Source organism: Arenibacter sp. F20364, from assembly GCF_023015905.1.
In the GTDB taxonomy this organism is placed as follows: Bacteria; Bacteroidota; Bacteroidia; order Flavobacteriales; family Flavobacteriaceae; genus Arenibacter.
Genome location: NZ_JALKBD010000007.1, coordinates 115,344 through 221,736 on the forward strand (window position 1 = coordinate 115,344; position 106,393 = coordinate 221,736).

Here is a 106,393-nt window from a genome sequence, read left to right on the forward strand (position 1 = left end):
CCCGGCATTGAAGAGTCCATTACCGAAATTTCCGTGGCCCAGAAAATATCCAAACAAATAGGGTTTCCCATTTTAATAAAAGCCTCTGCTGGTGGCGGTGGCAAAGGAATGAGGGTGGTTCAACAACTATCCGAATTGCCCGATCAAATGGAACGTGCCATCAGCGAGGCCGAGGCAGCCTTTGGAAATGGCGCCGTCTTTATTGAAAAATACATTGAATCTCCAAGGCATATAGAAATCCAAGTATTGGCCGATACCCATGGAAACATTTTTCATCTTTTTGAGCGGGAATGCAGTATACAGAGAAGACATCAAAAGGTTGTGGAAGAGGCTCCATCCGCCGTATTGACCCCAAAAATAAGAGACGCCATGGGAAAAGCTGCCATAAAAGTAGCCAAGGCCTGTGATTATGTCGGGGCGGGAACGGTGGAATTCCTATTGGACAGTGATAAAAATTTCTATTTTTTGGAAATGAATACCCGTCTACAGGTAGAACATCCGGTAACAGAACTGATTACAGGTATTGATTTGGTGGAACAACAGATCAAAATTGCCAGAAATGAAAAACTGGCATTTTCACAGCAAGATTTGAGCATAAAAGGACATGCCCTGGAAGTTAGGGTCTATGCAGAAGACCCCTTGGACAATTTTCTGCCCAGTATGGGCAATTTGGAAACCTATAAGCGCCCCAAGGGCAAAGGAATAAGATTGGACGACGGTTTTGAGGAAGGAATGACCATACCCATGTATTACGACCCCATGTTGGCCAAATTAATTACCTACGGCCAAGACAGGGATGAGGCCATTCAGCTAATGATCCAAGCTATATCGGAATATAAGATAAAGGGGATATCCACTACCCTGCCCTTTGGGAAGTTTGTTTGTGAACACAAAGCTTTTACTTCTGGGGAATTTGACACCCATTTTGTTAAGAAATACTACACTCCGGAACTGTTGCACCAACAATATGCGCAGGAGCGCGAAATTGCAGCCATGGTAGGATTGAAACTATTTTTGGAACACAAGGATATTCTTAAAGTTCCCGATCGCGAAAATTCCAATTGGCCATTAAAACGGACTAAGTGATAAGCACCAAATAACACCTATGGTTTTAATGGCGTAAAGCATTATTTAATGAAGGAAAAAATAAAAAAACTCGAGGATAAAATTGCCGAAGCCAAATTGGGCGGCGGACAAAAACGTATTGAAACCCAGCATTCGAAAGGCAAGCTTACTGCCCGTGAACGAATTCATTTTCTGCTGGACGAGGGTTCGTTTGAAGAGTTGGGCGCCCTTGTGACCCACAGGACCAAAGACTTTGGTATGGGCAAGCAAATATTTTATGGGGATGGGGTAGTCACAGGGTATGGAACCATTAATGGTAGACAGGTCTGTGTTTTCGCCCAGGACTTTACCGTATTTGGAGGTTCGCTTTCCGAGACCCATGCAGAAAAAATTTGCAAGGTAATGGACATGGCCATGAAAATAGGTGTGCCCATAATTGGCTTGAACGACAGCGGAGGGGCTCGGATTCAGGAAGGGGTACGATCGCTTGGCGGTTATGCCGATATCTTTCACAGGAATGTTATGGCTTCCGGTGTTATCCCACAAATTTCCGCTATTATGGGACCCTGTGCCGGAGGAGCCGTCTACTCCCCCGCCATGACCGACTTCACCCTGATGGTAGAAAATTCCAGTTATATGTTCGTTACCGGTCCCAATGTGGTTAAAACGGTGACCAATGAAGAGGTCAGTTCTGAAGAGCTAGGTGGGGCCATGACCCATGCCAGCAAATCCGGGGTCACCCATTTTACCGCCGAAAACGACCTGGAGTGTCTTGGACAAATAAAGGAACTTATTGGTTATTTACCGCAAAACTGTGAAGATTTGCCCAAACCACTCCCCTATTCCCTAAATACCGAAGTCCGGGAAAAGTTGGAGACCATTATCCCTGAAAATACTAATCAACCTTATGATATGCGACATGTCATCAAAGAAATCATTGACGATTCCCCTTTCTTTGAGGTCCATAAGCATTATGCCGAAAATATAGTTGTGGGCTTTGCTAGATTGGCCGGAAAAAGTATCGGGATCGTTGCCAACCAGCCCATGAGTCTGGCCGGGGTTTTGGATGTAAACAGTTCCAAAAAAGCGGCCCGATTCACCAGATGCTGTGATTGTTTCAATATTCCCCTACTAGTATTGGTAGATGTTCCCGGATTTCTTCCAGGCACTGATCAGGAATGGAACGGTATTATTATCAATGGTGCCAAGCTGCTCTATGCCCTAAGCGAGGCTACGGTTCCCAAGGTAACCGTTATTACCCGAAAGGCCTACGGCGGGGCCTATGATGTTATGAACTCCAAACATATAGGAGCCGACCTCAACTATGCCTGGCCAGGAGCCGAAATTGCCGTAATGGGTGCCAAAGGAGCCAGTGAGATCATCTTTAGGAAAGAGATAGATGCTGCAGAGGACTCTGAAACCAAACTAAAGGAAAAAGAGGAGGAATACGCCGATAAGTTTGCCAACCCATACAGCGCAGCGGAGAGAGGGTTTATAGATGAAGTGATTTTCCCCAGGGATACCCGTAGGAAATTGATAAATGCCTTTGCTCTGCTAGAAAATAAAGTGGTGAATTTGCCCAAGAAAAAACATGGAAACATACCTTTGTAATTAGCCGCTGACCACTTAACGCAATTTTCAATTTATAACAGGACATGAGCAACTTAGAAGAACTTATACAATTACTTACGTTGGAACGCATTAATGACAATACCTATGTAGGACAAAACTATCAGGCCCCATGGGGCAGGGTTTTTGGGGGACAGGTTTTGGGACAGTCTTTACATGCCGCTTACCAAACCGTATCCAACGATAAAATAGCCCACTCCATGCACGGGTATTTTATTTTAGGGGGAGACCTAAGCATTCCTATTACCTATGAAGTAGATTGTTTAAGGGATGGCCGTAGTTTTACCACTCGCAGGGTGGTAGCCAAGCAGAACGGCAAGGCCATTTTTAATATGGCAGCGTCTTTTCAGGTCCGGGAAGATGGAGTGGAGCACCAGATAACCATGCCCAATCTAATTACCCCTAAAAAGCTGATGAACAGCTTGGAGCAAATTGAGGAAATGGAAAAAACGGATCCCGACTCCTATAATCTTATTAAACTTACCCATCCCAAGGTATTCGAATTTAAACCGGTAGAACGCCTAACAGCACTTCTGGCCAAAGACGGACCTCCATTTAACCATATGTGGATGCGGGCTACGGAAAAGGTAAAAGCCGATTTGCCGCTGCAACAACAATTATTGGCCTATGCCTCCGATTACAACATTCTCACCACCGCTTCCCTCCCCCACCGTGAAGAACTCAGAAAAGGAAAGACTTTTTATGCCAGCATAGACCATGCTATATGGTTTCACCGCAATTTTAAAATAGACGAATGGCTTCTGTATACCATGGACAGTCCTAGCGCCTGCAATTCCAGAGGTTTTTCAAGGGGCAGTATTTTCGATAGAAACGGTATTCTGGTGGCCTCAGTGGCACAGGAAGGATTAATGCGCACCACCAGGGCAGAATAATGCCCTTGGTATAAGTCCGTAATAATTTTCTGAGCGCCCCTACAAGCTATAGTCTTCTGTTACATGTTTTACCAGCAATAATTTTTTTTGGAGAAGCCCAATACTATTCTTTTGGCCATCTATTTATTTGAGTCCAAACTTAGCACTAGTTTGAAAAAGCTATTGTGACCGAAAATTCAAATTTTTCTATCTTTTGGCACCCCTGCCCGAAAACGGTTCAGGCGGGCTTTAGGGAGAGGGCAGAACCAAAATACCAAAAATTCAATTAATTAGCCCTGACCCTAAAGGGAATAATTGAATTTTATCAATTGGAGACAGTTCAAAATATCGGATTTCTAATATCCGATCGAAAATATCAACGCTATATCAAACTAGAATCCCAAACTTATATAAACCTCCTATTTATGGGCCAATATAGATGAACCGCCCTCGGTTAAACTACCAATAATACCCATAAAGTAGGATTTGGATTACTGAAGACAACAGCGGTTTATCCCTTGTAAATTACCGTTCATCCATGTAAAATTTTCCCTCCCGTTTTTTATCCTTTTTTTTTCCCTTTTGACCACTAAATTTCCATTTAGGGCATGCCTGGGCGAATTTTGCCCTATAACATTAAACAAAAGATATGAAAACATTATTACTCGTTAAAGAAATTTATTCAGAAGGATTTAGAAACCTAGGACACATTATTGTTAAAAATTATTTCAAAGCATTCATGTGGTTCAGTGTAGCTATGTTTGCCATAGTATTATACGCTTTCATTTTTAGATTGGTTACTGGATTTGTTTGGGATTAATTAAGAATAAATGCATTAATTGATATGAAAGGTATGCAGTATTTAAGAGAATTATTGGTAGGAAAAAGTGATGGGATCGAGGTTCCTATGACACTGAAGTTATTGTTGATCTTAGTGTTCCTTTGCTTTTTCCTTGCCTTATTCTCTATTTTACTATACACCTTTGAATAGCATTATTTTGTTGTAAAACCCTTTGGTCTGAAAGCTATTAATTGTATACTATTTTTTTAATGTTATGCTAGTTCCCCCAACTAGTCAACATAAGCCTGATAGACTTTGGATGTTGATCTAAGAATAAAGTTAGATTTGAAATAAATTATGGATATTATCCAAAATATTGGAAATATTCCATAATTTAGCATACCTTTTTTTGGTGTGCGATGGACAAAACAATACTACATTTGGATTTGGATACTTTTTTCGTATCCGTAGAGCGACTTCAGGACAGTAAATTGGAGCATAGGCCCATACTCGTTGGAGGCGTTAGCGACAGGGGTGTGGTAGCCGCATGCAGTTACGAGACCAGGGGTTTTGGCGTGCATTCCGGCATGCCTATGAAAATGGCCAAAGAACTCTGTCCGGAAGCCATCATCATAAAAGGGAACGCGGGAACCTACAGCAAACATTCCGATATCGTAACCAATATCATCAAAGAACAGGTACCGGTCTTAGAAAAATCCAGCATCGATGAGTTTTATGCAGATCTTACGGGAATGGACCGGTTTTATGGTTGTCACCAATTCTCTACCGAACTGCGCCATAAAATCATCAAGGAAACCGGACTTCCCATTTCCTTTGGTCTATCGGTAAATAAGGTAGTATCCAAAGTAGCTACCAATGAAGCCAAGCCCAACAATGAGCTTAAAATTGATATAGGCCATGAGAAACCATTTTTAGCGCCCTTATCCATTAAAAAAATACCTATGGTAGGCGATAAAACCTACCAGACCCTACGGAATTTGGGATTGCGGCAAATAAAAACCATCCAAGAAATGCCCATGGATATGATGCAACGGGTATTGGGCGCCAATGGAGGCGTAATTTGGAAACGGGCCAATGGTATAGACAATACCCCCGTTATCCCTTTTTCCGAACGTAAATCCATTTCTACCGAACGTACTTTTGACCGGGACACCATAGATGTCATTAAACTGCGGGGCATCCTTATTGCCATGACCGAGAATCTGGCCTATCAGTTGCGGAGGGGAAAAAAACTTACTGCCTGTATTGCGGTAAAAATTCGCTATTCGGACTTTAACACCTATTCCAAACAATTAAGGATCCCGTACACCAGTGCGGACCATATCCTGATTCCCCAGATTTTGGATCTGTTCAATACACTCTACAACAAAAGGCTATTGATCAGGTTGATCGGGATTCGTTTCAGTCATTTGGTACAGGGCCACTACCAGATAAATCTATTCGACGATACCGAGGAAATATTAAACCTATATAACGCCTTGGACAAGATCAGGGAACGCTATGGGGATAAAAGTGTTATAAGGGCCTCCGGTATGGGTGCCAAGACCGTTGGCAGAATGCAGAACCCCTTTAACGGACAACCCCCTATTGTATTGGCACATAGGAAACAGTGAGCGATTTCCAGTAATCAGTATTTAGTAGTGAGAATTGAGTAGTGAGAAAAAAGAATCAATAAATGTATATTAACATTCAACTAAAAGCGGTCAATGCTATATAGGCATGGACACATTTTCAACCTGAAACCTTGAACATTCAACTTCCATTTAGGGAATATTCAAATACTTATGGGTTTGAAGCGATACCTTCCACTTAGGGTTTTGCATTACATAATCCACAATCATTGGAACAACCTTATCCCTTACACTCCATTCCGGCTGTAGGTACAAAATACAATCCTCATTGGTCTTGGCCGCCTGTTCCTCGGCAAAAATAAAGTCGTGCTTATTGTACACGATCACCTTAAGTTCGTGTGCCTTATCATAGATAATACCTTCTGGCAACTTATTCTTTTTTGGGGAAAGACAGATCCAATCCCAGGTTCCGGAAAGTGCATAGGCTCCGGAAGTCTCTATATGGGTCTTTAGGTTTTTGGCCTTTAGGGCCTTTGTAAGTGGCCCCATATCCCAGGTAAGGGGTTCTCCCCCGGTAATGACTATGGTATCGGAATATTTGGCCGCATTGGCTACAATATGGTCTATACCTGTTGGGGGATGTGTTGCCGCATTCCAACTTTCCTTAACATCGCACCAATGGCAGCCTACATCGCAACCGCCCACACGAATAAAATAAGCAGCAGTCCCCTTATGGAAACCTTCGCCCTGAATAGTGTAAAATTCTTCCATTAAAGGAAGCATTAGGCCTTGATCAACCAACGCTAAAACATCTTCTTTTACCATGGCGCAAAGATAGAAAATACCCTGCTCTACCGCTACTAATTAAGAAAAAGTTATTTCAGCAACCCTTAAACCCCGCTTTTGAAATAATATTGTAATTTAAACTTTTATAACAACCCGAAGAATACACCTAAAGTATGCGTTTGTAAATGGGTATGCCTGGAAAGGCAATATAAACACTAGTAACCATATACAATTTTAGCTATAATTTGAAAGTAGTCAACTATTTAGATAAAACAATTAGAACATAATGCCCAATAGTGATAAAAGCAAAACTCCAATTTCCCAAAGAATAGTTGATATTGGTGCTAATAAGGAGTTTTCCATAACTGAGAATAGGTATCTGCGCATAACAAATATCGCTTCTATCCTTGGCATCTTGTACATGGTGATGTGGATGATTACTGCTTTTTGCATTACAGATTCCCCAATACTTTACGGAAGCAATGGATTGTTAGCATTGATGTTTTCATTCGTTCTAATATTCAATGGCAAAGGTTGGCGGGTATTGGCTTCAACTTGTTTTACAACTACGTCCTATATTGGAATTATTCTATTTCTTTACTTGTTGGGTTACTCCTCAGGAGTTTGGGTTATTTGTTTCATCATAATAATTACTCCATACATGACTTTCCCCAAAAGTGCGAGAAAATTAGCTATTGGTTTCAGCATGCTGGGGGTCTTGACTTTGATTTTTTCGGTTACGTTTCAATCCAAATTTAATCCTCACTATGATGTACTTGACCCATATTTCCTACAAATGTTTAACATCAGCACAACTGGACTGATTTGCCTTACAATCGCATGGACTTTGTCTGTGCTGATTGATAGATCAGAGGAGTCATTGAGGGTTGAGCAAAAAAGATCAGATGACCTTCTGCATAATATTCTTCCTGTAAATGTGGCAAGAGATCTAAAGGAAACCGGTAAAACAGTGCCTAAAAGGCACAAAAATGTAACTATTCTGTTTACTGACTTCAAAGGCTTTACGGAGTTAGTAGCTAGCATTCCGGCAATCACTTTGGTCAATGAACTCAATGATATTTTTGGCCGATTCGATGAGATTGTTGAGGAGGCAGGAGTTGAAAAAATTGAAACAATTGGGGATGCATATATGGCTGCATGTGGCCTTGAAGAAGCGGTTAAAGATCATGCCATTAATTGTATTAAGGCTGCACAACAGATGCTATCCTATCTGGAGGAGAGAAATAAGAAACATGAAATAAAATGGAGGATGAGAGTTGGGATACATTCGGGACCAATAGTGGCTGGCGTAGTTGGAAAGAAGAAATTTAACTATGATCTCTTTGGAGATACAGTTAATACGGCAAGTCGGATGGAATCATCAGGAGAGCCTGGCAAAATAAATATATCAGAATCAACCTACCAGCTTGTCAAAAATGATATCAGTTGCGAAACCAGGGAGAAAATTCAAGCTAAAGGAAAAGGAGAATTGGAAATGTATTTTATAAAATATAGCTAATAAGTGCTAAATCGAAAGGTCAGTTTTATCAGTAAAGACCGCCAAATTTTTAATTTGGCTTTATACAGAAAAATTAAAACAAAATATAAAAATTCGGCTCTGTGTTAATCCGAAAAATTAGTGTCTTTTTGCAGGCTACGTTCCATACACAAGTCCGTTGTGATCAAGCTAAAAAAAATGAAAAAAAAATTAATAATATTGATTTTGGCAAGTATATGGCTTTATTCCTGCGGGCAAAGAAGTAAGTCAAAAATCGACAAGTTTTCTATTGATTTGGAGATAGTAGACTCGACAAAAAATATCAACAGACAGTCATCTCTAATAAATGAAATAGAACAATATATTTATACAGACACAACATATGCCTCTGCTGACGGAAAAGGGATAACCATTCAAAACAGCCTACCAAAGGGAGGAAGTATTGAACCTGATAGAACACAATATTTTGATTCTTCGGGAAAACAACACGGATTTGCCGGGTTTTGGACTCGGATAATCAATGAAACTACTTTACCGTTAGAACTAAATATTAATTTTCCTGCTGATTCCTTTGCAATTTTTACTCCACCTGACTCCTACTTAAAATTATTTTTACCAACGGAAACAGTCTCATTTGATAAACTTTCAAAGTTTAACTATGGTTTAACTGAATTAAAATCCTATTTCGATGATAATTTTAATAAACCTACAATCTTAAAAAAAACAATTAACCCTAATGAAGAACATATTTTCTATATAATAGTACTCTCTTATCAAGCAGGGGGTACTCCAAGAGGAGGTCTTATTTTGAAAGGACAAGACCTTTATTACAGAATGAGCATAGAACCAAATGGTTATGGAATAATTCCTTGTGGACAGATTACTTTCAAAAATGAATCTGGTAATTAACATGGATCAATTTTTGCTTTTTCCGTTGTTATAATATTTTACTGACGGACAACTTTGAAGGAGAGTTAGAAGGGGTGAAAAATGAAAAGCCAGCTCACAACACAACCTATAAACAATACGGGCTTCGGGCCTAATCGCGGGGTCTGTGTATATTTATATTGTCGCTAAATCTTATAGATTTAGCCTTAGAAAAGAAAAAATAAAACTAAACCCGCCCGAACGCCCGCCTAAATGATAAAGTCGGGCAGGTAACAGTTCGGTACTGGCGGGCAATAAGCTTTAGCTTCGTGCGCAGACGGAAACGAAAATTTCCTTTCCACCGCACTGTGCACAGCCGAGACCGAAGGGCGCATTATGGCAGACGTGGGATGAACTATAGAAATATGAAAATATTAGGAATCATTATATTGGGACCCCTTTCTTGCCTTTCGTATGGACAAAGAAGTTTTAATGTGGATAGCAGCTTTGTTAATTCAGACATGGAAATAAGTATCAGCACAAAGACCGTTTGGTTTCTCAAAGTGCATTACGCTTATAATTAAGCATGTTAGCTTTAAGCAGGAATTTGATAGTAATTACCTAACATTTGTAATTGAAGATGAATCCAGTGCAAAAAAGAAATCTCATTAAAATAAAACCTTAAGAAGTATAAAGCACTTTGCCATCATATAGTGCTTCTTAATTGCGACATCAAGACTCTACATAAGGATATTTCAAAATAAAGAAGGCGACCCTGCTGGTTTTCTTCCGATGTGTGTCCTAATAACCTTTATTTCTATTGTAGTTACAATTGCTATGGCAATGCTTGAAAAAATCTTACAAAACGCAATAGATATGAAATCTGAAAACGAACTAACAATTTAAACTATGCCCATTATTGTACACATGAACGTAATTACGGCAAAGCAAAAAATTTCACTGAATGAACTTTCTGAAAGAGTTGAGTTGACCTTGTCCAACCTTTCTATCTTGAAGACTGGATAAGCGAAAGCAATTCGTTTTTAGTAACTTAGAGGCAATTTGCAAAGCCTTGGAGTGGCAAGCAGGTGACATTTTGGAATATGTAAATGACGAACATTAAACAACGAACATATTGAAAAACAATCAACATTGCTGGTCGAAAAAAACACAGATTTAATTTTTTTGTCAATCCCCATAGCCGTGGTCCTGCATATATATGGAAAACCAGGAATAACACAGAATAAAATGATGGTTCTGGGTTGAGCTAAAAACAGAAAAAAATATAGCATATGGAGTATCGAAAACTGAAAAATCTTGGAATCGTTCTTTTCTTGATACAATTAATTGGTATGGGGATATGGTTCTATGTAAAACGGCCAGTAATGGATTTTTCAATGGATATGCTCATATTAATTCCGATTCTGTTTGGGGGCAACCTACTAGTCGGATTGGTATTGTATTTGTCAAAAAAAAAGGACATATCGATATTAATTTTTGGAAATTCGCTTATTTGCCCCCTGATTTTTTATGCTTGGTGGATTTTATGGTTTACCTATTATGCCCAGTAAATTAACCCCATATACCACATGAAATTGGAAACAAATTCCCACTAACACTGCAGATAGGAAATAAGGCATAAAGCGCTAAATTTAAAGGCCAAATTTGCCAACCCGATGAGTTGAATTCTATGCAGAAAAACAATAATAAATTTAAGTCTTGGCAAGCATATGACAAAGGACATACCCCATATAGAATTTAACCCGGAAACACCTAACAATTTCGGTTTTGAAATTGTCCCTATTGAAAAAATAGCACAATACAAAGGCCAACACGATCACAATCCGGAATTACCCCACCAACTTAAATTTTACAATTTCATTTTTTTTACTGAAGGTTCGGGCAGACATTTTATTGATTTTAAATGGTACCCCGTGCAACAAAACAGTTTGGTTTATCTAACCAAGGAGCAGGTTAATGCATTCGATTTTTCAGAAAGCTTAAAGGGTTTTTGTATCATATTTACGGAGGAGTATTTTGTGGATTGTTTTTCCAATTTAACGGAAGAACTAGTGTTTCGGTTGTTTAATCCACAATTGTTCTCCCCTATTCTGCAAATCCCAAAAGAATCCGATTTTGAAAATTATTTTAAATTGTTGCAAAAAGAATACAACAACCCTGAAACATTCAACCAAAGAAGCATTGTTAATTCACTTTTTATAATCCTAATATCGAAAGCTGAAAACATAAAGCAAAAACAAACCTATCATATTAAGGATACTTCAAAAATTGTGCTTTTCCATAATTTTACTTCACTTATAGAGCATAATTATTCTAAAAGTAGAAGTGCAAATTTTTATGCCGATAAACTGGCTGTAACATACAAACACTTAAATACCATCTGTAAAGAATTAGTGAACAAAACAGCCAAAAATGTCATTGACGACTTCATTATTCTTCAAGCCAAAAGGAATTTGATTAATTCCCCTATAAAAAGCACAGAATTGGCTTATAAACTGGGATTTGAGGACCCAACCAACTTTACCAAATATTTTAAAAAAAATACAGGTTTAACCCCAAATTCCTTTATAAAATCACTTTTGAACAACTAATGGTTCAACTTTAACCATTTTTACACCATTTTTCATCTTTTATTGGGCTAATACTTTCTTCATCTTTGTATTAAACAAAAAAATGAAGAAAATGAACTTTTCAAGGAAAAATCACGAACACAAGAAAAACAATAGAAATCTTCTGAGTAAAACAAAATTGGTCACTTTTATTTGTCTTGCTATTTTCAGTATTGGACCTAATTTCGGCCAAAGTACCACTATGGAAGAAAACAAATTTCAATTTGGCGAGCCCGAACATTTTTTGGATGGGTACTCTCTTAACTTCCAGTATCAAAATGGCACGGCCATACACATGGATTTTAACGATGGCATAGCCCAATATGAATGGGTTGCCGGACCTGCAAAAGGAAATGGAAATGCGGACATTCCTTATCGCTCGCGTAAAATTGGTGATAATCTTTATTTGATCAATTGGCACGAAACAGAAATAAATGACTATTTGACCATTGTTTTTGATTTTGAAAAAATGATGGTACATAGCTCTATAATAATCGGCTATGCAAACAAGCCTGAAAGAACACTGAAAACGGTATTTCGCAGTGGGATTATAGATCATTTAAAAAAATCAAATTAATAAGAATTAAAGTGTAAGCAGTATGAGTCAAGTAGCAGATTGCCCCACTTGTGGCAGTAAATCAAAAATTAACAAAAGCAATGGCGAAACTACCTATAAGGCTATTCAAGATGACGAAGTGTTCAAGAAAGTAGGCCAACTAAAAAAAGCCATGGAAAAATTTAAAGCACGGGCAGAAGTTTTGGAAAAAGAATTAAAAACATTAAAATCCTCGAAATAAGATGTCATTTTTAAAAAGAAATTATGGTTGGATAATAGTGGCCATCTTGGCGATTCTACCAATATTTATCATATTAAATATGACAAATATTGACTTTACAGATGGGGTTTCAATTACTTTAATTGAAAGCGCAGGTAACAATGGCATGACCACTTTGGAAATGTTGTACCACATCTCCGGCGAATTTGCCATACGATGGATGACTGCTGTATTGACTTGCACACCATTCTTTATACTTTTTGGAGTTAACAATCTTTTTGTAAGGCAAGCCATGGGTATTGCGACTGCAATATGGAGTTTCCTCCACTTTATTATCTTTTTAGTGGCAGAAGGCTTTTTGGAAACCTTTGCGCAAGTGAATTATGTAGCAGGATTTATTGCCGTTTTAATTTTAATTCCATTGTTTTTTACTTCCAATAGAAAATCAATGAAAAAACTAAAAATGAATTGGAAGAAACTACAAAGCTTGTCCTATGCGGCAATTTTTCTTAGCTTGTTACATGTGGCCCTTTTGGAAAAAACCTGGTTGATTTATGCTGTAATTGTGGGTATTGGATTTCTTATCAGGCTACCGTTGGTGAAAGATAAAATCATCAAATTTAGAATAAACAGAAGAAGATTAAACGCTCTATAAAAATGGGTCTACTTGAAACCATATTAAAAAATGTTGTATTGCAAGATGCAAGCATTGAAAAAAAGACCAAGATTTCAGAATCTGTTTATAAAATCCGCCTTAAAAGTGAAAGCATCAAAAAAGCAGAATTTGTTCCTGGCTATTTTTTACGCCTAGGTATCGGCATTGGCAATGATGACCTATCTTTTAAAGACAAAGTAAGAAGTTATAGCGTATGGAACATTAACAAAACCGAAGGGTATTTAGATTTGGCCATCGCAACAGATAGTAAAGGAATTGGGGCGCAATGGGCTGTGGCTTGCAAGGAAAATGAAACAGTTTATTTTAAATGGAAAAAAGGAAATTTTCTCCTTGATGAAACCGCAGATAGCTATTTAATGATTGGAGACTTATCTGCATTGTCCCATTTATATATTCTGAAAAGAAATTTACCGCACAACAAGCAAGTTGAAGGCTTGGTATATGCCCAAAATTCAAATGATTACTTTGAAGATGTAGATGGATCCAGACCCTTTAATTTTCATACCTTAAAACAAAACCCAATTTCGGAGATTTTAAATATTATAAAAGAGATCTCGCCAAAACTTAAAGGTAAGATAATGGTTTATATAGCTGGAGATAGCAGAGTCTGCATAGCTTTAAACCAATATTTCAGAAATGAGTTAAATTGGAATACCAAGCAGATCAAGACAAAACCATTCTGGAACCCAGACAAAAAAGGATTGGAATAAAATGAAAATAAGTGACAAGTACGCACACATAAGACAGGAAACGGTTACGTTTTGTAGCCATTTACAAGTTGAAGATTATTCCATACAAGTGGTTCAATTTGCAAGTCCACCAAAGTGGCATTTGGCCCATACCACTTGGTTCTTTGAAACATTTGTTCTGATTCCGTATTTACAGGACTACACACCATTTAATTCCAATTATAATTTCCTTTTTAATAGCTATTACAACAATGCCGGAGAAAGAATATTACAAGCAAATAGAGGCAATATGTCCCGTCCAAGTACCGAGAATATCTATGGGTACCGAGAATACGTGGATGCCAAAATGCAAGAATTATTAAAGAACAATTATGACCAAAAAATAATCGACTTGGTTATTTTAGGGTTGAATCACGAGCAACAACACCAAGAATTATTGATTACCGATGTAAAATACATGTTGGGAAACAATCCCCTTTTTCCTGTTTTTAATGAAGGATTCAACTTGGTGAATGATAAAAATACAAAGACAGAAAGCATAAAAATAAATGCTGGGGTTTATGAAATTGGCTACCAAGGAACCGCCTTTTGTTACGATAACGAATTAGGAGTGCACAATGTGTATGTTAATGACTTTGAGATAAATAATTATTTAGTTACCAACGGTGACTTTATAGAATTTATGGAAGATGGTGGTTATTCCGATTTCAATCTTTGGTTGGACGAAGGTTGGTCTTGGGTAAATACCCATAAAATCACCTCTCCCCTGTATTGGCATAAAATTAAGGGAGAATGGCACTATTACAGCCTTTCGGGATTACAAAAAGTAGATAAAAATGCCATTTTAAGTCATATTGGTTATTATGAAGCCAATGCTTATGCCGAATGGAAAGGCATGCGATTACCAACCGAATTTGAATGGGAAATTGCGGCACCACGGATGGCATGGGGAAAACGGTGGGAATGGACGAACAGTGCCTATTTGCCCTACCCAAATTTCAAAAAAGAAAATGGCGCCCTGGGTGAATACAACGGAAAATTTATGAGCAACAAAATGGTTTTAAGAGGCGCTTCGGTTGCTACATCAAAAAACCATAGCCGATCAACGTATCGAAATTTTTTTAATCCAACGGAAAGATGGCAATTTACCGGAATAAGACTAACTAAATCATTATGATCGAAACAATTAAAACTAAGGTCGAAAACCAGTATAAGCAAAACCTCAGCATGCTGGAGATGTTTAAAAGCGAAGTAGAGAGCGGGCTAAATTCATCGCCTAAAACGCTTCCTTCAAAATATTTTTACGATAAAAAAGGCGATGCGCTTTTTGTTGAAATCATGAATTTGCCAGAATACTATCTAACCCGTAGCGAGTTGGATATTTTTCAAAATAAAACGCAACAATTAATCGATGTCCTGGATTTGAATCCTGATACTTATTTTGAATTAATAGAATTGGGAGCTGGTGATGGGTTGAAAACCAAAAAGCTATTGAGGTCCTTGGATGCACAAAATTTTAAGTTCGACTATATCCCAATCGATATTTCCGTGAATGCTTTAAAGCTTCTGGAGCAGGACTTGGACAGGGCTTTGCCCAATGTGTCCGTAAAAACAAAACACGGCGATTATTTTGAAGTTTTAGGGTCTTTAAAAAAGAGCAAAAAACCTAAAGTTATCTTATTTCTCGGTTCCAATATTGGAAATATGACGGACGAATTGGCCACACAGTTTATTTATAATTTGGGAACAAATCTACAAAATGGCGATAAATTATTATTAGGTGTGGATTTGATAAAACCTAAAAAAATAGTTCTGCCTGCCTATAATGACAGTAAAGGAATTACGGCAGAATTCAATCTTAATCTTTTGAAAAGAATCAATAAGGAACTAGGAGGGGATTTTAACCTGGATAATTTTGAACATCGGCCAGAATACAATGAAGCAGAAGGAATAGCCAAAAGTTTTATTGTGAGTACCGTTCATCAAAAAGTAGAAATAAAAGCATTAAAAAAAACCTATGAATTTGCCAAGGGAGAAAGCATTCATACAGAAATATCCAGAAAATATAATGATCCCATTATTGAGAAAATAATTTCCAAAACCGATTTTGGTCTTAAAACCAAAATAATGGATGGCAAAGAATATTTTGCAGACTACATCCTTACTAGACACTGAAAAATAGAGAAGTCAACGCGTTGCTCCTTGGGCCATGAAGCAAAGCCACCCATTTTGTGCAAGAAGGACAGTTCGATTGATATTAAATTGTTATTGAATTGTTTAGGGCAATGTTGTCCCAATGAGAGTCCAGGCTTATCAGGTCGAGTGCTGTCGAGACCTTATTATAGATATATCGTCGTCAAAACCTTTCGACCGCACCTGTCACCCGAGTGGCCCTTGGAGAATAAAAATTAATTATAATAAACTGATAACCAGTTAATGATGTGTTTTTTTGAAATAAAAAACACCTTAAGTACGTAAAATATAATTTATAACACTCACCCTTTTTAATTAATCCAATATCATGAAAATAGCAGTAACATCGGCAAGTGGAAAACTAGGTGCTTCAATCATAAAACACTTGACACCGCTAATAGGAAAAGACAATGTAATCGGGATTGCCCGTACGCCTGCAAAAGCAAAACATCTCGGTGTGGAAATCCGGGAAGGCGACTACAACAGTCGTGAGCATTTTGACAAGGCATTGCAAGGGGTTGACGCAGTTCTTTTGGTGTCGGGAATGGATGATCCAAAAAAAAGGATACAACAACACCAAAATGTAATTGAAGCAGCCAAGGCCAATGGCGTTAAAAAAATAGTCTACACAAGTATTGTTGGAGATGAAAATAAGAACACCTTTAGCCCTATTGTTCAAAGCAATAGACAAACTGAAGCCGACGTACAAAACTCAGGGCTTGATTGGGTGATTGGCCGAAATGGAATTTACATAGAACCAGATTTGGAATATCTGGACACCTACGTCAAAGATGGTGAAATTAGAAACTCCGCCGGAGATGGTCTATGTCCTTATACCAGCAGGGAAGAATTAGGATATGCATACAGCAAAATGCTAACGGAGGAAAAACACAATGGACATATTTACAACCTTGTTGGGAAGCCCATAACCCAAAGTCAACTTGCAGATTATATAAATCAGATTTTTAATACAAAGCTTGTATACAACCCCATGACGGCTGAAGCCTATGCAGCAGAAAGAAAAGCGGCCTTGGGCGATTTTTTGGGAACCATAATAGCTGGAATTTATGAAGGCATCAAAACAGGTGCAAATAATGTAAGTTCAGACTATGAAAAGGCTGCGGGAAGAGAACATAAGGCACCTCTAGAAATGATTAAAGCCACAACAAACACCAATGAAAACTAGAAAAAATCAAGCAGTAGATCTATATTCAAGAGGTGCTAACAGTTATAAAACAATGATAAGAGCCAGTATCATTTTATTGGGAATTGTCTTTTTACAGGCTTGCCAAAATTCCCCGGAAAAAAATAGCGTTATCAAGTCGGAATTAGGACAGGAACACCCTAATATTACCAAACTTAAAGACCAGAGTGCTGAATTTACGCCGGAAATTATCAAATTAAATGAAAACGTTTATGTGGCCGTAGGATATGATGGTTCCAATACTTCAATGGTAATTGGAGAGCATGGAGTAGTCATAATAGATGCCCTTCGTGCCCTTGGTGCGGCAGAAACAGTTGCAGAAAAGTTCAGGGAAATAACCACTAAACCTGTACAGGCACTAATTTATACGCATGGACATAACGATCATACCGGGGGTGCCTCTGCTTTTGTTGGCAATGGCAAAAACGCTAAGATAATTGCAAGAAAAGGGTTTAAAGAGGAGTTGGAAGGAAAATCTCCCGTAGAGCCCATCTTAAAAAAGCGAAACGCGCGACAGTTTGGGCGGAATTTACCGGCCAAAGATATTATCAATAGAGGAGTTGCATCTGGTAGCACCTCAACGGACAGGGTTGGAGAAGGATATTTAGAACCAAATATTACATTTAAAGATTCTATATCAATTACCCTTGCAGGCATAAATTTTGAATTGTTCGCTGCCAATGGTGAAACCAATGACGCGCTTTTTGTATGGATACCATCTTTAGAATCCCTGTTCACCGGAGATAATTATTACAAGTCATTTCCTAACCTTTATGCCATTAGAGGTTCTCAATATAGGGATGTTAAATCATGGGGTGAATCCATAAAAAAAATGGGGAGTCTTCCTGTGCAATATTTGATCCCGGGCCATACACGCCCTCTCTCTGGAAAATCGATTATCCACAATAATCTAAACAACTATTCCACAGCAATTTTAAGTGTTTACCAGCAAACAATTGATGCCATGAACAAGGGATATACGCTACAACAAACCGTTGATAGTGTTAAGGTGGCAGATTCTCTATTACAGCAATCCAATTTACAAGAGTTCTATGGTTCGGTTCCATGGGGAGTTCGTTCTGTATTTCTCCATTATGTAGGTTGGTTTGATGGAAACCCAACTAACCTTTACCCACTTTCTTCCTCCTCGGAGGCCAAACATATTATTGAACTTGCAGGAGGTGGGAATCAGGTATTGACACAACTCAATCAAGCGATTAATAAAGGTGATTATCAATGGGGGCTACAATTAGCTGATTATCTGCTTCAAACTGATTTTAAAAGAACGAAAGTTATAAATGCGAAGATAGCGCTGTTAAGGGCTTTAGCAGCACAACAAATAAATGCCCCGGCAAGAAACTATTACCTCTCTTTTGCATATGAACTGGAGAAAAACAACCTTGAACCTCACTAATCATCGATTATGTTAATAGGTGGTATGGTCTTAAACCATTAAAATCAAATATATTCTAATAAAAAGCGAAACAGCTAAAAGCAGAACCATTTTAGTGTCCCATAAAAGCAAACTACCTCGGGGCAAGGCATTGAAAGGAACCTTATATTAGATTTCGAAGCCCGCTTGAATGGAACGGGCAGGCAATCGTCGGAACACCTGCCTTCGGTAGGCAGGTTAAAATCTCGATTATCGAGTAAAAGTAAAAAACGGTCCGAGTTTAAACTCGGACCGTTTTTATTTTAAATGGGTAAAAATGCTATCTTTAAATCCAATTATTAAACACTTGGGCTATAGTCTAAAAATAGCGTTCATATTTCGATAGATAAAAAAAACTAATATTCTGAACCGTCTCCCATTGAGAAAATTCAGTTATTCCATTAAGGGTCAGGGCAAATTAATCTAATTTTCTGTCTTTTGGTGCTGCCCCCTCCCTAAAGCCTGCCTGAACCGTTTTCGGGCAGGGGTGCCAAAAGACCTAAAAATTTTAGTTTTCGAGCCTAATAGCCATTTTAAACCAAAGCTATCATTCGAGCCGAAGTATTGCCCCCTAATATTAAGAGAATATGAACAACAAACATTTACTGGTGTATTGATCGCGAAAAATAAATTAAAAAAATGAGTTCAAAACTAGTTGATAGGTTTTTGAATAGAGCTAATAAATGGAAAGCGGAAATGGTTTTATTGAGGGAAACCTGCCTTGATTGTGGATTAACGGAAGAATTTAAATGGATGCACCCCTGTTATACGTTTCAAAGAAAAAATATTGTTTTAATTCACGAATTTAAAGAATATTGCGCCCTTCTTTTTCATAAAGGAGCCCTTTTGAAAGACTCCGATAATATTTTAATTCAACAAACGGAAAATGTACAAACGGCCCGACAAATTCGGTTTACAGACCCGCAGCAAATCATTGATTTAAAATCGACCATCACTGCCTACATATTTGAAGCCATTGAAGTAGAAAAAGCAGGATTGGAAGTAAAAATGAAAAAGACTTCCGAATATATGATGCCAGATGAATTTAAAAAGGCCTTAAAAAGTAATACCGATTTAAAAACGGCCTTCGAAGCATTAACACCTGGACGACAAAGAGGGTATTTACTACATTTTTCACAGGCCAAACAATCCAAAACAAGAGCGTCCAGAGTTGAAAAATACATACAGCATATTCTACAAGGAAAGGGATTAAACGACCAATAAAAGAAGATGGAACAACCATGTCCCGACAAAAAATATGCCATAAAGGAAAACCATCCTGCTACCGGTCGGAGCCTCTTTCTCTAGCTTGGCCAAAAGTCTGGGTATTAAACCGAAAAAATGAAAGCATTGGATAAAATCATTATTCAGATCGAGCCATTGTCATCAGAAGATAGCAAAGCTGTTTACGACCTATTTAATAATGAAAAAGTGCTTAAGTCCTATCCAGAAAGACCAATCAAAGAATTGGGCCTTACCAAGGGGTTTATAAAAAGAATAACCTCCAAAGGCAACTGGACCTGGAAAATTTGTGAGGAAAATAAGCCTGAATCATTTTTGGGCATTTGCGCTTTGCACCATCTGGACAGGAAAAACTACAGTATAGAAATTGGGGGCACCCTTCATCCCGACTACTGGGGAATGGGCCTAATGCTACAAGCCTTTGAATTGATCATTGAAATTGCCAGGAATGATTTGAAAGTAGATCAAATAATTGGAAAAACCTCAACACAGAATAAACAGGCTATAAGACTGGTGGAGAAACTTGGATTTACCATAACCAAGACAAACCAAACTGAGACCCTTCTAATAAAAACAATGATCGGCAAAAAAATTCCATAATAAACCTGCAAGCCGAAAGACCTTTATAAATAAACAATGCCCAGAATCCAAGACCCTGGGCATTGTTTTCACTCCACCGAACCATATGATTAAAATGGTTATTTCATGGAGTTACCTCTTATTATACATTCTCTGGAACCTCAAAACCTTCACGATAATCACGTCTCAACATTCTATCCGCTTCAGCATCATTTATGAATGATTCAGATTTTGGATTAAAGGTCAATACGCGATCCAATCTATAGGCAATATTGCCCAAGTGAGCCAAGCCAGAAGAAAGGTGTGCAGTTTCCACAGGACCGTTCAATATGGTTTTATCGCGCTTGCGAACCGCTTCTATAAAGTTGGCAAAATGTCCGTCTGTACCACCGGCACCACGGTCCATTCCTGTTCCTGACTCTCCTCCATCTTCACCAGATTTACCTGGCGTTCTGTCCTGTCCCAAGTACGTCTTATACTTATCATAACCATCTACGACCAAGATACCCTTATCGCCATAGAAAATATTACCTACTGTAGCACCTTCTTCGGTATTGGTACACCAAGGTCGTACTTCAAATTGTATGATCTTTCTTTCTTCTGGGTAGTTATAGACCGAAGTAAGTACTTCAGGTACTTCCTTACAATCGTCCCAAAGAAATTTACCGCCCATGGAGGTAATCTTTGTTGGAAGCCCTACATCCAATCCCCACATACAAAGATCGGTTTCATGGATACCTTGGTTTCCAACATCACCATTACCGTAATCCCAGTGCCAGTGCCAATTGTAGTGCACCAAATTTCTTGTAAAAGGACGTTTTGGCGCCGGTCCTGTCCAAAGATCATAATCTACACCGGCAGGAACAGGGGAGAAACCCTGATCACCAATATCACCTCTCCATCTAAAAACAATACCTCTTGCCATATAAACCCTTCCAATATACCCATCGCGCATAAGGTTGATAGCCTCGTTAACCGCGGGTGAACTTCTTAATTGAACCCCATGCTGTACAATACGATCATATTTCGCAGCTGCTTCCACCATTTTACGGCCTTCCCAGATATTATGTGATCCCGGTTTTTCAACATAGGCATCCTTTCCAGCCTGACAGGCCCAAATTACCGAAAGAGCATGCCAGTGGTTTGGAGATGCGATACTAACTACATCTATATCCTTATTATCCATTACCCTACGAAGATCCTGCTCCAGTGCAACATCTTTATTGTAAGTTTCCTTAAAGGTTTTCTGGCGCTCCCGTAAAAGGTTCATATCAGGATCACATAAGGTGGTAACCTGGACATTCTTTTGCGCCATAAGGCCTTTGATATGGCTTTTTCCACGTCCATTGACACCCAAAACAGCCGCATTGATACGGTCGTTGGCCCCGAAGACAGTGGAAGATATTATGGTCGGGGCAGCAATAACCGCCGATCCGGCCACAGCCGTTCTTTTAATAAAGGATCTTCTCGTTGATTTCATTTGACTCTATATTTATATTAACTCTATTTACACTATTATTTTCACCAAAATTCCATTTTCCTGATTAAACCTTTAAGCCAAAAGTAAGGTATTCCTATTTTTCGTGAATAGTTCAGCCCCGATCCCTTCCGAAATCGGAGATACTTTTACCCGAACAAGGTGATAAGACCTTGGCCTCTAAAACAAAAGCTATTTATTTGTGCAATGAAAGTTAGCATATTTTTTTTATTCGTTAACGTTAACAAACAAACTTTTTTGTTATTTTTTTAACTTTATTGAATTATTCCGTAGAAAACGCTGCGTTTTTATCAATTGCTTCATAAATTAAAAGTGTACTTCTCTAGGAATAAATTGAAACAAATACTAGTTGAAGCATTATAACCTCCTAATTAAAAGCTATGGCCAATTTACGCTTAAAGATAGATCCCAGAGTTGAATCCGTTTTCGACAATTACCCACCTGAAATTAGACAAAAATTGGAATATCTGCGCAAATTGATCATTGACACCGCCCAAAAAACGGATGGACTAACACTACTTCAAGAAACCTTGAAATGGAGTGAACCCAGTTATCTTACCAAAAACGGAAGTACCATTAGGATAGATTGGAAACCCAAAAATCCTGATCAATATGCCATGTACTTCCAATGTACCACTAAGTTGGTCCCGACCTTTAAAATGATGTACCAAAATATGTTTCGGTTCGAAGGCAGCAGGGCCATTATTTTTCACATGAACGAAAGCGTCCCAACAGAAGAACTGGTAGCCTGTATTACCGCTGCCCTAACCTATCATAAGGTTAAGCATTTACCTAATTTGGGAATGTAATTTTTGAATCAACTTAGAACACCTTAATATTGACACGCTTTGGGTTTCTGGAACACCTGAAAATTATGAGGAAAAATGTACACCGGGGAATTTTCAGAAGTATTTAAGTTGAGCCTATTTAAGTAAAATATAATGCCGAACCAAAATAATTCCCTTCAAAAAACTGTAATTCCAATATTGGTACAAAATAATTACATAAAATATTAGAAAAAATAACGAAAGGCCACCCTTATATAGAGAACTTAAGCTAGATAGTAGTAAATTAGAGGGTTTCAGCTACACCTCTATATTGGTGTAGATTTACAGGAAATTGCTACTAAAACACATGCTTTTTATATACTCAATGTTTATACTCAATGTTGACTATCATAAAATAAACATCATGAAGCCGACCGAATCCCATACTGTTCCCGAACTACTTACTCCTATTCGCCTCCAAGAGTATGGTGTAGGTATATTCAATGCAGTTCAAACTAAATCAGCGTTAAAGAAAGCATTAAAGAAACAGTATATAACGGTTAATGATGTTATTGCTACTACGGCCACTTTTGTAAATGGTGGAGAATGTATTGAATTATCCATTTCAAAAGAAGTCGCAACGAAGAAAAAACTGCACTTTCAACTTCAAGTCTTATTTGAAGACGATTACTTAGCAGTGATTCATAAACCTGCCGGTATAGTGGTCAGCGGCAATAGTTTTAAAACCATCGCCAATGCTCTACCTCAAAACATAAAGGAAAGTAATCTTCCAGATGCAACAACACCACAACCTGTTCACCGATTGGATTTTGCAACAACAGGTATTTTATTGGTTGGAAAAACGAGCAGTGGCATTCGTGCCCTTAATAAAATATTTGAAAATAGAGAGATTAAGAAAACCTATTATGCAGTTGCTATTGGTGAAATTAAGAATAGAGGAAAAATCACTTTAGAAGTTGATGGCAAGAAATCACAATCGAATTATACGCTTTGCGAATCCGTCCCTTCAGAAAAATTCGGAAAACTCAATTTGGTTAAATTAGAGCCTGAAACAGGAAGAAGACATCAATTACGCAAACATCTATCGTATATTGGAAATCCGATATTGGGCGATAAAGAATATGGCATTGAAAATCTGATTTTATACGGAAAAGGCTTGTATTTGCACGCCTATTCTTTAAAATTCATACATCCAATTACAAATGAAGAAGTCTACTTAACAGATGACTTTCCTCAAAGTTTTAAAAAAATATTTATTCAATTAAAATAGCGAAAACCATTGCCAATCGAGTAGAGGGATCAGCCATTTGCGGGTGAAGCCTACACTCAGGTGCCAAAGCATTCAAGAAAACATAACACCATATATGAAAAACAAGATTAAAATAAAATTGGCCAGCACGGCGACTGATTTCTCAAATGCCAAAGAATTGATATTGGAATATGTTGCCTGGCTGGGTATTGATCTGTCCTTTCAAAATTTTGAAAAAGAAATGGAAGGCCTACCCCAAATGTACAGCCCTAGCGAAGGGGGGTTATTTATTGCCTATAAAGATGGGGATGCCGTTGGGATTGCAGGGCTCAGAAAATTTAGCGAACTGGATGGAGAGCTTAAAAGAATGTATGTAAAACCCAACAGTAGAGGTTTGGGATTAGGAGCGCTATTACTAACAGCTTGTTTAGATGCTGCTAAAAAACTAAAATACCAAACTGTAAAGCTCGACACCGCCGATTTCATGAAATCGGCTATTAAAATATATACGGACAATGGTTTTGTGGAAATACCGGCATATCGCCATAATCCCCATGAATCTGCACGGTATTATGAACTAAGCCTAAAAAAGTAGATATCTCCTATTGGGGTACTTCATAAAACACCTAAACTAGACAACATCATTCTTCTTTATAGAGTAATGTTGCACAATTTTCAATAATTATTTTTTATTGTTAGGAATCCTTACTATATTTGTGAGGCAATAGTGCAATAACCTAAATTTAATAACAATGAAAAAATCGGTTTTTTATCACGCAGGATGCCCAGTTTGCATAAGTGCGGAACATGAAATCTTAGAACTCGTAGGAAAGGACAATGTAGACATTGTACATATCGGAACGAGCAAATCCCGTATTCCCGAAGCAGAAAAAGCAGGGGTTAAATCGGTCCCCGCCCTGGTCACACCCACAGGCAATGTACTTCACATCAATTTTGGCGCCTCCATGGCAGATGTAAAAGGATAAAAATTTATCCCAAATTGTTAGGATTCCTACTAAAATATATTAAAAATAAATAAAGAACACCATGAAAATATCGGTTTGGGACACTTATGTGACCCGCAAAGACGGCACAATCATGCATTTCGATATACTTGTACCCAATAATTTGGAGGACGAGCATACTATTTTTAATTATGGACGTGAATTCCTAACCGGCAAACCTTTCAATACTAAAGGAATATCATCCACGCAATGTTCCTTCTGCCATATGGAGCAGGCCAACGATGCCATATCGGCAGCCATAAATAAGAGGGGATACTATATTATCGAAATGGAAAATTGCCAATAATTTAATAAGGATTACTAACTTTGCCTGTCGGACAATCCCCGGCAGGCTTTTTATATGGACAAAAGTATTTTCAACCCAAACCACCAAGAATCGGATGTTTCCAGCAAAATTGTTGCCGGTCTGGAACGCATTTCGGAAGCATTCAAAGTCTTGCTTTGGGATAAGGCCAAACTATTAGGCTTGAGTCCTATTCAAATCCAGATCTTAATTTTTATTGCTTACCACAAAACCGAATTCTGTAATGTAAGTCACTTGGCCAAGGAATTCAATATTACCAAGCCAACCATTAGCGACGCCATTAGGGCGTTGGACAAAAAGGGACTAATTACCAAAGAATTTTCCTCCCGTGATAGTAGAAGCTATTCCATAGGATTGTCATTAACCGGAAAGGATATTGTAGTACAAACATCCGATTTTGCCAATCCCTTACAAGCTCAATTGAAATCTGTTGATCAGCGGGACCTGGAACTCCTGTTTGGCACTTTGAGCAAGCTTATTTATCAACTGAACAGGAGCGGAATTCTATCGGTACAGCGCACCTGTTACGGCTGTAAATTCTATAGCCAAAAAGAAACCGAGCATTATTGCAATTTGCTGGACAAAGAATTATTGAATACCGATATCCGTTTGGACTGTCCAGAATTTGAAGTAAGACACGCTCAATAAAGCCCATAGGACAACTCAGCTGTCCATATCCGAGAACTGTTTTTCACTAAAGTCGCATCCGCCGTATAACTTTCACCTTCAATCTTGGGAGAGTTATTAAGTTTTTGGATATTTACCACATCAATATTACATGTAAACAGCTAAACCAAACCTAAGATCACTTAAGGCTTATAACAAATAGAACATGAAAAACAATTGGCTGCTCTACGGGGCATTTCTACTATCCCTTTCCATCAGTTTTGCCCAACACGGGAACAAATCCAGCTTATCCATAAAAAAAATAATGCAGGGCGATGACTTTGTAGGCCATCTTCCTTCAAATCCCCAATGGTCCTTGGACGGCCAGACCCTGTATTTTGATTGGAATCCAGAAAAAGCCCAAAACGATTCCCTTTATGCCTACCATTTAAAATCGGCCAAGACTATAAAAACCGATTTTGAGACCTCCTACTCCCTACCCAGTACCAATGGTGTTTATAACCCGGATAGATCACTAAAAGTATATTCCAAAAGAGGCGACATATTTCTTTTAAATCTTAAGACCCGAGGCCTAATCCCAATAACCCAGACCGAAGAATACGAAAGTGCTCCCCATTTTACCGATAATGGTACCAAGATAGCCTACCGACAGGGCAAAAATCTATTTACTTGGGATATAGCCAATGGTAGTACGGTACAACTCACCAAAATTAAATCGGCAAAATCAGAGGACGAAAAAAGTGCAAAAGACCAATGGCTGTATGAAGATCAATTAGGACTATTTGAGGTACTGCGCGAACGTAAGAAAAAAAAGGACAATGCGGAGGAGATGAAAAAACGCTTTGAGGCCAAGGGTCCCATACCTTTAGACCCAGATGACAAATCAATATACAATCAACGGATAAGTCCAACAGGAAATTACATTACTTACTTAGCCACAAAATCGCCTACAAATAAAGGTACCATTGTTCCACATTATGTTACCGAATCCGGATATACGGAGGATGAAAGCACAAGATCCAAGGTGGGCAACGAACCCTACGAATATGAAATGTTCGTTTATGACATTGCCAACAAAAAGGCCTATCCAGTGGTTTTGGACAGTCTGCAGGGGTTAGATTACGTACCTGAGTACACCAAGGACTATCCGGATAAAACTTATGAAAATAAAAACAGACTGGGCTATATTGATGGGCCACTTTGGAGCGAAGACGGGAAATATGCCTTGCTGGACATTAATAGCAACGACTATAAGGACCGATGGATAGTACTTCTGGATCCAAAAGATGGCAGTGTTTCTCTTTTGGACCATCAACATGACGAAGCTTGGATTGCCGGCCCGGGTATTGGAGGATACGACGGGGGTGAAAAGGGCTGGATGCCCGATGGAAAAAGTATCTGGTTCCAATCGGAAAAAACAGGCTATTCACATCTCTATGTTATAGATGTTTCTACCAAAAAAATAAAGGCTTTGACCTCGGGTGAATTTGAAATCTACGACCCACGAATATCAAAGGATAAAAAACGTTGGTATTTTACAGCCAATAAAAACCATCCAGGAGACCGACAATTTTATAGTATGCCCATTGGAGGTGGAAAACTGCGCCAGCTGACCCAGATGACCGGGTCCAATGAGGTTACCTTATCTCCTGACGAGCGCAAAATGGCCATTTTGCATTCGTACACCAACAAGCCCACAGAACTTTACATACAGGACAATCCCATTTGGGCAAGATCCACAGCAACGGCAAAACGCATAACCAATTCTACCACCAACGATTTTAACGCCTACGAATGGCGCGATCCCCAAATAATTACCTTTAAGGCCGAGGATGGCGAGGCAGTACACGCCCGCCTGTACAAGCCCAGTTCCGACGTAAAAAATAAGGCGGCCATTATTTTTGTCCATGGAGCCGGCTATTTACAGAACGCCCATAAATGGTGGAGCACCTATTTTAGGGAATATATGTTCCACAACCTCTTAGTGGACAATGGCTATACCGTCTTGGACATAGATTATAGGGGCAGTGCCGGTTACGGCAGGGACTGGCGTACCGGAATTTACAGACATATGGGCGGAAAGGACTTGTCCGACCATGTGGATGGGGCTAAATATTTAATTGATGAACTCGCGATCGATCAGGATAAAATTGGCATTTATGGAGGCTCCTATGGTGGATTTATCACCTTAATGGCAATGTTCAACGCCGCTGACACCTTTAAGGCGGGCGCCGCCATACGATCTGTGGGCGATTGGGCCGCTTACAGCCATGGTTATACAGCCCGTATCCTGAACACCCCGGTCACGGATAGCTTGGCTTACAGAAGAAGCTCCCCTATCTATTTTGCCGAAGGCTTAAAGGGCGATTTGTTGATCTTACATGGAATGATAGATGACAACGTACATTTTCAGGATATGGTGCGTCTCTCACAACGCCTGATCGAATTGGAAAAACACAATTGGGAAATGGCGGTGTACCCTGTAGAACGCCATAGTTTTGTGGAGCCCAGTAGCTGGACAGATGAATACACCCGTATCTATAAACTATTCCAGGAAAGTTTACTGGACAAAAAGTAGTTAAATAGGACTTTTGCCTTCTAATGAGTTATCCCTAGAAATGGGCTAGCATATATGGCCAAGTAATACATTCTGCCATAAGCTGTCCTATTGAGGAAACCTTACAAAATAGCCCACTTCAGCAAATTAGAGGAAGTTTAATATGAATTAAGTTTATAGGTTTTCAGTTTTAAGGAATAACTTAAAAATCCACAACTTTTCTTTTGACTAAAATTAGCCTATTTTTATCAAAAATTAGCCCAATGGACATCCAAGACAAATTCTTTGAACATATACAGAAAGGATACACCACAAAAGGAGACTTTATTACAATGGGGGCGGCCATGTTGAATGGCGAAACCATAACCAATGCCCATGTAAAGATACCTTTAAAAACACTTAACAGACATGGTCTTATCGCCGGGGCAACAGGTACTGGTAAAACCAAGACCCTTCAGGTAATTGCCGAGAACTTGTCGGAAAAAGGAATTCCAGTATTGCTTATGGACCTTAAAGGTGACCTAAGTGGTCTGGCACAACCCAGTCCAGGGCATGCAAAAATTGATGAACGGCACAACAAAATAGGTCTACCGTTTACGCCTACGGCTTTCCCGGTGGAAATACTTTCGCTCTCCGAGCAGGACGGCGTAAAATTACGGGCCACGGTTTCTGAATTTGGTCCAGTACTTTTAAGCCGTATTTTAGACCTTTCCAAAACACAGGAAGGTATTGTGGCCGTCGTTTTTAAATATTGCGATGATAACAAGCTACCGTTGCTGGACCTTAAGGACTTCAAAAAGGTGTTACAATACGCCACGGAGGAGGGCAAAAAAGAATTCTCCGAGTCCTATGGCCGAATATCCACCAGTTCTACGGGTACCATTCTAAGAAAAGTAATAGAACTGGAACAGCAAGGTGCCGAACTATTCTTCGGGGAAAAATCCTTTGATGTAGAGGATCTTACCCGTATAGACGAAAATGGTAGAGGTTACATCAACATTATTCGCTTGACCGATATACAGGACCGTCCAAAATTGTTTTCCACCTTCATGCTCAGCCTCTTGGCAGAAATTTACGATATTTTTCCAGAGCAAGGCGATACGGGGAGACCAGAATTGGTCCTTTTTATAGATGAAGCCCACCTTATTTTCAATGAGGCCTCAAAGGCGCTACTAAATCAAATAGAGAGCATTGTAAAACTAATACGCTCCAAAGGAATCGGTTTATATTTTGTAACCCAAAACCCTACCGATGTTCCAGATGCCGTATTATCCCAATTGGGATTAAAGGTGCAGCATGCCTTACGTGCATTTACCGCAAAGGACAGGAAAGCCATAAAGCTAACCGCAGAAAATTATCCCATTTCAGAATATTACGACACCAAGGAAGTCTTAACGTCCTTGGGAATTGGGGAGGCTCTGATCTCGGCCCTGGATGAAAAAGGAAGGCCAACCCCTCTTGCTGCCACCATGTTAAGGGCCCCAATGAGCCGAATGGACGTGCTAACGGACAGTGAACTAAAGGAGGTGATAGGCAGTTCAAAATTGGTTAGAAAATACAACGAAACCATTGACAGGGAAAGTGCCTACGAGATGCTTAACGTTAAGATAGAAAGGGCAGAGAAACTGGCCGAAGAAGAAAAGGCCTCTTCCAGTAGAAAATCAACCCGATCAACTACCAGAAGAACCAGTACCCGCCAAAACCCCGTAATAAAAGTACTGACCAGCGCAACTTTTATCAGGGGCGTATTGGGCGTATTAAAGAAAGTTATGCGATAGTCCCAGGATTATTGAAAAACAAAAACCCATAAAAATATAATACGAATACCTTTTAATTATAAAATGATAAGAAAATCGATTTTTGTCCTAGCGCTAAGCTCGCTACTCTTTATTCAATGTAACACCAATACAGATTTTGTGATTGCCAAAGATCAGGTAGGCAAACTGCATAAATCCAATACCATTGATGAAATTGAAACCATATTTGCCAGTGATTCCATAGTAAGTGATACGGCAATTACCAGGATTGGCACCCCTGCAAAAAAAATTAGTATCTATGAAAAAGGAGGCAAACAATTGCTGACCCTTTCCCCCAATACCGATAGTATTCCAAGTATTGAGATCATACGTATTTATGACCCCAGGTTTGTTACCGAAAAGGGAGTTGGGCTCAATAGCACCTTTAAAGATATTAAGGACAAGCACGCCATCAAAAAAATTATAACCGCCCTTAATAATGTAGTCATCTTCCTAAAAGACTCTGATGCCTACTTCACCATAGCCAAGACCGAACTTCCCAGTAATTTGCAATACGGCAATAGCGATATTGAAGCTGTACAGATACCGGACAAGGCAAAAATAAAATACATGATGGTGGGCTGGGAATAGCCATATCTATCCTATGCAAAAATTTTTATACCACGTTCTAGCACGATCCTACGGTGCCTACTTTAATTCCACCGCTCTCTTCTCCGAAAAAGAAGCGGGAAAAAAAGCGTTCAAACTTTTTAGCACCCCAAGAAAAGGCAGGGTTTTACCCCTTCAGGAAGAATACTTAAAAATGTTCTTGGGGAAAAAGATATTTGTAAAAAACACAGGCCTACAGACCTATGAATGGCCGGGAAGCAAGGAAACCGTTCTCTTGCTGCACGGTTGGGAAAGCAACGCCTTTAGGTGGCGGAATCTCATAGAAAAATTACAGGAAAGGGAATTCAACATCATTGCCTTTGATGCACCAGGTCACGGATATTCTGAAGGCACAAGTTTAAATGTAGTCACCTATGCAGAGCATGCCCAACACCTCATCGAATTATATAGTCCTAAATATATTATTGGTCATTCCATGGGCGGATTGGCCACTATACACAACCAATATCAAAACCCGAATACTTCCATTGAAAAAATTGTGACTCTGGGCGCACCGGCAGAACTTGCGGAGTTAATGGAGCATTACCAGAACCTTTTGAAGTTTAACAAAAAAGTTTTACAGGGGCTGGACAAGCATATATATGAACACTTTAAATTTAAAATAGACGACATATCCACTCCCAAATTTGCCAAGTCCATTTCCAAACCAGGGCTGATAATACATGATGAATGGGACCCGATAACTCCCTTTAGTGCCTCTTCCAGACTGCATGAAAACTGGAAAAATAGCAGGTTGATAAAAACCACTGGTCTTGGCCACTCCTTACATCAAGAAGACCTATACCGTGAAATCGCAGATTTTTTAAAGTCGTAATATCTTCTACAATTTTTACTCCAACCCAATATACTCCTTTAAAAATGCCTATTTTTATCCGTAAGGGCTTGACCCTAATTCTGAAAATTAACACTTTAAAATATGTCTCAAATAACACCCTTCCATATCGCCATCCCCGTTCATAATTTGGCTGAATGCCGTACCTTTTATGGAGAGATATTAAATTGCGAAGAAGGAAGAAGCAGTGACCATTGGGTAGATTTCAATCTGTTCGGTCACCAATTGGTAATTCATTACAAACCCAAGGAACAGGAAGAAGAGTTGCATGTTAACCCTGTAGATGGCAAGGATGTTCCCGTACCACATTACGGGGTAGTCCTTCCCTGGGACACCTTTAAAACCTTTTCGGAAGAACTTATTGCCAAAGGGGTCGACTTTGTTATTGAGCCTTATATCCGTTTTAAGGGAGAAGTTGGGGAACAAGCTACTATGTTCTTTATGGACCCAGCAGGAAATGCCTTGGAATTCAAGGCCTTTAAGGATATGGGACAATTATTCGCAAAATAAGTATTCCCATACCCATAAACTTATATTATTCTAATCTTTGGTGTTCATAAAAACCTTTACAGGTTTTTCATGAACTTCATATTGTGGGTCATACTCTCAAAAGGGGTACTGGCATATTCCTCCTGCTCTATAAATATGTACTTTAAACCAGATTCCTTCTTGTACTGCAGCATTTGGGCAATATTTAGACCGCCTTTTCCAAACTCGGTGCTTTCCTTTTTCGTCATGTCCATATCCTTCAAATGCCATAACGGAAATCTGCCCTCATATCTTTTAAAATAATCCAAAGGATCCTTTCCTGCTACAACTACCCACCCTAGGTCAAGTTCCATATGCACAAGGTCTGCTTGGGTGTTGCTCAATAGAATGTCGTAAAACACCTCCCCGTTTTCGGATTCAAATTCATATTCATGATTGTGGTATCCGAACTTAATGTTTCTACTCTTGCATTCTTCCCCAGCCTTATTGAAGGCCTCGGCCACTGCCTTATAATTATCGGCTGTTTGTCCCTCGGTAGGCATGGAGGAACAAATTAGATATTCCTGTCCGGACTCTGCGGCCTGATCCATTGTCTCCTTCCAGTGTTCGTCCAAGGCAACATGCCCACTCCTGAGGGTCATACCGAGATCTTCACAAACGTTTTTCATTTCCTTTGGTGCCAACCCGTAATAAAGTCCCTCGGTACTTCTTGCCGATTCAATTTGCTTAATTCCCAAGGCTGCTATTCTCTTTAAAGTACCCACGCCATCTTCCAACATTTCCTTGCGAAAGGTATACAGTTGTACCCCTAAATTCTTTTGGGGATTCTTATAGGGCAAGGTAAACGATGGCAGCAATACCACTCCTGCCGCCAACATGCCCGACTGGACCAAAAAATCTTTTCTTGTTGTCATTTTATCTACACTTTATGTTACTGTGACCAAGAGGTGGGTTTTCTATCCCATCTATGCAACTTCAATTCTTGATATAACTCCTTGGGCAAACCTTTGCCATCACTTAAGGCCGTATTCATTAAAACGTTCCTTTCCTTCCGCATTCCAGGGATAATGGTACTTACCGTTTTGTTCATGGTAATAAATCGCAAAGCCATTTCCGCCATGGCCATACCTTCAGGAACCACCGGTCTCAGCAGATCTGCCTTTTCCGCACTTGCTATTAAATTCTCGGGAACAAAATATGTCCCTCTCCAATCCCCTTCCGGAAAGGTGGTCTCCTTGGTTATATTCCCCGTCAAGGTGCCTTCGTCAAAAGGAACCCTGGCAATGACAGCAATATCCAAAGCTGCACATAATGGAAAAAGAACATCCTCCGGAGCTTGATCAAAAATATTATATATAACCTGTACCGCATCGAAGGCTCCTGTCTTAAGGGCCTTGATACCATTTTCTGGTTCCCAGCGATTTACACTTATACCCATGGCGGCTACCTTGCCCGACTTTTTTAAATCTTCCACCGCTCTTTGCCATTCTTCACGATCGGACCAACTGTCGTCCCAGGTATGGAACTGCATCAAATCTATTTGCTCCCTGCCTAAATTCTGAAGGGTCTTTTCGGTATAATCCACTATATGGGACGTAGGATAGGACTCCTCCAAACTATATTCCGGTTTTGCCGGCCATTTAAAATTTTTAGCTGGGATCTTACTGGCCGTATAAAGCTTTTTATTGGGAAACCTTCGCAGCAATTCGCCCAATAATTTTTCACTGTGCCCATGACCATAGGCCCAAGCGGTATCGAAAAAATTAACTCCGTTTTCCACAGCCAGATCCAACGACTTGGCAGACAATAGGTCGTCGGACTCGGTCCATCCCCCCATGCCCCACATTCCATATCCTATTTCACCTACATCCCACTGGGTTCTACCAAATTTTCTTATAATCATATTTAATCTTTAATACTTTCTTGCTATTAGGAATACTGGTAATCATTATTGATCAATACTGATGAAACGCATCGGAAACAAACTCCAAAACCACTGGCAGGGATTCCCGCCAATAGGTCCAACTATGTCGCCCTTCCCTTACCCTATATTCATGGGGCACCTCTTTCTTTTTCATGGCAATATGTACCAGACTATTGCCTTCATAAAGAAAATCGTCATCTCCGCAGTCTATAAACCATCTAACGGACTTCATGGCATCGACCGATGAGGACTCAATTAAGGAGAGGGCATTGTGTTTTTCATAATACGCACTTACTAGGCTATCCTCATAATTTTCGTTATTGCTTTTCAGCCTTTGCTTAAAATCTTCCAAACTTAAGGCCCCAACATAGGCACTTAAAGGGCAGGCCGAGGAAAATAATTCCGGATGGTGTAGGGCGTACATGAACGTTCCACCACCACCCATGGAAAGGCCTGCTATTGCCCTATACCTTTTCTCTCCCTTAATGCGATATTTTTTTTCCACATAGGGCATTAATTCCTCAAAAAAGAAATCTTCATAACGCCAATCCCCTTTTATGGAATTAAAATAACCCCTAGTTCCGGTATTGGCATCTGGCATTATAATGATCATAGGTGTAGCTGTCCCCTCCTTTATAGCGTTATCCGTAAGACGCAGCACTTCCCCGAATTGTACCCAGCCGGTTTGATCATCGCCAGCACCATGCAGTAAATACAAAACAGGATAGCTCCTAATGGACGTTTCATAATCCGGAGGCAGATACACCGCAAATTCCCTTTCACTTTTAAGAATTTCACTCTTCATGCTTAGTGCGTCGAACACTTTTCCGGTCTGTCCCATAATCGGATTTCCGAAAAGGAGCGCCAATAACAATAAAATGTAGTTTTTCATTTTATCAAGTTTATCTATAATATTTAATGAATTCATAAAGAGCGATTGTATATACACTTTATTGAAGTCCAGGAATTTCCACCATTTCGTTTACGTCCTCATCATAGTCTACCCCTTCTACCATAAACCCGAACAGATTGAAAAAATCTTTTTCATAGCCCTTAAGATCCCCAATGTTTGGTAAGGTCTCCGTGGTGGCCTCCTTCCAAAGTGCTGCGACCCGGGCCTGAACATCATCACGCATTTCCCAATCATCTATCCTTATTCTTCCTTTATCATCAGTAGGTGTTTTGTCCGCATACAATCTATCTTGGAACAAGCGCTGAATCTGTTCTATACATCCTTCGTGTATACCTTCTGCCTTCATTACCTTGTACAAAAGGGAAATATATAATGGAATTACCGGTATAGCAGAACTCGCTTGGGTTACCAATGCCTTGTTTACGGAAACATAGGCTTTGCCATTTATCGGTTTTAAACTATCAGATATAGTAAAAGCAGTAGCCTCCAAATGATCCTTGGCACGGCCAATGGTTCCTTTTCTATACACCGCTTCCGTAAGTGAAGGGCCTATATAAGAGTAGGCTATTGTAGTAAACCCTTCTGATAGTAGTCCTTCCTTTTTTAAATCATCTATCCACATTTTCCAGTCGTCACCTCCCATGACGGCCACTGTATTTTCTATGTCATCCCCTTGGGCTGGTTCTATGGATACTTCGGATACTACCCCACTGTGAAAGTCCACAGTTTTATTTTTAAATTTGCCCCCTATAGGCTTTAAGACCGATTTATATTTTACACCCGTATCTGGATGTGTCCGCACAGGGGAAGCCAAACTATAGATAACCATATCTACTTGGCCTAGATCGGCTTTGATCAGATCCAAGGTTTGCTTTTTAACTTCATGGGAAAAAGCGTCCCCATTTATACTTTTTGCGTACAATCCGGTCTTATGCGCTTCTTTTTCAAAGGCGGCACTGTTGTACCAACCTGGTGAGGCAGGTCTGCCCTCTGAGGGTGGTTTTTCAAAAAATACCCCAATGGTAGATGCCCCGGCACCAAAGGCACCAGTAATTCTGGAAGCCAAGCCAAAACCGGTGGAAGCTCCTATAACCAGCACTTTTTTTGCCCCATCTATGGCTCCCTTGGACTTAATATATTCAATTTGATCAATAACATTTTGTTCGCATCCCTTAGGATGGGAGGTAAGGCAAATAAATCCACGTGTTCTAGGCTCTATTATCATTTCTTAATTTATTTTTTGCACTCTCCCAACATGGGGTGTGTTATAGTGCATATTATTTATAATTTTCCCAATTATCGAAGATATATAAAAGATTCAAAAGACAAAGTTGTAGTGACTAAAATTGTATCTTATAATGCGGATTTAGATAAAAGTATCCTGATTCTAGGGTAATTGTTCCATTAAAAACCGTTTGACATTCTCGCCCATAATGGCTCTGATCTCCACTTCCGAAAATCCTTGGTCCATTAATTCCTGAACAATAAAAGGTAGTCCGGTTACATCTATGGGCGTGGTGGCCGCACCATCAAAATCGGACCCTAGGGCCACATGTTCAATGCCCACCAAATCACGGACATACTTCATAGCCTCCACAATGTCCTTGATTTCACCTTTTATGGCCCCCTTAAAAAACCCAATACCTATAAGTCCGCCCGTGGCTGCAATTCTCTTTATATGCCGGTCCGATATGTTGCGGGGGCTGTCCTTAGTACCTTTTACTCCCGTATGTGATACCAAAACTGGTTTGTTGGAAATGTCTAAAATATCATCTATCATTTTTGGGGAGACATGTGCCAAATCGATAATAATACCCAATCTATTCATCTCGTGAATTACTTCCCCACCGAAATCGGTAAGCCCTTCTCCGGAAAGACCGTGTGCTGATCCTCCTATTTCGTTGTCAAAAAAATGGGTAGGGGCCAACATTCTAACCCCTTCGTAATAGATTTTTTGCAAATTTTCCAATTTCCCTTCTAGGCAATGTGCTCCTTCAATTCCCAAAAAACCACCAATAACCTCGGGATCCGCTATTTTTAGATTTATCAAGTTTTTTAAATCTTGGCGCGATTTTACCAATATGAACTTACTGTCATTCTTCCCCTGATAGTTCTGCAAAGCTCTTGCCTGATACTCGGCCCGCTTGTACAAACTAAACCACTTATCCGGGAACCGGCCCTGCACGAAATTCAACATCGTAATTTTATCGAAGGCGTCTGCACTATTGCTCTTAAAATTCTGCCCTTTGGGAGATTTCGTAACTATGGTAAACGCCTGCAAACTCATTTTGGCCTGTCGCATACGTGGAAAATCCAAATGGGCATAATCCAAGCGTTTGGTCAAATCACGATCCCACAATAAGGCATCGCAATGTAAGTCTGCTATGAACTCAAGCGAACTGTACAATTCCTTCGCTTCGTCCCCTAACACCCTGGGATCATTATATTCAACAAGGTTCATCTGTTTGTCCAAAATGGGAGATACTAGAAGCGTTGCAATGAAATATAGAATGAGCACAACGGCCAAAGCGTATCTAAAAATTTTTTTCATGCAATCCCCCCATTTTAATGAGCTAAAAATTAATCAAAATAAATTAAAACAACTATAACGCCTGTCGATTTATTATTTGCAAATATCCCTACTACCTTGCTTTTTGCAGTTTAGGGAAATCTAACAACGGAAATATCTTGGGGAAAGCCCGTGAGATATGACAGGAACAAAAAAATTGAATTCTCGCAGTTAGCATAATGCTTGGAATTCCTTGAAAAGCAACTTTCTAATACAGAAACCCCACCAAAATGGTCGGATTCGTTTGTCCAACGCATTTCATTGAGCCTGCAACTTTTGAAATGCGGATCTCACGAACAAAACAAAAATGAAAATAAAACGTTATAAGATTAAATTGAATTTGGATACACCTACTAAACTCTGAACTCATGAAAAAAGTAATCTATTTTGCCACAGTCATCTTTTGCGTCCTAACCCTAAGCAGTTGTACCAATGATGAAGACGAAGAAAAAATTGATGTCCTCACCCCGACAGACGGTTCTCAAACCGAACAAACCATTGTAGAGCCGTCCATTTAGATTAGGAAAAAAGATCTATTTGAAGCACATCAGGCTTTAAATAGATCTTTTTTGTTTCTAATCCGTTTCTTATAAAGACCTTTGGCAGCCCTGCTATAAGGTAACCTTCTTATGATTTAAACGTAATGGTAAAAGTAGTCCCCTTATCGACCTCACTATCCACGGTAATTTTCCCCCCTAGGTTATTAATATGATTGTATACCAAATATAGGCCAACACCTTTACTGTCCCCGTTATGGTGGAATTTCTGATTTAACCCAAAGATTTTACCCCCAACTTTCTCCATATCAAAACCAAGTCCGTTGTCCGTATATACCAACTGTTGCAGACCATTTAAAACCCGCGAAGTAATGGAAATAACCGGTGGAACATCTGGCCTTGCATATTTTATGGAATTGGTCAACAAGTTCAGGAAAACGCTTTCCATGTAATTTATATTGTGCTTTACGCCCCTAAGGGCCGAAAAATCGACCTTAAAGGTTACATTGGCATTACCCAGCAGGGAATTGATGGAGGACTTAACCTGTTGAAGAGTTGATTCAAAATCTACCTCTTCCAAGTCAATATTCGAGCTGTCCTTCTTACTTAGCAGGTCTACATATTTATTGAGGGAATTATTGAGTCCCTCAGTTGCTTTCTTCATATAATCCAAGGTTTCCAATATTTCGGCATCATCAATTTTGCTAAAATCCAAAAACTCAAATATGGACAACAAATTGTTTACCGGTGACCTTAGATCATGCGATGTGGTATAATTGAGCTGTTTTAATTCTTGATTCCTATTCACCAAGTTAATAAGATGTTCTATCCGTTCCTTTTCCAACTTTTTTTTGTGGGTAATATTTTTAGCAATGGCATAGATCAAATTTTGGTCCTCCAATGGAATTGAAGTCCAATGCAACCAAACCAAATCCCCGGATTTACAAACATATCTGTTTTCATAATTGACCAAGGGTACATTATTTTTCAAATTTTCCCTATATCTGGCCGTTAGATCCATATCTTCGGGATAGATAAACTCTTTAATTGGTCTAGAAAACAACTCTTCCTCCGTGTAGCCCAAAAGTTCGACGACAGCCGGATTCACTTTTTTAAAATACCCGTCATATCCTGCAATGCACAATAGGTCCATAGAAAGATTAAAAAACGGTTCAAGACTGGGATTTTCGGTATTCCGCATTTGGTTTTTTAGGATTGTGGCAATATACGTTTTTTAATTAATGGATATATTAAACTATTTTGGTCGATTCCCAACCACTATTCTACACATGAAAGTAAACTACCTTGGGGCAAGCCCGCCTGGATGGGTACGGGCAGGCCCGCGTCAGAACACCAGGCTGCAGTAGGCAGGTTAAAATCTCGATTATCGAGTAAAAACATGGGAGCCTTCGTTTTCAAAATTGCCACAGGCAACTTAATAAAACAAAAAAAAACCGCAGATCAAATGACCTGCGGTATTCTACCATTATTTTTGGCTTCTATGCCTCTCTCTTGCCAACAAGGTATTTTTTAACAACATGGCAATAGTCATTGGCCCTACTCCTCCGGGAACCGGGGTAATATACGAAGCCTTCTTGCTCACGTTTTCAAAATCTACATCCCCGGTGATATAATAACCCTTTTCCTTGGTATCGTCCGGTACTCTTGTAATGCCCACATCGATAATTACTGCATCGTCCTTCACCATTTCAGCTTTTAAAAAGTTGGGTACTCCCAAAGCGGAAATAACAATATCAGCCTGTGAAATTATCTGAGTAATATTTTTGGTATGGCTATGGGTCAAGGTAACCGTAGAGTTACCAGGCCAGCCCTTTCTTCCCATCAGGATACTCATAGGCCTACCCACAATATGGCTACGACCAATAACCACAGTGTGCTTCCCCTTGGTTTCTACCTTATATCTTTCCAAAAGTTCCAAAATCCCAAATGGGGTTGCAGGAATAAAAGTACTCATGTCCAAGGCCATTTTTCCAAAGTTGGTAGGATGAAATCCGTCCACATCCTTATCGGGATCCACCGCCAACAAAACACGCTGTGTATTGATCTGCTCCGGTAAAGGCAATTGAACAATAAATCCGTCTATATCCTCATCTTCGTTAAGCTCTTCTATCTTGTTCAACAACTCCTGCTCCGAGGTGGTGCTTGGCAACTGTACCAAGGTAGACTCGAATCCTACTTTCTCACAGGACCTTACCTTACTACCAACATAGGTAAGGCTGGCACCGTCGTTCCCAACGATTACCGCTGCCAAATGCGGCACCTTTTCTCCACGCTCCCTCATTTTAGCCACCTCAGCGGCTATTTCCTCCTTAATTTGATTCGATACTTTTTTACCGTCCAGTATTTCCATTTTTTAGTATTCAGTTCCCAGTTGCAGTTGGCAGTCCTTTAAACACCAAACTTGCCCAGGTTGTTAATCATGTATTGCAATAATCTTCCTATTTCCAAACTTCCCTAGATAAGGTTCCGTTTCTCATCCACTGATATATATTGACAAGATTCGGCAAATTCCAACCAAACCTGAGTTTCGGAATTTTCACTATCAGCATCTGTCAATTTGCTGATAAAATGCTTTTCATATCTCCTTTTTCTATAGGCCTCCGAAATATTGGCACAAACAGATCGGGAAGATCTTCTAATTTGGTCTGTCAAAGCATAGGTTTCTTCTTTAGGAAAGGATTTTGACACTTCAAAAATGTCCATTGCTATTTTAAATCCTTTCTGATAGGCCAACAATTTTTTGTATCCCATGTCCTATAGTTTGCGATCCAGCTTTTTAAATTAACTGCCAACTGCCACTGAAAACTGTTAACCAAATCGACAACAGTATTACTTCATCCCCTTCATGGCCCCCATCATCTGCATCATCTTTTTGCCACCGCCACCTTGCATCATTTTCATCATCTTGCTCATTTGATCAAACTGCTTCAACAATTGGTTTATTTCCTGTATGCTAGTACCACTTCCCTTGGCTATTCGCTTTTTGCGGCTGGCATTTAATTTGGCCGGGGTAGAACGTTCATCAGGGGTCATGGAGTGTATAATGGCTTCTATATGTTTAAAGGCATCATCGTCTATATCCAACCCTTTTAAAGCCTTGCCTGCTCCTGGAATCATCCCCATAAGATCTTTAAGACTACCCATTTTTTTAATCTGCTGGATCTGGCTTAAAAAGTCATCGAAACCAAATTTGTTCTTGGCTATCTTCTTTTGGATTTTTCTGGCCTCTTCCTCATCAAACTGTTCTTGTGCCCTTTCCACCAAAGAAACCACATCTCCCATACCAAGAATCCGCTCGGCCATACGGGAAGGATAGAAGACATCTATGGCATCCATCTTTTCCCCGGTTCCTATAAACTTGATGGGTTTGTTTACGACCGACTTAATAGAAATAGCGGCACCACCACGGGTATCCCCATCCAGTTTAGTCAGTATTACCCCATCAAAATTAAGTACATCGTTAAATGATTTTGCGGTATTAACAGCATCCTGACCAGTCATGGAATCGACTACAAACAGGGTTTCCTGAGGTTTAATGGCTTTATGGATATTGGCAATTTCATTCATCATTTGCTCATCCACTGCCAAACGACCTGCCGTATCTATGATAACTACATTATATCCGTTGGCCTTTGCATGTGCGATACCTGCCTGTGAAATGGCCACGGGATCCGTATTTCCACGGTCCGAAAACACCTCAACACCAATCTGCTCCCCAACAACATGAAGTTGGTCTATTGCCGCTGGCCTATACACATCACAAGCCACCAACAATGGATTTTTTGACTTTTTGGTTTTCAGGTAATTGGCCAATTTCCCTGAAAAGGTTGTTTTACCAGAACCCTGCAAACCGGACATTAGGATAATGGAAGGTGCACCGGACAAATTGATGCCCTCGGCATCACCACCCATAAGTTCCGTCAGTTCGTCCTTTACCAATTTCACCATTAATTGGCCCGGCTGAAGGGAGGTCAATACATCTTGTCCCAATGCCTTTTCTTTGACCTTGTTGGTAAACTCCTTGGCTATTTTAAAGTTGACATCCGCATCCAAAAGCGCTCTTCGCACTTCCTTTAAGGTTTCCGCAACATTGATCTCTGTAATTTGCCCATGCCCTTTTAGAACATGTAACGCCTTATCCAACTTTTCACTTAAATTATCAAACATAGTCTTACTTATTATCAGGAAAGCGCAAATTTAAGAATAACTGCCGTAAGTCCGAAGTTTGGGATGAAAAATATAAGCGTAAAAAAAGGGCAACTTCATAAAGAAGTCACCCTTTTCCAAAAATTGGGGCAAATTTGTTATTTCTTTTCGAAGACCAGAATTTCTATACTGTTCTCATTAATCATCTTTAACTCAATTCGCTCATTGGTAATGGAGACAATTTTCCAGTCATCCATTAAAACCTGCATAGCCGTGGCCAAGCCAAAATTAAGATAGCATTTCAACTCTCCTTCACTATCCCGGATGATTCTCCAAAGTCCTGGATAAGTAGGTCCGGTTTCCCCTGTTGTAACATTAACGGCAAGTTCTGCCTGGAAAGCAAAGGTAAAAGCGGCATAATTTTGGGTTTCATCATTATCACCCTCCGTATATTTTGCTATCATCCATTCGCCGCCCATCATAATATTCCTTATTTCGGCAACATCGTCATCATCGGAATTATTATCACAAACCCTTTCCAAAATAAGTTCATAATTGGAATCCTCAATACTAAATCCTAAGCGTTTGTCCCTAAGATCGGACAACAACCATTCAAAGCTTACCCCTGGTTCGTCTCCCATGGTAATGGCCATTACCAAACGTCCTTGGGCATTGGTCGTAATGGCCCACTCACCTTCGGAAATATTGGATTCGCTGCTCAAGGTAACCACTCCCTCGGCGTGAAAATTAAACTCATATCCCAAAAGTCTGTCAATATCTTCGTTATTGAGCTTCACTTTTTTAATCACCCAGCTACATTCCTTCAATATTTCCCTCAAAGTATCAGGGGTATTGTCCACAATATCACATGCCTTCTTCATTATGATCCTCTCTCCTTCACCGGCATACAATTTAATTTTACCATCTTCGAGGTCATATACAAACCACTCCAGATCAAAATCGGCCAAGGCTTCGAACTCCAAGTTCAACAACACCCTGTTCTCTCCAATTCTAGTACTCCAAGTTCCCATTAAACTGTTACCGACCCTATCTTTCATTACTACATTTCCGTCTTCGGTAAAATTCATTACGTAGTCAAAATACTGACCTGTATTGTCTACATTGGCCCTTATTACTTCATTTACCAACCATGGACAGGCAACAAGATATTCTTCCAAACGCTCTTGGGTAAAGTCATCGTCATAATCATCGTCATAATCATCATCATCGTCCTCATCACATTCACTTTTGGCAGTTTCAATTGCATTGGCCAATTCGGCATTATTACTTACGCTAACCTTGGTATCATCATACAACTCCAATGTAATGGGGAAATCAAAACTAAGTAGGTCATCATCACCGCGTTCCGCAAAATAGCGTCTTAACTGCATATCATTTTCTACGGTTACATTACCGGTTTGCTGCAAATTAATATCAAAGGAGTATACTACTATTGGATAGACAAAATCTATACATTCTATATCATCGTCATCCCCACCTTCAATACATTCCTCGACCTTTTCACGAAGTTGTTCCTTGCTACTAATAGTGATTTCAGTGTAATCCGACAAGGTTATCTGTACAGGAAAGATAATTTCCAAGATATCATCATCTACCTCTACCTCATTAAAAATCTGCTTTATCAACTTTAAATCTTCAACAGCATCTATATTAACATCCAAGCCGTTTACATTTACCACATAAGGAAAATTAATTGCAATACAGCTAGCTCCATCCACTATATTATCATAGGAACCATCTTTGGAGGAGGTTCTTTTTATTAATTGTGCCGTACTGGAACTTGCCAATATGGCTTCTTGGCTATCCTCTCCAGGTAATTCTTCAAATTCTTCCTGACAAGAGGTAAAACTTAATGCCACAAGAAGTAGGCTCGAGAACATTAAATAAGACATAAACTTTTTCATAATGATTTGGTTTTTATTTGTTCATATATCTCTAAAACAACTCACTTTTAAAATACCCTACCCAATTTTTCATTTTTTTTAAAATATCTTTGAAAAAATTAAAAACAAGCAGGCTTGAAAGCTATCAAAGAAGAACATGTTTGCAAGGACGATGTCTACGCCTCAATCTTCAGCACTTATTCCAAAACGGTCTTTAACTATATATATTATAAGTTTGGCAATGAAGAAAAAGCGTATGATGTTGTACAGGAAGCATTTATAAAATTATGGGAAAACTGTTCCAAGGTTTCTCCGGATAAGGCAAAGTCATATGTATATACCATTGCCAATAATTTATACCTGAATGTGCTAAAGGCGGAAAAGGTAAGATTAAAATACGCCCCGGATACCAGTGCAGTGGTACATGAGTCCCCAGACTTTATAATGGAAGAACAGGAATATAAAGAGAAATTGGAACGGGCATTGTCGGCATTGCCCGAAAACCAACGAACTACCTTTTTATTAAATAGGATCGACGGAAAGAAGTATGCGGAAATAGCGGAAATGGAGGGGGTTAGCGTAAAAGCAATTGAAAAAAGAATGCACTTGGCCTTAAAAACACTAAGGGAACAGATTGAAGGGATATAAAAAATAGAATTGAGTACAGAGTATTAAGTAATGAGCTATATGGCTTTAATGTGGTATGGAATTAAACGAATTAGCGGTTTGGAAACTGTTTTTTCCCTGTTTAAGGTTATTGAGTTTTCGTTCTATGAAACAGTTCCAATCCCAATACTCAATACTAATATCTCAATTCTAACAATAATTATTATTAATTAAAAAGTAGGGTATTTTAATTTCTGATTGTTATACCTATATATAAAGCTAGAAACCATGCAAGAAAATTATTTGGCAAAATGGCTCAACAACGAACTTTCCGAAGAGGAAGTCAAGAAATTTAAGGAGTCCAAGGAATACGCCTCGTACAAAAGGTTACGGGATGCCACTGATAATTTGGCAGGTGCGGATTTTGACATGGCAAAAGCTTGGAAAGACCTCAACAATCGCAAAGCTACCACTGAGAGCAAAGTCATTAAACTAATTCCGTTTAAAAAATACTTAAGCATTGCTGCGGCAATCGCCTTTATTGTTGTGGGGTCCTTTCTATATTATGGTAGCCTGAACGAAGAAATTAGCACACAATATGCCGAAAGAGCTGAAATAGTGCTCCCAGATGCTTCGGAGGTTCAATTAAACGCAGACTCCCAAATTTCATACAGTAAAAAGAATTGGGATAAAAAACGGGATATAGCGCTAAATGGGGAAGCTTTTTTTAAAGTTGCCAAAGGAAAGCGTTTTACGGTAACCACAGAGAATGGAACCGTTACGGTCTTGGGGACACAATTTAATGTAGAAAACAGAAAAGGTTATTTCGAAGTAGCCTGTTATGAAGGATTGGTGAGTGTCTTATACAACAAAAAGGAAGTTAAACTACCTGCAGGTAATTCTTTGGTAGTCATAAATGGCGAAGTAAAGTCATTGAAAATACCAAACACCAAAGAACCTTCTTGGATAAGGAACGAAAGTAATTTTAAGAGTATTCCCCTGAAATATGTTTTGGACGAATTTCAGAGACAATTTAATATAGAGGTCTCCACTCAAAATATTGATACCGATCAATTATTTACAGGATCCTTTAGCAATACCGACAAGGAATTAGCGTTGCAAAGTATAAGTACTCCTTCTCAGATCAAGTTCAAATTAGAGGGGAATAAAGTGCTATTCTATGCTGAAACACCATAAATACGTTGTATTTCTTATTGCCCTATATTTATTTCTTGTTCCCTATTCCAATTGGGCACAAGAAAATAGTACGCAAAAAGCGAATCTAATTAGCTATTTGGAAGAACTGGAGCGGGAATTCAACGTTAAGTTTTCCTTTGTGGATGAAGACTTACAAGGCCAGAAGTTTTCCGTTCCCAACTCCAAGACACTTCCAGAAATACTTGAGGAACTCCGCGGACAGACCAAACTTAATATAACCAAGCTCAGTGACCGTTATTTTGCCATATCCAAAAGTAACTTCGTAGATATCTGTGCCAATATTGTGGACAATTTTGAGAACAGTACCATAATGAGTGCTACCGTAGAAGTTTTGGGTAGTAACATATCCCAAATCACCGATATTGAAGGACAGTTTTATTTAAAGGAAGTTCCAAGAAATGCCAATATCGCGATAAAACACCTTGGGTTTAAGACCAAATATTTGAGTGCGGAAGAACTGACTGGCAGTAATCCATGCAAGACTATCCTAATGTCTCCGAACTATCAGCAGCTGGAAGAAGTGGTGGTATATCAATTCCTAACTACGGGTATTACCAAAAAACCGGATGCCAGCATTGAACTTAACACGGATAAATTTGGGATTTTACCCGGACTTATAGAACCTGATGTACTACAGACCATACAAGCATTGCCAGGTATAAAGAGCGTAGATGAAACGGTGTCCGACATTAACGTTAGGGGAGGAACCAATGACCAAAATCTAGTTTTATGGGATGGTATAAAAATGTATCACTCAGGACATTTTTTCGGTTTGATTTCAGCCTTTAATCCTTATTTGATAGATTATGTAAACATTACAAAAAATGGCACCAGTGCTCAATATGGCGATGGAGTTAGCAGTGTTATCAATATTCACACTAGAAATAAAATAACTGATTCGTTCATTGGCGGGGCGGGATTCAACTTATTAAGTGGCGATGTTTATGGACATCTCCCCATTTCCGAAAAGGTTTCGGTTCAATTTTCGGGTAGACGTTCTACCACCGATTTTATAAATACCCCAACCTACAATAGATTTTTTGACAAGGTATTCCAAGATAGTGAAGTAAAGGACAATGACAATTCCTCAAATGAGAACATAGAGAGAAACGAAGATTTTTACTTTTACGATTTTACGGGAAAATTGCTCTATGATATCAATGACAACCAAAAAATAAGACTGAGTTTTATCAACACCAGCAACCACCTCAAGTATACAGAAAAAACAGAGGACGGCAAAGCTGAGAGTCTATTGGAACAAACCAATCTTTCCTTTGGTGGCAGTCTGGAAAGTGTATGGACCCCTAAATGGAGTACCCATTTAAACCTTTACTATACACGTTACAATCTAGACTCGGAAAACATTCCTTCGGAATCCCAGCAGCTTTTCCAGAATAACCAAGTTTTGGAAAAAGCACTAAAGCTGAATTCCAATTACAAATTGGACAACAACCTTAATTGGCTAAATGGATACCAACTGAACGAAGTTGGTATAACCAACTATACCCAAGTTACCCAACCCGCGTACAAAAGCAATATAAAAGGGGTAATAATGACCCATTCCCTGTTTTCCGAGTTGGATTATAGATCGAAAAATGAAAAATTCAATGCCAGGGGCGGACTTAGATTAAATTATATAAAAAACCTCAAGACCTTTAAAACTTTTGATGAAGTTATTCTGGAGCCTAGATTAAACCTAAATTATGCCTTGACCGATGGTCTTAAGACCGAGCTGTTAGGTGAATTTAAAAGTCAGACCACCAACCAAATCATCGATCTGGAACAAAATTTTCTGGGGATTGAAAAAAGGCGATGGACATTATCGGACAACGAAAAATTGCCCATTACAAAAAGTAAACAAATATCCTTAGGACTAAATTATGACAAAAACACGCTCTATGTAGGCGTGGAAGGATTTTACAAAAAAGTAAACGGAATAAGCACCTCTACCCAAGGCTTTCAAAACCAAGACCAATTTAGTGGCGAAATCGGCAAGTACGATGTCTCTGGAATAGAATTCTTGATCAACAAAAAAACAGCTACCTATAGCACCTGGTTTAGCTATGCCTATAACACCAACAATTATACTTTTGAAAACATATCGCCCAACCACTTCCCAAATAATTTGGACATTAGGCACACCATAACCTTTGCAGGTACCTATACTTATAAGAGTTTTAGAATGGGACTTGGTGCCAACTATCATACGGGAAGGCCCTACACCAAGCCTCAGGAGGGCAACAATGCCATTGTCCTTAATGTTTTCCCCAACCAAATCAACTACGAGGAACCCAACAGCAGTAGACTACCTGCTTACCTAAGGGCCGACGCCTCCTTTATCTACAATTTCAAAATAAGCCAAGGGATAAAATCTTCGGTCGGAGCTTCGGTATTGAATATATTGAACAAAAAGAATATTTTGAACACCTATTACAGAATAAACGACCAAAACGAAATTGAAACGATTGAAAGGGTTTCCTTGGGCATTACTCCCAACTTCAGCTTCCGAATGAACTTTTAGTGCACCTCTAGCCATTTTTGCCACAAAAGTTTGTCGAACTCACTTCAAAAAAATATGGCCCTTGGCTATAGCCACAAAAAAACCGGAAGCTTTGGAACCTATCCAAAACTTCCGGCACATAAATAAATAATCAATCAAATTATTTGCTCAAATCCTTTATTCTAATATTCCTAAAAGCCAATTCGGCTCCATGGCCCAAGAAACCAATATGACCTGTATTCCTTTCCAGGCCTGGGTGTTCCTTATGATCGGCTGTCCCGTTCTTGGACGCTTCCTTCCAGTCTCCATCCACAATTACAGTTCCATTTAAGGTAATTTTAATGTGATTCCCCTTAACGATTACCTCTTGTGAATTCCACTCCCCTACCGGGTTCAGAGCACCTCTTTTGGCTGCAATAATTCCGTATACGGACCCATGGTACTGGTAAGGTTGTAGATTGGCATATATTTCTGCCGTATCGTCCAAAATCTGCAATTCTTTACCCTCATAGGCGGCATCTCCGTCCAATGGAGCATGGATACCCAAACCATTATTGGCGCCAGGTGTCAATTTAAAATCGAATCTAAAAATGAAATCCGAATATTCCTCAGCTGTAAACAAGTTACCATGTCCACCTCTTTTAGGTCGTACCAACAACTCGTTGTTTTCCATGACATAGTCGGTCTTATTTCCTACCCAATGATCCAAATCCTTTCCATTCAACAGGGATTTAAAACCCTCCTTCTTTTCCTCTTCCGTCAACTGCTCATCACCGGAACCAATTTCCCTCACATAAATATTCCTAAAGCCCAAATCCTCACCATGCGCCTGCAGTTCAATGGCCTCTTTTGCAAAAATAGCCTGTTTGCGATCCCAGTAGTTTTCCAAAACTACATTGTCCGTTACCAAAACTCCATTTAAGTGTACGGTAACGCGTTCACCTACCATTTTAATTCTAAAGGTATTCCACTCATCAATAGGGTTATCCGCCACTTGTAGCGGCTTGCTCTCATGCTTCTGATTGTTGTACAATCCGCCTGAACCCACTTGGGCACCAGCATCTACTCTAGCAATGTCCCATATTTGAACCTGGGGCGTACCTCTCAAATAAATACCACTATCCCCGCCATTGGTAATCTTCCAATCAACCAGCATTTCAAAATCGCCATAATCCTTTATTGTACAGATATTATTATATCCTTCCCCTTTAAATCCAATTACCCCATTCTCTATATACCAATCCTGCATCATCTGCTCGTTGGCCTTGGCCTGTTCAGCTGCTAATTTTCTGGAGGACATTTTGGAACGCGCAATTGGGTTTTGAACCAAGCCTTCCCATCCTGTAAAGTCCTTTCCGTTAAAGATGGACACAAAACCTTTATCTGAAGGCATTTTATCCAAAAACTCCTTCACATCAATTTTTATATACTGACTATCGGGACCTGTAAGGTTGTCCACGCTTCTAGATACTATATCCCTAACTACCGCTCCGCTTAAACCATCTTGTACTCCTGGTGTTGGGAGAGCTATGGCAATAGCTGCATTGGAAGCGGTGGTCAACAATTCTTGGTCGTTTAAATATTCCGAAACAAAAACCAAGGAAAGAAAAGTTTTTATATTCCTGGCCGCAGAAAGTACCTGCTTCTTTTCCCCGAGAGTTTTGGCTTCCGGCATTAACTTCCTCACCAAGAGTAATTTCTGATCAGCTGGATAATCCGATTTTCTCACTTTGGCCAAATAGTTCCCAAAAGCATTTTTTCTGATTTCACTAGCAGCACTGCCTTGGACCGTTTCAAATAGATAAGGCAAGGCATCGTTGTTTTTCCAATTGGACAAGGCATCCAAAGCTATCATTTTTTCATTCCCATTGCCTGTTGCAAGTCTTTGTGACACCAATTCCAAGGCCTCCTTACTGCTCAAGGAGGCCAATACCGGTAGTAATTTGGATTTATCGGCAGCACCATTATAAGCCTTATACACAGCATCGGAATACTTGCCATTGCCTTCATTTATAATGTTCACTAGGGCCGTCTGGGCACTACTGATGTTTTCTTGGCCATCCGTTTTTCCCAATAGATCGATTAAGGTGGGAAAATCCTTTTCGGATGAAATATAAGGCAAAGCCCCATACACCGCACTGGCCACTTTATCACTTCCGGCCTCGATATAGGCCACTAGCGTATTAAATTGGTCCGTAGCGTTCCTGGCAGCCAAGACATTTATCAATACTTCCTTGCCGGCCTCATTTGCATTGGCAAGTTCACTGGCTAATAATTGACTATCCTTGGCGTCGCACAATCGCAACAATGTTTCTTCTATGGCAGCATACTCTTGGGGGTAGGTAGCCGATTTTAAACTGTTAAACAAAACAGGCAAGGCCTTATTCTTATCTTGATAGGACAGAGATTTTATACCGGCCTCACGAACCGCAACATCCTTATATGCTACTGCATTCAATACAACCTTATCAAAGACTACCGTTTCATCGCTTTTGCTGAGCATTCTTATAATAAGGGGCTTAATTTCTGAGCTCGACTTTTTATACTGCTTGGCCCAAAGAGCCACTTCATCCGGTGTAAGTTCAGTTCCAGCTGCATCCAACACGGCACCCACATAGTTCTTATTGTCGTTCTTGGATTCCTTTAGCAAGGTCTTGGTAAAAGAGCCACCCTCATTAGCACTTAAGATATGAATCCCCGCAGAGCGATAGTGCAATTGACCCTCCATCTTGCAATTTTTAAGTAAGGCTTTGGCCAAAGTATTGCTTAAGGCCTTATTGCCTTCCTTTTGTAATCTATTGCCATAGTGAATAAAGGCAAGTATACTTTTAGTGTCATCCAATTGATAATTGGAATTCCCAACAGCCTTTTCAAGAACTTCATAAGAACTGGGACTGGCTATTTCTGCCAATGCCATCAAGGCCCTTTGTTGAACACTTTTTGAAGACGAGTTTACACTAGCTTTCAAAACTTCTTCCGCCGGAGCAAATTGCAAGGCTCCCAAAGCCTCTATAAAAGCAGCTTGTTTATTTACATCCCCAACCTCTGTAGCTTCTAAAATAGCTAAGGAAGCATCCGTTGTACCTATAGAGATCAAAGCGGCCAATGCAGGCTTAAACAAATCTTTATTGGACAAATATTCAGATAGAACAGGAACACTTACGTCTGTTCCACTATAGATCAGACGATCCATTAAAAAGGTCTTTACTTCATTGTTTGATGCGGATTCCAAGGCATTTAGCAGGGCATTTTCAACTACACTGTTATGAATTGTGGATTGTTGCCCACCACTGTAAATGGCCACACTTTGGATCGCGTATCTCGCTTGGGTGTCATCCCCACTACCAAGCGGTACAAGCTTATCGGTAATTTTTAGTATTCCTTCCTGACCTAAATCAATGATCTCCTGCATTAACTGGTCGGAATGCCCAAGATCTTCTGTTGGCAACTGCATCAAAATATCGGCCACCTTGGTATCCAAGGTTCTATTGTCCTGAGCGCTAATGACAAGTGTGCCCACAAATAGCATTAGCACACTAATGTTTCTATATAATCTATTCATTTTGTTAATTCTAAGTATTTGGTTAATAAGCCCAAGAGGACCTCATTGGTTGATCTATTAATCTATTGGCCTCCTCATCATTGATAAATTCCTGTTTTACCGGATCAAACTCCAACGTACGTCCTAATCTCAAGGCGATAATACCCATGTTTACAACGGTGGCCGAACGATGGCCATTCTCTTCATTAAGCGCAAATTTCTGTCTGGTTTTTACAGATTCGGAGAATACGGTAATCTGTTCTTCTGGATCTGGAAGACTGTTTATCAAGCCCTCTATGTTTGGAATGGTAGATTTAAATCCGTTGTATATTTTCCCATCGGGCCCTTCAATATAAGCAGCATCCTTATCACTATTTTCACCATCCAAAATAATTTGGCAACCATCGGCATAGGTATAAATAATTCTTCTCCAAGTACCAATAGCATCGTAGTGCTGCTCTGGGGCGTCCACTTCCACTTTAACAGGACTGGTGTTATCCTTACCTAAAAAATATTGTACTGGGTCAATATAATGCTGGCCCATATCCCCCAGTCCTCCACCATCGTAATCCCAATATCCCCTGAAGGTTCCATGAACCCTATGCGGATGATATGGCTTCTCCGGTGCCGGTCCCAGCCACATATTATAGTCCAACTCTGCTGGTACGGGTTGTGGCGTTAGATTTTCCTTGCCTACCCAATAAAATTTCCAGTTAAATCCCGTAACCCCGCTAATGGTAACTTTTAATGGCCACCCTAGGGCACCACTATCAACCACTTTCTTTAATTTCTTTACGGGAGTACCCATTCCGTAAAAATTATCCTTAAAACGGAACCAAGTATTTAAACGGAACATCTTCCCATGCAGCTGCATTGCCTCCACTACCTTTTTACCTTCACCTATAGTCCTGGTCATTGGTTTTTCACACCATACATCCTTACCTGCTTCAGCCGCCATAATGGACATAAGACCATGCCAGTGCGGAGGAGTTGCAATATGAACGATATCAACATCCGGCCTCTGTAAAACTTCCCTAAAATCCCTATACCCCTTTACGCTGCTTCCAACTTTCTGAAGGGTACTGGACAAATGATTGGCATCCGCATCACAAATGGCCAACAATCGTGTTCCTTCATAATCCAAATGTCCCTGACCCATGCCCCCTACACCAATTACTGCTTTTGTTAATTGATCGCTGGGCGGTATAAAGTTGGTTCCACCCATTACATGTCTCGGAATAATGCTGATACCTGCAGCTGCCACAAGGGACCTTTTTACAAAATCCCTACGGCTGGTTGATTTTTTCTCCATCTATACTTATTATATTAATTATTTGAAGTTTTGATATTTATTCCAACAAAGAAACACAAGGATGCGTAAAAAAAGGGGTAACGTTTGGGGTAATGGATTTGAAAAATAAAGAAATATGGACCTAATCCTATGCAATTCGGAGTATTATAAGGTGTGTCCCACAACCATGTCCTCAAATTTCATAGCATAGGTCTCACCGTATATCTTTTCATAAAGCTTGGCAAAATTGTCGTAAACCGTATGCGCCAAGCTCAATTTTCCTTGTCTGATGAGAATTTGTAATTTTATTTGAAGTGCATTCTCGTTTAAATCGTCATAGATATACATCACGGACGCAAGATCGTACATTAAGGAACTGTGCTTTTCCATGTCCAGAACTTTGGAGACATCATAACAAAACTCTATGATTCTATTACTCATTGTCTCTACAATGGGATCTAACCAGGAGTCACTCATATTAACAAAAAATCGATCTTCTTTTAATATAGACAACAACCTGGGCAATTGTTCTTCCAAATAGGCCACCGTTACCCCGCTTCTACCCAGATCACTTAAATAAATTAAAACGTCCTGATAATCACAAAAACAATCCTTCCCAATTTCCAGTAACCAGTTTTTATCACGAAATGCCAAATTCATTTCCTTGGCAGCCGACAAAATGGTCCTCAGGTTCTGTATATTGGTCCCTCTGGTGTTCTTGGCGTTCTTTGGACTCATCCCGGGCCAAAGTGCTTCTGTAAGTTTTTTTGTGCTTATTCCATCCTTGTCTGACAGACTGTTTAACAAGACAATAACAAATAACTGTTTTAACTTGGGGGACAATTTTTTGGCAATATCGACACCTTCAGAGTTTATTATCCGAAGTGGTCCAAAACAAAGTATTTTTTCAGAGTAAGTATCGGCACCTGTCAACGCCGTATTGACCAATTCATTTTCAAGGTCAGGAGACACAGACTTCTCCTTGGATTTGACCTCTCTTTTTTTCCAAAACTTAAGACCGAGAAAAATAAGAAAAATAGCGGCAATCGCTATTCCCAGTTTACTATAAAAAGATAATCCTTCAGGATTATACACGTCTATTTTATGGTATTCCTTGGCAATTTCAAAAGCGTTTAGTTCACGTTTCCAAATTTTAATATTGGCTAGGTATCCCATAAAAAACTCTTGCCATAAATTACTTCCTATTACGATATTATAGTCGGACGTATCATAATCCTCAATGAGTTTTATCTTATCCGTCTGTACGCCATTTATAAAAAATAAAAGTTCATTGTTCAATTTGGAATGCACCAAAGCAACATGGGTCCATTCGTTTAAGGGCACTGGGGACGTCTGCGATATATAATCCTTAATATCGGCCATGGTAAAGGTTAAAAGACCTTCGTGCAACTTAAGAACAAAATTATCCCCTTTCCCTAGTATACTGTTGTTACTCTTTAGGACGGTTGGCCTAACCCAGGCCGATATGGTAAAACTCCCCTCCAAGGCCGACCTACTGTCCAAACCAGCATCTACATAAGCTCCTTCATCAAAATAACCCACCTTTCCATGAATTTCATCATCTAGTATCTTTATGTTATTTACGATAAGTTCTTTATTGTTTTTCCTAATAGTGTTTTTAATCGTTGCACCAAAAGTAAAATGGTCTGTTAGACCGTATTCAAAATCCAAGGGAAAACCGATAAACTCCTTAAGATTATCACGATTTTCCGGAGTGGTATAAATAATATCCGGAGAAAAATAATACCCGGCTTTATGCGGTATAAAAACCGGCAGGCTCTCATCTAGGTAAATTGGAAGACTAAAATGCCCGTTGACAACAAGGTTGCTTTGGTTTTTGAAGCTTACTCCAAACAATATTCCTTCTTTGGACCTTACCGTTCCAAATACCTTGTTCTTCTTATTCAGGCCAAAGACAATACTATCTGCTACAGGAAAAAACTCAGGGTCAATTTGAATAAAATTGGGCATCTTTCCAGATTGCCTCCAAATATCCGTAAAAACACTATCATTTAAATATTCCTGATCCCACACTCTAACCGCCCCCAATTCCTTCTTGGTACCAAATTTCGAAGAAACTTGCCCATTAGGCAAGGTATCCAATTGAATGGCTTCTACATTTTGCATTGGTATCTGTGGAACCCATGCCTGAGGAAAGAAGTCCTTTGCAAAAACATTATCGCTTACCAATATGAGCGAATCATTTTTTCCAATTAATTGTTTTAAAAGAGGATCGTAATTTTCCCGATACTTTGAAATATAAAGAGCTATAGAAGTTTTACCATTAAGAAGAACAGGTAAATTATCAGTGGTAATCCGATCAATATCTATTAAAACGTGGGAATTTAGGCGTATAGTCCATTTATCCTCTTCTGGAAGAAGTTGATACTCCTGTGCTGTTCCCACTTCCCACAAAAGAAGTAAAAACAACAAGTAAAATTTAGAAAGTGGACTTCTTCTTTGCAATATTTACGTAATAATCCCGCGCAGGGCATTTCTATCAACTACGCAATTTACTAAGAATAAATAAAATTTCGCCTCAGGAAATTATCCTAAGTATATCCATACCGAACAATTCAATTTCGAGGCCTAGAAGTACCCTCTCCTTTACGAAAGCTGCGAACGGCTTACATCCTTTCGGGCACCTGAATCCCCAAAAGATTAAAAGCAGATTTGATGACCTCACCAACTTTCTTGGCCAATTGAATCCTAAATATTTTTTTACTCCTATCCTGCTCCCCTAATATGGATACATTTTGATAAAAAGAATTGAACTCTTTAACCAAATCATAAGTGTAATTGGCAATGAGAGCCGGACTATAGTTATCGGCTGCCAATTGGATAGTTTCGGGAAACAACTGCAATTGTTTTAACAACTCTTTCTCCTTTTCATGCAAATCAATCAAGGTTTGGGAGCTGTTCAAGTTTTGTTCCAATTCTTCCGCCTTTCTTAGAATAGATTGAATCCGAGCATAGGTATATTGAATAAAAGGCCCCGTATTTCCCTGAAAATCCACAGACTCCTCCGGATTGAACAAGATCCTCTTCTTTGGATCCACCTTAAGTATATAGTACTTTAACGCCCCGAGCCCAATAATTTTATAAAGTTCTTTTTTCTCCTCCAAGGAGTAATCTTCCAACTTGCCCAATTCCTCAGAAATATCAGCTGCAGTTTGGGTCATATCGTCCATTAACTCATCGGCATCTACTACGGTACCTTCCCTGCTCTTCATTTTTCCACTTGGCAAGTCTACCATACCATAACTTAGGTGGTACAGCTTTTCCGCCCAAGAAAATCCTAATTTCTGTAGAATAAGAAACAATACTTTAAAGTGGTAATCCTGCTCATTGCCCACAGTATAGACCATACCGCCAACATCAGGGTTATCCTTTACCCTTTGTATGGCCGTTCCTATATCCTGGGTCATATACACTGCCGTACCATCTGAACGGAGTACAATTTTTTCATCCAGACCCTCGTCCGTTAAATCTATCCAAACACTGCCATCTTCCTTTTTATAAAAGACCCCCCTTTGCAACCCATCCTCCACAAAATCCTTGCCCAACAAATAGGTATTGCTCTCGTAATACAGTTGATCAAAATCAACTCCCATGTTTTTGTAGGTTACGTCAAAACCATCATATACCCACTGGTTCATTTTTTTCCACAACCCTACCACCTCTTCATCGCCGGCCTCCCATTTCCTGAGCATTTCCTGTGCTTCCAACAGGATGGGCGCCTCCTTTTGTGCTACTTTTTCATCTATTCCATTGGAAATCATGGCAGCAATTTCCGCCTTATAGGCCTTGTCAAAAGCCACGTAATAGTTTCCCACCAATTTATCCCCTTTAAGCCCTGAACTCTCTGGTGTTTCCCCATTGCCAAAACGCTTCCAAGCCAACATACTTTTACAAATATGTATACCCCTGTCATTAATGATCTGCGTCTTATACACCTTCTTCCCGGAAGCCTTGAGGATTTCTGCCACGGAATATCCCAACAAATTGTTTCGGACATGTCCCAAATGCAGAGGCTTATTAGTATTGGGCGAAGAATATTCCACCATTATCGCCTCCTTTTCCCCTTGGGCTACCAATCCAAAATCTTGTCGATTCCTTATACCGTCAAAAAAATCAAGGTAATATTTATTACTTATAGTGATATTTAAAAATCCTTTGACCACATTAAAATCGGTCACCTCTTCCACTTCATCTCTTAAAAATTGCCCTATTTGTTCCCCTATTTGAACAGGATTTCCTTTTACAAATCGCAACATGGGAAAAATAACCGCAGTTATATCGCCCGCAAAATCTTTTCGTGTGGGTTGAAATTCTACCGTTGGCAAATCAACTTTATAAATAGAGGCAACGGCTTCTTTTACCTTTAGGGTAAGGACTTCTTGAATGTTCATGAATTTCGGCGTTTACGGCTGCAAAATTAAGCATTTTTTATTCTTTACCCTTTAAGTTCACGAGAAGTAGACCACAAAGAGTCAAGTTTTTTTTAACTTTATATTCCTTGATGGGTACAAGTACAATAATTAACTTGATTTATTACTAACTAATTTATGCTTTTAAACGTTTCCTATAATAACAAAGAGATCACTAGAAAAATTGATGAAGAAGTAGGAAAACCTTTTACTTTAAAGGAACGCTTTGCCTTGGATGGAATTGGATCTCCAAAATTGTTCATTGTGGACAGTAGCCCTGAAATTAACAACCTTTTGTTATTGGACAACAACACCGATACTTGCAACATAGAATTGCGCCCAAAAGGAATCATAATCCGTTTTAGATCCCTATTGGAAACTTTTGGACTTGTCATTCCCTATTACAAGTTTACCCTTTACAAGACCGATCTAGGCATCTACACTATTTACAGGGACCAATACTTTATCAAGGTAAGATCCGATACCAAGGCCGTACAGAAATTTTTCACAAAATTATTGGGGCACAGGGCAGACAATGCCCCGACCAACATTGAGGATATTTAATACTTTATTTATGTTTGACTATTACTCGATAATCGAGATTAAAACCTGCTTGCCAGACTTTAGATATGATGTATAAATATTAGTTATAGAATGGCCACAATAACTGCCCTACCCAATATTTAGCTTTTTATTACCTTGTCCCAAAATCCATATTATCAAAATAATTAATTCCTACCGTAAAAACCCACTACTAACGATTTCCATAGGAATTCTGTCAATATCTACTTTGGTTGTATTCGTAGCTACGCAAGCTACATATAACACCATTGAACTGGCCTCTCTTTGGGTCAGGAATTATTTTGGCCATTTCTATTTATATCTTGGTCTGGGGTGCGTTCTACTTTTATTGGGCATTGCAGCATCACCATTGGGAAAAATTAAATTAGGCAAGAAAAACCAAAAACCGGAATATACCGTCTGGGCCTGGACTGCCATGTTATATAGTGCCGGAATGGGATCGGGAATCTTGTTAAGGGCTGTGCAAGAACCTGTTTATATGAGGCAAAATCCCCCTTATCCTTCGGGTTTGCCCCCAGAAATCCTTTCCTTGGAATTTACCTTTTATCAATGGGGCTTTACCGCTTGGGCCTTTTATGGCTTATTTGCTATGATTATTGGTTACTATCTTTTTGTAAGAAAGAAAAAAGTGCTTATCAGTTCAACCATAGAAAACAAAATTACAAACAAAACAGCAAGGACAAGTGTCGACATAATGACCGTTATGACCACAGTCTTTGGCTTGGTTGCGGCCATTGGACTGGGAACAACCCAGATTATGGGAGGAATAAATCACATTTCCTCCTCCAATTTTGGCTTGTCCGCTACACTTTTTCTCACCACCATTATTTCGACCTTGGCACTCTTCTCTGCGTGGAAAGGTGTCAATAAAGGAATACAAGTATTGTCCAAAGTAAATATCCTTATCACTTTGGCAGTGCTAACTTTTACTTTTGCCCAAAGCGACATACCGTCCGTCTTGAGAAATTTTTTCAGTGCTACCCTCCACTATATAACAGACTTTATCCCATTGAGCTTGGCATATGGAAGTTTCGATCCCGGTATTGACTTCCTTACGGAATGGACCTTCTACTATTGGGCTTTTTGGTTGGCATGGGCACCCTTTACAGGAATATTTATTGCCAGAATATCCAAAGGGCGTAGTCTAAGGCAGCTGCTACTGGGGGTATTGATCATTCCAAGTATGGGTACTTTTTTTTGGTTTTCGGTATTCGGCACATCGGCCTTTAAGCTTATTGAAGGTTGGGGTAAATACAACAGGGAATTTGACGGGGTGTTTTCCTCTATCTTTGTGTTTTTCGGCAATTATCCCTATGCCACCTTTTTAAATATTACCACGGTTATATTATTGATCGGCTTTTTGGTAACCTCCGTGGATTCGGCTGTTTTTGTATTGAGCATGTTTTCGGATAAGGGCAAAAAAGACCCTAGCAAGAAACATCGGCTAATTTGGTCTGTTTTTATTTTTTTGGCCGCAATTGCATTAATTCTATTGGGCCATGCAAAACCTGAGGTAAATGTTTTGATTGCTGCTCAAAAATTATTGATCATCACATCTTTACCCTTTGCTTTTTTTATGGTTTTCATGGCGTATTTATTCCTAAAGGAACTTATGGGGCACCAAAAACACTAACCCCTTAGCAAAAAATAAGCCCCTTAAAAAGTGTTAGAATTTATTGATTTTTAGGAAGAAATACCTCGGCCATCATACATCGCGCACTTCCTCCTCCACAAGTTTCAATAGTATCCAAGGAGCTATGGATAATGGCACAGTGCTTTTCTATAGTTTGAATCTGTTGTGGTTTTAAACTATTGTATGCCGCCGTGCTCATTACCAAATATCGTTTTTCTCCCATTCCCAAGACTTGTAACATATTCCCTGCAAAATGGTGCATTTGCTTTTCAGTAATAGCTATAATCTCTTTATCGTCTTGTTTTAAATGGTTCACTACATTCTTTTTTTCCTTTTTATCGTCGATGGAATCCAGACAGATAACGGCAAAAGTTTCGGCCAAGCACATCATTACATTGGTATGATAAATAGGTTTTCGGGTGCCTGCCACGGATTGGTTGGCCGTGAAAACGATAGGAGTATATTCAAAATCTTCACAAAATTCTATAAATAAATCCTCGTCCGCCCTGTCCGAAAGTGCGCAATAGGCCTTCTCATTTACCCTATCCAATATAACACTGCCGGTACCTTCCAAAAAATAACCCTCTTCCTCCGCCGAGGTATAATCCATTACATTTTCTATAACAAAGCCCCGCTGCTCCAAAAGGGCAAGAATATCTTCCCTGCGTTCATTTCTTCTATTCTCGGCGAACATAGGATATAGCCCCACTGTTCCATCGGCATGGAAGGAAACCCAATTATTTGGAAATATGGAATCTGGGGTATCCAGATCCTTCTTATCATCCACCACTATAACATTTACTCCCTTTTCCCTTAAAGCCAAAACAAAGGCATCAAACTCCTGCTGTGCCTTTACATTTATTTCCTGATTTTTTAAATCGAGGTCTTCCTGAAAGTAGTTGTTTACTGCGGTTTGCTCGTTCATTCGAAAATTCACTGGACGCACCATCAAAATTGTATTGGTAATTTGCATTTTATTATTCACTTTTTACCTTAGGTATTACAAAACACTATCACATTAATCTGTGCAAAATTAGTTTATTTATTTTCCAATATGGGTCCATATGGAAAATTTGGAAATGCATCAGTCCCTAACCAAGGGCAAAGTGCTACACCTTAAAAGACCTTCTTGTTTAGCTATCTCGGAGTAAGCGATTTCTTCGACCGTAAAACCGTGTTCCCGCAACCAGTTATTCAATCTTGTAAAATTACGTTCGGAAACCACAATACTGGAGGAAATGGAAAAAACATTGCTCATCATATTGTACATCTCCTCCTTGGTTATCTCAAAAACATTATCGCTCCCAAAGAAATCCAGCAACCACTGATACTCCTCTTCCCTTAAAAAACCATTCTTATGCAAAATGGCTTTATTTGTTCCCACTGGCTGAAAACAACAATCCAAATGGAGGGCGTTTTCCTTGGCATTGGTATTCGACTTTCGAAGTTCAAAAGCCATAACCTTTTTATTCGGAAATTGTTGAGCAATAAATTCTACGGCCTCTTTATTGGTACGGGCCGTAATATAATCCGCGTAGTCTTCCCCTGTATAAGTTCCCATGAAAATATAATCTCCCCATGGCATAACATCGCCTCCTTCAATATGAACCTCGTTTGGGGGGTAAATTATCTGATCTTCATCAATTTTGTTAAGCACATACTTAATAGCCTGAAATTCCTTTTCCCTATCTGGAAGAATATTGGCTTTCACCAGCTTATTATCTATAACAAAAGCAATATCCCTAGTAAATATCTGATTGCAATCCTTTAAGACTCTAGGTCTAAAGACTTGGACATCGTATTTTGCAAATACTTCGGCAAAACCGTCCATTTCCCTTACCATATCCTCTTCTTTTGGATAGGTGCCGGCCCTTATATGTTCCAATGATTTGGGATCATAGGCCTCTTCAGGTTTTGGAATGGGGCCGCAGCTTTTAGCAGTTCCCAGCACCACTGATCTTAACCGTGAAGTTTCATCCTGTACATTCAACTTTAGCATACCTGAATTTTACTCAAAGATAGAAATACTTGTTATCATAAATAAAAACTGCCCTTCGTATATTTCACACAAAGGGCAGTCACAAATCCTTTATAGATTACCTATCTCTTGTCCAGAGGAACAAATTCTCTTGCGGTAGCTCCTATATACACTTGTCTTGGTCGACCGATAGGCTCATTTTTCAATCTCATTTCCCTCCATTGGGCAATCCAGCCCGGTAGGCGTCCCAAAGCGAACATTACGGTGAACATTTCTGTTGGTATACCTAAAGCCCTATATATTATTCCCGAGTAAAAATCCACATTTGGATATAATTTTCTATCTACAAAATATTTATCCTCCAAAGCCTCTTTGGCCAATCCCTTGGCTATATCCAAAATGGGATCATCTATGCCCAAATCGCCCAAAACTTCCTCTGCTGCCTGCTTAATAATCTTAGCTCTAGGATCAAAATTCTTGTATACCCTATGTCCAAAGCCCATTAAGCGGAATGGATCGTTCTTGTCCTTGGCCTTGGCCATATATTTTTTGGTATCCCCACCATCGGCCTCAATAGCCTCCAGCATTTCCAAAACTGCCTGATTGGCTCCTCCATGAAGAGGACCCCAAAGCGCACAGATACCAGCTGAAATAGAGGCGAATAAACCAGCATGTGAAGACCCTACTATTCGAACAGTAGAAGTAGAACAGTTTTGCTCGTGGTCTGCGTGTAAGATCAATAATTTATCCAGTGCATCTATGACGATCTTATTCTTTTTGTATTCTTGGTTGGGTTTTTTGAACATCATTTTATGGATATTCTCAACATAACCCAAAGAGTCATCACCATAATCCAATGGCAATCCTTTTTTCTTCCTCAAGGTCCAAGCCACCAAAACGGGGAATTTTGCCAAAATCCTTACAATAGCCCAATACATTTCCTTTTCAGAAGATACGTTTACAGACGTTGGATTAAAGGCAATAAGAGCACTGGTTAAACTGGACAGCACACCCATTGGATGCGCCGATTTTGGAAAACCATCCAAAATCTTCTTCATCTCCTCATCTACATGGGACTCAGCTTTTATATCTTGGTGGAATTTATCCAATTGCTCTTGATCTGGCAGTGACCCAAAAATCAACAAATAGGCTACCTCCAAGAAATCGGCCTTCTCTGCCAGTTCCTCGATAGAATATCCACGATACCTCAAAACTCCCTTTTCGCCATCCAAAAAAGTAATGGCACTCTCGCAGGAGCCCGTATTCTTAAACCCAGGATCTATGGTTATCATTCCTGATTGGGCCCTCATAGTTTTGATATCTATGGCCAACTCGTTTTCGGTACCTTCAACTACTGGAAATTCAAATTTATTTCCTTTGTATTCTAATGTTGCGTTATTCGACATTTCTTATATTCCTGTTTTGTTCGATTCTTCGTAAAAATACTAAAAACCCCCAAGGTTAACAATTGAAGGTTTTTTAATTTATTGAATAATTATTAAATACTCACGAAACCTGATATGATTGTGATTCTATTGGTTAATCGAATATAGATATTTGTAGTAGTCATCTACCGATTTTTCCCATGTGAACCTCATCTTTTTGGCATTATCCTGAATCTCCTTCCACTTTGGCTTGTCATTTACAAAAACATCCAATGCCTGATCCAGAACCAGAATCATGTTTTTAATTTTATCGTCATAGGTCTTACCATCAAAACTAAAGCCGGTTTTCATATGTTCCACGGTATCCCTTAAACCCCCGGTATTATGCACCAGACATGGGTTGCCATTACGCATGGCCAACATTTGGCTAATGCCACAGGGCTCAAACAAACTGGGCATAAAATAAAGATCGGTCTCCAAATATATGGAATCGATCAAATCCTCGGATTGACCGTTGGTAAAAATAAAGTTCTTATGTTCATAGCTCAATTGACGAAATAACTCCTCATATTCAGGTGCACCTGTACCCAAGAGCATGAAAATTCCATCGATTTTCTTCAGTCGGTTCAAAATCTCAACGAATGCTTCAGGCGAACGTTTAAAGAAATAAAACTTCTGCTCTGTTAAACGGGCCACACTTGACACTATAAACTTAGGCTTCTCGGTAACATACTCCATTACCTTTTCACCGGTATGCGCCAGAAAATCGGCCTTGTATTTCTTGGATTCCTCCTGTAGCCACCTAAAAAGTGCCTTAACAATGTTTCTATATAAAAATCCCTTTTCGGCCGCTCGAATATTTTTGTAATTGGAACCATTGAGAATCCCAAATAACCTCCCTTGATTATTTGCTTCCTGTAAATCCATTTCCAAACTTTCCCCTCCAATAAACTCAGGGGGATTACTAGGCCTGAGCACATCCTCCTTATATGAAGGGGACACGGTATGTACGGCATCCGCCAACCGGATACCTACGGCCATAAGGTTAATACAATCCTGGTACCTATAATCCATCAACCTCTTAACGTCTATTGGCACATTGGGAAACCAATTCCCCAGTGATGAGTAATTGTCGTAAAACGGACGTATACCCTGAATGGCCAAATTATGAATGGTATAGACATAGCGCATTTTTTTCAAGGCCTGATACTCGGGATGGTATGTCTTTAAAAACAAAACTAGGCTAGAATGCCAATCGTGCGTATGAACAATATCCAAATCCCCAAATGCCCCGACCTTGATTGCTTCTGCCACGGCAGTACAGAAAATGGTAAACTTGATATTATCCGTATAAAAAGCTTCTTCCGGATCATCGTGGTATATATGTCCTATTTCCCCAGCGGTAATTTCTGGGTGATGTATTACGTAATGATGTAAATTAGCAAATTCCTTTTTTGGGGGTACTTCGTAGAGCTCCGCAACATAGACCGTTCCCCGTAGATTTAAATCAAGATTGGTAATGAAAGTTCCATTTTGATGCAATCTCGAATAGGATGGCACAACAATGTGCGCCATATCCCCCCTTTCGGAAATCTGCCGAGGTACATCCCTAACCACATCGCCCATACCACCTGCCTTACATTTTGGAATACCGTCATTCTCAGCAGCTACAAATAGAAAGTTATTCATTTAATCTAGAATTTGGTTATTTATATTTGGTATTTTGATAAAACTAGGATAATATAATTATTTATTTCTGATAAGTAAACAAACCTCCATGATATTTAAAAAAAAAAGCCATTCTACACAGAATGGCTTTTTTAGGACAATAATTATCTTGTTTTATTTTATTTTGAAAGCATTTACTCCCGGATAATATGCAGTACTTCCCAATTCTTCCTCAATCCTCAACAATTGGTTATATTTCGCCATCCTATCAGATCTAGAAGCCGAACCTGTTTTAATTTGACCCGTATTTAGGGCAACTGCCAAATCTGCAATGGTGTTATCTTCGGTCTCTCCCGAACGGTGGGACATAACTGAAGTGTAACCTGCATTTTTAGCCATATTAACCGCTGCAATGGTCTCTGTTAATGTTCCAATCTGGTTTACCTTGATCAGGATAGAGTTGGCAATACCCTCTTTGATTCCTCTTGACAATCGCTCTACATTGGTAACAAACAAATCATCACCTACCAATTGTACTTTATCCCCAACTTTGTCTGTCAAAGCCTTCCAGCCTTTCCAATCGTTCTCGTCCATTCCGTCTTCAATCGAGATAATAGGGTATTTGGCACTTAAATCTGCCAAATATTGCGCTTGCTCTTCTGAAGTCCTTACCACTCCTTTATCTCCTTCAAATTTGGTATAATCGTACTTGCCATCTACATAAAATTCGGCAGATGCACAATCCAAAGCGATCATTACATCATCTCCCAATTTGTATCCGGCCTTTTCAACCGCTTTTGCTATTGTATCCAATGCATCCTCAGTTCCACCTGCAAGATTAGGAGCAAAACCACCTTCATCACCTACAGCTGTACTTAGCCCCCTATCGTGTAAAACTTTCTTCAGGTTATGGAATATTTCCGTCCCCATTTGCATGGCATGAGAAAAATTATTTGCCTTTACCGGCATCACCATAAATTCTTGAAAAGCGATGGGAGCATCGGAATGTGAACCTCCATTTATAATATTCATCATTGGTACAGGCAAGGTATTGGCACTAACACCGCCCACATACCTAAACAAGGACAATCCCAATTCATTGGCAGCAGCCTTTGCAACAGCAAGGGAAACACCTAAAATGGCATTGGCTCCCAATTTGGATTTATTGGGTGTACCATCCAAATCTATCATGGTTTGATCAACCAAATTTTGTTCAAAAACGGACATACCCAATATCTCCTCGGCAATAACTGTATTTACGTTGTTAACAGCCTTTCCCACTCCTTTACCCATGAAGGTTTTTCCTCCATCACGAAGCTCAACCGCTTCATGCTCACCTGTAGAAGCTCCAGAAGGAACCGCTGCCCTGCCCATAACTCCATTCTCGGTAATTACGTCTACCTCTACTGTTGGATTACCTCTTGAATCCAAAATTTGTCTTGCATGAACACTTAGGATGATACTCATATGTCTTTCTTTTATTTTTTAGTTAATTTAATATGCAAATATAGCAAAGGAAGTGCTTTTAACCCCACTATTATTGGCTTTAATGACCTATTGATAACAATAAATTAAAACTATAACGTTTTAGTTTGCCGTAGCTTGGATCATTTCGAAAAATTGGTCGAACAGATAATCTGCATCATGTGGTCCAGGACTCGCCTCAGGGTGATATTGAACAGAAAATACATTCTTGTCTTTCATTTTAATCCCAGCTACCGTTTGGTCATTTAGATGAAGATGGGTTATCTCCAAATCCGAATTTGCCTCGGCCTCTTCCCTATTAATGGCAAAACCGTGATTTTGGGAAGTAATTTCTCCTTTTCCAGTAACCAAATTCATAACAGGGTGATTTATACCCCTATGCCCATTGTGCATTTTATAGGTAGAAACCCCATTGGCCAACGCCAAAACTTGGTGCCCTAGACAAATCCCGAACAATGGCTTGTCCGATTTTATAATTTCTTTGGCCGAAGCTATTGCCTCGTGCAATGGATCTGGATCGCCAGGACCATTGGAAATAAAATAGCCATCAGGGTTCCAAGAACTCATTTCCTCAAAAGTGGCATTGTAAGGAAAAACTTTTATGTACGCATCCCTTTTTGCCAAGTTTCGAAGTATATTTTTCTTAATTCCGATATCCAATGCAGATACTTTGTATTTTGCATTCTTATCCCCATAATAATATGGTTCTTTGGTAGAAACCTTGGAAGAAAGCTCCAAACCTTCCATGCTAGGCACTTCTGCCAATTTCTTTTTTAACTCCTCAATATTATCCACATCCGTAGATATTACGGCATTCATGGCCCCATTGTCCCTTATATATCCCACCAAAGCTCTGGTGTCCACGTCGGAAATAGCAAACAGATTATTTTTGTCCAGAAATTCCTGCAAACTTAAGTCCGCATTGGGCCTGGAGTAATTGTAACTAAAATTTTTACAAACCAAACCAGATATCTTCACGGAATCCGATTCAATTTCTTCATCATTTGCCCCGTAATTCCCTATATGGGCATTTGCAGTTACCATGATTTGTCCAAAATAGGACGGATCCGTAAATATTTCCTGATAACCGGTCATTCCTGTGTTAAAACAAGCCTCTCCAAAGGCAGTTCCTTCTTTGTCCCCTACAGCCTTACCGTGAAAAATGGTCCCATCGGCAAGCAACAATATTGCTTTTTTTCTTGTTTGATACTTCATTTTTGGCGTTACAATTTTTCGTTTTGCAAAATAACATAAAAAAAGGATAAGCTTTTAGGCTTATCCTTTTACAATTATTAATATTTAATAACAATTTTACTCTTGAGCATCATCAGCTTTTTTTTCTGCCTTTGGCTCTTCTACTTTTGGTTCTTCAGCCTTTGCACTTTCAGCTTTTGCCGTTTCTTCGACAACAGCCGTAGTATCATCAGCTTTTTTGCTTCTACCCCTTCTTGTAGACTTTTGCTTTTTAGGCTTACCAGCGTTGTAGATTTCGTTAAAATCAACAAGCTCTATCATGGCCATATCAGCATTATCCCCAAGACGATTCCCTAATTTGATAATTCGGGTATATCCTCCAGGTCTGTCAGCTACCTTTTCGGCAACACTGCCAAAAAGCTCGGTAACCGCATACTTGTCACGAAGACTTTTGAAAACAATACGTCTATTGTGAGTACCCTTCTCTACTGTTTGATTATTCTCCGTCTTTGATTTGGTAATCAATGGCTCCACAAACTGCTTTAAAGCTTTTGCTTTTGCAACAGTTGTATTAATTCTCTTGTGCTCTATTAATGAACAGGCCATGTTTGCCAACATAGATTTTCTATGGGCTGCCTTTCTTCCTAAATGATTAACTTTCTTACCGTGTCTCATTGTTCTTTTCTATAGTCTTTCTTAGTTTTGGTATTCCCAATTCCTCTGAAAGTTCAATTAATCTTTATCCAATTTATATTTTGACAAATCCATTCCAAAGCTCAAACCTTTGTTGATGACCAATTCTTCCAACTCGGTCAAAGATTTTTTACCAAAGTTTCTAAACTTCATCAAATCGTTCTTATTAAAAGAAACCAGATCACCAAGTGTATCAACTTCCGCAGCTTTCAAACAGTTCAATGCTCTTACAGAAAGATCCATATCAACCAATTTGGTCTTCAATAGCTGACGCATATGCAATGATTCCTCATCATAAGTCTCTGTCTGTGCTATCTCGTCCGCCTCCAAGGTAATACGCTCATCGGAGAACAACATAAAATGGTGTATTAAAACCTTGGCACCTTCTGTCAACGCTTCTTTTGGATGAATAGAACCGTCGGTTGCGATTTCAAAAACCAATTTTTCATAATCGGTCTTTTGCTCTACACGAAAGTTTTCTATACTGTACTTTACATTTTTTATAGGAGTAAAGATAGAATCCACTGCTATGGTACCTAATGGTGCGTTGGATTTTTTGTTTTCCTCTGCAGGTACATATCCTCTACCTTTATCTATAGTAATCTCCATGTTAATGCTAACCTTGGGATCCATGTTACAAATAACCAAATCTGGGTTCAATACTTGGTAACCAGAAATGAATTTTTGAAAATCACCTGCAGTCAATTGTTCCTTTCCACTAACAGTGATAGATACTGTCTCACTATCAACATCGTCTATCTGTCTTTTGAAACGAACTTGTTTAAGATTTAGAATGATTTCGGTAACATCTTCCACAACACCGGAAATTACAGAGAACTCATGTTCCACCTTATCAATTCTAACAGAAGTGATAGCAAAACCTTCCAAGGACGAAAGCAAAACTCTTCTTAATGCGTTCCCGACAGTTAAGCCATAACCTGGTTCCAAAGGACGAAATTCGAATTTACCTTCGAAATCGGAGGAATCAATCATTATAACTTTATCGGGCTTCTGAAAATTTAATAATGCCATAATTGGATCAGTGTTGTTTTTATTTAGAGTATAACTCGACTATTAATTGTTCTTTGATATTCTCTGGAATTTGCATTCTTTCTGGAACGGCCACAAAATTACCTTCCATTTTTTCAGAATTCCAAGTGATCCACTCATACACACTGCTATTGGCAGAAAGAGCATCATCGATCGCTTTTAAAGACTTTGATTTTTCCCTAACACCTACAACATCACCCGCTTTCAAGGTATAGGATGGTATGTTCACCAACTCACCGTTAACCGTAATATGTCTATGGGAAACCAATTGTCTTGCTCCGCTTCTAGAAGGAGAAATACCCATTCTGTAAACAACGTTGTCCAAACGTGATTCACACAATTGAAGTAGAACCTCACCAGTTACTCCTTTACTTCTATTTGCCTTTGCAAATATGTTACGGAATTGTTTTTCCAAAATACCGTAAGTGTATTTTGCTTTTTGCTTTTCCATTAACTGGATAGCATATTCAGACTTTTTACCACGACGTCTGTTATTACCGTGTTGTCCCGGAGGATAATTTCTTTTCTCAAAAGATTTGTCATCTCCGAAAATCGCTTCACCGAATTTACGGGCGATCTTTGTTTTTGGTCCTGTATATCTTGCCATTTTCTTTTAGTTTGGAAACGTGATCATGAATTAAGGCTTATCCTTCGATAATCGTAACTACATCTCCTTGAAACACCCCATTGGGGCAATTGATTACTATTAATTAAACTCTTCTTCTTTTTGGTGGTCTACAACCATTGTGCGGCATTGGAGTTACATCGATAATCTCTGTAACCTCAATTCCTGAATTATGTATGGAACGAATAGCAGATTCCCTACCATTTCCCGGTCCTTTTACATAAACCTTTACCTTTCTTAAACCAGCTTCATGAGCAACCTTAGCACAATCCTCAGAAGCTATCTGAGCTGCATAAGGAGTGTTCTTTTTAGAACCCCTAAAACCCATTTTACCTGCTGAAGACCAAGAAATTACATCACCCTTCTTGTTGGTTAAAGAAATAATAATATTATTAAAAGAAGCAGTAACATGGGCTTCACCCACAGACTCTACTATAACTTTACGCTTCTTTGCCGCTTTTGCACTTGCCTTTGCCATAATATCCTAATTATTATTTAGTTGCCTTCTTCTTGTTAGCAACTGTTTTCCTCTTACCTTTTCTTGTCCTAGAGTTGTTTTTGGTACGCTGACCTCTTAAAGGCAGACCAGATCTATGGCGAATACCCCTGTAACAACCTATATCCATTAAACGCTTAATGTTCAATTGGTTTTCAGAACGCAATTCTCCTTCAATTGTCAAAGAAGAAACTGCCTCACGAATACGACCAATCTCATCATCGTTCCAGTCAGATACCTTGGTATCCTCACTTACTTGGGCATTCGATAAAATATCCTTTGCCCTACTTTTTCCTATACCAAAGATATAGGTTAGGGCTATTACCCCTCTTTTCTGTTTTGGTATGTCTACACCTGCAATTCTTGCCATAATTACCCTTGTCTTTGTTTAAATCTAGGATTCTTTTTATTAATTACGTACAATCTGCCTTTTCTACGTACAATCTTGCACTCGGCACTTCTTTTCTTTATTGATGCTCTAACTTTCATCCTATTTACTTAATATCTATATGTAATTCTTGCTTTACTTAAATCGTAAGGGCTCATTTCGAGCTTAACCTTATCCCCTGGAAGTAACTTAATATAATGCATACGCATTTTTCCAGAGATGTGCGCCGTTACAACGTGACCGTTTTCCAACTCCACGCGAAACATGGCATTTGACAATGCCTCAATTATGCTTCCATCTTGCTCTATTGCTGATTGTTTAGCCATAATCTATGCTACCTTTCTATTTTTACCTGATTTCATCAATCCGTCGTAATGTCTGTTCAACAAATAAGAATTTACCTGTTGCACCGTATCGATCGCCACACCCACCATAATCAACAATGACGTTCCTCCGTAAAACAATGCCCAACCAGCCTGTACATCCATAAGCTTCACAATAACTGCAGGCAACACCGCCAACAAAGCAAGGAATACCGACCCTGGCAAAGTAATCAATGACATTATCTTATCCAAGAAATCTCCAGTTTCCTTACCTGGTCTAATTCCAGGAATAAAACCACCACTTCTTTTTAAATCATCGGCCATTTTATTGGTAGGTACTGTAATCGCCGTATAAAAATAGGTGAATATAATGATCAAGAACCCGAACAAAAGGTTGTAGGCCAGTCCAAATATGTCTTGGAATTGAACTTCCATCCACTGCCCAACAGCCGTATTGTTAAAAGTCTTGCCCAACAATCCAGGTGCAAACATAATGGCCTGCGCAAAGATAATAGGCATTACTCCAGAAGCATTCAATTTTAAAGGAATGTACTGTCTAGATCCCATGATATTTTTTTCATATCCACCAGAAGCTGTCCTTCTTGCATACTGCACCGGAATCTGACGGGTAGCCATTACCAATAATACACATAACAATATTACCACGAACCAGATAATAACCTCAATAAGCATAAACATAAGCCCACCATTGTTATTTGCCGTTCTAGATATGAATTCCTGAACAAAATTTTGCGGCATATTGGCTATAATACCAACCATGATCAACAGGGAAATACCGTTACCGATTCCTTTATCAGTAATTTTTTCTCCCAACCACATCGCAAATATTGTTCCAGCAACCAAAATTATTACCGATGGCACAATAAAATCGAGTCCTTTACCAAATACAAAGGCACTATCAGGAACACCTAAAGCTCCTAAACTGTACAAGTAGGCAGGAGCCTGAACAATACAAATACCGATAGTAAGCCATCTAGTAATTTGATTGATCGTTTTTCTTCCGCTTTCACCTTCCTTTTGCAACTTTTGAAGATAAGGAATGGCTATTCCCATTAACTGTACCACAATGGAAGCAGAAATATAAGGCATAATTCCCAACGCAAATACCGAGGCATTGGACAATGCTCCTCCGGTAAAGGCATTCAATATACCCAAAATACCACTATCCGTACTGGATGCCAAACCAGCCAACTGGGTAGAATCAATACCAGGAAGAACTACCTGGGCACCAAAACGGTACACCAATAGCAAACCAAGGGTAACGATTATTCTACCCTTTAGTTCTTCAATCTTCCAAATATTTGATAATGTCTCGAAAAATTTCTTCATAGTATTATTTGCTTATAAACTTATAGCCTCACCACCTGCAGCCTCAATCGCGGCCTTTGCGGTAGCTGTAAATTTATGTACAGAAACTTTTAGGGAAGCCTTTAGCTCTCCATTGCCAAGAATCTTTACCAAATCGTTTTTACCAGCCAATCCATTTTCTACAAGGATATCCAAAGTAACCGTATCCTTAATGGCTCCTTTATCTACCAATTCCTGTAATTTTTCTAGATTGATTCCAGCGTAATCCTTTCTATTGATGTTCGTAAAACCAAACTTTGGCACACGTCTCTGCAATGGCATTTGACCACCTTCGAAACCAATTTTCTTAGAATAACCAGATCTGGATTTAGCACCTTTATGTCCTCTGGTAGCAGTACCTCCCTTACCGGAACCCTGACCTCTACCTACGACTTTACCCGCTTTTTGGACAGCACCATCCGCTGGTTTTAAATTACTTAAATTCATAACACTAAAATTATATTAAGCCTCCTCTGTGGAAACTAAGTGTTTAACTTTATTTATCATCCCAAGAATATTAGAGGTAGCATCATGTTCTACAACCTGTCCTATTCTTCGTAAACCAAGAGCCTCTAATGTTCTCTTTTGATTTTGAGCTCTCTTAATACTGCTCTTTACCTGTTTAACTTTAATCTTTCCCATTATATTCTTGGTTTTATCCTTTAAAAACTTTTTCTAAAGAAATACCTCTTTGGTTTGCAACTGTCTTAGCACCCCTAAGTTGTAAAAGCGCATCAAAAGTAGCTTTTACCACGTTGTGAGGGTTGGAAGAACCTTGTGATTTTGATAGTACATCATGGACCCCTACTGCTTCCAATACCGCTCTAACCGCACCACCTGCAATTACTCCGGTACCGTGCGATGCAGGCTGGATATAAACTCTAGCTCCACCGAATTTCCCTTTTTGCTCATGTGGCAAGGTACCTTTGTTCAATGGAATTCTAATAAGATTCTTTTTAGCATCCTCTATCGCCTTGGCAATTGCCGTAGCAACTTCCTTAGACTTACCTAGACCATGACCTACAACACCATTTTCATCACCTACTACAACGATAGCAGAGAATCCGAACGCTCTACCACCTTTAGTAACTTTGGTAACACGTTGTACCCCAACCAATCTATCTTTTAATTCTAAACCTCCCGGCTTAACAGTCTCTACGTTTTTGTATTTCTGATACATAATATTCTTAGAATTTTAATCCTGCTTCCCTAGCGCCTTCGGCTAATGATTTTACTCTTCCATGGTATAAATTACCACCTCTATCAAAAGCAACAGCCTCTATTCCAGCTTCTTTTGCCTTTTCGGCAATAGCCTTACCTACTAGGTTAGCCACTTCTGTTTTAGTCCCTTTAGCTTTGGCCAACTCCTTATCCCTTGAGGAAGCGGACACTAAAGTTGTTCCAGCAACATCATCAATAATCTGAGCGTATATCCCTGTATTGCTTCTAAAAACAGCTAGCCTTGGCCTTTCTGCAGTACCTGAGGATATTTTTCTAATCCTCCTTCTGATACGTAGTCTTCTTTCAGTCTTCGTTAATCCCATAATGCTAATTATTAAGCCGATTTACCAGCTTTTCTTCTTAATTGTTCACCAACGAACTTAATTCCTTTTCCTTTGTAAGGCTCTGGCTTACGGAAAGATCTAATCTTAGCGGCAATCTGCCCCACTAATTGCTTATCATGCGAACTTAGCTTAATAATTGGATTCTTTCCTTTTTCGGATACGGTTTCAACTTTTACTTCTGAAGCCAGATCCAAAACTATATTGTGTGAAAATCCTAAAGCTAGATCCAATGTTTGTCCTTGGTTACTGGCACGGTATCCTACCCCTACCAATTCCAATTCCTTTACCCATCCTTTAGAAACTCCTTGGACCATATTAAAGATCAAAGATCTATAAAGACCATGTTTTGCTTTATGTTCCTTGGAATCTGAAGGTCTTGTAACAAAAACTTGACCGTCTTCAACCTTAACAGCAGCACCAGAAAATTCTTGGGAAAGTTCTCCCAACTTACCTTTTACAGTAATAACATCTTCCTTAACCTCTACGGTTACTCCTTCTGGAATTGCTATTGGATTATTACCTGTTCTAGACATCTTTCTAAATCTTTATAGTATTAATAAACATAACATAATACTTCCCCACCTGCATTCTCAAGCTTTGCCTGCTTGCTGGTCATTACACCATGGGAAGTAGAAATAATAGCAATACCAAGACCATTTAATACTCTTGGCAACTCTTCGGAGCTAGCATATTTTCTAAGTCCTGGTGTACTAACTCGCTTAATTTTCTTTATAACCGGCTCTTTTGTGAACTTGTCATATTTCAACGCTATTTTAATAGTCCCCTGAACCGCGTTATCTTCAAATTTGTAGCTTAAAATATATCCTTGATCGAATAATATTTTAGTAATTTCTTTCTTTAAATTAGACGCAGGAATCTCAACCACCCTGTGGCCCGCACTACTTGCATTTCTAATTCTCGTTAAATAATCCGCAATTGGATCTGTAAACATAATTATTGATTTACGGTAACGGTTTTTAACACTATTGTTAAACCTGAAACCAGTTTATACTCTTTATAATTACCAGCTAGCTTTTCTAACTCCAGGTATAAGACCATTATTGGCCATTTCCCTAAAGGTAACCCTAGATATACCGAAAGTTCTCATGTAACCCTTTGGTCTTCCGGTAAGTTTGCAACGGTTGTGCATACGAACAGGAGAAGCATTTTTAGGTAATTTCTGTAACGCCTCATAATCACCAGCCTCTTTTAAGGCTTTTCTCTTCTCAGCATATTTAGCTACAGTCTTAGCTCTTTTGACCTCACGGGCCTTCATGGATTCTTTAGCCATACTAATTCTTTTTAAAAGGTAATCCTAATTCGGTTAATAATGATTTAGCTTCTTTATCAGTCTCCGCAGAGGTTACAAATGTAATATCCATTCCATTGATCCTATTAATCTTATCAATGTTTATTTCTGGAAATATGATTTGCTCCGTAATACCAAGATTATAATTTCCCCTTCCATCAAAACCAGTGGCCTTAATTCCTTGGAAATCCCTTACCCTTGGCAAAGCAGTTGTAACCAATCTATCCAAGAATTCGTACATTCTCTCTCCACGTAAGGTTACTTTTGCCCCAATCGGCATTCCTTTACGTAATTTAAATGCAGCAACATCCTTTTTAGACATCGTTGAAATTGCTTTTTGTCCAGTGATATTGGTCAACTCATCCACCGCATGGTCAATAAGCTTTTTATCCGCAACAGCGGCACCTACACCTCTACTAACAACAATTTTTTCTAATTTAGGAACCTGCATTACATTCTTGTAACCAAACTCCTCCTTAAGAGCCTTAACAACTCTTTCTTTATATTCCTGTTTTAATCTTGGAACGTAAGTCATAACTAAATTACTTCTTTAGATTTCTTAGAAAATCTTACTTTCTTACCATCTCTTACTTCAAATCCAACTCTAGTGGTCTCTCCAGATTTTGGATCGATCAATGACAGATTGGATATCTGTAAGGGAGCCTCTTTCTTAACAATCCCTCCTTGAGGATTGCTAGCACTTGGCTTTTCGTGTTTGGAAACCATATTGGCCCCTTCAACGATTGCCTTGTTCTTCTCACGGTCCACAGTAACAACCTTACCCTCTACCCCTTTGTGGTCTCCGGCAATAATTCTAACAGTATCCCCTGTTTTAATTTTTAATTTTCCCATTTTGCTATATTTATTAAAGCACCTCTGGAGCCAATGATACAATTTTCATGAATTGTTTATCACGAAGTTCTCTGGCAACCGGTCCAAAAACACGTGTTCCTCTCATTTCCCCTGTTGGGTTCAAAAGTACACAGGCATTATCATCGAAACGAATATAAGAACCATCCGGTCTCCTAACTTCCTTTTTTGTTCTTACAACAACTGCTGTGGAAACCGCACCTTTTTTAACAGCCCCATTAGGAGTAGCTTCCTTAACGGCAACTACAATTTTATCCCCAACAGAAGCATATCTTCTTTTTGTACCTCCCAAGACACGAATGGTCAAAACTTCTTTTGCCCCCGTATTGTCTGCGACTTTTAGTCTAGATTCTTGCTGTAACATAATTATTTAGCTCTTTCAATGATTTCCACTAACCTCCAACATTTGGTCTTACTCAATGGACGTGTCTCCATTATCTTAACAGTATCGCCAATATTGCAATCGTTCTTTTCATCGTGCGCAACATATTTCTTAGTCTTCAACACGAACTTTCCGTACATAGGGTGCTTAACACGTTTAACTTCTGAAACCACTACCGATTTCTCCATTTTGTTGCTAGTTACAACTCCTATTCTCTCTTTTCTTAAATTCCTTTTTTCCATAAAGCAGAACCAATTATTGTAATTCCCTTTTAGTTAATTCAGTTGCCAATCTTGCCACAGTTCTTCTTACTTTTCTGATAAGTAAAGGGTTCTCCAATGGTGTAACAGAATGGGCCAATTTTAAATCGGAGTACTGCTTTTTAAATTCAGCACTCTTTTCTTTTAACCCCTCAACTGATAATTCTTTTATTTCTGATTGTTTCATGATTCCTTGCAATTATATTAAGCAGAATAGTCCCTAGCAATAATAAATTTAGTTCTTACTGGTAGTTTCTGTGCTGCAAGACGTAAAGCCTCTTTTGCAATATCAAGAGACACTCCAGCAATCTCGAACATTACCCTTCCTGGCAATACCACAGCTACAAAATATTCCGGAGCACCCTTACCTTTACCCATACGAACCTCCAACGGTTTCTTGGTGATAGGCTTATCCGGGAATATTTTTATCCATAATTGGCCTTCTCTTTTCATATACCTAGTTGCCGCAATACGAGCTGCTTCAATTTGGCGCGATGTTATAAAAGAGGTATCCATTGATTTTATACCGAACATACCGTTTGAAAGTTGATGACCCCTTCCAGAGATCCCCTTCATACGACCTTTCTGCATTTTGCGGAACTTAGTCCTTTTTGGCTGTAACATTTCTTTACTTCTTTAAAAAATTACTTTCTACGACGTTGTTTCTTCGGTCCATCTTGCTTTCCACCTTTTCCTGGAGACTGGCTCTTTGCCATACCCACCAATGGAGAAAGTTCTCTTTTTCCGTAAACCTCACCTTTCATGATCCACACTTTTATCCCCAATCTTCCGTAGGTAGTATGTGCTTCATGCAAAGCATAATCTATATCGGCCCTAAAAGTGGACAATGGAATCCTACCATCTTTATATGATTCGGATCTTGCCATTTCAGCTCCGTTCAAACGTCCAGAAATCTGAATTTTAATTCCTTCAGCGTTCATTCTCATGGCCGCTGCGATTGCCATTTTTATAGCCCTTCTAAAAGAAATTCTGCTTTCAATTTGACGCGCTACACTGGCAGCAACAAGATTAGCGTCCAATTCAGGTCTTTTTATTTCAAAAATATTGATCTGAACTTCCTTGTCGGTAATCTTTTTAAGCTCCTCCTTTAATTTGTCTACCTCTTGACCACCTTTTCCAATGATAATACCTGGTCTTGCAGTGGTAATGGTAACCGTAATCAACTTAAGGGTACGCTCAATAATAATTCTAGACACACTTGCTTTTGCCAAACGTGCATGAACATATTTTCTGATCTTATCGTCTTCGGCAAGTTTATCACCGTAATCATTTCCACCGTACCAGTTAGATTCCCATCCTCTGATAATTCCTAGACGATTTCCGATTGGATTTGTTTTCTGTCCCATACTAAATGCTCTAGCTTTGTGTGTTATTGTTAGATCCCAAAACCAAGGTAACGTGGTTGGAACGTTTTCTAATTCTATGTGCTCTTCCTTGTGGGGCAGGACGTAGTCTCTTCAACATACTACCACCATCAACTCTAATCTCCTTAACAAAAAGTTCAGCATCCTCAACACTCGCATCCTCATTCTTTGCTTGCCAGTTAGCTATTGCAGATAACAATAACTTCTCCAATCTACGAGATGATTCCTTTTGGTTGAATTTCAAAATAGCAAGCGCCTTCTCCACTTTTACTCCTCTTACCAAATCCGCTACCAAGCGCATTTTTCTAGGGGAAGTAGGGCAATTATTCAATTTTGCAAACGCTATTTGCTGCTTTTCTGCCTTTATTCTTTCGGCCATTTGTTTTTTACGAACTCCCATAGCTTACTTTTTACCTTTATTTTTTGCTCCGGCATGACCTCTAAAAGATCTTGTTGGAGAAAATTCACCTAATTTGTGACCCACCATGTTCTCTGTTACAAAAACAGGTACAAATTGCTTTCCATTGTGAACCGCTATTGTCTGACCTACAAAATCAGGAGTAATCATAGAAGCTCTAGACCATGTCTTAATGACTGCCTTTTTACCAGATTCAACATTTTGTTGGACTTTTTTATCCAAACTATAGTGAACGTAAGGTCCTTTCTTTAATGAACGTGCCATTTCTTTCTACTTTTTATTTCTTTCTACGTTCTAAAATATACTTGTTGGTACTCTTGGTCTTGGAACGGGTCCTGTAACCTTTTGCAGGAATTCCGTTTCTAGATCTAGGATGACCTCCAGAAGCCCTACCTTCTCCACCACCCATGGGGTGATCAACAGGGTTCATTGCTACCGGTCTTGTTCTTGGTCTTCTACCCAACCATCTACTTCTACCAGCCTTACCTGACACCAATAACTGATGATCAGAGTTGGATACTGCACCTATAGTAGCCAAACAATCCGCTAAAACCAATCTGGTTTCACCTGATGGCAATTTAATGGTAACAAACTTACCGTCCTTCGCCATTAACTGGGCAAATGTACCGGCACTTCTTGACATTACCGCTCCTTGTCCTGGACGCAATTCAATTCCAGAAATGATAGTACCCAAAGGTATTTCACTCAAAGGAAGCGCATTCCCAATTTCAGGAGCAACACCGGCACCTGAAGATACTTCTTGCCCAACTTGTAAACCGTTTGGAGCAATCACATACCTCTTTTCGCCATCGGCATATACCAATAATGCTATAAAAGCTGTTCTGTTTGGATCGTATTGAATTGATTCAACAGTTGCAGCAACACCTTGCTTATCCCTTTTGAAATCAATAACACGATACCTTCTCTTATGACCTCCACCTTTTTGGCGCATGGTCATTTTTCCTTGACTGTTTCTACCTCCCGACTTTTTTAACGGAGCAAGCAAGCTTTTTTCCGGCTTATCAGTAGTAATGGCGTCAAATCCGTTTACTACTCTAAAACGCTGCCCGGGAGTGATTGGTTTTAATTTTCTAACTGACATTTTTTGTCTTTATAGATTACTGTAAAAATCAATAATATCTCCTTCTGCTACATCAACAATGGCCTTTTTAAAACCACTTGTCTTTCCGTGCTGTACACCAGTCTTGGTGTAACGCGACTTGCGCGAAGGACCATAATTCATTGTTCGAACTTTATCGACAGAAACACCATAAGCTGTCTCCACTGCTTCCTTAATCTGAATCTTGTTGGCTTTTGGATCAACAAAAAAACCATAACGATTGTGCAACTCGCTATCAGCAGTCATTTTTTCCGTAATAATTGGCTTTATCAACACACTCATGATTCGCTTATTTAATTAAGTTCGATTCGATTCCTTCCAAAGAACCTTCCAACAACACAAGGTTGTTAGCATTTAATATTTTGTAAGTGCTTAATTCTGAGTTAGTTATAACCTCAGAACGCTCTAAATTGCGTGAGGACAAATATACGTTATTATTTGAATCACCCAACACAATTAGGGATTTTTTATTCTCCAAGCCCAAAGACTTCAAAATTTGCTTAAAATCCTTTGTTTTTGGTGTTTCAAAATTGAAATCCTCAACCACGGTTATTGCATTGTCTTTTGACTTCAAAGTCAAGGCAGACCTTCTGGCCAAACGCTTAACGTTTTTGTTCAATTTTTGCTTATAATCCTTTGGTCTTGGTCCAAAAATACGTCCACCACCTCTAAACACCGGAGACTTAATACTACCCGCACGAGCAGTACCTGTTCCCTTTTGTTTTTTGATCTTTCTTGTACTACCAGCTATTTCAGCACGCTCTTTGGATTTGTGCGTACCTTGTCTTTGGTGTGCCAAATATTGTTTAACATCCAAATAAACAGCATGATTGTTTGGTTCTATTGCGAATACAGCGTCCGAAAGCTCAACCTTTCTACCTGTTTCTTTTCCCTTTATATCTAAAACTGCTACCTTCATTACTTCTCAATAGTTACGTAAGCGTTCTTATGACCAGGAACACAACCTTTTACCACTAAAAGGTTCTTTTCTGGAACAATCTTTAATACTCTTAGGTTCTGAACGGTAACCCTATCGCTACCCATTCTACCAGCCATTTTCATTCCCTTAAAAACTCTCGCAGGATATGAAGCAGCACCAATGGAACCTGGAGCCCTTAACCTATTGTGCTGACCGTGGGTTGATTGCCCAACACCGCCGAAGCCGTGTCTTTTAACAACACCCTGAAAACCTTTACCTTTTGAGGTACCGATTACATCAACAAATTCTCCTTCCACAAAAAGATCAACTCCAAGAGTATCCCCTAATTTGTGCGCACCTTCTTCAAAATACCTGAATTCCATGACTTTTTTCTTAGGAGAAGCTCCTGCTTTCTTAAAGTGACCTGTAGCCGCTTTATTAGCACGTTTTTCTGCCTTGTCATCGAAACCAAGCTGAAGGGCATTGTACCCGTCTACCTCTTCGGTTCTGACTTGGGTAACTACGCATGGTCCAGCCTCGATTACAGTACATGGAATGTTCTTTCCATTTTCATCGAAAATGCTGGTCATACCTATCTTTCTTCCTATTAACCCAGACATATTTATAATTGATTATTAATTAATTACTATTTAAATTATCGACAAAAAAACAGGGTCAAAAAACAATTCAACCCTGAATATATTTTTTTTCCGTTTTTCCTTCGCGAAACGCTCGGGACATGTCTTTCACAATTCCGAATTATGAATTCCGAATTTTGAACTATACTTTTATCTCCACCTCAACACCACTAGGAAGTTCCAACTTCATTAGGGCATCAATGGTTTTTGATGAAGAGCTGTATATATCCAAAAGCCTTTTGTAAGAACTCAACTGGAACTGCTCCCTTGCTTTTTTATTTACGTGCGGAGAACGCAAAACCGTAAATATTTTCTTATGGGTTGGCAAAGGAATTGGCCCAGTTACAACCGCACCTGTAGTCTTTACCGTTTTTACGATCTTCTCAGCAGATTTATCTACCAAGTTATGGTCGTACGACTTTAATTTAATTCTGATTTTTTGACTCATCTTAGTACGATTTAAGCTGTTAATCCTTTTGCTTTCTTGATAACCTCTTCTGAAATGTTGGATGGGGTTTCAGCGTAATGTGAAAATTCCATTGTGGAAGTTGCCCTACCAGAGGACAATGTTCTCAAAGAAGTTACATATCCAAACATCTCGGACAATGGCACCTCACCTTTGATAACTTTAGCACCTGCCCTGTCATCCATATTGGTAACAGTTCCCCTTCTACGGTTAAGGTCACCTACAATATCACCCATGTTTTCTTCCGGAGTCAATACCTCCAATTTCATAATAGGCTCCATAACTACAGCTCCTGCAGCTTTACCAGCAGCCTTATAACCCATTTTGGCAGCCAATTCAAAAGATAGCGCATCAGAATCCACAGGGTGGAAAGATCCATCCTTAAGAACAACTTTCATTCTATCCATTTCATAACCGGCCAATGGTCCATTCTTCATAGCAGCCTTAAATCCTTTTTCAACAGGTCCAATGAATTCTTTTGGAATACGACCACCTTTGATCTCATCAACAAACTGTAAACCAGCTCCAACAAAATCATCATCAGCAGGCCCCATCTCGAAGACAATATCCCCAAATTTACCACGACCACCAGATTGCTTCTTATAAACTTCTCTATGAGCAGCCAATTTGGTCAATGCTTCCTTGTACTCTACCTGAGGTTCCCCTTGGCTTACTTCAACCTTAAACTCTCGTCTTAAACGGTCAACAATAATATCCAAGTGAAGCTCACCCATACCAGAAATAATAGTTTGGCCAGATGCCTCATCCGTTTTTACCTGGAAAGTTGGATCTTCCTCGGCCAATTTAGCCAAAGCCATTCCCAATTTATCAACATCCGCTTTAGTTTTGGGCTCTACCGCGATACCGATAACCGGATCAGGGAAGTTCATACTTTCCAAAACAATTGGGTGTTTCTCATCAGACAAAGTATCCCCTGTCTTAATATCCTTAAACCCTACAGCTGCACCTATATCCCCAGCTTCAATATATTCTACCGCATTTTGCTTATTGGCATGCATTTGGTAAATCCTGGAAATACGTTCTTTATTTCCTGAACGATTGTTCAACACATACGAACCCGCATCCAATCTACCGGAATATGCCCTAAAGAATGCCAAACGCCCAACAAAAGGATCCGTTGCAATCTTAAATGCCAAAGCAGCAAACGGCTCTTTAACACTTGGCTTCCTAGACTCAGGCTTTTCTGTATCTGGATTAGTACCTACAATTGCATCCTTATCCAATGGTGATGGCAAGTAGCGACAAACGGCATCCAATAAAAATTGAACTCCTTTGTTCTTAAATGAAGAGCCACAGATCATTGGTATAATACTCATATCCATAACAGCAGCCCTTAAAGCAGCATGAACTTCATCCTCGGTAATGGAATCTTCGTCTTCGAAGAATTTTTCCATTAACGTTTCATCATACTCAGCAACAGCCTCTATCAAAGCTGCACGATATTCATGAACCTCTTCCTTCATTTCCTCAGGAATATCCACTACATCAAAAGTACCCCCGAAGTTTTCTTCATGCCATACGATTGCTCGGTTCTTAACCAAATCAACCACACCTCTAAAATCCGCTTCATCCCCAATTGGCAATACAATAGGCACCGCATTTGATTTCAACATTTCCCTAACCTGCTTACACACGTTTAGGAAATTAGAACCTTGACGGTCCATTTTGTTTACAAAGCCCATTCTAGGCACTTTGTAATTGTCGGCCAATCTCCAGTTAGTTTCGGATTGTGGCTCAACACCATCAACCGCACTAAAAAGGAATACCAGACCATCCAACACCCTTAAGGAACGGTTTACCTCAACAGTAAAATCCACGTGTCCCGGAGTATCTATAATATTAAAGTGATACGGTTTGGTTTCATCTATAATGGCCCCATTCTTCATAGGGAAATTCCATTCACAGGTAGTAGCTGCAGAAGTAATGGTAATACCCCTTTCCTGCTCCTGCTCCATCCAGTCCATTGTAGCCGCACCATCGTGCACCTCACCTATTTTATGACTTACGCCCGTATAGAACAAGATTCTTTCGGTCGTAGTTGTTTTTCCAGCATCAATATGTGCTGCAATTCCAATATTTCTTGTGTATTTTAAATCTCTTGCCATTTCTGCTTATTAAAATCTAAAGTGTGAGAATGCTTTGTTGGCCTCGGCCATTTTATGAGTATCCACTCTTTTCTTAACAGCAGCACCTTCTTCTTTGGATGCAGCCAAAATTTCTCCTGCCAATTTTTGCGACATAGCCTTTTCATTTCTCTTGCGAGAATAACTAATAAGCCATTTCATAGCGGTTGAAATTTTTCGATCTGGTCTGATCTGCATAGGAATCTGAAAAGTAGCACCACCTACTCTTCTACTTCTTACCTCAACATGAGGCATAACATTGGACAACGCATCTTTCCAAAGCTCCAATGCGGTCTTTTCTTCGTCTGTCTTTTTCTCTTCTACGATATCTATAGCATCGTAAAAAACTTTAAAGGCTACCGACTTCTTACCATCCCACATCATCATATTAACAAAACGGGTCACCAATTGGTCGTTAAACCTTGGATCTGGTAAAAGTGGTCTCTTTTTTGCCTGCTTTTTTCTCATTTCTTCTTTTTGAGTTAATGGTCAATAGTCCTATATTAAAAGTACTTACTCCTCTAATATATTACTCTTAACAAATTTTTACTTCTTAGGGCGTTTTGCTCCGTATTTAGATCTACGTTGTGTCCTTCCAGCAACACCTGCTGTATCCAAGGCACCTCTAACGATGTGATACCTAACTCCTGGCAAATCCTTTACCCTTCCGCCTCTTACTAATACTATCGAGTGCTCTTGTAAATTGTGACCCTCACCTGGTATATACGCGTTCACTTCCTTTCCATTGGTCAACCTAACCCTTGCAACTTTACGCATTGCAGAGTTTGGTTTCTTAGGAGTGGTAGTATAAACACGTGTACATACACCTCTTCTTTGAGGACACGAATCCAAAGCAGCCGATTTACTCTTCTTAGTAATCGTGACTCTTCCTTTTCGTACTAATTGTGAAATTGTTGGCATACTATTTTTGTATAATAATAACTAAACCCCTCTTTTAAGGGCTGGCAAATGTAGTAATTATTCACAATAATTCAAACCCCAAACAATTTATTTTTTATATTTTTTTTCAGCAACAGATTCAGCGGCTTGGAATTAGACCCTTTCACATCCTATTGCGATGACCCGCAACTGAAAAAAAAGTGACAAACTGGATTGCGAAATTATAACCAAAAGAAGTGAAACCTAGAGAATAAGTACAGCGAAAATCGACCGTGTTTTAATAAATTCTTAGCTTAATCGATTAATCGTAAAATATAATTCAATATAAAGCCTGAATCCTGTCTGGTTATTGAGATAATTACGAAATTGTCAATATATTAACTTATTTATTGAAAAAAATTCCTACAAAAAAGTCAGACTAGTGTTTTAAATGTAAAATTATCATGTATTAATGTGTTATTAATTCAGCAATATGCCCCTAAATGGCCATTTTTAACATTTTTTTATTATGCACGCATAAGAAATATGGTCAGAAAGTTGTTTTATTAACAACGATTTAAGATTTTTGCCGTTGCTAATTCAAATAAACATAAAATGAAAACAAAGTTAAGTGGAATCCTTACGCTGTTTCTGGCGTTGATTGTGCAATTATCCTTTGCACAAGAAAAAACGATTTCAGGTACGGTTACTGACCAAGACGGTCTGCCGCTCCCTGGAGTGAACATCCTAGTAGAGGGAACAACAACTGGAACCCAAACTGATTTCGATGGACTTTACTCCATCGATGCAAGCGTTGGGCAAGTTTTGGTATTCTCTTATATAGGTCAAAAAAATGCTAGTATGACAGTCGGTGCCAGTACCACCATCAACGTCCAAATGGAGGAGGATGCGCAGGCATTGGAAGAGGTTGTTGTCACGGCATTCGGAATTAAAAGAAAGCCAAAATCCTTAGGGTATTCGGTTGCATCCGTAAAATCGGAAGATATCACAGAGAATTCTGAACCAGACCTTATACGTTCCCTTAACGGTAAAGTACCTGGAGTTGATGTTAATGTCTCAACTGGGGTTGCCGGAGCTGCTAACAAAATTAATATTCGTGGAACAACTTCATTTCAAGGAGGAAACCAACCTTTATTCGTTGTAGATGGTACTCCTTATAGTAATGATGAATTGGAAACCTCCGATCAGGTTACCGATAGTGGTGGTAGCTATGAATCTGGGATATCCTCTTTGGACCCTAATGACATTGCCAATGTGGAAGTTCTTAAAGGCGCTGTGGCTGCTGCGCTATACGGCTCCAGAGCCGTTAATGGGGTTATTGTTATCACAACAAAGTCAGGTCAGTCGGGCGGGTTTTCAAATAAGAAATTTGAGGTCTCCCTGAATAGTGGGCTGTATTTTGAAAAAATAGCCAACCTTCCTGAATATCAGAATACTTACGGTAACGGAACCAACTTTAATTACAACAATGCCAATGGTTCTTGGGGGGCCAGATTTGACTCTCTGGAAACCATTCCTACCTGGGGACCTTTATTATCAGCTTTCCCAGATCTATTTGGACCAACGGTTCCCTATGTAGCACAACCGAACAATGTTAAGGATTTGTTCAGGACCGGTATTGTCAGAGATAATTCGATTAACGTGAGTACGGCGAACGAAAATTCCAATTTCAGCCTAACCCTTTCCAATCTTGATCAAGAAGGATATATCCCTTACAACACATACAAAAGGACCAATATTTCTACAGGGGGTAATTTTAAACTGGAAAATGGTTTAAGGGTCGGAGCCAATTTAAGCTATTCCGATAGCGAACAAGTAGGTGCTTTCTTTGGTGAAAATCAATACGCAGGAGCAGCTTCCTCCTTTGCAAGAACAATGGTGCTAGGAAGGACATGGGATTTCAACTTACCTTATGAGCATCCCGTAACAGGAGCACCTGTAGTTCCGAACGGTGGTTATGACCACCCTTTATGGTCCTGGAAACACAACCAGATCATAAGTAGTGTTAATAGAACTGTCGCCAATGTAAATTTTTCCTATGACTTTAACGACCACATTAATGCGAGATATCAATTAGGTATCAATAAATATGACTTGGGGAGGGTTGAAATCACAGACAAAGGTTCTAGGGCCGCTGCTGGTATAGGCCAAGTAAGAACCCAAGATTACGACAGTGAAGAAATTGAATCTACATTCCTAGTTACCTTTAATTATGATTTGGCCCAGGATCTGAACCTAAACTTAATGGTAGGTAACAATGTAAACCAAAAATCTACACACAACGTTGGCTATACCGGTACAGGCCTTATCGCCGACGATATATTTACCATTAAAAATACGGCCAACGTAACAGCAGATTTTAATGATACTACGAGAAAAAGGATAGTAGGTGTTTTTGGTGATATGGGGCTAAACTATAAGGACTATTTGTTCTTAAATGCCACCGCCAGAAATGATTGGTCTTCAACTTTACCAAAAAATGGCAACAGTTTCCTATATCCATCCGTTTCCTCATCATTTATTTTTACCGATGCCTTTGACATTGGTGGTGATATACTGAACTACGGTAAAATTAGAGGGGGTTGGGCCAACGTTGGCCGTGATGCCGATGCATATCAAATCAACAAGGTATATGGCCTAGGCGACGTATATGCAGGACAACCTGTTGTATTTTTACCAACCACCTTGGGAAACCCCGACTTGGTTCCTGAAAACACAGAGGAATTTGAAATTGGCGCCGATCTAGAGTTTTTGAATAGACGCTTTATGATAGATTTCACTTGGTACCAGAAGACCACGACCGACTTGATTTCTGAAGTAAATGTTCCGACATCTACAGGTTACACCTCATTCTTGACCAATATTGGTGAAATGGAAAACAAGGGAGTTGAAATTGGATTGACACTGATACCCGTTAGAACCGAAAACTTTAGCTGGACATCCTTTACTTCCTTTACCAAAAACAGAAATGAGGTTAAAGAATTGATTGATGGATTGGAAAGATTTCCAATTGATGTTAATCAAATTGCCTATGTACAAAAAGGACAGCCTTTTGGTGTCTTTTACGGAACGGCATTTGCAAGGGATGAAGAGGGCAACTATCTTATCGAAGAAGGTGGCGGTGGTATTCTACAAGCCACATCAGATGCGGTAATAGGAGATCCGACCCCCGATTTTAAAATCGGGTTCACCAACACCCTTAAATATAAAACTCTAAGCCTGAGAGCTCAGGTCGATTGGAAAGAAGGAGGGGATTTTTCATCATCAGGTTTGGCAGCACTACTGGGTAGAGGAGTAACCAAGGATACCGAAGACAGGGAACGCACCTTTATAATTCCTGGCTTTTATGGCAACCCAACCACAGGGGAAGCCATTCTTGATGGTTCTGGAAACAAAATTCCCAACACCACACAAATTACAATGAACAACCTGTATTTCTCGCCTACCACCAATAGTAATACCTTTGGTATTAACACAGTAGATGAGGGCACCATTTATGATGGTACCGTGTTTAGGTTAAGGGAAGTTGCCTTGGCATACGATTTACCTAAAAAGTTTCTTGAGAAAACATTTATTGGTTCTTTATCCATCGCCCTAATTGGTAATAATCTTTGGTATTTTGCACCAAATGTACCTAAGTACACCAATTACGACCCCGACGTAAATGCCTATGGAGCATCCAACTTACAAGGCATTGAAACTCAATCTGCGCCAAGTTCCAAAAGATATGGTTTTAAGATTAATGTAACATTTTAATAAAAAGAACTATGAAAAATATATTCAAAATAAATCTGAAAGGCCGTGCCATGTTCGCCGCAGCATTGGTATCCTTACTTTTCTATAATTGTAGTGACTATTTGGATGTGAATACAGATCCCAATAACCCTACGGTAGCACCCTTGGATCAGTTATTGACCAATATTGAAACTAATTTTAACGATATCACTGAATTTGAATTTTTTTCGGCAGAAATACTTTCTTCCTATGTACACCAATTTACATTTCGTGAGGAACAAGATCAATATGGTACAAGGCAAGATAATTCCAATATACAGAATACATGGGACAATGCTTATTCCGTATTTGGCGAAACCGACATCATCATTAACCAAGGGACCGAGGAAAATGAAATGATCATGGTAGGTATGGCGAAAATTATCAAAGCATATACAGCAACCATTATTGTGAATATATGGGGTGATGCTCCATTTACAGAAGCCGCCCAATTGGCAAATGGTTTAGTGAGCCCTGTTTTCGACAAGCAAGAAGATATCTATCAAAACGCGCTGACATTAATTGATGAAGGCATTGCAAACATAAATAGTGGCCAAGGTCTAAACCCTGGTACCCAGGATCTGTTTTATGGTGGTAGCATATCTCAATGGAATAGGTTTGCCAATACCCTTAAATTAAAGCTCTATAATGAAATTAGATTATCTAGCTTGTTCGATGCCGGCAAACTAAGCACTTTGGTTGCTACTGATAATTTCATGTCCGGGATTGCGGATGATTTTGAATATCCATATTCAACCACACAGTCCCCTTCTGAAGAGAGAAATCCCCTATACACAGATTCTTATTTGGCTGGACAGACTGCGCATTATGCCAGTCCTTGGTTCTATGAGATATTAAAAGGATGGAACCCGAACATTCACAATGGGGTTGTGGATCCCAGACTTCCTTATTATTTTTATAATCAATTAACTCCAGGAGAATTGCCTCCAGATGTAGGGGATCCAACAACAGGTGACCCCAAGGCGGATTATTGGGATAGAAACACAGGTTTCCATACTATTAGATTTGGTAGTGTAAGTGCCAATAGGGATTTTACTTCCAGAAATTCTTCTACCTATCCAGGAATTTATCCTGCAGGGGGCAAATACGATGATGGACAAGGTGGAGCTGCCGATACCAATGCAGGGACAGGTGCCGCTCCCCACAGAATGCTAACCTATCATGAATTTTTATTTATTCAGGCCGAATTAATTCAGGCAAGCTTGATAGCTGGGGATGCGAAGGCAAAATTGGAAGAAGCCATGACCGCTGCTTTTGCAAAAGTAGATCAGGTAGTCAGCAATTCAGAAACAAGCCAATCTGTCCCAAAGCTTATTGAATCTACCGAAGTATCTGATTTTATCGATGGTATTTTGGCAGAATTTGATGGGGCTTCCGAAGCTAAAAAGATGGAAATTATCATGACCCAAAAATGGGTATCCACTTTTGGTGATCCCTATGATCAATACAATGATTACAGAAGAACAGGATACCCTGTGTTGGCAAATCCAGTAGGACCTTCTCCAGAATATCAATTGGATAATGGAGACGCCTGGCCCTTGATCGACAGTGAAACAACATTAACAAGACCTTTCCAAGTTTCCCTTTTCTGGCCACAAGCCGAATTGAACGTTAATGAAAATGCACCTGCCCAAAAAGATGCAACGACGTATAAAATATTTTGGGACAACTAATAGATAAAATTCATATCATGAAAAACATATATATATTAAGTCTCCTTTTAGCCCTATTTGCGCTAAATACATCATGTGATGATGACGGAGGCACTTCGGCAATCGATACCACCAATGGTGCCCTACCCGATTTTAAAATGGTAGCTGGAAGCCCTGATTTTATTGACCTTACAGGAATAGCAAATCTAAACTTACAATTTACCGTTGGTGTAGGCGTAGGAGAGCCTACATCCTTCGACCTAAAGGCGTACTACCTTACTGTAGATGGCGAATTGTACGGGCCAATTACTCTGGATGCAGGTGTCACCGAATTTCCTAAGGAGTATTCATTTAGTGGGACCCAAATTATAGCCGCCTTTTCAGAACTAAATAGTGCTGCTGATGTACAGGTAGGAGATGTCCTGAAATTTTTCACCTCTTATACGTTTGCAGATGGTTCCAAACTAGAAGTTCTTAATAGCAAAGGAGAACCCAATTATTATGCCGCGGATTTCAACGCTTTCCCAGATTTCACGGTAAAATTGGATTATGTTGTATCCTGCCTATCAGATTTGGGAGGAACCCATACATACGTTACCACCAATCTTCAAGCAGCCAACAGTCCTACTGCATGTCCAACAGGAGAGGTTACCGGAACCGTTACCTGGACGGATCAGGGTGGAGGTACCTACCTTACTTCCGACCTAGGTTTTGGCCAATACGAATCATCATGCTGGAACGATGGACCGGCAACAAGTGGTGGAGCCACTTTTAGCGAAGTGTGCGGCGAAATCATATCCGGAGGACTAGATCAATATGGTCTAGAATATATTTGGGTAATTACGGATGTAAGCGGTCCGGAATTAACAATGACCTGGACCAATGATTATGGCGATTCAGGTCAAGTAGTCATCACTAGGGAAGGTGGATTGGATTGGCCACAATTATTTACCAATTAAATAATTAAAATTAAACGAAAGCGGCCTTTGAGGCCGCTTTTTTTTTATTAAACTTCCATTGCCTAAATAATGGATCTATTTAATATTGATATCTTTATTTACAACGAATTTTTGACTAATGTTTAAGGAAGTTAGCCCCATTATTATTTTATTCTTGTTCTTGGTTGTGCTGGGATGTTCCAATGAAGAACCAACTAATACTACTGTTCAGGAACCAGATCCTGTGACCGGCACTGACCCCATAATAATACCAGACAACAATACTCTGGGAACCATTACATACAACTCTGAAGCATATGTTGGTTATACCTTATTTACTATCCACAAGGATACCTATTTAATAAATAATTGCGGGCAAGTCATTAATCATTGGATCAGCGATTATGATAGAGGTGGCGCTTATTATCTTCTAGAGGACGGTTCATTGCTTAGATCAGGAAAGTACGACAATCCAGACATCACTTACGGTGGATTGGGCGGAATAATCGAAAAATTTGATTGGAACGGAAACAAAACATGGCAGTATATCTACTCCACCTCTTTATATAGTCAACACCATGGACTTTACCCAATGGAAAACGGTAATATTCTATTACTTGCCGTAACAAGAAAAACATATGAAGAGGCTATCGCTGCCGGCCGGGACCCACAATATATAACAGAGGGGGAACTATATAATGAACAAGTCGTAGAAATAGAACCTCAAGGCAATAACGGAGGCAATATTGTTTGGGAATGGAATGTTTGGGATCATTTAGTACAGGACAAGGACAGTACAAAAGAAAACTATGGCAGCATTGCCCTAAACCCTCAATTAATCAATATTAATTTTTTGGGAATTTCAACCGGAGAAAAAGATTGGCTTCATTTTAACTCCCTACAATACAACAAGACTTTGGATCAAATTATGTTAAGTTCCCAAAAGCTGAATGAAATATATATTATAGACCATTCTACCACAAAAGAAGAAGCCACCACAAACAATGGAGGAAGTATGGGTAAAGGTGGCGATATTTTGTTTAGATGGGGCAATCCTATGGCGTACAATCAAGGTACGGCAATGAATCAGTTATTATATGGCCAACATAATCCTCAATGGATTACCCAAGGCTTGAAAGATGAAGGTAAAATTATATTGTTCAATAATGGCACCGGAAGAAACCCTAATTATTCCTCCATAGACATTATTAACCCGCGAGTGGATGCTTTTGGAAATTATACATATGTAGCAGGAACATCATTTGGGCCAGAGCAGCCTGAATGGACTTATAAAGCTCCCAATGTAGCTGATTTTTATTCCAAGATATTGTCAAGTGTACAAAGACTACCAAATGGCAATACCTTAATTTGCGAAGGAACGAAAGGGAAAATTTTTGAAATAAATCCAAAAAATGAAATTGTCTGGGAATATATAAATCCCGAAACAAATTCGGGCCAGATCCTGCAGCAGGGCGAAGTACCTATCAGTAATGTTTTTATGGCTCTAAAATACGACGTAAATTTTTCCGGGTTCTCAAATAAAAATATTGTTCCAGGCAATCCTATAGAACTTAATTTTGACATAGGGAATTGTAGCGAATAGATTTAATTTTTACAAAAACAAAAAAGACATGGCAAGATGTCCTTTTTTTCTACCTTTACTCCCATGAAAAACACCGAACAAATTTATGGTATAAGAGCTGTCATCGAAGCCATAAAATCCAATGAACCTATAGACAAAGTTTTTATACAAAAGGGGCTTAAAGGCGATTTGTCAAAAGACATGGAATCCCTTATCCGTAAAAACGGAATTACTTCCTCCTACGTACCCATTGAAAAATTAAACCGACTTACCAAGAACAATCATCAGGGCGTAGTGGCCAACATATCGCCCATTACCTTTCTGACCGTTGAAGAATTGGTTGAAAAAGTATTGGAATCCAAAAAGGCACCTCTTTTTCTTTTACTGGACCAACTTTCGGATGTACGAAACTTCGGAGCCATAATTAGAACAGCGGAATGTACTGGCGTGGATGGCATCATCATCCAGAAGAAGGGAGCCGCCCCGGTAACGGCAGATACTATTAAAACATCGGCAGGTGCAGCCTTTCGTGTTCCAATAGCCAAGATAGACCATATAAAGGATGCTGTATTCTATCTTCAGGCTTCTGGAATAAAGGTTATTGCAGCCACCGAAAAAACGGAAAACACCATCTATGAAGTATCCTTTAAGGAACCTTGTGCTATTATTATGGGATCCGAAGATGTGGGAATTTCCCCCTCTATATTGAAAGCCGCTGACCATATGGCCAAACTTCCATTACTGGGAGAAATTGGTTCGCTAAACGTCTCAGTAGCCTGTGGGGTATTCCTCTACGAAGCGGTAAGACAAAGACATGAAACCCCTTAAGGAGTTACATTGACTAATTTTATAAGGGTTTAGATCTAAATTAATTTCCGAACTTCATATCATCAGTTCAATCCCGGATCCTCGGGATTTTTCTTGTAGTGATAAGTGATTTTAATTTCTTCTTCCTTTGGTTCTACGGGCCTAGATTCAATAAAATTCCCATTTTCATCAAAATGTTTTAAAAATTCATCTTCCTCTTCATTATAATCCTCCTTCTCCCAATCATATTTTTTCAATATGGGCAAAGGTGCCCTTAATGTAAATGCCAGTAGTAAGCCTGTTGCAAATCCTCCTAAATGCCCCTCCCAAGAAATACCGTCCTTGACCGGAAAAATATACCACAATAAACTGCCGTAAATAAAAACCACAATTAGGGATAAGGCCACCAAACGGTAATACTTGGACAAAATCCCTTTAAAAAATATAAAACTGACCAATACATAGATCACACCACTGGCTCCAATATGATAGGAAGGCCTGCCAATGAGCCATGTTATTAGACCCGATAAAAGTATCCCCAAAAGCAAAACCTTGAATACTATATTTCGATAAAAGAACGCCAATGACGCAGTAAGTATGGCCAAAGGGATGGTATTATTGTACAAATGTTCTACGGACGCATGTATAAACGGACTTAACACAATGCCCCTCAACCCCTTTAATGTCCTGGGATAAACACCGTAGTCATTAAAATTGACTTGAAACTTTATTTCAAACCAATATACGGTCCAGATAGATAGTACCGCCAATAATGGAAGTACAATTACCGAATTTGAAAATTTGAAATAGTTACCCTCTGTCATACCGGAAATATAATTAATTATGCAATAATCTTATTAATACTACTTAGGCCATAATGTTATTTTTTTGCATCTCTGTGAAGCGGATTACTTAAAAATACCATCAGCTCCCCTCTTGAGAGGGATTTTTTTTTAATGTCACATGATACCTTAAAATTAAAAGCATTCAGCATAAACGCTTCAACGGACATATAAAACTTTATTCAATAGTCTGGCCAAGAAGCAATTTTCGGTTAAAATGTCACTTGCATATTTTCCAAGTGAAAATCAGTCTTAAAGTCCAAAAAATGGTAACGCACTATACCAACTTTGTCTTATTTTTACATTATGAACGAGCCGTTAGCAGAAAGGGTACGCCCCAAAACCTTGGAGGACTATATAAGTCAAAACCATTTAGTGGGAGAAAATGGATCACTGACCCATCAAATAAAAAAAGGAATCTTGCCATCCTTGATACTGTGGGGACCCCCGGGAACAGGCAAGACCACCCTCGCCAATATAATAGCCCATGAAAGCGGTCGTCCTTTTTACACCCTAAGTGCCATAAGTAGCGGCGTTAAGGATATTCGGGAAGTAATAGAAAAGGCCAAACAGAGTGGTGGACTTTTCACTACCAAAAACCCGATTTTATTTATAGATGAAATTCATCGCTTCAGCAAATCGCAGCAGGACTCCCTCTTGGGAGCTGTAGAAAAAGGTTGGGTAACCCTCATAGGAGCCACCACTGAAAACCCGAGCTTTGAAGTAATTCCTGCACTCTTGTCCAGATGTCAGGTATATATTCTAAACCCTTTTGGCAAAGAAGACCTTGAAGCCCTACTAAATAGAGCTATGGCACAGGACAGTTTTCTGAAAACCAAAAAAATAAAACTTAAGGAAACCGAAGCCCTATTGCGACTTTCAGGTGGGGACGGAAGAAAATTGCTCAATATATTTGAGCTTATCATCAATTCCGAAGAGACGGATACTATTAGCATTACGGATGATTTGGTTTTGAGTAAAATACAGAAGAACACCGTCCTTTACGACAAAACAGGGGAGCAACACTACGACATTATCTCTGCTTTTATAAAATCGATCAGGGGAAGCGATCCCAATGCGGCAGTATATTGGTTGGCACGGATGATCGAGGGAGGAGAGGATGTAAAGTTCATTGCAAGAAGATTACTCATATTAGCTTCCGAAGACATTGGAAATGCCAACCCTACGGCCTTGGTTATGGCGAATACCACCTTTCAGGCCGTGACCACCATAGGTTATCCCGAAGCTAGGATCATTTTGAGTCAGTGCGTCATCTATTTGGCAACCTCAGCCAAAAGCAACGCTAGTTATATGGCCATAAATAGGGCCCAGCAAATCGTAAAGCAAACGGGGGACCTATCCGTTCCCTTGGCATTGCGCAACGCGCCCACCAAATTAATGAAAGACTTGGGGTATGGGGAAGAATATAAGTATGCCCATGATTATGACAACAACTTTGTTGCTGAAGAATTTATGCCCAAGGAAGTAGCCAAAACAAGCTTTTACCGCCCAGGCAACAATCAAAGGGAAAATGCTATAAAAGATTTCCTAAAAAGACGGTGGAAAGATAAATATGAACTCTAAAATTTAATATTCAGTTCCTGCCCCATTAATTTTTCGCCCTCGTAATACTCAAAATACCACTTGTCACCTTTTTTCATAACCACACCATTGTGGTCATCCCCTTCGGCAATAAAGAAATCGACCTGGGAAGTAGCGTACATCCTCAAGGTTATTTTAGGTGTGCTATCTACCAATTGATATCCATTTGCAATGGCCTGCGCATATAATACTCCTGCACCTTCTGTCTTATAATCTACCTTTGGCAAAGCCATAGCAGGCTTATTTTCTGCTTTTCCAATGTTGGACTGAACTGGTTCCAAGCTCTTGTAGGACTGCTCTTCTAAAGTAGCCTTTTGTTGCACTACAGGGTTGGGCATGTTCTGTTGTGGTTCCGCAGTGGCCTTTTCTTCAATCCTTTTAACATCATTCTTAAAGCTCACTGTGGGGAGAGCATTATCTTGCGAAGGCTCAAATTTATACCCTAATCCTGACAAGGATACAAAACATTCCTTTATCGCCTCCGAAAAGGCCGATTTATAATCCTTTTCTTTACTAACTCCTTCCACAGTGGTATAGACCACATTGGAAAGACAATCCTTGAGTGTCAAAGTCACCTTGGTAGTAAACATGGAGGAGTCGTCCTCCAGATTCAATAGCAGACCCAGACATCTGTTGGCCATCAAATCCACAGGCAAATCATTGTCATAAACTGCCGTGAAGCCATTTTCTACAAGGTGATATTTGATCAAAGTACTCGTCTGATACTGATTCTCATTTTTAAAAGCCTCAAATTTTGTAGGAACTATTATGTACTTGTATTTGTTTAATTCAGCTTGTGACACGCCATAAAAGCTACACATTAGGATAAGGGGTAAAAAAAAGTTTTTCATTAGTTCAAATTTCATTGTTAGTGTTGATAATGCCTCCTGCCTTAAATTAGATTCCTTTATTCCAAAAAATAGAAGATAACACCCTCTTGTTGCAATTTAGACACAGGGGAAAATTTTTATAAATATTCAATAATGAAAACAAAAACTAAGCCAATACAGCTTTTGAATACAAAATTTATAAATGTCGATCGTCACGATTGGACACCTAAAAAAAAGTACTGATTGTTAAAAAAATCAAATATCATTTCTTCCCCCAAGATATAATATTTAATCCTAATTGGAAAGAGGAGTAGTGACTATCCGCAAGGTTCTTGTAGGCCAATAGGTTATCGGCCATAACATAGATATTTACGGGACCCGCCTGTAGATTTAGTCCTAGGCCAATATTACTCCAAGAAAACTTATCTACGGTGTAAGTGGTTTTAACCGCCAAGGTTCTTCCAAATCTCCGTAAATAAAAGGCAGTAAGAGCGGCTTGTGGTCCTCTAGGCCTATTGATCATATACAATTGTCCGCCAACACCATTGGCGTATTTGGTATAATCCTTTCTTTTGGATACCATATAGTTACAGTCGCAATCCATACTCGGATTGGTAGGTTCCCCCCAATTATAACGTATTGATCCATACAGTTTGGTAGGCCTAAAATATATATAGCTCTTAGTATTGGTCCCGTGGGGAACCAATGCATCTACCTCATCCACTAAATTTTGCCAAAAATCGTCATTGGAGTTTGAAAAAGCATCCGGTAAAATAACCTCTATACCTTCCACTGTAGCATTTCCCTTTACGGTATAATTTTTAACGTCCGTAGAACTATATATGAACCCTAGGTCCAACAAACTTCCGGTTACTACGGTCTGTTTATTTAATTTATAAGTAAATCCCAGGTCGACACCAAACCCCAAATCTCCCCCAAAAAACAGTCTTCTTGTTAAAATTCCAGGTAAAAGGGAACTATCATTGTCAAGAGCATCCTCAATCTCATTAATACCCGAAGATCTTAATTCCAGATCGGCATCAATGGTATTGGCCAAGATATTGTTCTGTCCCTCGTTGGTCACAAAATATCCCTTGTTTTTGGTTGATGAAAAATTAAAGGCACTAGAATATATCTTGGCCCTTGCGCCAAGGGTCAAGGCTCCATTTACCCTTTTATTGATCCCGAAATGAAACACATTGAGCATTTCCCCACGTGTTTTTAAATGTCCAAGATCAAATTTTCTTCCCAATTGATCGGCATTGCCCTCAAAGGCCAGAATAGCATAATCCTTAAACCAATAGCCTATTGCATCGCCTTCGTTGTAAATCCCAAAAGAAAAGAAATTATCCCGATTGCGACCGCGAAAACCTCCATTCAACAATTCCACCTGATAAGTACCACTAAGTTCATCCCTGGTGTTCATACCATAAATTGCCCGCTCCCTAACCTTGATGTTAAAATCCACTCCGTCTTCAGCAAACAAATCGTTTACTGTAATTCCACTACTGCCTGCCTGAAATGAAATTCCCGACAATCCGGGGATTCCTGCATACCACTGAAAGTCGGTTGACATTCCTGGATTGATCATTAACGCTTGGGGAATTTCCGTAAAATCATAAAGAATTTGCTTGTTCTGGGCAATACCAAAGATACAGCCCAGTAACCAGCTTAATAAGACGAGTTGAACTTGCCTCATTTTAAACGAAGCCTGAATTTACCACTGGATCTAAATATAATTTTAGGATCCGGGAGGTTGGACACACTGCTATTATCTCCTAAATTGAGAACACTAAGCTTTATGCTTGAAGTATTTTTTATGATTTCTATGCTTCGTCCCGTACCGTTGCCATATGCTACCTGCAATTGCAAAAGGGGCGTTGGGGCCGGGTCCACATGAAAATATTGGGTATCCAGCGTATTCCCTCCTTCATCCAAAAATTCCACGGTGGCCTCTATTTCCTTACTGGTAGTATTCTCTATTTCATAGAATACAAAACCATCCAAAACCCGATCCGAGAAGGCATCTTCACTAAAGCCATCAAAATTAAAATCTTGGGAATAAAAATCCTGCCCGAGCGTTTCATTTAACAATCTTTCAGGTGATTCAATATACAATATACTGGCCTCTACTGTGGGAATAATTTCCAAATCATCATATTGGTCGAAGTTTTGCGTTTCTACACAAGAATAGAATGCAAGCAAAATAATGGCGGGAAGCAAAATTTTATATTTCATACCAAACCTTCCAAGAACAACTACTGGTACCGCGTTGTTATAATGTTTCTCTTTAGTATAACTCTATAAATAGAATTTTATTTCACTTAAATCGTGAATCATATCACAATATTCGTGCTTTGGTTCATTATTGGCGTTAAAATGAAGGGTATGCAGTCCAACAGATTTTGCTCCTATAATATCTGCCTCCAAATTGTCTCCGATCATTAAGGATTTATGGGGTGGAACTTTTGCTTTTTCAAGTGCCAATCTAAAGATCAACGGATTTGGTTTTTTAACACCGGCCATTTCGGAATTGATTACATGCTCAAAATAATTGTGAATATTGGAGCTACGCAATTTTTTATGCTGTATTTCCTGAAAGCCATTGGTAATAATATGCAATTTATAATTGGGCTTTAAATAGTCCAAAACATCGGTAGTATTTGGAAAAAGGTGGTTATAGGACGATAAATGCTCAATATACTGATCGGATAAAATATGAATCAACTCGTTCGATATGGCATGCCCCAGAGTATCAAAGGTAATCTTCAACCTTTGGAACCTCAATTCACTTTTAGTTATTTTCCCTTCTCGATAAAGCTTCCAAAAATCAAAATTTAAAGGGATATATACTTCCAAAAAATCTTTGAGCTCAATACTGATGGAGTTCTCTGAAAAAATTTTCTGAAATGTCAGGGCCGAGTTTTTCTCAAAATCCCAAAGGGTATGATCTAAATCAAAAAAAACATCGGTAACAAGGTTCTTAAACATGTACTCGTTTTAAGATACTACTATATAATTTCTTCCAGTTCAATTTACTCTCTCCCCCAATTAATTCATTCGAAAAAACTGTAATGAACTTTCCGTTTACCTTTTTTGTTTCCAAATAAAGCCTTTCCACAGCGGAATAGGCTTCTGTCCTATTCCTGTATTTCAGCAAGCCATAATCGTGCACCGCAAAAGGATGAATCTTAATGGGCTGCTGTAATTCCAAAGGAATATCGTAAAAATAAAAAGGCGTGCAGGTACCTGCCCTAAATCCAATTTCATGGGTGTAGCCCATGGTATAATCATCCGTAAATCCTGCTTCGATCAAATTCCTATACGTTTCAGGAATATCCACTCGGTTATAACGCATGCGGGAACTACTAACAGGCCTATGAATTACATTGGAAAGATTTTTTTTCTCCTCCTTGAGCAAGGCTATATTATTAAAGGAACTGTAGGAACAGGATAGGGAAACCTTGTCATAATCAGCTACAGATTTAATTAAGTGCTTAAATTTATTGTTGTTGGGGGACACATTTTTGTCGTAAGTGGAATACTCCGCGAACTGGAAAAAGAACATCCCCTTTACCTTTTCTCTCCTATGCAATTCTATAAGTTCGAAAAAATTATCGTAGGGATCCTTTTTAAAATTGATCCATACCGAAACCCGATCGAAAACCCTACGGATCTTAAGGGTTGCCAAATCAAAAAGAAATCCGGACATACCCCTTACAAAACCCCTGTACGCAAAACAATGCGAAGTGGAAACGTCTATGATGGAGGTATACTTATAATTTCTTGGCTTATGTTTAAGATCCTTGAATTTTACCTTTAGAGCAAACAAAAGTTTTTGGGCCCAAATATCTACCAACGGCTTCTCCATAAAATCATGTTGAAAGGCCAAACTGTCCTTAGGCGAAAATCTTCCGTGCATATCCTTTACATGGGGCAAATACTCTTCATATCTACTCAGCAAATAAAAACTTGCCGAAAATATATCGAAAGGCAGATTGCTCCTGTCACCAGTAGAAAAAAAACAGGGCGTGCCCTCCCAATCAGCTACATGGATCTGTATATCATTAATCCCTTGTTCGAACAACAGATCATTGCTCCGTACGAAAAATTCATTTTGCAGAGGTTGCTTGGTGTACGTTATTTTTGGCCCTGTATGCTTAATAAAATCCTCGACTTTGGTAGTATAAGTCACCTCTATTCCAAGAATAGTTGTAAAAATATGCCGCATAACATAACTAAAGCGATGTGTAATTTTGTGGGTATAGATAAGCAACATAACTATTAACTTAGTCCTTCTTAAAAAATGCCTTGGGTAGTAGATTTCAAAAGTCCCTCCGTCCCAAAGCCGCCAACTAAAATTTAAAGGATATTTTCATCTGCAAAACTAAAGTATTCTTTTTGTGTGATGATGATATGGTCCAAAACTTTTATATCCAAGGCCTCTGCGGCTACTTTTAATTTTCTTGTAATCTGCTTATCGGCCTCACTGGGCTTTAAAGTACCGGAGGGATGGTTATGGGCCAAAATCAAACCTACCGCCCCTAATTCCAGGGCTTGTTTCAATACCAATCGAACATCTACCAAGGTCCCTGTAATACCCCCTTTACTAAGTTGACCCGCATGTAGCACGGCGTTGGAGTTATTCAGAAAAACGATCCAAAATTCCTCATGTGGCAACTCCCCCATTTTAGGCTGCAAAAGTTCAAACACGTTTTTACTGCTGCTGATTTTAGTTATTTTTTGAGCCTCTTCCCCTCTACGCCTACGGCCAATTTCCAAGGCGGCAGCAATAGAAACTGCCTTTGCTTCCCCAATCCCTTTAAATTGCATGAGCTGTTTAATGGATAATTTCCCCAATTCGTTCAGATTGTTGTTTACCAAGGCCAAAATACGTTTCGCAAGCTCCACGGCACTTTCATTGCGGCTTCCAGAGCCAATTAGTATGGCTATCAATTCTGCATCGGAAAGAACGGATTTTCCTTTTTGCACCAATTTCTCCCGAGGTTTATCATCATCGGACCAATTTTTAATAGAGAAAGAAGATGGCTTTTGTTGCATAAGCTAAAGATAAGAATCTTAGCGTTTTATCATAATACCCAACCGGAATATTACCAATGAATTCCAACATTAATTTATTAATAAAAAAAGCCCATCCACCATTCTCATAAAAAATGGCCGATGGACTGTTATAGTTGATATAAATTAAAAGCTTTTAGAAATCCCTATAGGGTGCGTCCAGTAACTTATTGGCTTCTGGTTCCGAAAATCTGGCAGTGGCATTATCCCAATGCAATGTTTTATTGGGAAAACGACCAGCAATTACCCCCAACAATATTGTTTCGGTAAGTCGAGCTGAATATTCAAAGGGAGCTGTAGTTTCTGTTTTGCCCAAACAGGCATCTACAAACTGATGATAGTGCTTGTCCCCTTCGGAATCATAATCCCTAACAGGTTCACCTATGGCATCTTGATCCTTAATAATGGATAGGTCCAATTCCTGATATTTACCATCTACAATAAGTCTAGGCAACTCCATAAAATGTGGCAACAAAAGTCTTCCTTTTTCCCCGACAAACATGGCGCCTTGATTAGGCAGTTTCTCATTGTTGGGCAATCGTAAGTCTTTATGTTTCTCTGGCGCCCCTTTCCCGTCATACCAGATCCACTTTAAGGTATCGGCCGTATATTCGGTACCGGGAAAAGTATAGGTAACGGTGTTTTTTTCAGGAAATCCGAACCCTGTAGGTTTTCTACATTGGTTCTTTATAGTCCTTGGCACATCCAATTTAAGGGCGTTGTAAGGGGTGTCAAAAATATGCACTCCCATATCTCCCAAAGTACCACAACCGTAGTCCAATAATTTTCGCCAATTGGCAGGATGGTAATATCCTTCCTTATATGGTCTTTCGGCAGAAGTCCCCAACCAAAGGTTCCAATCCAAAGTATCGGGAACCGGGTCGGCCCCTTTAGGTTCTGGACCATCAAAGCCCCAGTTCTTGGGAGACCATGCCCTAACGGTACTTACCTTCCCTATTATTCCTGATTGGATCAACAAGGTAGCCAATTTATAATCGTAGAAAGAATGTACTTGGATTCCCATCTGTGTAACCAAGTTTTTTTCTTTTGCCATCTTGCGCATAGCTCTGGCTTCCGCCACGTGATGGGTAAGGGGCTTTTGACAATATACCGGTTTTCCGATCTCCATGGCCATCATGGAAGCGGGTGCATGGGTATGATCCGGGGTCGAGACAATTACCGCATCTATATCGTTTTTCAATTCCTTGAGCATCACTCTGTAATCCTTGAAGGTTGCCGCGTTTGGATGCAACTTTTTGGCTGCTGACAAGGCATTGGAATCAACATCGCAAAGGGCTACCACATCCACCAGCTCATGCGAAGATATGGACGCAAGGTCATTGCCCCCCATATTACTGACCCCGATATGGGCCGTTCTTAAGCGTCCATTTTTAGACAATGCCCAAACTGAGGTTGGCAGCAATGCCGTTAATCCCAAGGCAGCGGTACTTTTTAAAAAGTCTCTTTTTTTCATAAGTAAATTTTTATTGTTTTTTAACGGTTAAGCGCAACCGACAGAATTACGTTTTATAATTTTCTAATTTTAATATTCCTAAACCATATTGGACTGGAATGATCCTGAAATCCGATATAACCAGTTTTAAACTTTCCATAATTTTCCTCATCCTTCCATTTTCCAGAATTCTTTTTTTCATACCAATCTTCGGACCATGGTACAAAGGACAACACTTTTTTCCCATTGAGCCAGTGCTCCACTTGTTCTGGCGTAAATACAATTTTAGAGGAGTTCCACTCCCCAACAGGGTTTAGTATCTTTTGGTCTGGATCTGCAACATGCATGGCATAATCCGAAGCAGTTTGTTGTAAAGGCTGAAGTGCAGCAGGGTTTTCGGTATGGCCAAGACTCATATTATATTCTGTAAGATCATGAATATTGGCATAATTTTCATCATCGATCAACTGGTACTCCGGAGAAATATTTGGTGGCCCGGCATTGGGTATACCTTCCTTTAGATGGTAAAAAATGCCACTATTGCCCCCTTTGGGCAATTTCCATTCTACATACAACTCAAAATTATCAAACTCTTCCAAGCCATAGATTATATCCTTTCCTCCGGTGTAATCCTGCTCCAACCCCAATTCGGTATCGAATGTCAATACACTGTCCTTTACCACCCAACCAGGAGGTAAAGCCTCCCCGTTGTATGCTCTCCATCCTTTGGTAGTTACTCCATCAAACAAGTATATCCAATTACTGTCCACATCAGCGGTGGTTTCAGTGACAACTTTGATTTCGGTTTTGGTATTGTTTTTACAGGAAGAAAACAACAATATAATTGAAAGAAAGCCTATTACAAGTTTCATGTTTATACTTTTTTTGTAGTATTTATAAAACCTTGAAGATAAAAAAAAAAATCGCAAGAGACCTAAGGTAGTGAAGTGTAATTTAAACTGATTTCAACTCCCGTAACAAATTCTCCATATTCAATGGCTTTGTAAACATTGACAAGGATCCGTCCGGCCCATAGGTCCAGAGGCTTTTTGGGCGATCCCAATAAAGTTCCACTCCATTTTTGTCAGGGTCGTCCAAATAAATGGCTTCCGAAACACCATGGTCACTTGCCCCCGTTATCGGATATTCTGCCTTAAGCAAGCGCAGGTATATGTTGGCAAGATCTTTTCTGGCAGGATATACTATTGCCGTATGAAAAAGCCCCACACTATTGGTAGTTGCAGGAGGCAGCCCTTTACTATGCCATGTATTTAAACCAATATGATGGTGATATCCACCAGCGGAAATAAAGGCGGCCTGATTTCCGTACATTGTAGTCACTTCAAAGCCCAATAGATTACAATAAAAATCCAGCGACCGTTCCAGATCTGCCACCTTTAAATGTACGTGTCCAATTCGGGCCTGTGCAGGAATAGTATAGTCATTTTCCATTATCGGAGTGATTTTTAAGCAATCATCAATCTCTAATTACCAACTTGAAAATTTGTGTGCCAACTACCCTTGATATCATCAATACTTGTAAATTCTTGCCGCATAAGTGCTGGAGCTGTCAATGCGATAAATAATCATGGGATAATTGCCGGAAGGCTTAATTATGGGCATTTCTACAGTCTTTTTCTTTGAAGAAATGTTATTGGACTTCTGATTGTCCATCAAACTACTTAGCTGATCTTTATAATTGAAGTCAAAAACAATAGAATCCGTTAACCCATTCTTCTTTTTTTTAAATGCATTGGCCTCATGCAGGCTCCAATCCTTTACCAATGCATCGTTACCCACTGAAGGTATTGGGTTTTGCTGGGCGTTTAAACTACTGCCCATTAAAAACAATACTGCACAAAAAAAGATGAAATGTTTCATTATATATTTTTTTATAGGCACACATCAGTGCTATTTTTTAAAACTCCTCGCAATGAAAACCCTTTTCAATTTGTTTCCTTAAGGCGGCTATAATAGTTTCCAATTCCTTAGGTGCCTTGCCGTACTCAAATGTTACCTTGTATTTCTTGCCGGAAAAATTCTCAACCTCCAACCACTCGGCCCCTCCATCTGCACAATCCGGACATCCCACGATTTCTGACATCGAAAAAAATTCATTTAAATCTACTGCTTTTTTAATAGAGTCCCAACTCAATCGGGTCAAGTTTTCTTTACAATCAATAGCTTCTACCTGATTATTCCAACCTGAACGGGAATAAATTACCGTGTCCGACTTTAGCAATATATCAATCTTACAATAGCCAACACACATTCCAAAGGAAGTGCCATAACCCATCTGCTTTATATCTGAAGGATTCACCTCATTTTTTTCACAAGAAAGCATTAGGCCGATCATCAACAAAAGAATTATACCCTTTTTCATTGGTTAGTTGTTTAAAAATGAACCTTCACCCAAAGTATCCCCTTTAGAGACTTTTAGCTAATTAAAATACTGATGTTAAGATGTTTATAATGCTATTTGGTTGCGTAGAATCAATTACGGTTTATTACCAACCTACTAATTGAATCCTGCTTACCTGTTCAATGAAATCGACCAAAGGGATTCATTAATACCTTCTTCTTTCATTTTCTTTGCTTTTCCAATGAAACCGACGCAGGAGGTTCATGAATACCTTATTCCAAAATAAACAGGCAATGAATAAAACGAAACAAAAGAAAAGA

General features: G+C 39.3%; 107 protein-coding genes and 1 pseudogene (1 of these 108 running past the window's edge). 42 read left to right on the forward strand and 66 right to left on the reverse strand.

Annotated features, from left to right (window positions below; translation table 11 throughout):
• From accC to MWU84_RS07685, 5 genes are all read left to right on the forward strand, one after another.
• Positions 1–1,086, forward strand: partial view of an acetyl-CoA carboxylase biotin carboxylase subunit gene (gene accC, locus MWU84_RS07665; RefSeq protein ID WP_246900486.1) — the 3' portion only. 390 nt of this gene lie to the left of the window's left edge; 1,086 of the gene's 1,476 nt are visible here — the last part of the coding sequence; its start codon lies off the left edge, out of view; it ends in the stop codon at positions 1,084–1,086.
• A 48-nt stretch (positions 1,087–1,134) separates the two neighbouring features.
• A complete protein-coding gene (locus tag MWU84_RS07670; protein ID WP_246900237.1) occupies positions 1,135–2,676 on the forward strand; it encodes an acyl-CoA carboxylase subunit beta in 1,542 nt (513 codons plus the stop codon).
• A gap of 44 nt (positions 2,677–2,720) precedes the next feature.
• Entirely contained in the window at positions 2,721–3,587 is an 867-nt protein-coding gene (locus MWU84_RS07675) for an acyl-CoA thioesterase II (RefSeq protein WP_246900239.1), read from the forward strand.
• Positions 3,588–4,215: 628 nt separating this feature from the next.
• Complete coding sequence (locus tag MWU84_RS07680; protein ID WP_246900241.1) at positions 4,216–4,386, forward strand: DUF6747 family protein; 171 nt, start codon at positions 4,216–4,218, stop codon at positions 4,384–4,386.
• A gap of 380 nt (positions 4,387–4,766) precedes the next feature.
• The gene (locus tag MWU84_RS07685) at positions 4,767–5,981 is read left to right on the forward strand and encodes a DNA polymerase IV (RefSeq protein WP_246900243.1); all 1,215 of its coding nucleotides are present in this window, start codon (positions 4,767–4,769) and stop codon (positions 5,979–5,981) included.
• Positions 5,982–6,131: 150 nt separating this feature from the next.
• Here MWU84_RS07685 and MWU84_RS07690 read toward each other — a convergent pair whose 3' ends face one another.
• Entirely contained in the window at positions 6,132–6,764 is a 633-nt protein-coding gene (locus tag MWU84_RS07690; protein ID WP_246900246.1) for a 7-carboxy-7-deazaguanine synthase QueE, read from the reverse strand.
• 247 nt (positions 6,765–7,011) lie between these two features.
• Here MWU84_RS07690 and MWU84_RS07695 point away from each other — a divergent pair, with 247 nt between their 5' ends.
• From MWU84_RS07695 to MWU84_RS07760, 14 genes and pseudogenes are all read left to right on the forward strand, one after another.
• Positions 7,012–8,244, forward strand: coding sequence for an adenylate/guanylate cyclase domain-containing protein (locus MWU84_RS07695; RefSeq protein ID WP_246900248.1), 1,233 nt, complete (start codon positions 7,012–7,014; stop codon positions 8,242–8,244).
• 177 nt (positions 8,245–8,421) lie between these two features.
• The gene (locus tag MWU84_RS07700) at positions 8,422–9,132 is read left to right on the forward strand and encodes a hypothetical protein (RefSeq protein ID WP_246900251.1); all 711 of its coding nucleotides are present in this window, start codon (positions 8,422–8,424) and stop codon (positions 9,130–9,132) included.
• An 867-nt stretch (positions 9,133–9,999) separates the two neighbouring features.
• Positions 10,000–10,213: pseudogene (locus MWU84_RS07705) on the forward strand (helix-turn-helix transcriptional regulator).
• A 607-nt stretch (positions 10,214–10,820) separates the two neighbouring features.
• Complete coding sequence (locus MWU84_RS07710; protein WP_246900253.1) at positions 10,821–11,702, forward strand: helix-turn-helix domain-containing protein; 882 nt, start codon at positions 10,821–10,823, stop codon at positions 11,700–11,702.
• Between the two features lie 91 nt (positions 11,703–11,793).
• The gene (locus MWU84_RS07715; RefSeq protein ID WP_246900255.1) at positions 11,794–12,297 is read left to right on the forward strand and encodes a MoaF C-terminal domain-containing protein; all 504 of its coding nucleotides are present in this window, start codon (positions 11,794–11,796) and stop codon (positions 12,295–12,297) included.
• Between the two features lie 22 nt (positions 12,298–12,319).
• The gene (locus MWU84_RS07720) at positions 12,320–12,517 is read left to right on the forward strand and encodes a hypothetical protein (protein WP_246900257.1); all 198 of its coding nucleotides are present in this window, start codon (positions 12,320–12,322) and stop codon (positions 12,515–12,517) included.
• A 79-nt stretch (positions 12,518–12,596) separates the two neighbouring features.
• A complete protein-coding gene (locus tag MWU84_RS07725) occupies positions 12,597–13,151 on the forward strand; it encodes a ferric reductase (RefSeq protein WP_246900259.1) in 555 nt (184 codons plus the stop codon).
• 2 nt (positions 13,152–13,153) lie between these two features.
• Positions 13,154–13,882 carry an SIP domain-containing protein gene (locus tag MWU84_RS07730; RefSeq protein WP_246900261.1) on the forward strand — a complete coding sequence of 243 codons (729 nt, stop codon included), beginning with the start codon at positions 13,154–13,156 and terminating at the stop codon, positions 13,880–13,882.
• A 1-nt stretch (position 13,883) separates the two neighbouring features.
• Entirely contained in the window at positions 13,884–15,038 is a 1,155-nt protein-coding gene (gene egtB, locus MWU84_RS07735) for an ergothioneine biosynthesis protein EgtB (protein WP_246900263.1), read from the forward strand.
• A complete protein-coding gene (locus tag MWU84_RS07740) occupies positions 15,035–16,036 on the forward strand; it encodes an L-histidine N(alpha)-methyltransferase (protein WP_246900266.1) in 1,002 nt (333 codons plus the stop codon). The genes egtB and MWU84_RS07740 overlap by 4 nt, the downstream gene beginning before the upstream one ends.
• A gap of 346 nt (positions 16,037–16,382) precedes the next feature.
• Entirely contained in the window at positions 16,383–17,240 is an 858-nt protein-coding gene (locus tag MWU84_RS07745) for an SDR family oxidoreductase (protein ID WP_246900268.1), read from the forward strand.
• A complete protein-coding gene (locus MWU84_RS07750; protein WP_246900270.1) occupies positions 17,230–18,672 on the forward strand; it encodes an alkyl/aryl-sulfatase in 1,443 nt (480 codons plus the stop codon). The genes MWU84_RS07745 and MWU84_RS07750 overlap by 11 nt, the downstream gene beginning before the upstream one ends.
• Positions 18,673–19,329: 657 nt before the next feature.
• Positions 19,330–19,914 (forward strand): YdeI family protein, encoded by a 585-nt coding sequence (locus MWU84_RS07755; protein WP_246900272.1) that lies wholly within the window; start codon positions 19,330–19,332, stop codon positions 19,912–19,914.
• 117 nt (positions 19,915–20,031) lie between these two features.
• Positions 20,032–20,532 carry a GNAT family N-acetyltransferase gene (locus MWU84_RS07760; protein ID WP_246900274.1) on the forward strand — a complete coding sequence of 167 codons (501 nt, stop codon included), beginning with the start codon at positions 20,032–20,034 and terminating at the stop codon, positions 20,530–20,532.
• A gap of 121 nt (positions 20,533–20,653) precedes the next feature.
• Here MWU84_RS07760 and MWU84_RS07765 read toward each other — a convergent pair whose 3' ends face one another.
• Positions 20,654–21,991: a Gfo/Idh/MocA family oxidoreductase gene (locus tag MWU84_RS07765; protein WP_246900277.1), complete on the reverse strand. Its 1,338-nt coding sequence runs from the start codon at positions 21,989–21,991 to the stop codon at positions 20,654–20,656.
• A 398-nt stretch (positions 21,992–22,389) separates the two neighbouring features.
• Here MWU84_RS07765 and MWU84_RS07770 point away from each other — a divergent pair, with 398 nt between their 5' ends.
• The 11 genes from MWU84_RS07770 to MWU84_RS07820 all read left to right on the forward strand — a co-directional run bounded on the left by MWU84_RS07770 (position 22,390) and on the right by MWU84_RS07820 (position 32,327).
• Positions 22,390–22,818, forward strand: coding sequence for a DUF1801 domain-containing protein (locus MWU84_RS07770; RefSeq protein WP_246900281.1), 429 nt, complete (start codon positions 22,390–22,392; stop codon positions 22,816–22,818).
• Positions 22,819–23,200: 382 nt separating this feature from the next.
• Positions 23,201–24,067, forward strand: a complete 867-nt coding sequence (locus tag MWU84_RS07775; protein WP_246900283.1) for an RluA family pseudouridine synthase — start codon at positions 23,201–23,203, stop codon at positions 24,065–24,067.
• Between the two features lie 94 nt (positions 24,068–24,161).
• Positions 24,162–24,641, forward strand: coding sequence for a GNAT family N-acetyltransferase (locus MWU84_RS07780; RefSeq protein WP_246900285.1), 480 nt, complete (start codon positions 24,162–24,164; stop codon positions 24,639–24,641).
• A 157-nt stretch (positions 24,642–24,798) separates the two neighbouring features.
• Complete coding sequence (locus tag MWU84_RS07785) at positions 24,799–25,032, forward strand: thioredoxin family protein (RefSeq protein ID WP_246900288.1); 234 nt, start codon at positions 24,799–24,801, stop codon at positions 25,030–25,032.
• A gap of 61 nt (positions 25,033–25,093) precedes the next feature.
• On the forward strand, positions 25,094–25,357 hold the full coding sequence (locus tag MWU84_RS07790) for a DUF2024 family protein (protein WP_246900292.1): 264 nt from the start codon (positions 25,094–25,096) through the stop codon (positions 25,355–25,357).
• A 54-nt stretch (positions 25,358–25,411) separates the two neighbouring features.
• On the forward strand, positions 25,412–26,023 hold the full coding sequence (locus MWU84_RS07795; protein ID WP_246900295.1) for a helix-turn-helix domain-containing protein: 612 nt from the start codon (positions 25,412–25,414) through the stop codon (positions 26,021–26,023).
• A 184-nt stretch (positions 26,024–26,207) separates the two neighbouring features.
• Entirely contained in the window at positions 26,208–28,580 is a 2,373-nt protein-coding gene (locus tag MWU84_RS07800; protein ID WP_246900300.1) for a prolyl oligopeptidase family serine peptidase, read from the forward strand.
• A gap of 242 nt (positions 28,581–28,822) precedes the next feature.
• A complete protein-coding gene (locus tag MWU84_RS07805) occupies positions 28,823–30,337 on the forward strand; it encodes a helicase HerA-like domain-containing protein (RefSeq protein ID WP_246900303.1) in 1,515 nt (504 codons plus the stop codon).
• Between the two features lie 63 nt (positions 30,338–30,400).
• Positions 30,401–30,946, forward strand: coding sequence for a hypothetical protein (locus MWU84_RS07810; protein ID WP_246900306.1), 546 nt, complete (start codon positions 30,401–30,403; stop codon positions 30,944–30,946).
• Positions 30,947–30,959: 13 nt separating this feature from the next.
• Entirely contained in the window at positions 30,960–31,799 is an 840-nt protein-coding gene (locus MWU84_RS07815; protein ID WP_246900309.1) for an alpha/beta hydrolase, read from the forward strand.
• A gap of 102 nt (positions 31,800–31,901) precedes the next feature.
• A complete protein-coding gene (locus MWU84_RS07820; RefSeq protein ID WP_246900312.1) occupies positions 31,902–32,327 on the forward strand; it encodes a VOC family protein in 426 nt (141 codons plus the stop codon).
• A gap of 56 nt (positions 32,328–32,383) precedes the next feature.
• Here MWU84_RS07820 and MWU84_RS07825 read toward each other — a convergent pair whose 3' ends face one another.
• The 5 genes from MWU84_RS07825 to MWU84_RS07845 form a co-directional block, all read right to left on the reverse strand.
• Positions 32,384–33,220 (reverse strand): sugar phosphate isomerase/epimerase, encoded by an 837-nt coding sequence (locus MWU84_RS07825; protein WP_246900314.1) that lies wholly within the window; start codon positions 33,218–33,220, stop codon positions 32,384–32,386.
• A gap of 17 nt (positions 33,221–33,237) precedes the next feature.
• Positions 33,238–34,209, reverse strand: coding sequence for an aldo/keto reductase (locus tag MWU84_RS07830; RefSeq protein WP_246900316.1), 972 nt, complete (start codon positions 34,207–34,209; stop codon positions 33,238–33,240).
• A gap of 52 nt (positions 34,210–34,261) precedes the next feature.
• A complete protein-coding gene (locus tag MWU84_RS07835; RefSeq protein ID WP_246900318.1) occupies positions 34,262–35,122 on the reverse strand; it encodes an alpha/beta hydrolase family protein in 861 nt (286 codons plus the stop codon).
• Positions 35,123–35,180: 58 nt separating this feature from the next.
• Positions 35,181–36,368 (reverse strand): enoyl-ACP reductase FabV, encoded by a 1,188-nt coding sequence (gene fabV / locus MWU84_RS07840; RefSeq protein ID WP_246900321.1) that lies wholly within the window; start codon positions 36,366–36,368, stop codon positions 35,181–35,183.
• A 162-nt stretch (positions 36,369–36,530) separates the two neighbouring features.
• Complete coding sequence (locus MWU84_RS07845; RefSeq protein ID WP_246900323.1) at positions 36,531–37,694, reverse strand: dipeptidase; 1,164 nt, start codon at positions 37,692–37,694, stop codon at positions 36,531–36,533.
• Positions 37,695–38,080: 386 nt separating this feature from the next.
• Here MWU84_RS07845 and MWU84_RS07850 point away from each other — a divergent pair, with 386 nt between their 5' ends.
• Positions 38,081–38,230, forward strand: a complete 150-nt coding sequence (locus MWU84_RS07850; protein ID WP_246900325.1) for a hypothetical protein — start codon at positions 38,081–38,083, stop codon at positions 38,228–38,230.
• 109 nt (positions 38,231–38,339) lie between these two features.
• Here MWU84_RS07850 and MWU84_RS07855 read toward each other — a convergent pair whose 3' ends face one another.
• The 5 genes from MWU84_RS07855 to MWU84_RS07875 all read right to left on the reverse strand — a co-directional run bounded on the left by MWU84_RS07855 (position 38,340) and on the right by MWU84_RS07875 (position 44,301).
• A complete protein-coding gene (locus tag MWU84_RS07855; RefSeq protein WP_246900327.1) occupies positions 38,340–39,410 on the reverse strand; it encodes a PAS domain-containing sensor histidine kinase in 1,071 nt (356 codons plus the stop codon).
• Positions 39,411–39,695: 285 nt separating this feature from the next.
• On the reverse strand, positions 39,696–40,580 hold the full coding sequence (locus MWU84_RS07860; RefSeq protein ID WP_246900329.1) for a bifunctional 5,10-methylenetetrahydrofolate dehydrogenase/5,10-methenyltetrahydrofolate cyclohydrolase: 885 nt from the start codon (positions 40,578–40,580) through the stop codon (positions 39,696–39,698).
• Positions 40,581–40,684: 104 nt separating this feature from the next.
• Positions 40,685–40,981 (reverse strand): four helix bundle protein, encoded by a 297-nt coding sequence (locus MWU84_RS07865; protein WP_348647856.1) that lies wholly within the window; start codon positions 40,979–40,981, stop codon positions 40,685–40,687.
• A 78-nt stretch (positions 40,982–41,059) separates the two neighbouring features.
• Positions 41,060–42,397, reverse strand: a complete 1,338-nt coding sequence (gene ffh, locus MWU84_RS07870) for a signal recognition particle protein (protein WP_246900331.1) — start codon at positions 42,395–42,397, stop codon at positions 41,060–41,062.
• 137 nt (positions 42,398–42,534) lie between these two features.
• Positions 42,535–44,301 (reverse strand): hypothetical protein, encoded by a 1,767-nt coding sequence (locus MWU84_RS07875; RefSeq protein ID WP_246900334.1) that lies wholly within the window; start codon positions 44,299–44,301, stop codon positions 42,535–42,537.
• Positions 44,302–44,415: 114 nt separating this feature from the next.
• Here MWU84_RS07875 and MWU84_RS07880 point away from each other — a divergent pair, with 114 nt between their 5' ends.
• The 3 genes from MWU84_RS07880 (at position 44,416) to MWU84_RS07890 (ending at position 48,625) form a co-directional block, all read left to right on the forward strand.
• Positions 44,416–44,928: an RNA polymerase sigma factor gene (locus tag MWU84_RS07880; protein ID WP_246900335.1), complete on the forward strand. Its 513-nt coding sequence runs from the start codon at positions 44,416–44,418 to the stop codon at positions 44,926–44,928.
• A 246-nt stretch (positions 44,929–45,174) separates the two neighbouring features.
• On the forward strand, positions 45,175–46,083 hold the full coding sequence (locus MWU84_RS07885; RefSeq protein ID WP_246900337.1) for a FecR domain-containing protein: 909 nt from the start codon (positions 45,175–45,177) through the stop codon (positions 46,081–46,083).
• Complete coding sequence (locus MWU84_RS07890) at positions 46,067–48,625, forward strand: carboxypeptidase-like regulatory domain-containing protein (RefSeq protein WP_246900339.1); 2,559 nt, start codon at positions 46,067–46,069, stop codon at positions 48,623–48,625. Before MWU84_RS07885 ends, MWU84_RS07890 begins: the two co-directional genes overlap by 17 nt.
• Before the next feature lie 139 nt (positions 48,626–48,764).
• Here MWU84_RS07890 and MWU84_RS07895 read toward each other — a convergent pair whose 3' ends face one another.
• The 4 genes from MWU84_RS07895 to argS form a co-directional block, all read right to left on the reverse strand.
• Positions 48,765–52,166: a DUF1080 domain-containing protein gene (locus MWU84_RS07895; protein ID WP_246900341.1), complete on the reverse strand. Its 3,402-nt coding sequence runs from the start codon at positions 52,164–52,166 to the stop codon at positions 48,765–48,767.
• A 22-nt stretch (positions 52,167–52,188) separates the two neighbouring features.
• Positions 52,189–53,457, reverse strand: coding sequence for a Gfo/Idh/MocA family oxidoreductase (locus MWU84_RS07900; RefSeq protein ID WP_246900344.1), 1,269 nt, complete (start codon positions 53,455–53,457; stop codon positions 52,189–52,191).
• Between the two features lie 144 nt (positions 53,458–53,601).
• Entirely contained in the window at positions 53,602–55,887 is a 2,286-nt protein-coding gene (locus MWU84_RS07905) for a LamG-like jellyroll fold domain-containing protein (RefSeq protein WP_246900346.1), read from the reverse strand.
• 197 nt (positions 55,888–56,084) lie between these two features.
• Entirely contained in the window at positions 56,085–57,869 is a 1,785-nt protein-coding gene (argS, locus tag MWU84_RS07910) for an arginine--tRNA ligase (RefSeq protein WP_246900348.1), read from the reverse strand.
• Positions 57,870–58,025: 156 nt separating this feature from the next.
• Between argS and MWU84_RS07915 the strand changes: the two genes are divergently transcribed.
• Complete coding sequence (locus tag MWU84_RS07915; protein ID WP_246900350.1) at positions 58,026–58,451, forward strand: hypothetical protein; 426 nt, start codon at positions 58,026–58,028, stop codon at positions 58,449–58,451.
• A gap of 202 nt (positions 58,452–58,653) precedes the next feature.
• A complete protein-coding gene (locus MWU84_RS07920; RefSeq protein WP_348647857.1) occupies positions 58,654–60,102 on the forward strand; it encodes a BCCT family transporter in 1,449 nt (482 codons plus the stop codon).
• 40 nt (positions 60,103–60,142) lie between these two features.
• Here MWU84_RS07920 and MWU84_RS07925 read toward each other — a convergent pair whose 3' ends face one another.
• The 38 genes from MWU84_RS07925 to rpsL all read right to left on the reverse strand — a co-directional run bounded on the left by MWU84_RS07925 (position 60,143) and on the right by rpsL (position 85,152).
• Positions 60,143–61,075, reverse strand: coding sequence for an arginine deiminase-related protein (locus MWU84_RS07925; RefSeq protein WP_246900355.1), 933 nt, complete (start codon positions 61,073–61,075; stop codon positions 60,143–60,145).
• A 111-nt stretch (positions 61,076–61,186) separates the two neighbouring features.
• On the reverse strand, positions 61,187–62,101 hold the full coding sequence (locus MWU84_RS07930; RefSeq protein WP_246900362.1) for an arginine deiminase family protein: 915 nt from the start codon (positions 62,099–62,101) through the stop codon (positions 61,187–61,189).
• Between the two features lie 101 nt (positions 62,102–62,202).
• A complete protein-coding gene (locus MWU84_RS07935) occupies positions 62,203–63,486 on the reverse strand; it encodes a citrate synthase (protein WP_246900376.1) in 1,284 nt (427 codons plus the stop codon).
• Positions 63,487–63,612: 126 nt separating this feature from the next.
• Entirely contained in the window at positions 63,613–65,154 is a 1,542-nt protein-coding gene (locus MWU84_RS07940) for a glycogen/starch synthase (RefSeq protein ID WP_246900379.1), read from the reverse strand.
• Positions 65,155–65,307: 153 nt separating this feature from the next.
• A complete protein-coding gene (eno, locus tag MWU84_RS07945) occupies positions 65,308–66,600 on the reverse strand; it encodes a phosphopyruvate hydratase (RefSeq protein WP_246900382.1) in 1,293 nt (430 codons plus the stop codon).
• Between the two features lie 120 nt (positions 66,601–66,720).
• Positions 66,721–67,833 carry a glutamine-hydrolyzing carbamoyl-phosphate synthase small subunit gene (carA, locus tag MWU84_RS07950; protein WP_246900384.1) on the reverse strand — a complete coding sequence of 371 codons (1,113 nt, stop codon included), beginning with the start codon at positions 67,831–67,833 and terminating at the stop codon, positions 66,721–66,723.
• Between the two features lie 96 nt (positions 67,834–67,929).
• Positions 67,930–68,487, reverse strand: a complete 558-nt coding sequence (gene rplQ, locus MWU84_RS07955) for a 50S ribosomal protein L17 (protein WP_246900388.1) — start codon at positions 68,485–68,487, stop codon at positions 67,930–67,932.
• Between the two features lie 57 nt (positions 68,488–68,544).
• On the reverse strand, positions 68,545–69,537 hold the full coding sequence (locus tag MWU84_RS07960) for a DNA-directed RNA polymerase subunit alpha (RefSeq protein ID WP_246900392.1): 993 nt from the start codon (positions 69,535–69,537) through the stop codon (positions 68,545–68,547).
• 19 nt (positions 69,538–69,556) lie between these two features.
• A complete protein-coding gene (gene rpsD / locus MWU84_RS07965) occupies positions 69,557–70,162 on the reverse strand; it encodes a 30S ribosomal protein S4 (protein ID WP_117020112.1) in 606 nt (201 codons plus the stop codon).
• 103 nt (positions 70,163–70,265) lie between these two features.
• Complete coding sequence (gene rpsK / locus MWU84_RS07970) at positions 70,266–70,658, reverse strand: 30S ribosomal protein S11 (RefSeq protein ID WP_103440698.1); 393 nt, start codon at positions 70,656–70,658, stop codon at positions 70,266–70,268.
• 13 nt (positions 70,659–70,671) lie between these two features.
• Positions 70,672–71,046, reverse strand: coding sequence for a 30S ribosomal protein S13 (gene rpsM / locus MWU84_RS07975; protein WP_246900396.1), 375 nt, complete (start codon positions 71,044–71,046; stop codon positions 70,672–70,674).
• A gap of 2 nt (positions 71,047–71,048) precedes the next feature.
• Entirely contained in the window at positions 71,049–71,165 is a 117-nt protein-coding gene (gene ykgO / locus MWU84_RS07980) for a type B 50S ribosomal protein L36 (RefSeq protein WP_013621733.1), read from the reverse strand.
• A 9-nt stretch (positions 71,166–71,174) separates the two neighbouring features.
• On the reverse strand, positions 71,175–71,390 hold the full coding sequence (gene infA, locus MWU84_RS07985; RefSeq protein ID WP_013549436.1) for a translation initiation factor IF-1: 216 nt from the start codon (positions 71,388–71,390) through the stop codon (positions 71,175–71,177).
• A 3-nt stretch (positions 71,391–71,393) separates the two neighbouring features.
• Positions 71,394–72,737 carry a preprotein translocase subunit SecY gene (secY, locus tag MWU84_RS07990; protein WP_246900399.1) on the reverse strand — a complete coding sequence of 448 codons (1,344 nt, stop codon included), beginning with the start codon at positions 72,735–72,737 and terminating at the stop codon, positions 71,394–71,396.
• Positions 72,738–72,749: 12 nt separating this feature from the next.
• Positions 72,750–73,202, reverse strand: coding sequence for a 50S ribosomal protein L15 (gene rplO, locus MWU84_RS07995; protein WP_246900403.1), 453 nt, complete (start codon positions 73,200–73,202; stop codon positions 72,750–72,752).
• Positions 73,203–73,217: 15 nt separating this feature from the next.
• Positions 73,218–73,397: a 50S ribosomal protein L30 gene (gene rpmD, locus MWU84_RS08000; RefSeq protein WP_072865343.1), complete on the reverse strand. Its 180-nt coding sequence runs from the start codon at positions 73,395–73,397 to the stop codon at positions 73,218–73,220.
• A 13-nt stretch (positions 73,398–73,410) separates the two neighbouring features.
• Positions 73,411–73,935, reverse strand: coding sequence for a 30S ribosomal protein S5 (gene rpsE, locus MWU84_RS08005; protein ID WP_031445099.1), 525 nt, complete (start codon positions 73,933–73,935; stop codon positions 73,411–73,413).
• A gap of 7 nt (positions 73,936–73,942) precedes the next feature.
• The gene (gene rplR, locus MWU84_RS08010; RefSeq protein WP_246900407.1) at positions 73,943–74,299 is read right to left on the reverse strand and encodes a 50S ribosomal protein L18; all 357 of its coding nucleotides are present in this window, start codon (positions 74,297–74,299) and stop codon (positions 73,943–73,945) included.
• An 11-nt stretch (positions 74,300–74,310) separates the two neighbouring features.
• Entirely contained in the window at positions 74,311–74,853 is a 543-nt protein-coding gene (gene rplF / locus MWU84_RS08015; protein ID WP_072865345.1) for a 50S ribosomal protein L6, read from the reverse strand.
• Between the two features lie 20 nt (positions 74,854–74,873).
• Complete coding sequence (rpsH, locus tag MWU84_RS08020; RefSeq protein ID WP_031445102.1) at positions 74,874–75,272, reverse strand: 30S ribosomal protein S8; 399 nt, start codon at positions 75,270–75,272, stop codon at positions 74,874–74,876.
• A gap of 69 nt (positions 75,273–75,341) precedes the next feature.
• The gene (rpsN, locus tag MWU84_RS08025; RefSeq protein WP_038527313.1) at positions 75,342–75,611 is read right to left on the reverse strand and encodes a 30S ribosomal protein S14; all 270 of its coding nucleotides are present in this window, start codon (positions 75,609–75,611) and stop codon (positions 75,342–75,344) included.
• A gap of 1 nt (position 75,612) precedes the next feature.
• Positions 75,613–76,164: a 50S ribosomal protein L5 gene (rplE, locus tag MWU84_RS08030; RefSeq protein WP_246900411.1), complete on the reverse strand. Its 552-nt coding sequence runs from the start codon at positions 76,162–76,164 to the stop codon at positions 75,613–75,615.
• A 2-nt stretch (positions 76,165–76,166) separates the two neighbouring features.
• Entirely contained in the window at positions 76,167–76,481 is a 315-nt protein-coding gene (gene rplX, locus MWU84_RS08035) for a 50S ribosomal protein L24 (RefSeq protein ID WP_111624286.1), read from the reverse strand.
• Positions 76,482–76,494: 13 nt separating this feature from the next.
• Positions 76,495–76,863, reverse strand: a complete 369-nt coding sequence (gene rplN / locus MWU84_RS08040) for a 50S ribosomal protein L14 (protein WP_031445106.1) — start codon at positions 76,861–76,863, stop codon at positions 76,495–76,497.
• A gap of 2 nt (positions 76,864–76,865) precedes the next feature.
• The gene (gene rpsQ / locus MWU84_RS08045) at positions 76,866–77,123 is read right to left on the reverse strand and encodes a 30S ribosomal protein S17 (protein ID WP_031445107.1); all 258 of its coding nucleotides are present in this window, start codon (positions 77,121–77,123) and stop codon (positions 76,866–76,868) included.
• Between the two features lie 13 nt (positions 77,124–77,136).
• Positions 77,137–77,328, reverse strand: a complete 192-nt coding sequence (gene rpmC, locus MWU84_RS08050) for a 50S ribosomal protein L29 (RefSeq protein WP_031445108.1) — start codon at positions 77,326–77,328, stop codon at positions 77,137–77,139.
• Between the two features lie 17 nt (positions 77,329–77,345).
• On the reverse strand, positions 77,346–77,765 hold the full coding sequence (gene rplP / locus MWU84_RS08055) for a 50S ribosomal protein L16 (RefSeq protein ID WP_246900413.1): 420 nt from the start codon (positions 77,763–77,765) through the stop codon (positions 77,346–77,348).
• Positions 77,766–77,785: 20 nt separating this feature from the next.
• Complete coding sequence (gene rpsC / locus MWU84_RS08060; RefSeq protein WP_246900416.1) at positions 77,786–78,508, reverse strand: 30S ribosomal protein S3; 723 nt, start codon at positions 78,506–78,508, stop codon at positions 77,786–77,788.
• A 10-nt stretch (positions 78,509–78,518) separates the two neighbouring features.
• Entirely contained in the window at positions 78,519–78,926 is a 408-nt protein-coding gene (rplV, locus tag MWU84_RS08065) for a 50S ribosomal protein L22 (RefSeq protein WP_246900420.1), read from the reverse strand.
• 3 nt (positions 78,927–78,929) lie between these two features.
• On the reverse strand, positions 78,930–79,208 hold the full coding sequence (rpsS, locus tag MWU84_RS08070) for a 30S ribosomal protein S19 (RefSeq protein WP_026810026.1): 279 nt from the start codon (positions 79,206–79,208) through the stop codon (positions 78,930–78,932).
• A 13-nt stretch (positions 79,209–79,221) separates the two neighbouring features.
• Positions 79,222–80,046, reverse strand: a complete 825-nt coding sequence (gene rplB, locus MWU84_RS08075; RefSeq protein ID WP_246900423.1) for a 50S ribosomal protein L2 — start codon at positions 80,044–80,046, stop codon at positions 79,222–79,224.
• A gap of 9 nt (positions 80,047–80,055) precedes the next feature.
• Entirely contained in the window at positions 80,056–80,346 is a 291-nt protein-coding gene (gene rplW, locus MWU84_RS08080; RefSeq protein WP_246900425.1) for a 50S ribosomal protein L23, read from the reverse strand.
• Between the two features lie 7 nt (positions 80,347–80,353).
• Positions 80,354–80,983: a 50S ribosomal protein L4 gene (gene rplD / locus MWU84_RS08085; protein ID WP_246900427.1), complete on the reverse strand. Its 630-nt coding sequence runs from the start codon at positions 80,981–80,983 to the stop codon at positions 80,354–80,356.
• The gene (gene rplC / locus MWU84_RS08090; RefSeq protein ID WP_031445115.1) at positions 80,983–81,603 is read right to left on the reverse strand and encodes a 50S ribosomal protein L3; all 621 of its coding nucleotides are present in this window, start codon (positions 81,601–81,603) and stop codon (positions 80,983–80,985) included. The genes rplD and rplC overlap by 1 nt, the downstream gene beginning before the upstream one ends.
• A 160-nt stretch (positions 81,604–81,763) precedes the next feature.
• Positions 81,764–82,069, reverse strand: coding sequence for a 30S ribosomal protein S10 (rpsJ, locus tag MWU84_RS08095; RefSeq protein ID WP_010230113.1), 306 nt, complete (start codon positions 82,067–82,069; stop codon positions 81,764–81,766).
• Positions 82,070–82,080: 11 nt separating this feature from the next.
• Complete coding sequence (fusA, locus tag MWU84_RS08100) at positions 82,081–84,213, reverse strand: elongation factor G (RefSeq protein WP_246900429.1); 2,133 nt, start codon at positions 84,211–84,213, stop codon at positions 82,081–82,083.
• A gap of 9 nt (positions 84,214–84,222) precedes the next feature.
• Positions 84,223–84,699, reverse strand: a complete 477-nt coding sequence (gene rpsG, locus MWU84_RS08105) for a 30S ribosomal protein S7 (RefSeq protein WP_072865355.1) — start codon at positions 84,697–84,699, stop codon at positions 84,223–84,225.
• Positions 84,700–84,777: 78 nt separating this feature from the next.
• The gene (gene rpsL, locus MWU84_RS08110) at positions 84,778–85,152 is read right to left on the reverse strand and encodes a 30S ribosomal protein S12 (protein ID WP_031445118.1); all 375 of its coding nucleotides are present in this window, start codon (positions 85,150–85,152) and stop codon (positions 84,778–84,780) included.
• Positions 85,153–85,725: 573 nt separating this feature from the next.
• Between rpsL and MWU84_RS08115 the strand changes: the two genes are divergently transcribed.
• From MWU84_RS08115 to rlmB, 5 genes are all read left to right on the forward strand, one after another.
• Positions 85,726–88,887: a SusC/RagA family TonB-linked outer membrane protein gene (locus MWU84_RS08115; protein ID WP_246900432.1), complete on the forward strand. Its 3,162-nt coding sequence runs from the start codon at positions 85,726–85,728 to the stop codon at positions 88,885–88,887.
• 11 nt (positions 88,888–88,898) lie between these two features.
• Entirely contained in the window at positions 88,899–90,599 is a 1,701-nt protein-coding gene (locus MWU84_RS08120) for a SusD/RagB family nutrient-binding outer membrane lipoprotein (protein WP_246900434.1), read from the forward strand.
• A gap of 17 nt (positions 90,600–90,616) precedes the next feature.
• Positions 90,617–91,537, forward strand: a complete 921-nt coding sequence (locus MWU84_RS08125) for a hypothetical protein (RefSeq protein ID WP_246900437.1) — start codon at positions 90,617–90,619, stop codon at positions 91,535–91,537.
• 118 nt (positions 91,538–91,655) lie between these two features.
• On the forward strand, positions 91,656–93,119 hold the full coding sequence (locus MWU84_RS08130) for an aryl-sulfate sulfotransferase (RefSeq protein ID WP_246900439.1): 1,464 nt from the start codon (positions 91,656–91,658) through the stop codon (positions 93,117–93,119).
• A gap of 63 nt (positions 93,120–93,182) precedes the next feature.
• Positions 93,183–93,926: a 23S rRNA (guanosine(2251)-2'-O)-methyltransferase RlmB gene (gene rlmB, locus MWU84_RS08135; RefSeq protein ID WP_246900442.1), complete on the forward strand. Its 744-nt coding sequence runs from the start codon at positions 93,183–93,185 to the stop codon at positions 93,924–93,926.
• A 62-nt stretch (positions 93,927–93,988) separates the two neighbouring features.
• Here rlmB and MWU84_RS08140 read toward each other — a convergent pair whose 3' ends face one another.
• Positions 93,989–94,729 (reverse strand): rhomboid family intramembrane serine protease, encoded by a 741-nt coding sequence (locus MWU84_RS08140; RefSeq protein ID WP_246900446.1) that lies wholly within the window; start codon positions 94,727–94,729, stop codon positions 93,989–93,991.
• Positions 94,730–95,053: 324 nt separating this feature from the next.
• On the opposite strand from MWU84_RS08140, the gene MWU84_RS08145 reads away from it, so the two are divergent.
• Positions 95,054–96,331 (forward strand): replication-associated recombination protein A, encoded by a 1,278-nt coding sequence (locus tag MWU84_RS08145; RefSeq protein WP_246900449.1) that lies wholly within the window; start codon positions 95,054–95,056, stop codon positions 96,329–96,331.
• Here MWU84_RS08145 and MWU84_RS08150 read toward each other — a convergent pair.
• The 11 genes from MWU84_RS08150 to MWU84_RS08200 all read right to left on the reverse strand — a co-directional run bounded on the left by MWU84_RS08150 (position 96,328) and on the right by MWU84_RS08200 (position 106,094).
• On the reverse strand, positions 96,328–97,200 hold the full coding sequence (locus tag MWU84_RS08150) for a hypothetical protein (RefSeq protein ID WP_246900452.1): 873 nt from the start codon (positions 97,198–97,200) through the stop codon (positions 96,328–96,330). The genes MWU84_RS08145 and MWU84_RS08150 overlap by 4 nt on opposite strands.
• Before the next feature lie 241 nt (positions 97,201–97,441).
• Positions 97,442–98,878, reverse strand: coding sequence for a DUF5723 family protein (locus MWU84_RS08155; RefSeq protein ID WP_246900454.1), 1,437 nt, complete (start codon positions 98,876–98,878; stop codon positions 97,442–97,444).
• Complete coding sequence (locus MWU84_RS08160) at positions 98,875–99,417, reverse strand: hypothetical protein (protein ID WP_246900457.1); 543 nt, start codon at positions 99,415–99,417, stop codon at positions 98,875–98,877. The genes MWU84_RS08155 and MWU84_RS08160 overlap by 4 nt, the downstream gene beginning before the upstream one ends.
• Before the next feature lie 63 nt (positions 99,418–99,480).
• Positions 99,481–100,170: a YjjG family noncanonical pyrimidine nucleotidase gene (locus tag MWU84_RS08165; protein ID WP_246900460.1), complete on the reverse strand. Its 690-nt coding sequence runs from the start codon at positions 100,168–100,170 to the stop codon at positions 99,481–99,483.
• Positions 100,163–101,458 carry a polysaccharide deacetylase family protein gene (locus MWU84_RS08170; RefSeq protein WP_246900463.1) on the reverse strand — a complete coding sequence of 432 codons (1,296 nt, stop codon included), beginning with the start codon at positions 101,456–101,458 and terminating at the stop codon, positions 100,163–100,165. The genes MWU84_RS08165 and MWU84_RS08170 overlap by 8 nt, the downstream gene beginning before the upstream one ends.
• An 83-nt stretch (positions 101,459–101,541) precedes the next feature.
• Positions 101,542–102,240 (reverse strand): DNA repair protein RadC, encoded by a 699-nt coding sequence (radC, locus tag MWU84_RS08175; RefSeq protein WP_246900465.1) that lies wholly within the window; start codon positions 102,238–102,240, stop codon positions 101,542–101,544.
• Positions 102,241–102,394: 154 nt separating this feature from the next.
• Positions 102,395–103,732, reverse strand: coding sequence for a Gfo/Idh/MocA family oxidoreductase (locus tag MWU84_RS08180; protein WP_246900468.1), 1,338 nt, complete (start codon positions 103,730–103,732; stop codon positions 102,395–102,397).
• 53 nt (positions 103,733–103,785) lie between these two features.
• Positions 103,786–104,583, reverse strand: a complete 798-nt coding sequence (locus MWU84_RS08185) for a DUF1080 domain-containing protein (RefSeq protein ID WP_246900471.1) — start codon at positions 104,581–104,583, stop codon at positions 103,786–103,788.
• An 82-nt stretch (positions 104,584–104,665) separates the two neighbouring features.
• Entirely contained in the window at positions 104,666–105,163 is a 498-nt protein-coding gene (locus MWU84_RS08190; RefSeq protein ID WP_246900474.1) for a VOC family protein, read from the reverse strand.
• Positions 105,164–105,241: 78 nt separating this feature from the next.
• Positions 105,242–105,592, reverse strand: coding sequence for a hypothetical protein (locus MWU84_RS08195; RefSeq protein WP_246900476.1), 351 nt, complete (start codon positions 105,590–105,592; stop codon positions 105,242–105,244).
• 37 nt (positions 105,593–105,629) lie between these two features.
• Positions 105,630–106,094 (reverse strand): hypothetical protein, encoded by a 465-nt coding sequence (locus MWU84_RS08200; RefSeq protein WP_246900478.1) that lies wholly within the window; start codon positions 106,092–106,094, stop codon positions 105,630–105,632.
• Positions 106,095–106,393: the final 299 nt, after the last annotated feature.

Coding starts and splice junctions, on each gene's coding strand:
- MWU84_RS07795 (WP_246900295.1), top strand. CDS start 25,412: ATGGACAAAAGTATTTTCAACCCAAACCACCAAGAATCGGATGTTTCC.
- rplE (WP_246900411.1), bottom strand. CDS start 76,164: ATGACTTACGTTCCAAGATTAAAACAGGAATATAAAGAAAGAGTTGTT.
- MWU84_RS07750 (WP_246900270.1), top strand. CDS start 17,230: ATGAAAACTAGAAAAAATCAAGCAGTAGATCTATATTCAAGAGGTGCT.
- MWU84_RS07770 (WP_246900281.1), top strand. CDS start 22,390: ATGGCCAATTTACGCTTAAAGATAGATCCCAGAGTTGAATCCGTTTTC.
- fusA (WP_246900429.1), bottom strand. CDS start 84,213: ATGGCAAGAGATTTAAAATACACAAGAAATATTGGAATTGCAGCACAT.
- MWU84_RS07810 (WP_246900306.1), top strand. CDS start 30,401: ATGATAAGAAAATCGATTTTTGTCCTAGCGCTAAGCTCGCTACTCTTT.
- rplR (WP_246900407.1), bottom strand. CDS start 74,299: ATGGGATTAACGAAGACTGAAAGAAGACTACGTATCAGAAGGAGGATT.
- MWU84_RS07790 (WP_246900292.1), top strand. CDS start 25,094: ATGAAAATATCGGTTTGGGACACTTATGTGACCCGCAAAGACGGCACA.
- MWU84_RS07855 (WP_246900327.1), bottom strand. CDS start 39,410: ATGCGGAATACCGAAAATCCCAGTCTTGAACCGTTTTTTAATCTTTCT.
- rplN (WP_031445106.1), bottom strand. CDS start 76,863: ATGTTACAGCAAGAATCTAGACTAAAAGTCGCAGACAATACGGGGGCA.
- argS (WP_246900348.1), bottom strand. CDS start 57,869: ATGAACATTCAAGAAGTCCTTACCCTAAAGGTAAAAGAAGCCGTTGCC.
- rplQ (WP_246900388.1), bottom strand. CDS start 68,487: ATGAGACACGGTAAGAAAGTTAATCATTTAGGAAGAAAGGCAGCCCAT.
- MWU84_RS07860 (WP_246900329.1), bottom strand. CDS start 40,580: ATGGAAATACTGGACGGTAAAAAAGTATCGAATCAAATTAAGGAGGAA.
- MWU84_RS07895 (WP_246900341.1), bottom strand. CDS start 52,166: ATGAATAGATTATATAGAAACATTAGTGTGCTAATGCTATTTGTGGGC.
- MWU84_RS08195 (WP_246900476.1), bottom strand. CDS start 105,592: ATGAAACATTTCATCTTTTTTTGTGCAGTATTGTTTTTAATGGGCAGT.
- egtB (WP_246900263.1), top strand. CDS start 13,884: ATGAAAATAAGTGACAAGTACGCACACATAAGACAGGAAACGGTTACG.
- MWU84_RS08140 (WP_246900446.1), bottom strand. CDS start 94,729: ATGACAGAGGGTAACTATTTCAAATTTTCAAATTCGGTAATTGTACTT.
- rpmC (WP_031445108.1), bottom strand. CDS start 77,328: ATGAAACAATCAGAAATAAAAGAATTATCAGTTGAGGGGTTAAAAGAA.
- MWU84_RS07685 (WP_246900243.1), top strand. CDS start 4,767: ATGGACAAAACAATACTACATTTGGATTTGGATACTTTTTTCGTATCC.
- MWU84_RS07875 (WP_246900334.1), bottom strand. CDS start 44,301: ATGAAAAAGTTTATGTCTTATTTAATGTTCTCGAGCCTACTTCTTGTG.
- MWU84_RS07680 (WP_246900241.1), top strand. CDS start 4,216: ATGAAAACATTATTACTCGTTAAAGAAATTTATTCAGAAGGATTTAGA.
- ykgO (WP_013621733.1), bottom strand. CDS start 71,165: ATGAAAGTTAGAGCATCAATAAAGAAAAGAAGTGCCGAGTGCAAGATT.
- MWU84_RS07865 (WP_348647856.1), bottom strand. CDS start 40,981: ATGGGATACAAAAAATTGTTGGCCTATCAGAAAGGATTTAAAATAGCA.
- MWU84_RS07915 (WP_246900350.1), top strand. CDS start 58,026: ATGCTTTTAAACGTTTCCTATAATAACAAAGAGATCACTAGAAAAATT.
- rpsC (WP_246900416.1), bottom strand. CDS start 78,508: ATGGGACAGAAAACAAATCCAATCGGAAATCGTCTAGGAATTATCAGA.
- MWU84_RS07755 (WP_246900272.1), top strand. CDS start 19,330: ATGAGTTCAAAACTAGTTGATAGGTTTTTGAATAGAGCTAATAAATGG.
- MWU84_RS08120 (WP_246900434.1), top strand. CDS start 88,899: ATGAAAAATATATTCAAAATAAATCTGAAAGGCCGTGCCATGTTCGCC.
- rlmB (WP_246900442.1), top strand. CDS start 93,183: ATGAAAAACACCGAACAAATTTATGGTATAAGAGCTGTCATCGAAGCC.
- rplW (WP_246900425.1), bottom strand. CDS start 80,346: ATGAGTGTGTTGATAAAGCCAATTATTACGGAAAAAATGACTGCTGAT.
- MWU84_RS08155 (WP_246900454.1), bottom strand. CDS start 98,878: ATGAGGCAAGTTCAACTCGTCTTATTAAGCTGGTTACTGGGCTGTATC.
- MWU84_RS07935 (WP_246900376.1), bottom strand. CDS start 63,486: ATGTCGAATAACGCAACATTAGAATACAAAGGAAATAAATTTGAATTT.
- MWU84_RS08145 (WP_246900449.1), top strand. CDS start 95,054: ATGAACGAGCCGTTAGCAGAAAGGGTACGCCCCAAAACCTTGGAGGAC.
- rplO (WP_246900403.1), bottom strand. CDS start 73,202: ATGAATTTAAGTAATTTAAAACCAGCGGATGGTGCTGTCCAAAAAGCG.
- rplD (WP_246900427.1), bottom strand. CDS start 80,983: ATGAAGGTAGCAGTTTTAGATATAAAGGGAAAAGAAACAGGTAGAAAG.
- rplF (WP_072865345.1), bottom strand. CDS start 74,853: ATGTCTAGAACAGGTAATAATCCAATAGCAATTCCAGAAGGAGTAACC.
- carA (WP_246900384.1), bottom strand. CDS start 67,833: ATGAAGTATCAAACAAGAAAAAAAGCAATATTGTTGCTTGCCGATGGG.
- rpsD (WP_117020112.1), bottom strand. CDS start 70,162: ATGGCAAGATATACAGGACCAAAAACAAAGATCGCCCGTAAATTCGGT.
- MWU84_RS07850 (WP_246900325.1), top strand. CDS start 38,081: ATGAAAAAAGTAATCTATTTTGCCACAGTCATCTTTTGCGTCCTAACC.
- MWU84_RS08125 (WP_246900437.1), top strand. CDS start 90,617: ATGAAAAACATATATATATTAAGTCTCCTTTTAGCCCTATTTGCGCTA.
- rpsJ (WP_010230113.1), bottom strand. CDS start 82,069: ATGAGTCAAAAAATCAGAATTAAATTAAAGTCGTACGACCATAACTTG.
- rplB (WP_246900423.1), bottom strand. CDS start 80,046: ATGTCAGTTAGAAAATTAAAACCAATCACTCCCGGGCAGCGTTTTAGA.
- infA (WP_013549436.1), bottom strand. CDS start 71,390: ATGGCTAAACAATCAGCAATAGAGCAAGATGGAAGCATAATTGAGGCA.
- MWU84_RS07925 (WP_246900355.1), bottom strand. CDS start 61,075: ATGCAAATTACCAATACAATTTTGATGGTGCGTCCAGTGAATTTTCGA.
- MWU84_RS08165 (WP_246900460.1), bottom strand. CDS start 100,170: ATGTTTAAGAACCTTGTTACCGATGTTTTTTTTGATTTAGATCATACC.
- MWU84_RS07745 (WP_246900268.1), top strand. CDS start 16,383: ATGAAAATAGCAGTAACATCGGCAAGTGGAAAACTAGGTGCTTCAATC.
- secY (WP_246900399.1), bottom strand. CDS start 72,737: ATGAAGAAATTTTTCGAGACATTATCAAATATTTGGAAGATTGAAGAA.
- rplP (WP_246900413.1), bottom strand. CDS start 77,765: ATGTTACAGCCAAAAAGGACTAAGTTCCGCAAAATGCAGAAAGGTCGT.
- MWU84_RS08185 (WP_246900471.1), bottom strand. CDS start 104,583: ATGAAACTTGTAATAGGCTTTCTTTCAATTATATTGTTGTTTTCTTCC.
- MWU84_RS07815 (WP_246900309.1), top strand. CDS start 30,960: ATGCAAAAATTTTTATACCACGTTCTAGCACGATCCTACGGTGCCTAC.
- MWU84_RS07845 (WP_246900323.1), bottom strand. CDS start 37,694: ATGAAAAAAATTTTTAGATACGCTTTGGCCGTTGTGCTCATTCTATAT.
- MWU84_RS08150 (WP_246900452.1), bottom strand. CDS start 97,200: ATGAAAAACTTTTTTTTACCCCTTATCCTAATGTGTAGCTTTTATGGC.
- MWU84_RS07900 (WP_246900344.1), bottom strand. CDS start 53,457: ATGGAGAAAAAATCAACCAGCCGTAGGGATTTTGTAAAAAGGTCCCTT.
- MWU84_RS07885 (WP_246900337.1), top strand. CDS start 45,175: ATGCAAGAAAATTATTTGGCAAAATGGCTCAACAACGAACTTTCCGAA.
- MWU84_RS07720 (WP_246900257.1), top strand. CDS start 12,320: ATGAGTCAAGTAGCAGATTGCCCCACTTGTGGCAGTAAATCAAAAATT.
- MWU84_RS07690 (WP_246900246.1), bottom strand. CDS start 6,764: ATGGTAAAAGAAGATGTTTTAGCGTTGGTTGATCAAGGCCTAATGCTT.
- MWU84_RS07830 (WP_246900316.1), bottom strand. CDS start 34,209: ATGATTATAAGAAAATTTGGTAGAACCCAGTGGGATGTAGGTGAAATA.
- rpsG (WP_072865355.1), bottom strand. CDS start 84,699: ATGAGAAAAAAGCAGGCAAAAAAGAGACCACTTTTACCAGATCCAAGG.
- fabV (WP_246900321.1), bottom strand. CDS start 36,368: ATGATAATAGAGCCTAGAACACGTGGATTTATTTGCCTTACCTCCCAT.
- MWU84_RS08190 (WP_246900474.1), bottom strand. CDS start 105,163: ATGGAAAATGACTATACTATTCCTGCACAGGCCCGAATTGGACACGTA.
- MWU84_RS07730 (WP_246900261.1), top strand. CDS start 13,154: ATGGGTCTACTTGAAACCATATTAAAAAATGTTGTATTGCAAGATGCA.
- rplX (WP_111624286.1), bottom strand. CDS start 76,481: ATGGGAAAATTAAAAATTAAAACAGGGGATACTGTTAGAATTATTGCC.
- rplC (WP_031445115.1), bottom strand. CDS start 81,603: ATGTCTGGGTTAATAGGAAGAAAGATAGGTATGACCAGCATTTTCGAT.
- rpsN (WP_038527313.1), bottom strand. CDS start 75,611: ATGGCTAAAGAATCCATGAAGGCCCGTGAGGTCAAAAGAGCTAAGACT.
- MWU84_RS08170 (WP_246900463.1), bottom strand. CDS start 101,458: ATGTTGCTTATCTATACCCACAAAATTACACATCGCTTTAGTTATGTT.
- rpsL (WP_031445118.1), bottom strand. CDS start 85,152: ATGCCAACAATTTCACAATTAGTACGAAAAGGAAGAGTCACGATTACT.
- MWU84_RS07820 (WP_246900312.1), top strand. CDS start 31,902: ATGTCTCAAATAACACCCTTCCATATCGCCATCCCCGTTCATAATTTG.
- rpmD (WP_072865343.1), bottom strand. CDS start 73,397: ATGGGAAAGATTAAAGTTAAACAGGTAAAGAGCAGTATTAAGAGAGCT.
- MWU84_RS07960 (WP_246900392.1), bottom strand. CDS start 69,537: ATGGCATTATTAAATTTTCAGAAGCCCGATAAAGTTATAATGATTGAT.
- MWU84_RS07760 (WP_246900274.1), top strand. CDS start 20,032: ATGAAAGCATTGGATAAAATCATTATTCAGATCGAGCCATTGTCATCA.
- MWU84_RS08200 (WP_246900478.1), bottom strand. CDS start 106,094: ATGAAAAAGGGTATAATTCTTTTGTTGATGATCGGCCTAATGCTTTCT.
- ffh (WP_246900331.1), bottom strand. CDS start 42,397: ATGTTTGATAATTTAAGTGAAAAGTTGGATAAGGCGTTACATGTTCTA.
- MWU84_RS07800 (WP_246900300.1), top strand. CDS start 26,208: ATGAAAAACAATTGGCTGCTCTACGGGGCATTTCTACTATCCCTTTCC.
- MWU84_RS07715 (WP_246900255.1), top strand. CDS start 11,794: ATGAACTTTTCAAGGAAAAATCACGAACACAAGAAAAACAATAGAAAT.
- rpsK (WP_103440698.1), bottom strand. CDS start 70,658: ATGGCAAAGGCAAGTGCAAAAGCGGCAAAGAAGCGTAAAGTTATAGTA.
- MWU84_RS07890 (WP_246900339.1), top strand. CDS start 46,067: ATGCTGAAACACCATAAATACGTTGTATTTCTTATTGCCCTATATTTA.
- MWU84_RS07825 (WP_246900314.1), bottom strand. CDS start 33,220: ATGACAACAAGAAAAGATTTTTTGGTCCAGTCGGGCATGTTGGCGGCA.
- rpsS (WP_026810026.1), bottom strand. CDS start 79,208: ATGGCACGTTCATTAAAGAAAGGACCTTACGTTCACTATAGTTTGGAT.
- MWU84_RS07740 (WP_246900266.1), top strand. CDS start 15,035: ATGATCGAAACAATTAAAACTAAGGTCGAAAACCAGTATAAGCAAAAC.
- MWU84_RS07695 (WP_246900248.1), top strand. CDS start 7,012: ATGCCCAATAGTGATAAAAGCAAAACTCCAATTTCCCAAAGAATAGTT.
- MWU84_RS07700 (WP_246900251.1), top strand. CDS start 8,422: ATGAAAAAAAAATTAATAATATTGATTTTGGCAAGTATATGGCTTTAT.
- MWU84_RS07940 (WP_246900379.1), bottom strand. CDS start 65,154: ATGAATAACTTTCTATTTGTAGCTGCTGAGAATGACGGTATTCCAAAA.
- eno (WP_246900382.1), bottom strand. CDS start 66,600: ATGAGTATCATCCTAAGTGTTCATGCAAGACAAATTTTGGATTCAAGA.
- MWU84_RS07670 (WP_246900237.1), top strand. CDS start 1,135: ATGAAGGAAAAAATAAAAAAACTCGAGGATAAAATTGCCGAAGCCAAA.
- rplV (WP_246900420.1), bottom strand. CDS start 78,926: ATGGGAGTTCGTAAAAAACAAATGGCCGAAAGAATAAAGGCAGAAAAG.
- radC (WP_246900465.1), bottom strand. CDS start 102,240: ATGCAACAAAAGCCATCTTCTTTCTCTATTAAAAATTGGTCCGATGAT.
- MWU84_RS07675 (WP_246900239.1), top strand. CDS start 2,721: ATGAGCAACTTAGAAGAACTTATACAATTACTTACGTTGGAACGCATT.
- MWU84_RS07710 (WP_246900253.1), top strand. CDS start 10,821: ATGACAAAGGACATACCCCATATAGAATTTAACCCGGAAACACCTAAC.
- rpsQ (WP_031445107.1), bottom strand. CDS start 77,123: ATGGAAAAAAGGAATTTAAGAAAAGAGAGAATAGGAGTTGTAACTAGC.
- MWU84_RS08130 (WP_246900439.1), top strand. CDS start 91,656: ATGTTTAAGGAAGTTAGCCCCATTATTATTTTATTCTTGTTCTTGGTT.
- MWU84_RS07725 (WP_246900259.1), top strand. CDS start 12,597: ATGACAAATATTGACTTTACAGATGGGGTTTCAATTACTTTAATTGAA.
- MWU84_RS08160 (WP_246900457.1), bottom strand. CDS start 99,417: ATGAAATATAAAATTTTGCTTCCCGCCATTATTTTGCTTGCATTCTAT.
- MWU84_RS07930 (WP_246900362.1), bottom strand. CDS start 62,101: ATGCTAAAGTTGAATGTACAGGATGAAACTTCACGGTTAAGATCAGTG.
- rpsH (WP_031445102.1), bottom strand. CDS start 75,272: ATGTTTACAGATCCAATTGCGGATTATTTAACGAGAATTAGAAATGCA.
- MWU84_RS07835 (WP_246900318.1), bottom strand. CDS start 35,122: ATGAAAAACTACATTTTATTGTTATTGGCGCTCCTTTTCGGAAATCCG.
- MWU84_RS07775 (WP_246900283.1), top strand. CDS start 23,201: ATGAAGCCGACCGAATCCCATACTGTTCCCGAACTACTTACTCCTATT.
- MWU84_RS08115 (WP_246900432.1), top strand. CDS start 85,726: ATGAAAACAAAGTTAAGTGGAATCCTTACGCTGTTTCTGGCGTTGATT.
- MWU84_RS07780 (WP_246900285.1), top strand. CDS start 24,162: ATGAAAAACAAGATTAAAATAAAATTGGCCAGCACGGCGACTGATTTC.
- MWU84_RS08180 (WP_246900468.1), bottom strand. CDS start 103,732: ATGAAAAAAAGAGACTTTTTAAAAAGTACCGCTGCCTTGGGATTAACG.
- MWU84_RS07805 (WP_246900303.1), top strand. CDS start 28,823: ATGGACATCCAAGACAAATTCTTTGAACATATACAGAAAGGATACACC.
- MWU84_RS07765 (WP_246900277.1), bottom strand. CDS start 21,991: ATGAAATCAACGAGAAGATCCTTTATTAAAAGAACGGCTGTGGCCGGA.
- rpsM (WP_246900396.1), bottom strand. CDS start 71,046: ATGGCAAGAATTGCAGGTGTAGACATACCAAAACAGAAAAGAGGGGTA.
- rpsE (WP_031445099.1), bottom strand. CDS start 73,935: ATGTATCAGAAATACAAAAACGTAGAGACTGTTAAGCCGGGAGGTTTA.
- MWU84_RS07785 (WP_246900288.1), top strand. CDS start 24,799: ATGAAAAAATCGGTTTTTTATCACGCAGGATGCCCAGTTTGCATAAGT.